The sequence below is a fragment of the Roseococcus sp. GW821-FHT12F05 genome (assembly GCF_058806835.1).
In genome coordinates this window covers 218,437-330,763 of sequence record NZ_JBXAQB010000004.1, presented here as the reverse complement: position 1 = coordinate 330,763, position 112,327 = coordinate 218,437, and the positions used below count along the sequence as shown (strand labels likewise).

Genomic DNA, 112,327 nt, shown 5'->3' with positions numbered 1-112,327 from the left:
TCGAAATCCGCGATGTCCGGCAAGGGCGTGGACGTCATCCGCAACTTCAAGCGCAGCTTCACCGCGGCGGCCCAGAACGCGCGCGTCGGCGACTTCAACCAGATCGACCCGCAGCGCTCGCCGGAGGGCCTTGCGGTGGTGGAGCGGCCCTATGCCTTCGCGGCCAACAGCGTGGGCGTGCGCGCCGAAGCCTTTCCCGCGCCCGGCGTGGACCCCAAGGATGCCGACGCCGCAGCAAAGCTGCGCATGCGCGTGAACGAGACCGCCTCAGCCTCCTTCTCCGGCCGCGCCTACAGCAGCAGCTTCTATGCGGGACGCACGGTCGGCATCGGCACGGACAAGAGCAACTCGGGCGCAGAGACCCAGTCCATGGTGCTGAAGCTGGTCACGATCGACGCTTTCGACGTCGTGGACGACCGTAACTTCCTGGCCAAGATCGGCGACCTGCTCAAGAGCTCCATCTTCGGCGGCAGCGACCCCGAGGATGCGATGGGCCAGGCCGCCGAGCAAATGCGCGACGAGCTCAAGAAGGACATCTCCAAGGGCGTGGACATCGCCAACTGGCTGATGGCCAAGCCCGACGCCTCCGACCCCTCGGGCCTCCCCGGCTTCATCGCCAACGCGATCGGCCGCGCGGGCGGCGGGGTCTTCGCGGCGGCAACGGCTGCGATCTCGGCGATCAGCGAGATCGCCAAGATCATCGACAAGCTGCTGGAGGGCGGCGCCGGCTTCGCCTGCGCCTTCGACGCGGTGCCCACCACGGCCCCGCTGAACCCCGACCACTGGCCCACGCCTTCCTCGCCGCGGCCGCTGGCAGCGGGTCCGCATTTCGCACTGGTGCTGGGGCCGAAAGGCACCTCCACCGCCGAGGGCGACATCCACACGGACGCGCTGGGCCGGGTCCGCATCCGCTTCCCCTGGGACCAGGGGCCGCCCGGCGCCACGCCGGACACGCCGGCCGAGGGCCCCTTCGCCAACGACAAGGTCACCGCCTGGGTGCGCGTCGCCGAAGGCTGGGCGGGCACGCGCTTCGGCACGCAGTTCGTGCCGCGCATCGGCCAGGAGGTGATCGTCAGCTTCCTCGACGGCGATCCCGAGCGGCCGCTGGTGACGGGCCGCGTCTACAATGCGGGATCGGGCAAGACGCATATGCCCTTCGTGCCGACCTCCCCCGCCGCCCGCGCCATCCAGGAGGAGGCGGACGTCAAGGCGACCCAGAACAGCAACACGACGCGCAGTGGCATCCGCACGCGCAGCACGCCGCAGCCCGACGCCGAGGCCGGCTTCCACCTGCTCCGCTTCGACGACCAGAAGGGCAAGGAGCAGTTGCTCGTCCGCGCCGAGCACCGGATGGACACGACCAGCACCGGCAGCCGCTTCGACACCACGCGCGGCAGCCGGCACACGCTCGTCGGCGGCGGCAAGAAGCCCGCGGACCAGGATTCCACGGGCGGCGACTTCACCACCATCGGCGGCGAGAAGGACCTGCATGTCGGCGACAACCGCTACACCAAGATCGACGAGGACGACCACCTGACGATCCTGGGCGACCAGCTCACGGAGGTCTCGGGCGGCAGCATGCTCTCGGCCAAGGACGTGATCGTGCTGACCGCCGGCACCATCGCGCTGCACGCCAAGAAGAAGATCCAGCTCGTGGTGGGCGGGTCGATGGTGGTGATCACGCCGGCCGGCGTCTTCACCGAGGGGCCGATCCTCGACCACAAGGGCGCCTCGGCCGACGATATCGGCTCGCCCACGATCAAGGAGCCGCTGGACGCCGCCGAGGCCGATCCGGGCGACCCCGCCGACTTCCTGGTGCAGCAGCAGAAGAAGGGCGGCGGGGGCGGCGGACGAAGGTCGCACGCGATGACGGTCCAGACCGGCATCATGGTGCGCAACGGCCCCGACGGCACGCTGGTCGCAGGCGGCGAGAACGGCGGCCAGGGCATCTTCATCGATGCCGGGCAGCCGCCCGACCCGGCCTTCGCGAACCAGACCGTCTCCACCCTCCAGGATCTGCGCGACGACCCCGCGAGCGCCCCGGCGCTCGCGGCGGCCGAGAAGCGCGAGAACCCGGTCGTGATCACCCAGCCCGACCCGAGCACCGTCCAGTCGCCGCCCTTCGCGCAGCCCACCAAGCCCGCCGATGCCACGCCGGAGGGCCAGCTCACCGGCGGCACCACGCCGGATGGCGAGCCGGAGACGGGCACCGGCAAGGGCTCTCCCACCGCCGTCGTGCTGGGCCAGCCGGATGACGGATCGGACGAGGCGGCCGCCGCGCACCACCAGGCCGTCGCGCAGGTGCTGAATGATTCCGCGGCCGACGACCGCGGCGCCAACCCAAATGCGAGCGAGCCCGTGACCCCGCCGCCCCCTCCTTTCAACCCGGACAACGTGGCGCCCAGTCCCAACCCGCTGCCGCCACCCCCGCCACCGCCGCTCAAGCCCGGATGAGCGATGCGACCCCGGCCCCCTACGGCCAGCTCCGTCTCAACTGCCGGCCTGGCCGTGCCGACGGGCACCTCGTCTTCCCCTATGAGGTCACCAATGCCGGGCCGGTGCCGCTGCTGGTGATGGACGCCTGGCCGCGGCAGGAGGAGGGGCGCTGGTCGGCCGATCCGCAGGTGGCGCAGGTGATCCTGCGCGCCGACGGGGTGGCGGTGGTCGGCAAGTACATCCCCTCGGTGCCGCCGGGCATGCGGATCCCGGTGCCGGTGCTGCCGCTCTGCGCCGTGCTGAAGCCGACCGAGACGCTGGCGCGCGAGCTGCGCATCCCGCTGCCGCTGGCCGAGCAGAGCCCCTACCTCCCGGAGCTGCGGCTCAGCGGCTACGGCGTGCAGGAGCTGCGCGGGCTGATCTTCGCGATCGGCTGGTGGCCCCAGACCCAGGCGGGGATCGCGGCGGCGGCGGCGGCCTATGCGCCCGGGCTGAACGTCGTCGCGGCCATGACGACCCTGCCGCCGGCGGGCACGGCCATGCAGCGCTTCCCGACCACCAAGCTCGAGATCCTGCGGCGGCGGGACGGCTTTCCCCGCGCCGCGCCGGCCCATCCGGGGCTGGTGTGAGCCCTCAGGTCTTCCGCACGTTCCAGAAGGTCGGAAATCCCTTCTGCACGCCGATGACATTGGTGCGGTAGGCCGTCGGCTGCACATATTGCCCGAGCGGGATGCTCGGCACGTCCTGCATGCACTGGATCTGCATGAGGCGGCAGGCCTCCTGCTGGGCGGCGAGGTTGGGCGCCTCGAACCACTGGGTGCGCAGCTCCTCCAGCCGCGGGCTGATGCACCAGCCGGGCCAGCCGGAGGGCTGGTCGCCATTGCCGCGGATCGCGTAGTGGTTGGCGGGGTCCATGTGGTCCACGCCCTCCCAGCCCGTGTTGAAGCAGCTCCAGCCGCCCTGCTCCACCGGCCCGCGGTTGTTGCGGCGGGAGAGCATGGTGCCCCAGTCGGTCGCGACATAGTCCACGTTCATGCCGATGCGGCCCATGACGTCAGCCATCACCTCGCCGATCGCCTTGAACTGCGCGTAGTCGGTGGCGGCGAGGATGGCGACCTTCTCGTTCGCGTAGCCGGCCCGCTTCAGCATCTCCTTCACGGCGTCGAGGTTGCGCGGGCCCATCAGGGGCTCCAGCCCGGCCTCGCTCGCCATGGGCGTGTCCGGGCAGAAGACGCCGTGCGGCACGCGGTACATGGTGGGGTCGTCGCCCACGATGGCCTGCATGAAGTCGGCCTGGCTGAAGGCATGCAGCATGGCGCGGCGGATGGCCGGGTTGTTGAAGGGTGGCTGCAGGTGGTTGGGTCGCATCATGTCGACCGAGCCGGTCGGGTTGACCACCTCGATCTTGATCTGGCGGTTGCGGCGGAGCAGCGGCAGCAGGTCGTGCGTGGGGTTCTCCCACCAGTCCTGCTCGCCCTGCTGCAGGGCCGCCACCTTGGTCGCGGCGTCGGGGATGGTGGTCCAGACCACGCGGTCGAAGTTCACGCGCTTGGGGCCGGCATTCCATTCCGTCGGCCCGTCGCCGCGGGGGACGTAGCGGTCGAACTTCGCATAGACGTTGCGCGAGCCGGCGATGCGCTCGCTGGCCACGAAGCGGAAGGGGCCGCTGCCGACCATCTCCGTCATCTGCGTGAAGGGATCGGTGTTGGCGAGACGCTCGGGCATCATCGCCGGCATGGGAGAGGTCACCTTGCCCAACGCGTCCGGCAGGAGCGGAAACGGCTTCTTCAGGCGGAAGCGGATGGTGCGGTCGTCGGGCGCGGAGAGCTCGTCAGTCGCATCCATGAGCGCGCCGCCCAGCGCGTCGCGGCGCGCCCAGCGCCGGATGCTGGCGACGCAGTCACGCGCCAGGACGGGCGTGCCGTCGTGCCAGAACAGGCTGGGACGCAGCGTGAGGTTCCACAGCTTGCCGTCGTTCTCGATGGTGTGGCCCGAGACCATCTGCGGCGACGGCTTGAAGGAGGCGTCGCAACCGTAGAGCGTGTCGAACACCAAGTGGCCATGGCCGCGCGTGACATAGGCGGTGGTGAAGTGCGGGTCGAGGAAGGCAAGGTCGATCTGCGGGATGAACCGCATGACGTTGGCGCCCTGGGCCGTGGCGAGCCGCGGCGCGGCGATGCTGGCGGCGGCGAGTGCGAGCGTGGAACGGCGACTGACGGACATGCGGCCTCCTTGGCGATCGACCAGCTTTTCTCCCTGTGGCGGCGAGGCTAGCAGCGCCCTTGCCGGCGTCCACGAAAAACTGCGGGCAAAAAACTGCTGATGGGGCCGGGTTCCTTCCCGGCGCGGTCGCGCTACCTTCCGCCGCATGGAGAACGTCCCGGAGGAAATGTCGCAGGGCCTGCGGGCCATGGGCCTGCTCGCGCCCGGGGCGGTGGTGCAGGGCGAGCCGCTGTCGGGCGGCGTGTCGTCCGACATCTGGCGCGTGGTGCTGCCGGACGGGCGCGAGGCCTGCATCAAGCGCGCGCTGGCGAAGCTGAAGGTCGCCGCCGACTGGCGCGTGCCCGTGGGCCGCAATCGCTACGAGGCGCGCTGGCTGGCGCGCGCGGCCGAGGCCGTGCCGGGCTCGGCGCCCGCGCTGCTCGGCCAGGACGAGGCGACGGGCACGCTCGCGATGGAATGGCTGTCGCCGGAGGACCATCCGGTGTGGAAGGCGCGGCTGCGCGACGGCGAGGCGGATGCGGGCTTCGCGGCCGAGATGGGCCGGCGCATCGCCGGGATCCACGCCTTCGCGGCGTGCCGGCCGGGGCTCGCGGCCGAGTTCCCGACCGACGAGCTGTTCTACGCGATCCGGCTGGAGCCCTACCTGATCGCCACGGCGCGCGCGCATCCTGATATCGCGACGGTGCTGGAGGGGCTGTCCGCGCGCACGGCGTCGACGAAGCTGACGCTGGTGCATGGCGATGTCAGCCCGAAGAACATCCTGGTGGGCCCGCAGGGGCCGGTGATCCTGGATGCGGAATGCGCCTGGTGGGGCGATCCCGCCTTCGACCTCGCCTTCTGCCTGAACCACCTGCTGCTGAAATGCCTCTGGACGCCGCTGGTGGCGCCGGGATTCCTGCGGTGCTTCGAGGCGATGACGGAGGCCTATCTCGCCGGCGTGGACTGGGAAGCGCCGGCCGCGATCGAGGCGCGCGTGGCGAGCCTCCTGCCCGGGCTCTTCCTGGCCCGCGTGGACGGGAAAAGCCCGGCGGAGTACCTCACCGACGAGAACGACAAGAACCGCGTGCGCCGCGTGGCGCGCGCGCTGCTGACGGCGCCGCCCGGACGTCTGACGGATGTGCGGCGCGCCTGGGGGGAAGAGATCGGCGCATGAGCTTGACCAGCATCACCCACATCCGCGGCCGCCGCGTCTGGGACAGCCGCGGCCGTCCGACCGTGGAGGCCGAGGTGACGCTCGCCTCCGGGGCACGCGGGCTGGCCATCGCGCCGGCGGGCGCCAGCACCGGCAGCGGCGAGGCGCTGGACCGCCGCGACGGCGGCAGCGCCTTCGGCGGCTATGACGTGAAGGGCGCCGTGGCCTCGGTGAACGAGGAGATCGCGCCCGCCGTGACCGGCATGGACGCCGCGGACCAGGCGGCGCTCGACGCAAGGCTGATCGCGCTGGACAACACCGCGAACAAGTCGCGGCTCGGCGCCAATGCGACGCTGGCCGTCTCCATGGCCGCAGCCCATGCGGCCGCGGCGGCGGCGGGGCTGCCGCTGTACCGTTACCTCGGCGGCGACGAGGCCACGCTCATGCCGCTGCCGCAGATCCAGATCCTCGGCGGCGGCGCGCATGCCGGGCGCCGCGTGGACATCCAGGATTTTCTCGTGATCTGCCCGGAGGCGACGTCCTTCGCGGAAGCGCTGGACTGGACGGCCGAGGTCTATCGCGCCGCGGGCCTGCTCATGAAGGAGCGCGGCCTGCTGCAGGGCGTCGCCGACGAGGGCGGATGGTGGCCTGCCTTCACCGCCAACGAACAAGCGCTCGAGACGCTGGTGACATCCATCGAGCGCGCCGGCTTCGCGCCGGGGAAGCAGGTGGCGATCGCGCTCGACATCGCGGCCACGGATTTCGGCAAGGGCGGCAAGTACCGGCTTGGGCTGGAAGGGCGTGAGCTGGATACGGAGGGCATGATCCGCATGCTGCTCGGCTGGATCGACGCCTATCCCATCGCCTCCATCGAGGACCCCCTGGCCGAGGATGATGCCGAAGGCTTCGCCGCCTTCACGAAGGAAATCGGCACGAAGATCCAGGTCGTGGGCGACGACTTCCTCGTGACCGATGCGGCGCGCGTGCGCGCAGCGGCCAAGGCCGGCGCGGCGAACACCGTGCTCATCAAGCCCAACCAGCGCGGCACGCTTACCGAGACCAAGGCGGCCTGGGAGGCGGCCAAGGAGGTCGGCTATGCCGGCATCGTCTCCGCGCGCTCCGGCGAGACGGAGGACGTGACCATCGTGCATCTCGCGGTCGGCTGGGGCGCGGGGCAGCTCAAGGTCGGCTCCTTCGCGCGGTCGGAGCGCATGGCGAAGTGGAACGAGGCGCTGCGCATCGAGGAGGCGCTGGGCTCCCGTGCGCTCTTCGCCGGCGGCGCGGTACTGGGGCGCTCCCGCCCGTGAAGGTCGTCCTGCACTACCGCGCGGGGCCGGGCCTCGCGGAGCGCCTGGCCGCCCTGCCCGGCCTGGACCTCGCCATCGTCTCCGACACGGACGACGCGGCCTTCGCCGCCGCCCTGCCGGAGGCCGAGGCGATCTGGCACGTGCTGCGCCCGCTGAGCGCCGACGACATCGCCGCCGCGCTGCGACTGCGGCTGATCCAGAAGATCGGCGTCGGCGTGAACACCATCGACCTGGACGCTGCCCGCGCCCGCGGCATCGCCGTCTGCAACCTGCCCGGCACCAACAGCCGCGCCGTCGCCGAGCTGACGCTGGCGCTCATGCTCGCCGCGCTGCGGAAGCTTGCGTATTTCGACGCCGAGACCCGCATCGGCCGCGGCTGGCAACAGCCGCCGGAGCTGCAGGACGGGCTTTTCGAGCTCGGCGGGCGCACGGTCGGGCTGGTCGGCTACGGCGCCATCCCCGCCCTGCTCGCGCCGGTGCTGGCGGCGCTCGGCTGCCGCATCCTCTACACCGCCCGCGCGCCGAAGCCGGGCGCGATCGGCGAGTTCCGCAAGCTCGACGCGCTGCTGGCGGAGAGCGACGTCGTCTCGCTGCACATCCCGGAGACGCCGGAGACCCGCGGCCTGATCGGCACCGAAGCCTTGGCCCGCATGAAGCGCGGCGCCGTGCTGGTGAACACCGCGCGCGGCGGCCTGGTGGACCAGGCGGCGCTGGTGAAGGCGCTGCGCTCCGGCCTGCTCGCCGCGGCGGGCCTCGACGTCTTCGCCGCCGAGCCGGCCGATCCCAGCGACATGCTCTTCGCGCTGCCCAACGTGGTGGTCGCGCCGCATGTCGGCTGGCTCACCACCGGCACCTTCGACCGCTCCTTCGCCGTCGCCGCCGAGAATGTGCGGCGGCTGTCCGCCGGCGAGGAGCTGCTGCACCGCGTGGCGTGATAGGGCGCGGTGATCGGATGCATCGGAACCCCCGATGCCGCATCGGTCCCGAGGCCGGATAGCCTTCCTGCATCGAGAAGGAAGCCGAACCGATGCCCCTGGACACCACGAGATACCCCATCACCCCCGAGGACCAGCTGGCGCTGCTCATCGAGGCCTATGGCGACGGCGCGCCCCTCGGGGTCGACGAGGCGCTCAAGGCGGTGTGCCGCGCCCGCGGCCTGATCCCGACACGCCCGCAGCCCACGGCGATGCGTCCCGCTTCCATCGATGTCGTGGAGCACGCCGTCCCCCGCCGCCCGCTCCGCACGCCGGGCGAGGTACTGGCCCATCTCTTCATGGCGCCGGCGGGCGTGTCGGGAAAGCGGCTCGCCGCCGAGCTCGGCGTGCCCCGCAGCCGCGTGACCGACATCCTGCACGGCGCGCGCGGCATCACGGCGCAGACCGCGATCCTGCTGGGGCGGCGCTTCGGCAACTCGCCGGAATTCTGGCTGCGGCTGCAGATGTACCACGACCTCGCGATCGCGCGGCGCGCGCTGGCCGCGCCGGCGCAGTCCTGCACCGCGCCGCGGTCCTGCTTCAGACCCCCAGCGCCGCCAGCGGGATGACCTCGACGGCCTCGCCCTTCGGCAGCCTCGGCGCGAAGGGCGCGCGCAGGATCAGCGCGTCGGCGCCGGCCAGCACCGCCAGCATCGAGCTGTCCTGACGGGACGCCGGGGTCGCGATCCACTCGCCGCCCTCGCCCGGCGCCAGCTTCGCGCGCAGATGGTCGGCGCGCTTGTCGTTCTCCGGCAGGTCCACGCCGGCGCGGGCGCGGATAGAGGGCGTGGCGGTGTCGGCGAGGCCCTGCAGCCGCGCCAGGGCCGGCAGCAGGAAGACCACCGCGCAGACCAGCGCCGAGACCGGGTTGCCCGGCAGCCCCAGCACCGGCGTGGCGCCCAGCCTTCCCCAGATCAGCGGCTTTCCGGGGCGCATGGCGATCTGCCAGAAGTCCAGCACGAAGCCGTCCCGTCCGAGCGCCTTCTGCACGAGGTCGTGCTCGCCCACGCTGGCGCCGCCGGTGGTCACCAGCAGGTCGAAGCCGCCGCTGCCGGCCAGCGCCGCGATCTCCGCCGCGTCGTCGGGCGCGATGGGCAGGATGCTTGCCTCGCCGCCGGCCGAGGCGACCAGGGCGGCCAGCGCATGCGCGTTGGAGCTGACGATGCCCCCGGCCGGCAGCCTTTCGCCCGGCAGCGCGATCTCATCGCCGGTCGCGAGGATGCCGATGCGCGGGCGGCGGTGCACCGTCAGCCAGGGGTGGTTGCCGGCGGCGGCGAGGCCGATGTCGCGTGCCGTCAGCCGTCGCCCGGCGGGCAGCAGCTCGGCGCCCTCGGCGAAGTCCAGGCCCCGGCGGCGGATGTGGCGACCGGCGGTGACCGTCTCGTTGACCCGGATGCTGCCCTCGGCCGCCGCGGCGTCCTCCTGGATCAGGATGCCGTCCGCCCCTTCCGGCACGAAGCCGCCGGTGAAGATGCGCACCGCCTCGCCCGCGCCGACCGCGCCGGCGAAGGGCTTCCCGGCCGGCGCGGCGCCGGCGAGGCGCAGCGTGGCGCCCTCGGTCGCGTCGGCGGCCCGCACGGCATAGCCGTCCATCGCGGAGACGTCGGCCGGCGGCTGCGTCAGCCGCGCCGCGACGGGCCGCGCCAGCACGCGGCTCCAGCCGGCGGCCAGCGCCACCGTCTCGGGGCCTGTCGCGCCCAGCCCGGCCAGGATGCGGGTGCGGGCTTCCTCGACTGAGATCACGCCCCCTCCTCGGAATGGCCGGCCTCGAAGCGGCCGGACTTGCCGCCTTCCTTGAGGACCAGCCGCACCTCCTCGATGCGCATGCCGCGGTCCACCGCCTTCACCATGTCGTAGACCGTCAGCGCGGCCACGGTAACGGCGGTCAGCGCCTCCATCTCGACGCCGGTGCGACCGGTGACACGGACCTGCGCCTCGATCTCCACGGCATCCGGCTCCGCGACGGTCAGGTCCACCGCGACCTTGGTCAGCATCAGCGGATGGCAGAGCGGGATGAGGTCCGAGGTACGCTTGGCCGCCATGATGCCGGCGATCCGCGCGACACCGAGGACATCGCCCTTGCCGGCCTTCCCCTCGGCGATCAGCGCCAGCGTCGCCGGCTGCATCACCACACGGCCACGGGCGATCGCGAGGCGCTCCGTCTCGGCCTTGCCCGCCACGTCCACCATGGCGGCGCGGCCGGCCTCATCGAAATGAGTGAGATTTTTCATGCCCTCAAGCGCCGTGCGGCGGCTCCGCCGCCCTGGCTTCGCCGCGCCACTGTCGTGCCGGGCGGGAAGGTTGAGCGGGCGGCGCCGGCCGCCTTGCGGCCGGATACTTCGTTGCCGCGCAGCGACATCACGTCCCCAGGAGCGCGCGCGTCGCCGCGGCGACGTCGGGCTGCCGCATCAGGTACTCGCCGACCAGGATGCAATGCGCGCCCACCTTGGCCATCCGCTCCAGATCCGCCGGCGTGCGCAACCCGCTCTCCGCCACGGGGATGCGGTCGGCGGGCACCAGCGGCACCAGCGCCTCGCTGATGGAGAGGTCGGTCTCGAGGGTCTTGAGGTTGCGGTTGTTCACGCCGATCAGCCGCGTCTGCAGGCCGAGCGCGCGGCCCATCTCGCGCGCGTCGTGCACCTCTGCCAGCACCGCCATGTCAAGGCTGCGGGCGACCTCCTCCAGCTCCTGCGCCTTGGCGTCCGACAGCGCCGACATGATGAGCAGGATGGCATCCGCGCCCATCGCGCGCGCCTCGAAGATCTGCCACGGATGGATCATGAAATCCTTCCGCAGCACCGGCAGCGAGCAGGCGGCGCGGGCGGCCTTCAGATGGTCCGGGCTGCCCTGGAACCACTTGGCGTCGGTCAGCACCGAAAGGCAGGAGGCGCCGGCGCTCTCATAGGCCTCGGCCAGCGCGGCCGGCTCGAAGGGATCGCGGATCAGCCCGCCGGAGGGCGAGGCGCGCTTGATCTCGGCGATCAGCCCCGTGCGGCCCTCGGCCAGCGCGCGGCATAGCGCGTCCATGAAGGGGCGCGGCTTGTCCTGGTCGAGCGCGCGCTTCTCCATCTCGGCGATGGAGACGGCGGAGGCGCCCGCCGCCACCTCGGCCTGCTTGTCGCGAAGAATCTTCGCGAGCGTGTCGGACATCTCGGGCAGGACGTCGATGTTCATGATGGGGTCAGGCCTCGGAGGTCGCACGGCGCAACCGGTTTAGAACATCCAGAGCCCGGCCGCTGTCAATGCTCTCCCCCGCCAATATGGTGCCCTCGCGCAGCGTTGCCACGCGCCCGGCGACGAGCAGGGATGCGGCGGCGTTGAGCAGCACCATGTCGCGGTAGGCGCCCGTCGCACCCTCCAGCAGCTCGACCAGCGCGGCCGCGTTTTCTTCCGGCGTCCCGCCGCGGATGGCCTCGATCGGGTGCAGGGGCAGGCCGGCCTCCTCGGGCGTGACCATGAAGCGGCGCGTGCGGCCCTCGGCCAGCTCCACCACCTCGGTCGGGCCCGAGATCGCCAGCTCGTCCATGCCCTGGCCGTGGACCACCCATGCGCGCTCCGTGCCCAGCCGGCCGAGCGCCTCGGCCATGGGCTGGAGCCATTCGGCCGAGAAGGCGCCGGTCATCTGGCGCTTCACCCGGCCTGGGTTCGCCAGCGGTCCCAGCAGGTTGAAGATGGTCCGCGTGCCGAGCTCCACCCGCGCGCCGCCGGCATGGCGCAGCGCCGCGTGGTGGCGGGGCGCCAGCAGGAAGACCATGCCCGCCTCGCGCAGCACGGCCGGCAGCCGCTCCAGCGGCACGTCGAGGTTGATGCCGAGCGCCGCCAGAGCATCCGCCGCGCCCGATTTCGAGGAAAGCGCGCGGTTGCCGTGCTTGGCTACCGGCACGCCCGCGCCCGCCACCACCATCGCCGTCGTGGTCGAGATGTTCAGGCTGCCCGAGGAATCACCGCCGGTGCCGACGATGTCGATCGCGTCCTTCGGCACCTCGACCGCGATCATCCGCGCGCGCATGGCGCGGACCGCGCCGGTCATCTCGGCCACGGTCTCGCCGCGCACGCGCATGGCCATGAGCATGCCGGCGATCTGCGCCGGCGTGGCCTCGCCCGCCATGATGATGCCGAAGGCCGTCTCGGCCTCGCTTTCCGCCAGGCGTTCCCCCGCGGCGAGGCGGGCCAGGATGGGCTTGAGGCCGTTCATCCCCCCGTTCGTAAGGCCTTGTCGCGCCGCCCGCCAGTATGGCCCCGCGGGCACACCCTCGCCCCTGCCCCGCTTCCGGGGCAGGACGGTCATGCGCCATGCGAGGATTTCCGGCTATTCCCTTCCGATCGCGAATGATTTCCCTTGCGCCTGCGATCCCCCGGTCGTGCCAATCCCTGACGGACCCCCCATGGCCGAGCCTGCGCTCCCTCCTGCCGCCCCTCCCGGGCCTTGTGCGATTCCAGCCGGAGGCGAAGTGCTGTAGAGTCAGGCGCGTGCGCAATCGCCTTCCCATATTCCTCGGACTAGGGCTGATCCTCGCCGCCGCCGCGGGGGGAGGCGTCGCCTGGTATCGCGGCGGCAGCTCCGTGCCGCCCGAGGCGGCCGCCGGCGCGACCGCGCCCGAGCCCGCGCCCGACATCCTGCCCCTGCCCCCGGAGATGCCGCGCATCGCCGACGGGCCGGATTACGACCGCTGCCTCACGCTCCTCCGCAACGATCCCGAGGAGGCGATGCGCTTCGCCCAGGCCTGGGACGCCACCGGCGGGGGCGACGGCGCGCGGCACTGCATCGCGCTGGCCATGATCGGGCTGGGCGAGGCCGAGCGCGCCGCGGAGCGGCTGGAACGCCTCGGCAGCGGCTCGCGCGCGGGCAGCACCGCCCGGGCACAGGTCTTCGGCCAGGCCGCGCAGGCCTGGATGATCGCCGGCGACGCCAACCGCGCCTATGGTGCCGCCACCATCGCCCTCACCCTCGCCCCGCAGGACCCTGAATTGCTGGTGGATCGCTCGGTCATCCTCGCCGCGCTGCGCCGCTTCAACGAGGCCATCGAGGACCTCGACGCGGCGCTGGCCATCGAGCCCGAGCGCGCCGAGGCCTGGGTGCTCCGCGCGGCCGCGCTCCGGCGGCTGGACCGCGTGGACCAGGCCTTCCAGGCCGTGGAGCGCGGGCTCACGCTCGCGCCCGACAATGCCGAGGGCCTGCTGGAGCGCGGCATCCTGCGCCAGCTCCGCGGCGACGTGGGCGGCGCCCAGACGGACTGGCGCCGCGCGATCGAGCTGGCGCCGGACACCATGGCGGCCGACCTCGCGCAGCAGAATCTGGAGCTGAGCGAGATGGGGCCGACCCGGCGATAGGCATGCCCCCGAACTGGTCCGCCGCCGAGGCCACGGCCGCCGAAGCCACCGCCGCCTGGGACGCGCATTCGCCGGGCGGCGTGATCCTGGCCTTCGACCGGCAGGAGATCCGCGTCGCCGCGGCCGCCGGCCTTGCCAGCCTGCCGCATGCGCTGGCGGTCGCGCCCGCCACGCGGATGCGCTTCGCCTCGCTCACCAAGCACGTCTTCTGCGCCTTCGCCCTGCGCCACGGGCTGGATCCGGACGAGCCGCTCGGCGCGATGCTGCCGGACCTGCCCGCTCCTCTCGCGGCGGTGACGGCCGGCCGAGCCCTCGGCATGGCCGGCGGCATCCCGGACTTGATGCCGAGCTACGTGCTCTGCGGCGTGCCCGCCACCGCCCCGCTGGACGACGCCGCGCTGGACGCCTTCACCCGCGACTTGCCCGGCCTCGACAACCCGCCGGGCACCGAGACCTCCTACAGCAACACGGGCTACCGGCTCGTGGAGCAGGGGCTGGCGCGCCGGGGCGCCATCTTCCGGGACTGGGTGGAGGGTCCGCTGAACGCCGGCCTCGGCACCGGCTTCCGCTATCCGCGGAACTGGGACGTGCCGCTGCCGGGCCTCGCCGACGGCTATTGGCGCGCCGCGCCCGGGCAGGGCTGGCAGGTCGGCCGCTACGGCATGGCCCTCTCGGCCTCCGGCGCATTGACCGGCAGCGCCCTGGACCTCGCGGCCTGGCTCCAGGCGCTGCTGCGCGGCGACGGACCGGCGGGCGACGCGCTGCCCCGCCTCGCCACGCCTGGCGTGCTGGAGGACGGGCAGGTGGCCGGCTACGGGCTGGGCCTCGCGCTGATGGAGATCGGCGGCCGGCAGTGGATCAGCCATGGCGGGCACCTGCCGGGATTCAAGAACCACGTCCTTCTCGACGCCGAGGCCGGGGTGGGCGTCCTGCTGCTCTCCAACCGCGAGGACACGGACCCGCTGCTGCCGGCGCTCCGGGTCATGGCCGCGCTGCTGGGCGCGGCCCTTCCGCCGCCGGCCCCGGCGCTGCTGCCCGAGGGCCTCTTCCTTGAGGCCGAGGGCCCGGCCTGGATCGAGCACCGCGCCGGGCAGCTCACCTTCCTCGGCGCGCGCGAGGCCCTGTTCGCCGGCCCGGGCGGCGCGGCGATATCGCTCTCTCCCTACCTGCCCATCCATCTGCGCGCGGAGGCCGGGGGCATCGCCGGCACGATCGGCCATGTGGCCCGGCGCTTTCTTTCCGTCCCCGGCGCCGCGTCAGCCGCGGCCTTCGCGGGGCGGTGGCGCTCCGGCCGGCCCTGGCTGGACCTGCTGATCGAGCCGGGTCCCGAAGGCCAGGCCATGGCGACGATGGGCGCCGGCCCGCTGCGGCGGCAGGCGGCGCTCACCGCCCTCGACGAGCGGCGCGCGCTCATGCCGGTCGGCGCCCCGCCCTGGCCCGGCCGCGCCTGCCTCTGGCTGGAGGCGCCGGACCAGCTGCGCCTCTGCACCAACCGCAGCCGCGTCATCACCCTCAGCCGCGCCGGCTGAAGGACGGGCGGTTCGCGGACGGCGATGCCGTCGGCCCTGCCCCGCAAGGCCGGTCGCCCAGCACCGAACCCGCTGCACGGGTTCGGAAGGTCAGGTGGCCCGCATGGCGGCGGAGAGGCATGTCCATCGGGGCCAGATCTGTGATCCACTCCCCGCCAAGTCGGAGCGCCCGTAGGCGCGGATCACGACCAAGGGAGGAAACAAGCATGACGCAGCCCGGGAACACCGGCACGACGGCCCGCCGACTGGCAGGCGGTGCGCTGATGATAGCCATGACCCTGTTCTGGCAGGGGGCGGCCACGGCGCAGGACTGGCCGACACGTCCGATCCAGCTGGTGAATCCCTACCCCGCCGGCAGCGTCACCGACCTGCTGGCCCGCGCCCTGGCTCCAGGACTGTCGAGCCGCCTCGGCCAGCCCGTCGTGGTCGTGAACCGGGACGGGGCCGGAGGCAGCGTCGGCGTCGCCTCGGTCGCCCGCGCCGCGCCGGACGGCTACACGCTGACCTTCACTGCGACGACGCCCCTGATCGTCACGCCGATGATGCGCGCGGACACCGGCTACAACGCGGAATCCCTGGAGGGGATCTGCCAGACCTACGATCACGCCTTCGCCATCGTGGTGCGGCCCGAATCGCCGCTGCGCACCCTGGCGGATCTCGTGGCGGCGAGCCGCGCCCGGGGCAGCCTGCAATACGGCCATCTCGGCATCGGCTCCATCCAGCACCTGGCCGGCACGTCGCTGGCGCAGGCGGCGGGGGTGGAGCTGGAGCCGATCGCCTATCGCGGCGACGGACCCGTGGTGCTCGACGTGCAGGCGGGGCGGCTCGATTTCGGCATCACCGTCGCGGCCTTCGCCGTCGGCCAGCCCGTCCGGGTGATCTCGATCCTCGCCGATCAGCGCTCGCCCGGCTTCCCGGAGATCCCGACGGTCAGAGAATCCGGCTACGACGTCTCGGTCGGCAGCTATGGGGGCGTCCTGGCCCCGGCCGGATTGCCGGCGGCGATGCGGTCGCGGCTGGAAGCGGCCTGCGCCGGGGCCGCCACCGACGAGACCTACGCCGCCATGGCGCGCAGGACCTTGCAGCCGGCCAGCTACTATCTCGGCACCGCCGCCTTCGCCGCGCGCATGGCGAACGACGTGAAGGGCAAGGAGACGCTGCTGCGCAGCATCGGCCTGCTTCGATGAGGGCGATGGTTGGCCGCCGCTTGCGGCCGACCCCGCCAGCCACTCGCGACGAACGCCGTCACGCGGCCACGCGCGGACACGGCCCGGCCGCCGTGCGGCGGCCCCTGGCTCCGGCCTGCGCCTCGGTGAGGTTCCGCCGGCGCCAGGCCGTGGGGGTCTCGCCCACGAAGCGCCGGAAGAGCTTCGACAGATGCGCCTGGTCGGCCAGCCCGCAGGCGAGCGCGACCTGGCTGAGCGGCTCGCTGGTGGCCAGGATCAGCCGTTGCGCCAGCTCCACCCGCAGCCGCGTGATGTGCATGTGCGGCGTCGTGCCATAGGTTTTCTTGAAGGCGCGGCAGAAGTAGCTGACGCTCAGCGGGATCTGCTCCGCCAGTTCCGCGATGGGCAGCGGCCGCTCCAGGCGCTGGCGCAGGTAGCGGTCGATCTTGCGCTGCTGCCACGACGCCAGACCGCCCTGCACCCCGGCCTGGGGCGGCAGGGCGAGGAGCGTGACCAGCCGCAGGGCGGCTGCCCAGGCATGGTCCGGGTTGCGCCCGATCGCGCGGCGGACGTCGTCGAGGATGTCAGCGGCCTCGGCGCCGACACCCTCTCCGATACCCTGGGGCGGTCGCCCGCGGCCGGAAACCGGGAAGGCCTCGATGGCCTGCAAGGCTTGTCCCATCGTCCTGTCCTCTTGGCGGCAGGCGTCTGCGCGGCGGTCGCAGATCCTGCCTGTTGTGGATGGCCGGGGTTTCGGACGGGGCGAACGAGCCGGACCATCTGGTGCGCTTCCCGGCAGCGGCGGCCGATGCCGTCGCTGCCTCCAGCATCCCAGCAGAGGCCGCGGGAAAACACCCGATAGGGCTTGCTTGACTTTGCGAGGGATTGTGAGCCCCGCGCGCCACGGCGCGGCATCGCGCCGCCATTCCGGATCGCGTCGGGAATGCGTCATGCCTCCCCCGGTTCGCCCGGCCTGCCTATCTCAGGCAGGCGTCTGTCACGATGACGGCCGTCATGCCGTCGTCCGGGCGGGCGATCATCGGCGTGCCCGGCCGCACGACGCGGTAGGTCAGGCGGAAGGTTCCGTTGCCGGCGGGAGTGAGGACGCCCTCGCAGGTGGTCATGCCGGCCTAGCGGGCCTGCTCCATCAGCACTTCGGCGACGCGGTCCGGCCTGAAATGACCGCCGCCCTCGCCTTCGGCGCGCGCGGCCGGCGACAGGGCAAGGCCCGACAACAGAAAGCCCGTGGCGCCCAGGACGGCCCGGGAGGGACGAAGGAATTTCATGGGAGTTCTCCTGCTCAACGCATTCTCGACTGGAAGACATCGCCCGGCGCCATCACGGCGAAGCGGTCCGGGCCTGCCCGCGATGAATGTGTCGGCCGGGCGGTGCAGGGTCTTGACGATTAGGCCGGCGATTGTGACCGGCTTGCCCAGCCGCCGGGCACGTCAGCCGGCGCTGTCCAGGAGCAGCTTCGCCCGCAGCAGGTCCACGGTCTCGAAGCCTTCGGTGAAGCGGTGATAGACCGGCGCGAGAACCTCCCGCGCCTCCGCCGTCCGCTTCCGGCCCTGCAGCAGGCGGGCCAGGCTGGTGGCGGTCCGGAGCTCCCAGGAGAGCGCCTTCTGCCGGCCGGCCCAGTCGAGCGAGGCGCGGAACCGCGCCTCGGCCTCGGCCGCCGCGTCCGGCGCGCCCGCGCGCAGCAGGAGCTCCCCCTCCAGGCGCAGCAGCTCCGGCAGGCACCAGAGATCCTCGTCGCCCTCGGCCCGGGCCAGGGCCTCGCGGACCATGGCGAGGCCCTGCGCGCCGGCGGCGGATTCCGCAAGGGCGCCCGCCATCACCGTCAGGTATCCGGTGACGTTCATGGTGGCGTTGTAGTCCCGCAGCTGCTGCACGGCCGGGCCGAAGACCTGCAGCCCGCCTTCCGCATCGCCCCGCAGGACGCGCAGGATGCCCTCGTAGCAGCGGCCCTCCGCCAGGAAGAAGCCGAGGCCGTGCAGGGTCGCCGTCTCGATCAGCGTCTCGACGAAGTCCTCCGCCGCTGTCAGGTCGCCGGTCCACAGCGCCACCAGGCAGCCCGCCTGCACGAGCGCCAGGGAGAAGGCGAGCGTATGGCCGGCCTCGCGGGCATCCTGGACGACGCCCTCGGCGGCGCGCAGGCCCTGGTCCGGATATCCCTGCAGCCAGAGGATGCGCGGCAGGTAGGACAGCGCCGCCAGCCGCGGATCGTACTGCACCCGGATCATCGACCGCGCGGCGGTGTCGACCCGCTGCGCCAGCACGATCTCCAGCTGCTGCCGCGCCGGCACCTGCTCCCCGAGATAGTGCAGCGAAACGCCGACCATGCGCGCGCCCACCGCCTTGTCCGAGGCGTCGATGGCTAGGTCGCAGAACTGCTGCGCGGACAGCAGCGCGTTCCGGAACAGGCCGTGGTTCAGCTGATAGTTCCAGAGCCCCCACCGGGCCCAGAGCCGATGCTCGTTGTCGTCGATGAGATCGGCGATCGAGAGGACCTTCCGCCAGGCATCGGCGACCTCGGGCACCGCCCCCTTCTCCGTGTAGAACAGGGCCACCGCGAGCCCGGCGCTGAGCCGCATCGTGACGCCGGCATCGGCCTCCGCCGGCGCGGCGGCCAGGGCCTGCTCGACGCGGGCGCGGCATTCGTTCATCAGCGACAGCTTGAGCCAGATGGGCAGGGCGCCGACGGTGAGCGCCTGGCCGATCCCCGCCTCGCCGTCGGCGGAGAAGGCCCAGTCGAGCGCCGCGCGCAGATTGTCGAGATGGCGCCCGTAGACGGCGACCCAGTCCGCCTCCGCCCGCGTCCGGCTTTCCGCCTCGGCCTGGACGGAGAGGTCCCGGAAGTACTCGGCATGGCGCCGCGCGATCCGGCTCTGCTGGCCGCCGAGGCGCAGCTTCTCCAGCGCGTAGAGGCGCACCGTCTCCAGCAGGCGGTAGTACGATGTGCCTTCGCGGAGATCGGTGAGCAGCAGGGATTTCGCGGCGAGGTTCGTGATGCTGTCGACGACCAGGTACCGAGGGAGGTCCTGCGCCACGGCGATCGCCGCGTCGAGCGAGAAATCCCCGGCGAAGACCGCCAGGCCGCGCAGCGTCGCCGCCTCGTCCTCCGGCAGCAGGTCATAGCTCCAGTCGAGGGCGGCGCGGAGCGTGCGGTGCCGCGGCAGCGCCGTGCGCCGGCCCACGGTGAGCAGCCCGAAGCGGTCCGACAGGCCCTCGGCGACCTGGCCCACCCCGATCGCCGCCGCGCGGGCCGCCGCGAACTCGATGGCCAGCGGAATGCCGTCCAGCCGCCGGCAGATCTCGGCGATCGCGACGATGTCGTCGCCCTTGGGCAGGAAGGCGGCATTCTGCGCCCGCGCCTGGGCGACGAAGAGCTCCCCCGCGCTGCAGGCGAGGAGCTGGCCGGGCTCCGCCGTCCCCGGGAGCGCGACCTCCAGCGCGGGAACGCCGTAGACCTGCTCGCCGTCGACCCGCAGCGCCTCCCGGCTCGTCGCCAGCACGGTCGCGCGCGGGCAGAGGCGCACGATCGCATCCGTCAGGACGGCCGCGGCGTCCACGACGTGCTCGCAATTGTCGAGCACCAGGAGCGTCGTCTCCCCGCCGATGGCCCGGGCGACGGCCTCGGCGGAGGATTCGTCGCCGCCCAGCCGCAGGCCCAGGAGGCGCGCCACCGCCGAGGGCACCAAGCCGGGATCCGCCAGCGAGGCCAGGTCGACGAACCAGACGTCGCCCGGGAAGCCGTCGGCCAGCCGATGGGCGACCTCCAGCGCCAGCCGCGTCTTGCCGATCCCGCCGACGCCGGTCAGCGTGACGATGCGGCGGCCCGAGAGCAGCTGGCGGAGATGCTCGACCGCCGCGGCCCGGCCGATCAGCGATGTCCCCGGGATGGGCAGGTTGTTCCGGCGCGGCCGCACCACGGCCAGCGCCAAGCCGGCCGGGACGGAGCGCGCTTCCCCCGGCACGGCCGCCCAGGCCCCGAGCAGCCGGTAGCCGCGCGCATAGGCCGTCTTCAGCAGCCCGCGCTCCGGGCCGAGCGCCCGGCGCAGCGCCGACACATGGACGTCCAGCGTGTTCCCTTCGACGATGGCGCCCGACCAGACGCGCTGCATCAGCTCGTCCTTGGTGACGAGCTGGCCGGCGGCCTCGATCAGCGCCACGAGGATCTCGAAGGCGCGATCCCCGATGGCGGTGCCCACGCCGAGCACGCGGAGCTCCCGGCGGCCGAGGTCGACTTCCAGACAGCTGCACACATAGGTCAGCTGTAGCTCTGGCACGCCCCTAGCCTCGCTTCATGTTTCTTCAGGTTTGCACAGCATTGCGTCCGGGAGCAATCGCACCCGGACAAGCCGGACACGGTCCGTCGCCCGTAGCCCGCACGGCGCGGCGGGCGGCGGCGAAACGGGCGCGACGGGCCTTGCCACGGGGCGTCCGGAGGGGCCGTCGCCAGCTCGCCGGCGGCCAGCCCTGCGCGGGAGGACCCGTCGGGTCCTCAAGTAAGAATCAGGTTCTTGCAGATCACCGCCAAGGATGTCCCGCGGTCGGGACCTTATGAGGACATCCGAATGGGTATGGAGATTCCGATGCAGGCCTCGTCCCAGATGTCGCGCCAGGCGCTGCCTCCGGTGCCGAAGCCCTCACCTCCGCCGCGCCAGCGAGGCCGCCTCCGCAAGCCGGGCCTTGCAGGCACGATCGCCATCGATGACGGGGCCCATCCCGGCCGGAAGGGACGGGATGCCGAATCCCGCGCGAGCCCGGGCCGCATCCGGACGCGGCACGCCGAGGCCGGACGCGGCGCGGCGGGCTTCGCCGCGCAGGCCCCCCCCTCCGAGGCGGCCGCCCTGGAGCGGAGCGAGGCCCTGCTGGAGGAGGTCGAGCGCCTCGGCGGAACCGGCAGCCTGTCCTGGTGCCCGGCCACGGGCGAGGCCGCATGGTCGGACGGGCTCCGCCGCATCCTCGCGATCGATCCGCGAGCACCGGCCTCGCTGGAGCTCCTGAGATCCCGGCTGCATCCGGAGGATCTCGCGCCGTTCGATGACATGGCCGGCCAGGCCCGCGCCGGCGCGGGCCGCGTCGCAGGCGAGTTCCGGCTGCGGCTGCCCGACGGTTCGGTGGGGCACCTGCAGATGGCTGCACGCCGAGCACGGAACCCGGCCGGCGCCTTCGAGTACATCGGCGCGGCGCAGGACGTGACGGAACGCCGGCGCGCCGAGGAGGAGCTCTCCAGGGCGCGGGCGGAGTTGGCGCATCTGGCACGGGTCACGAGCCTCGGCGCCCTGACCGCGTCCATCGTGCACGAGGTCAGCCAGCCGCTCTCGGGCCTCATCACCAATGCCGGCACCTGCCTGCGGATGCTGGCGGCCGATCCGCCCGACCTGGCGGGCGCCCGGGAGGCCACGCGCCGCTCGCTCCGCGACGGCAACCGCGCGGCGGAGGTTGTCATGCGGCTGCGCGCGATGTTCGGCCGGAGCGGCGGCGGGACCGAGGCCGTGAACCTGAACGAGGCCGCGCGGGAGGTCATCGCGCTGTCCTGGAGCGAGCTCCGGCGCAACCGGGTGGTTCTGCGGCCGGAGCTGGCCGAGGACCTCCCGCCCGTCACGGGAGACCGTGTCCAGTTGCAGCAGGTCATCCTGAACCTGCTGCTGAACGCTACGGAGGCCATGAGCGGCGTCGAGGACCGTCCGAGGGTGCTGGTCGTCGCGACCGGGCGCGACGAGGGCGGCTGCGTGCGGCTCACCGTGCAGGATTCCGGGACCGGCTTCGGGCCCGAGGCGGCGGAGCGGCTGTTCCAGCCCTTCTTCACCAGCAAGCAGGGCGGGATGGGCATGGGCCTGTCGGTGAGCCGCTCGATCATCGAGCGCCACCGGGGCCGCCTCTGGGCGATGCCCAACGAGGGGCCGGGCGCCCGGTTCTGCTTCTCCCTGCCCTGCCCGCCCGACGGCGATTCCGGGCGCGCCGCGAGATGCGGCTGAACGGTCCGGAGCCTGCGTCCCCGCCGCAGGCCGCGCCCCTGGTCTTCGTGGTCGACGACGACGTCTCCATCCGCGAGGCCCTGGAGCTGGCGATCGACCAGGCGGGATGGCAGCCGCTGACCTTCGTGTCGGCGGAGGCCTTCCTCGCCCATCCGCGGGCACGGGTGCCGAGCTGCCTGGTGCTCGACGTGACGCTCCCCGATCTCAACGGCCTCGACCTGCAGAAGCGCATCGCGGCGGACCGCGCGGAGATGCCGATCATCTTCATCACCGGCCACGGCGACGTGCCGACGACGGTGCGGGCCATGAAGGCCGGGGCCGTCGAGTTCCTGACGAAGCCGTTCAGCGACGAGGTGCTGCTCCAGGCCATCCGCCAGGCCCTCGAGCGCAGCCGCGTCGCGCTTGGCCGCGAGGCCGGGCTGCAGGCGCTGCGCGACCGCCACGCCTCGCTCAGCCCGCGCGAGCAGGAGGTCATGGCCCTGGTGGTCTCCGGCCTCCTGAACAAGCAGGTGGCCGGCCGGCTCGGGATCACCGAGATGACGGTGAAGGTGCATCGCGGCAGCGCGATGCGGAAGATGCGCGCGCGATCGCTGGCCGAGCTGGTGACGATGGGCGCCTCGCTGCGCCGGGTGGCGGCAGAGGCCTGATTCGCCCGGTCAGCTCAGATGATCGGCGAGGAACGACCAGGTGCGGCCGTTGGCGAGCGCCGCGGCATCGGGGGCGTAATGCGTGCCGGTGTGGCGGGCGAAGGCGTGGTAGCACCCGGGATAGCTGTAGACCTCGTCCTCCGCCCGGCCGGCCAGCGCCCCCTTGATCGCGGCCTGGGCGGCCGGCGCGATGAACTCGTCGAGCTCGCCGAGATGCAGGACCATCGGCGCCGTGATGGCGTCCACCTCGCCGAGATACTTCTCGGTCTCGGCGCCGTGATAGGCCACCACCGCGTCGACGCGCCCGCGCGCCGCCGTGAGGAAGGCCATCAGGGCCCCCAGGCAGAAGCCCATGACCCCGACCTTGCCGGAGGCGCCGGTCAGTCCACGCGCGGCGCGGACGACCTCGGCGATGTCCCGCACGCCGAGATCCCGGTCATAGGTCGCGTAGAGGTCGAGGCCCTTCTTCCACTCGGCCTCGGACCAGTGGTTGAGATTCACGCCGCGCTCCCTGCGCCAGAACAGCTCGGGGCAGAGCGCAATGAAGCCGTTCGAGGCCAGTTCGTCGCAGGTCCGGCGCATGTCGTCGTTGACGCCGAAGATCTCGTGCAGCACGACCACGACCGGGGCTGAGCAGGCGCCCGGCCGGGCGATATAGGCGCCGCATTGTCCGCCGGCCAGGTTCAGACTCATTGTCATGCCGGTCATGGGTCGTCCTCCGGGAACGGGAAGGCCTGGGCGGTCGCAGGCGATGCCGCGGCCGTTCATTCGGCGGGCGCGGGCTCGGCCGGGAGCGACAGGACCGTCCGGATCGCGGCGAGGAGATCCTGGTGGCGCCCGGACCTCGTCAGGAAATCCAGGGCGCCCAGCCGCACCGCCCGCACGGACGGCGCGTCGGCATGGCCGCCAATGAGGATGACGGGAAGGCTGCGGCCCGCCTTCGCCGCCCCGGCCTGGGGATCGAGGCCGCCACGCCCGGACATCCAGGCGTCCGGCGCCGGGCAAAGCGCCCGTGCGGCGGAGCCGGCCTCCCCGCATGGGAGGTCCTCGCGCCACAGCCCGACGGACCTGAGGAGCGCTTCCAGGGCCTCTCCCAGGTCCGGACCGTCGTCGATCACGGCCATGACCGGCTGCGGAACGGCGCGGCGCGGCGGCGCTGGGGCCTCCCGCCACTCCTCGTCGGGAATCGTCCCGCGCGGCGCGGCGGCAACGGGACCTGCGGCTTCCGCCTGCAGGCCGGCCCGCCTCCCGCCGCGCTCCTCGGCGAAGAGGTAGCCGCGGCCGCTGACCGTCTTGATGACGTCGCCGTCCGGGCCGAGCGCGCGCCGCAGGCAGGCCATCTGAAACCGGAGGCTGCTTTCGCCCACGATGGTGGTCGGCCAGACATGGCCGATGATCGTGTTCTTCTCGACCAGGGTCCCGCGCGACCGCAGCAGGACGAACAGCAGGTCGAAGGCGCGGCCGCCGAGCTCCACGGGCCGGCCATGGCGCAGCAGCAGGCGCTCGCCGGGCAGCAGCTCGTAGCCGCGGAAGCGGAGCGCGGCCTCGCCGGCGGCGGGGGCGAATGCAGGTTCGATGGTGCTCACGCGGATCCCTCCTTCGGGTTGGCTCACGATCCCCGGACTTGCAGGACGAGGCCGGTCGCGGCTTCGGGCGGTCGCGGCGCGATGGCAAAAACAACCTCGTCCATGCCGCAACATGGGCAGGCGGGAACGCGCGTGGCAATGCAACTTTGGTAGCAGCGGGACGGCGGAAGCTGCCGGACGCCGCCTCGCGCATCCGTCGGGGCATCATCCGCTCCGGTCGATGTCACCCATGGCGACGCGGCCCTATCCGGCAGCGCGAAGGCGTCGGACCGCGCCTCGGCGGCTCACGCGATCTCACGCGATCTCACGCCATCTTCCTGGCCGTCGCGCCTCCCCCGGGCCCAGCTTCCGAAGCAGCAACGGAGCGCCGACCCACGCAGGCTCCGTCGTCGAAACCGCGAGAGGACCGGCCCTGTTCCGCCCGGTCGAAGGGATGGCCATGACCGATACCGCCGCTCGCGACGACCGCCTGCGCCGCGCGCCGACGACGACGGCCGCCGGCACCGCGCCGCGCCGCCTGCCCGCCTTCCTCCGGAGCTGAGGCCGCCATGCCCGTCCCCCTCAAGGATGTGATCCTCATGGCTGCCAGCAGCCTGATCGCCACCGGCGCCCTCGCCCAGAGCGCCCGGGACATCCGTGGCCCTTCGGCCCTGGTCGCCATCGAGAACGAGGCGCCGGCCCGGCTGATCGTCGACCCACCGCTTCCGGAGCAGCTCGCGCGCGGCCTGGTCTTCATCCAGTACCGCACGGAGAACCTGCGGGTCGTGCCGGTCTTCGGCACCGGCGCGCTCGACGTGTCGCCGCGCATCGGCCATCTCCACATCACCGTCGACGACCTGCCCTGGCACTTCGTCGATGCAAGCGGCGAGACGATCATCGTCGTCGGCCTGATGCCCGGGCCGCATCGCGTGCTGGTCGAGCTCGCCGATCCCACGCACCGCGTGATCGACCGCCAGACGGTCAGCTTCGACCTTCCGGCGCGCGCGCCATGAACGGGCGGGCCGCCATGCCGGACGGGATCCTTCACCGCACGATCGGAGACGCCATGACCTTTTCCCACCGGACATCGCCGTCGCGCCGCGGCTTCTGCCTCTGCTGCCTGAGCGCCCCCCTCGCCGCCACCGGCGTGTGGCTGACGCCGCGCCAGGCCTTCGCCCAGGCCCAGGGCATCGTCGAGATGATCAAGGCCGAGGCCGCGCGGGCCCCGATCACCATCCATCGCCTGCGCGGCAACGTCGCCGTGCTCGAAGGCTCCGGCGGCAATGTCGCGGTGCTGACGGGACCGGACGGCAAGCTGCTGGTGGATGCGGGCATCGGCGTGTCGCGCCGGCAGATGACCGGCGCGCTCGCCGAGCTCGGCGCCGAGCCGGTCACGCAGCTCATCAACACCCACTGGCACTTCGACCATTCCGACGGCAACGACTGGCTGCACTCGGTCGGCGCCCGGATCCTGGCGCACGAGAACACGCGGAAGCACCTCTCGACGATGCAGCGGGTGGAGGACTGGTCCTACGACTTCCCCGCCCTGCCCGCCGGCGGCCTGCCGGCCGAGGTCTTCGCGCAGGAGCATGCGCTGCGGGCCAACGGCACCACGCTGGAGCTCCGCTACTACGGCCCGGCGCACACCGACAGCGACATCTCGGTGCGGCTGGTCGAGCCGGATATCCTGCACGCGGGCGACACCTTCTGGAACGGCGTCTACCCCTTCATCGACTATTCCACCGGCGGCAGCATCGACGGCTCGATCCGCGCGGCCGAGGCCAATCTGGCGGCCACGACGGACGGCACGATCGTCATCCCCGGGCATGGCCGGCCCGTCAGCAACCGACGCGAGCTGCAGGCCTTCCGCGACATGCTGGTCGGCATCCGCGGGAACGTGGCGGAGCTGAAGCAGCAGGGCCTCTCGCTGGAGCAGATCGTCGCCGCCAGGCCGACCGTGGACTACGACGCGGTGTGGGGCAACTTCGTCATCGACCCCGCCTTCTTCACCCGCCTCGTGCATGCGGGGGTCTGACATGCCCGCCGAAGCGCGATCCCGCCGCGCGCCTCAGGGCGGCGCCGCCGATATCGAGGAAATCCCCATGGACAAGACGCTCAAGACGACCGTGCCGCAGGATCGGCGCGGAGCCCTCCTGCTCGGCGGTGCCGGCATGGCCACGGCTCTGGCCGCGCCGCGCGCCGCGCTGGCCCAGGCCGCGCCGGCGGCGCGGCCCGCCCGGCCGGGCTTCCCGGTGACGCACCACCGCAGCGCGACCATCGACGGCATCGGCATCTTCTACCGCGAGGCGGGCCCGGCCGACGCGCCGGTCGTGCTGCTGCTGCACGGCTTCCCGACCTCGTCGCACATGTTCCGCAACCTCATCACCGCGCTGGCCGACCGCTACCGCGTGATCGCGCCCGACTATCCCGGCTTCGGGCAGAGCGACATGCCCGACCACACCGCCTTCCCCTATACCTTCGACCGCTACGGCGAGCTGGTGGACGGGCTGCTCGGCCGGCTCGGGGTCGCGCGCTACGCGATGTACGTGATGGACTACGGCGCGCCGGTGGGCTGGCGCCTCGCGCTCAAGCATCCCGACCGCATCACCGGCCTGATCGTGCAGAATGGCAACGCCTATGACGAGGGGCTGGGCGCCTTCTGGGATCCGATCAAGACCTACTGGGCCAGCGGTTCGACGGAACATCGCCAGGCGCTGAACTTCCTGGTGGCGCCGGCCACGACCAAGTTCCAGTACACGGACGGCGTCCGCGACGTCACGCGCATCGCGCCGGACAACTGGGTGCAGGACCAGGCTCTGCTCGACCGTCCGGGCAATGCCGAGATCCAGCTCGACCTGTTCTACGACTACCGCACCAACGTCCCGCTCTATCCCGCGGTGCAGGCCTGGCTCCGCCAGCGCCGCCCGCCGACGCTCATCGTCTGGGGCGCCAACGACAAGATCTTCCCGGCCTCGGGCGCGCACCCGTTCCGGCGGGACCTTCCCGATGCTGACTTCCACCTGCTCGACACCGGGCATTTCGCGCTGGAGGACAAGCTCGACGTGATGGCCCCGCTCATCCGCGATTTCCTGGAGCGGAAGGTGGCGCCGCGGCCGCGCGGCGCGAGCCCGGCCAGGCCGCGGTGAGCGATCCGGCCGCCGCGGCGCCTCAGGCGGCCAGCCCCTCCGACCGGTAGACCAGCAGGTCGATCTCGACGAGCGCCCCCTTGGCCAGCCCGGTGACGCCGATGCAGGTGCGCGCCGGCAGCCGGTCCGGCGGGAAGCAGGCGGCGTAGGTCGCGTTCATCGCCTCGTAGTCCCGCTGGAACTCGGTCAGGTAGACCCGCGCCTGCACGACGTCGGCGAGCCCGCAGCCGACGCCGGCGAGGACGGTCCTCAGGTTCTCCATCACCTGCCGGGTCTGCGCCTCGACGCCCTCCGGCAGGGGAATCGTGTTGTCGCGGGGGTCGGTGGGCATCTGTCCCGTCACGAAGACCCAGGGCCCGACCGAGACGGCATGGCTGAAGGGCGCCACCCGGTCCGGCCCGTCCTGCAGCGTGTGGAACAGCATCGGCGGCATCAGGGACATGGTGCTCAACCGTTCCAGGACCGGGCCTGGGCGGCGATCGCGTCGCGGTCGAATGCGTTGATCCGCTCGATGAACTCGCCGGTGAAGGCGGTGCCTGGATCGTAGCCGGCGGGCAGCTCGCCGGCCGCCTGCATCTGCTGGGCCAGCCGCGTCCACTGCGCGGGCAGGCTCTCGCCGTAGCGCGTCACGCCATTCAGCGCGTAGCTGCTGAAGCGCGAGAGGAAGACGCGCTTCGCCTCCTCCATCACCTTGGCCGGGTCGCCGCCCTGCGGCCGGGTCTGCGGATAGACCTGCCAGTGGATGCGGATGGCGGCCTCCGGGTTGGTCAGGCCGAAATGCACGGCCTTGGCGATGGCGCGGCACATCTTCACGGGCAGGTCGGGGTTGGTGCGGATCACCTCCTCGCGGGTGATGACCACGTTGCCGAAGAGCTCGCTGAAGTAGCTCGGGCGGAACTCGGTGAACTCCATGCCGCGGTTCTCGAGGCCCGCCACCGCCGTGTCCCAGGAGATCCAGCCGGCGATGTCGCCGCGGCGCAGCGCGAGCAGCGCCGGCGCGCCGGTGCCCGTGGCGACAAGGCGGATGTCGTCCTGCAGGCTGATCCCGGCCTCGCGGAAGGCCGCGACGCCGTAGGGCGTGGGGCCGAGCACCGGCATGCCCACCGTCTTGCCCTTGAGCTCGGCCAGGCTGGTGACGCCGCTCGCCTTGGGCACGACGATGCGCGAGATGGGCTGGCGGGCGTGCATGTAGACGCCCTTGGCCGCCATGCCGCGCAGGCGGGCGGTCAGCAGCTCCTCGCCCACGATGCTGATGAAATCGATGTTGCTGTTGGCGATGAGCTGCAGCCCCGCCGTGTTGCCGGCGATGCCGAAGACGTCGACGTCCAGCCCCTCCTCGCGCCAGTAGCCCAGCGCGCGGGGCAGCGAGGAATGCGCGGCATGGCCGGTCGAGATATCGGTGGTGGTGGGCCCGAAGCTCGTCTTGGCGAGGGTCTGTCCGAGGGCCGGCGCGGCGAGCCCGCCCGCGGTGAGAGCCGCGCCGGCGGCCAACAGGGATCGGCGTGAGGTCATTTGCGGCTCAACTCCTCTTGTGGCGCCCAGAAGAGCAGACGCCGTCGCAGCGTCTGCACGGTGCCGTAGGCGAGGACGCCGATACCGCCGAGCACCAGAAGGATTGCGAAGACCTGCGGGATGTTCATCCGCGCATTGGCCTGGATGATGAGGTAGCCGAGCCCCGCCGAGGCGCCGACGAACTCGCCGACGATGGCGCCCGTCATGGCGAAGACCACGGCGATGGAGAGGCCCGAGAAGATGTGCGGCAGCGCGCCCGGCAGCTTGGCCGATATGAAGCAGCGCCAGCGCCCGGCGCCGAGCGCCCGCAGCACGTCGAGCCGTCCCTGGTCGGTGCCGCGCAGCCCCGCGATAACAGTCACCAGCATCGGGAAGAAGGAGATGATCGCGGCGACCGCGATCTTGGAGCTCGGCCCAAAGCCGAACCACACCACGAAGAGCGGCGCGAGCGCGATCTTCGGCATGGTCTGCAGCGCGACGAGGAAGGGATAGACCGCGCGCTCGAGGAAGCGGAATTCCGCGATCAGCGTGCCGATGACGAGGCCGGCGGCGACGGCGAGGCCGAAGCCCGTGGCGGCCTCGCTCACCGTCACCAGCGCGTGCTGCAGGAAGAGGCCGCTGGCGAGCCCCTGCCCCAGCGCCTGCGCGATGCTCGAGGGCGCGGGCAGGACGAATCGGCTGACCAGCTCCAGCCAGGCCACGCCCTGCCAGAGCGTGACGATGAGGAGGAAGACCAGCGGCGTCAGCGCCAGCTCCGGCCGCTCGCGCAGCCAGGCCGGGACGAGGCGCGGGGCCGCCTGTGGCAGCGCAGACGCCTGCAAGGTCTCCTGCCCGCTCAATGCGCGATGCTCGGCATGGCGACGGCCCCCTCCCCGTCCAGCAGGCGGCGGATGCGCACCACCGTGCTGGAGAAGACGGGCGAGGCGATGATGTCGAGGTCGCGCGGGCGCGGCAGGTCGATCGGGATGTTCTCCACGATCCGGCCGGGTCGGCTGGACATGACCAGCACGCGGTCGCTGAGAAAGACGGCCTCGGCGATGGAATGGGTGATGAGGAAGACCGTCTTGCCGGACTGCGCGGCGATGCGGCCGAGCTCGAGGTTCATGGTGTCGCGCGTCATCGCGTCCAGCGCGCCGAAGGGCTCGTCCAGCAGCAGCAGCGCGGGGTCGTGGATCAGCGCGCGGGCGATGGCGACGCGCTGGCGCATGCCGCCGGAGAGCTCGCCGGGCAGCTTCTTCTCGAAGCCGTCGAGGCCGACCATGGAGAGCAGCGCCTGAGCGCGCGGCGCCATGACCTTGCGGTCGAGGCCGAGCACCTCGACCGGCAGCATCACGTTTGCCTGGGCCGTACGCCACGGCATCAGGTTGGCGTCCTGGAAGACCACGCCGACGTCGCGGCTCGGCCCGTGCAGCGGGCGGTCGCGCAGCGCCACGCTGCCGCTGTAGTCGCGGATCAGCCCGGCGAGGATGCGCAGCACCGTCGTCTTGCCGCAGCCGGAGGGACCGACGAGCGAGACGAACTCGCCGGGCATCACGTCGAGGTCGACATGCGACAGCGCCTGCACCCGCTCGCCCTTGGCGGTCGGGTAGATCTTGCTGAGGTCGCGGACGGCGATCAGCGGCGCGGTGCTGCCGGCCTGACTCACGTTGTCTGCCTCATGGGGCAGCGTTGCCGATGACGCGATCGAGGATCCACAGGTCGTGGTCGTGCACGAGCTTGTCCTGCGGGGTGAAGCAGCCGGGACGGTTGAAGGCGGATTCCGCGCCGCGCTGCTGGCGCTCGGCGGCGATCACGTCCTCGTCGCGCACCGTGTCGGAGTAGCTGAGGTAGAGGTTCAGCGTCTCCTCGAAATCCGGCAGCTCGGCGGTGGATTTCGGCACCATGGTCGAGGTGAAGAGGCGGCAGTTGCCCGGCCCCTCCGGGATGATCTCCGTGCAGCTCACCATGTCGACGGCGAAGCCGATCATCGCGTTGGAGTGCACGTAGGGGAAGAAGGTGCCGATCTTCAGCTCGGGCGGCAGGTCCAATTCAGGAAACTTCTTCTGGCCCTCGGGCGTGCCGCGGCTGCCGCTGAAGTAGGTGTAGTGCATGAGATAATTGCCGAGGTAGACGCTGGGATCGTGGAAGTCGCGCTTGGAGACGCGCTTCTTGTTCAGCGTGGTCTGGTGGACGAAGGGCACGTGATACCCGTCGCTCCAGTTCTCCGCGTAGAATTTCCAGTTCGCCTTCACCGGGAATTCGCGGCGGGCGACGCAGACCATCTCGTCGGTCTTCCAGGGCGCCACGCGATCTGGCAGGTCGCCGAGATAGGTGGCGAGGTCCGGCGCGTTCATGTCGAAGTTGATCCACATGAGCCCGCACCAGAGCTCCAGCCGGACCGGCGTCAGGCCGTGGTCTGACTTCTGGAAGTTCTCGTGCTCCTCGAAGAGCGGCGTGCCGACGAGGTCGCCCTCCAGCGAGAAGGCCCAGGCATGGTAGGGGCACTTCATCACGTTGCAGGTGCCCTCGCCCTCCATGACGACGGAGCCGCGATGCGTGCAGGAGTTGATGAAGGCGCGGATCACCATGTCCTTGCCGCGGACGATGACCAGCGGCACGTCGCAATAGGTCAGCGTGATGTAGCTGCCGGCCTCCGGCACGCGGCTCTGGTGGCCGAGGCAGTTCCAGTAGCGGTTGAAGATGGTCTCCTTCTCGCGCTCGTAGAAGCGCGGCGAGGTGTAGCACCAGGCCGGCAGGGTCTCGGCGGAATCGAAGGGCCGGCGGACGCCGGCATAGTGCCGCGGGTCGAAGATGTCGGTCGGTTCCCGCATGTCGCGCATGATGGTCATGGATTAGGTGTTCCCTCTGCTTCTGGGGTCAGGCGGTGGGCGGGCCGGCAAGGTTTGTCCCTTGGGGCTCCGCCCAGAAAAGAAGGCGCTGGCGTAACGCGGCCACGCCGAAATGCAGCAGCATTCCCAGCGCCGCGAGCATCGCGAGGATCGAGAAGGTCCGCGCGGTCTCGAGGTTCTCGTTGGCGTAGAGGATCAGCGTGCCGAGGCCTGCCTTGGCGCCGACGAACTCGCCCACGATGCTGCCGAGCAGCACGAAGACGACGGCCACGTTGATGCCCGAGAAGATGAAGGGCAAAGCGCTCGGCAGCCGCGCCATCCGGAAGATCTGGCCGCGGCTGGCGCCCAGCGCCGCCAGAACGTCGATGCGGCCAGGCTCGCAGGCGCGCAGGCCCACGATGGTGCTGATCAGCACGGGGAAGAAGGCGATCAGGCCCGCCAGCACGACCTTGGAGCCGATGCCGTAGCCGAACCACACGATCACCAGCGGGGCGAGCGCGATCTTCGGCATGGCCTCGAAGGCGATGAGGAAGGGGTTCAGCGTCCGCTCGACCAGCGGCGACTGCGAGATCAGCGCGCCGATGCCGACGCCCGCCACGATGGCGACCACGAAGCCCAGCATCGCCTGCAGCAGCGTCACGCCGAGATGCTCGGGGTAGATGCCGCTGGCGAAGCCCTCCTTCAATTGCCAGAGGATGTCGCCGGGCGGCGGCAGGATCAGCTCATCGATCCCGAACCACCGCACCGAGCCCTCCCAGGCCGCCAGCAGCAGCACCAGGAAGACCACGGGTGGCCAAGCCTGCCAGACCTTGCGCAGCACGCGCTCAGGCGACATCGCGCGCGACTTCCTGGGGCTGCGTCGGACGACGGGCGTTGGCTCCGGCGAACTTCCGCCAGGCGATGACGCCGGTGTCGCTCTTGGAGAGCCGCTCCGGCCCGGGCACGAGGCCCTCGATCAGCACCTTGTCCTGGTCGGAGAAGATCCGGTCGTGCGCCCAGCCGCGCCACACCGCGTAGTGCACGCGGTCGTAGATCTCGCGCATCCGGCCCATGCGCCGAAAATTGTTGATGTTGAAGCAGCGGGTGGTCTCGCCGTCGATCGGCACGGCCCATTGGATCAGGCAGTACTCGCCGCTCAGCCGGCCCACGATGATGAGGCCGGGCAGCCAGAGCTCCGACTGGTTCTCGATGCCGTAGACCTTGCGCGCCCTGGAATTCTCGAAGCCGCCCACGGCGCCGCGGCCGGTGGGCTTCATCACGCGCCACCACTCGTTGTTCGGGAAGCGGCCGAGGCCGGGATACTCCGCGCTGGTCACGCCGCCCGAGCGCTTGAAGGACATGCCCTTGTTGTTGGCGAGCGGCTTCGGCGTGATGTCGATCGCGAAGGGTAGCACCGGCTGGAAGATCAGCTCCGGCGAGCTGCGATGCACGTACTGGGCGTGCTGGTCGTTGCCCCAATTGTCCACCAGCGCGCGCCAGTTGCACTTGTAGTCCGTGTACATGGAGATGTTGAAGAAGGTGTCCTGCCGGCCGATGAACTGCGGCAGGTCGCCAGGCAGGTCGACCGGTTCCATCTCGCCCGGCCAGAGCCAGATCAGCCCCGCGAATTCCTGCACCGGATACTTGCGGATCTGCACCTTGCGGGTGATCGGCGCGTCCGGCCCGTCCATGATGGCCGCGACCAGCTTCCCGGTCTCCCCGTCGAAGGTCCAGCCGTGATAGGGGCAGGCGATGGTGCCGCTGCCGGCATAGTCGCAGCTGCCGAGCGAGAGCTTCAGCCCGCGATGCGGGCAGCGGTCCTCCAGCGCGAAGAGCTTTCCGGCGTCACGGAAGAGCACGATGTCCTGGCCCAGCAGCCGGACTGCCTTCGGCTTCCGCTTGACCTCCCCGGTCAGGAGGATCGGGTACCAGTAGTTCGCGAAGCCCAGCTTCGGGATGTTGTGCGGGCGGTATGGAATCTCGCCCGGGTCGATGTCGCGCTCGGTCTCAGCCATGCCGGTGTCCCTTCGTCAGGGGAGCGGGAAGTGGGGGAAGGATAGGCCGGACGGCCGCGCGGCGCGGACATCATAATGTTCAGTATACGTGCAATTTCCCGAAACCCGCGCGAGGATTGGACAGGCGGGCGGCAGAATGCTGAAATTGGCGCCGGGAAATCCCGACCATGCACACGGTTATGCATACAGTGAGGCTGTATGACCCGCCCCTCCTGGCTCGCGCAGCTCCCGCAGATGGCGGGCCCGCGCTACCTCGCGATCACCGACTGCCTGGCCGCGGCGCTGCAGGCCGGCGCCCTGCGGCCGGGCGACCGGCTGCCGCGGCATCGCGACCTCGCGGGCGAGCTGGGCCTCAACGTCAGCACCGTCACACGGGCCTATCTGGAGATGCAGCGGCGCGGGCTGGTGCAGGGCGAGCCCGGACGCGGCACCTTCGTCGCCGAGCCGAAATGGCAGGACGGGCCCTGGAGCCTGTCGCATGGCGTTCCCGGGGACGATTTTCTCGATTTGTCGCACAACTTCCCGCCCACCGCGCCGGTGCAGGGCCTCGCCGCCATCGCCCAGGCGGCCACCTTCTCCGAACCGGATCTCGGCCGGCTGCTTTCGGGGCAGGCCGATGTGGGCCGGCCGTCGCACCGGGCCGCCGGCGCGCTCTGGATGTCCCGCTTCGGCATCGCCGCCGAGGCCGAAGATGTCATCCTGACCAGCGGCGGGCAGCACGGGCTGCTGCTGGCGCTGGCCGCGCACACGAAGCCGGGCGAGCCGGTGCTGACCGAGGAGCTCAGCTTCTACGGGCTGAAATCGGCGGCCACGCTGCTCGGTCGGACCCTTGTGCCGGTCCGCATGGACGCGAACGGGCTGATGCCCGACTACCTCGAGGCCGCCTGCCGCCGGACCGGCGCGAAGACGCTCTTCTGCTCGCCCACCCTGCACAACCCGACCACGGCGACCATGCCGCTCGGGCGCCGGCACGAGGTGCTTGATGTCTGCGAACGGTACGGGCTTCATGTCGTGGAGGACGACGTCTACGGCTTCCTGATCGACCCTCCCCTGCCCTCCCTGGCCGCCCTGGCGCCGGAGCGGGTGACGCATGTGACCAGCCTCTCGAAGATCGTCGGCCCAGGCTGGCGCGTCGGCTATCTGCGGGCGCCGCGGGCGATGCACGAGGCGCTGGGCGTGGCGCTGCGGGCCACCACGCTTATGGCCTCCAGCCTCGCCGCCGAGGCGGTCAGCCGGCTGATCGTCACAGGGACTCTGGACGCGATCGGCCGCCGCGTGCGCGAGGAGATCGAGTGGCGGCAGCGCGTGGCCGCCGCCATCTTCGGCGCATCGGGCGCCGTGCGGCATCCGGCGGCCTTCCACCTCTGGCTGCGCCTGCGCGCGGGCTGGACCGCCGAGGCCTTCGTGCGCGAGGCGGAGGCACGCGGCGTGGGCGTGGCGCCTGGCTCGCTCTTCGAGGTGGGGCGAATCGTCGAGGACGCGGCGGTGCGAATTTGCCTCAACGCCGCCGCCTCCGCCGAGCGGCTGGCCGAGGGGCTGCGCATCCTCCGCGACCTCGCCGCGGCGGAGCCGCCGGTCCACCTGGCCGGCGGGCCCAGGGGCCTGGTCCTCAGCCCGTCAGCTGCCACTCCCGGAACTTCCGGGTGACGGTGGCCAAGTTCGCCGCCCACCAGGCGTCGCTCTTGATGAAGACCTTGTCCTGCAGGGCCGGGCTGGTCGGCAGCTCGTCGAGCACCGCCTGCGGCACGAGCTTGAGCGCCTCCGTGTTGGGCAGGGCGTAGCGCGTCAGCTGCATGTACTCCGCCCCGGCCTGAGGGTTGGTCAGCATGAAGCCCAGCAGCTGCATCGCCTCGCGCTTCTTCGTGGAAGCACGGCTGACGGTGTAGGGGCTGCCGCTGACACCGCTGTACGCCGGGCTGTAGTTGAGCTGCGCCCCGGCGCGGTTGGCCAGGATCACCCGCCCGTTGAAGGCGGTCGCCAGCGAGACAGCACCGGAGGTGAGCTGCTGGATCGGCTCCTGGTTGGTGGTGTGCCAGATGATGTTCTGCTTGCCGAGCCGGTTCAGGCTCCGCAGCGCGCGGTCCACGTCGAGCGGGTAGAGGCTGGTCAGCGGGACGCCGTCGGCGAGCAGCGCCATCTCGAGCACGCTGCCGTCCACCACGTTGGAGTAGAGCGAGCGCTTGCCCCGGTAGCGTTCGGTGTCCCAGAACTCCGCCAGGGTCTTCGGCGCGCGATCGTCCGGAATCTGCCTCCGATCCCAGCACATCGAGAACAGGTAGAGCGACAGCTTCACGCCATGCGACTGGCGGAAGGCCGGCGGGATGCGGTTGTGCGGGTCGACGATGGCGTAGTCGTAGGGCTCGATCAGGTTCTGCTCGATGGCCGCGGAATATTCCGAGCCCGACAGCACGATGATGTCCCATTGCGCCGCGGCGCCCGTGCTGGCCTGCAGCCGGGCCAGCGCCAGCGAGGCGTTGGCGCCGAAATTCACCTTGATGCCGGTCTGCCTCTCGAAGGGCTCGCCGAAGGTTTTGGCGAGGTACTCGTTAATGACCCCGCCATAGGCCGCGACGTTCACCGTCACAGACTGCGCGCGCGCCGTGCCGGCCGCCGCCAGGCCGCCGGCCGCTGCCGCCGCCCCAAGCAGGCGCCGCCGGCCAAGGCCGCTCGCGGGGGTCGTCTCCGTATCCGCCATGTCTTGTCTCCGAAACATCCTTATACGCAGGACCTAGCAAGAACCGTTCCGGCATCCGGCCTTCGGATGGCACATCGATTGCTTCCCCCAGCAGGATGAAAACGCCTGTCACTTCGCGGGGGAGGAAGCACCACCTGCCCGCCGTCTGGCTGCTGCTGCCTGCCGGGCTGCTCTATGGCGGCCTCGCGCTGCTGCCCATCGCGAACCTCCTGCGGCTGAGCCTCTCCGACGGAGGGTCGCACTACGCCTCGCTCTGGGAGGGCCGGCTGCTCTGGCGCGCGGTGACCAACACCGTGTCGATCAGCCTGACGACCACGGCGATCGCACTGCTGCTCGGCTATCTGCTTGCCGCGGCGCTGTGGCGGTCCGGCCCGGCCATGCGCAGCCTGCTGCTGGGCTTCATCATGCTGCCCTTCTGGACGGCCGTGCTCATCAAGAACTTCGCCTGGGCGGCGCTGCTGCAGGACAACGGCGTGGTCAACACGCTGCTCCAAGCCTCGGGCCTGACCGACGCGCCGGTGACGCTGCTGCACAACCGCTTCGCCGTCATCGTGGGCATGGTGCACTACGTGCTGCCCTATGCGGTCTTCCCCATCTACACCGCGATGCGCGGGATCGACCTGCGGCTGGAGCGCGCGGCGCGCAGCCTGGGCGCGCGGAGCCTCCCGCTGTTCCTCACCGTCGTCCTGCCGCTGACCCTGCCGGGGCTGACGCGGGCGGGGCTGCTGGTCTTCATCATCTCGGCCGGCTTCTTCGTCACGCCGGTCGTGCTGGGCGCGCCGTCGGACATGATGGTCTCCAACCTCGTGGGCTACTACGTGCACGAGCTGGTGGATTTCGACGGCGCCTCCGCGCTGGCCATCCTGATCCTGCTGGCGATCACGCCGGTGATCATCCTCCAGCAGGTGCTGGACCGCGGAGGCTCCTATGGGCGCGCCTGAAGGGGCCAGGCCTGAACGCCGCGCGGCACGCGGCCGGTTGCTGCTGCTTCTGGCGGCGGCGCCGGTGCTGTTCTTCCTGCTGCTGCCCTCGCTCGTGATCGTGCCGATGGCGCTGACGCGCGGGCAGCTCCTGCAATTCCCGCCGGAATGGATCTCCCTCCGCCCCTTCCGCGATTACCTGCAGGACCCGGGCTGGATGGCCTCCACCTGGCTCTCTGCTGGCATCGCGCTGCTGGCGACGGCGGTCGCGGCGCTCTGCGGCACGACGGCGGCCATCGCCCTGCACGGCCGCCGCTTCCAGGGGCGCAGCCTGGTGACCGGGCTGATCATGGCGCCGATCGTCGTGCCGCTGGTGGTGCTGGCGCTCGGCCATTACCTCGTCTTCGCGCGGCTGCACCTGCTGGGCAGCCCGCTCGCGATCGGGCTGGCGCATGGGCTGCTGGCCACGCCCTATGTGTTCATCTCCGTGCAGACGAGTCTCGCCGCGCATCTCGATCCGGCGCTGATCCGCTCCGCCCGCAGCCTCGGCGCACGCTTTCTCTCGGTGCTGCGGCACGTCTACTGGCCGGCGGTGCGGCCGGGCGTGGCCGCGGGATCGCTGCTGGGCTTCGCCGTCTCCTTCGACGAGGTGGTGATCGCGCTCTTCCTCCAGGGCCCGCAGACGGTGACGCTGCCGGTGCGCATGTTCACCGCGATCCAGTTCGAGCTCACGCCGAAGATCGCCGCGGCCGCCTCGGTCTTCATCGCGCTCGCGCTGCTCGGCCTGCTGCTCCAGGCGCTGGGCCGGCGGCGGGAGGCGCGGACATGACCGTCTCCGGGCGCAGCGTCGAGGTTCGCAGCCTCTGGAAGAGCTACGGCGCCTACCCCGCCGTGCGCGACGTGAGCTTTCACCTCCAGCCGGGAGAATTCCTGACCCTGCTCGGCCCCAGCGGCTCGGGCAAGACGACCACACTGATGATGGTTGCCGGCTTCGAAGCGCCGGACCGCGGGGAGATCCGCGTCGCCGGCCAGGACGTCGCGCCCCTGCCGCCGGAGCAGCGCAACTTCGGCGTCGTCTTCCAGGGCTATGCGCTATTCCCGCACATGACCGTGCTGGAGAACGTCGCCTTCCCGCTGCGCATGCGCGGCCTGCCCACGCGCGAGCGGCGTCGGCGCGCGGGTGAGATGCTCGAGAAGGTCGGGCTTTCTCCCTTCGCCGACCGCCTACCGCGGCAGCTCTCGGGCGGGCAGCAGCAGCGCGTCGCGCTGGCCCGCGCGCTGGTCTTCGAGCCCGATGCGCTGCTGCTCGACGAACCGCTGGGCGCGCTGGACCGCAAGCTCAGGGAAAACCTGCAGGCGGAGATCAAGGCCATCCAGCGCCGCGTCGGCATCTCCATCCTCTTCGTCACGCACGACCAGGACGAGGCGATGTCCATGTCCGACCGGATCGCCGTGATGGCCGAGGGCGAGATCGTGCAGCTCGGCTCGCCCACGGAGGTGTACCTGCACCCCCGCACCTCCTTCGTCGCGGGTTTTCTCGGCGAGACGAACCTGCTGCCGGGCATCTTCTGCGGCACGGAGGAAGGCTTCGCCGTGGTGCGCTTCGCCGACGGAACGACGGGCCGCGCACGATTGCCGGAGGGGGCGGCCTTTCCACCGCAGGGCGGGCGGGCCCTGGTCTCGCTGCGGCCGGAGCGCCTGCGCCTGTCGGGCGAGGGGCCGTTGGAGGGAATGGTCGAGTCCTGCACCTTCCTGGGGCGTCACGCGCGCTACGTGGTGCAGGCGATGGGACAGGCCGTTACGGTCAGCACCGCGGAGTGGTCGCCCGCCACGGCGCTGCCGCCGGGGGCGGCGGTGCGGCTGGGCTGGGCGGCGGAGGACGCACAGCTTCTCGGAGGCTGATGCCGGGGAAGGCTAGATGGAAGCGGCCATCGCCATCGCGTCAGCGACCGGGCTCACGGGCGGCCACTGCGAGAGAGCCGCCTCGCCGGCCGGCGTGAGCCGATAGATGCCCCGGCGCTCCCGTTCGAACCAGCCATAGACATTGCGCAGCAGGATGGCGGATGCATCCTCCGCCAACGGCCTCAGGGCCCGCACGGGCTGGGGCCCTTCCCGCAGCTGCGCCGCGCAGGCCAGGGCCCGCTGGCGATAGGCCGTCATGATGGGCCGGCGCGTGGAGCCCCCGGAGGCGGGATCGCCCTGGCGGCGGCGGTGCTCGTCGAGCAGGCGGCTGCGGCGCCGCCCGTCCGCCCTCGGCCGATACGGCCCTGGCTCGGTGAGCACCTCGACCTGCCCCGAGCCGGGCGACACCCGCAGCAGGCCGAAGCCCAGGAGCCGGCACAGCTTCCGGACGCGGCCGTCCCGGTCGCGCCCGCGGGTGCTCCCGCGCACCGCCAGCCAGACCTCGTCCGCCATCGGCAGGCGGTCGACGGCCTGCAGGACGAGCTCCAGGGTGAAGCTCAGCTTCATCTCGACGATCACGAGGAAGGGCTCCTCGGCGACTCGGATGGCCACGATGTCGCAGCCGCAGATCTCGCCCTTGGCCGCGAAGCCGAGCAGCTCCAGGTGGCGCTTCACGGCGGTATAGAGCGATGTCTCGAGGCCGCGGGCGGGACGGCGATTCGGCGTGCTGGGCATGGGTGGACGGTATTCCCCTCGAATCGCGTCGCGCCAGCGGGTCTTGCCGCCTCCGCGATTTGAGGGTTCTGGGGCAGGATCCAGGACCGAGGAGGAATCGACATATGGACGTGGATGGACCTGTCTACCTGCGCTGGCGCGCCGGGCGCCCCGCTCCGGAGGAGGAGCGCTTCGCGAACGCCGACGAGGCCCTGGATGCGATCGAGGCGCGGTGGCCCTCCCTGCAGCATCAGGTGCCGCAGCTGCTCGATGCGCGGCGCATCCTCATGCTGAGCACGGCGGAGCTGGCGGCCATTGTCGCCGAGGGCCTTGCCGCCAGGGCCGCCGAGGGCGGGAGCTAGCGGCCCGCGCCAGAACGCAGGCGCCCCCCGGTCCTACTCCGCCGCAGCCTCCCGCCCCACGGCATAGCGGCTGACCGGCGGCGCGAGCCCCAGATGGTCGCGCAGCGTCGTGCCCTCGTACTCCCGACGCAGCAGCCCCCGCTCCTGCAGGATCGGCACCACGAGGTCCACGAAGTCGTTCAGCCCCTCCGGCAGGTGCGAGGGCTGGATGAGGAACCCGTCGGAGCCGTGGTTCAGGAACCACTCCTCCATCTCGTCCGCGATCTGCTCCGCGCTGCCCACCAAGGTCCGCTGCCCGCGCGCGCCGGCGAAGCGCTGATAGAGCTGGCGGATCGTCAGCCCCTCCTCCTTCGCCCAGCGCAGCACGTTGCGCAGCGCCGTGGTGCTGCCGTTGGTGGTCATCCCGAAGGCCTCGGGCGGCAGCGGGCCGTCGATGTCGTGCGGCTTGAGATCGAAGCCGCCCAGCGCATTGGAGAGCAGCTCCAGCCCGACATCGCGGTGGATCAGCGCCTGCAGGGCGGCGTGCTTCTCCTTCGCCTCCGCCTCGGTGCGCCCGGCGATCGCGTTCAGCCCGGGCAGGACGAGAAGCTGGTCCGGCGTCCGGCCGTACTTCGCCATCCGCCCCTTGAGGTCGTTGTAGAAGGCCTGGGCGCCGGCCAGCGTGTACTGGCCCGTGAAGACGCCCTCGGCCACGCGGGCCGCGACCTCCTTGCCCACCTCCGACGACCCCGCCTGGAAGATGACCGGCTGGCCCTGCGGCGAGCGCGCCACGTTCAGCGGCCCGCGGACGGAGAAGTGCTCGCCCTTGTGGTGCAGGTAGTGGAGCCTGGCCGGGTCGAAATAGACCGCGCTCTCGCGGTCGCGCAGGAAGGCATCATCGTCCCAGCTGTCCCACAACCCCTGGACGACCTCGGTGAACTCCACCGCGCGGTCGTAGCGCTCGCCATGCTCGAAATGCGCCTCGCGGCCGAAGTTCCAGGCCTCGGTGAGGTTCGCCGAAGTCACGACGTTCCAGCCGATGCGCCCCTTGCTGATCTGGTCCAGCGAGGCGAAGCGCCGGGCGATATTATAAGGTTCGTTGTAGCTGGTGGTGGCGGTGCAGACGAGGCCGATCCGGCTCGTGGCCACGGCCAACGCCGCCAGCAGTGTCGTCGGCTCGAAATAGGCCATGTACTGCGGCCAGCGCTTCAGCGCGTCGAGGTTGCCGTCGCGGGTGGCGACGGCGTCGGCGAGGAAGATCATGTCGAACCGGCCGCGCTCGGCCGTGCGCGTGATCTCGATGTAGTGGTCGATGTTGCTGCCCGCATCGGCTTGCGCGCCGGGATGCAGCCAGGACGCCACGTGATTGCCGGTCGGATGGAAGAACGCGCCGAGATGCATCTGGCCGCGACGTGACGGTGCCATGCTGGGCTCCTGCTCGGGGTGAGGCTGCTCGCAGAAGGCTGGCGCACATCCGACCGCGCCACAACAGGCCGCTTGCCGCCGGGATCGCATGACCGGATATCCGGCCTGGCGGCATCGGTTCCCAGGAATCCCTCCGGTGAACACCGCAAGGACCTGAGATCGGCAGCCCATTGCCTCCGGAAGAACCGCCCATCCGGGCCTCGATCCGACCGTGCCCGTTCCGGTGTTTCGCCGGATCGGCCGCCGGCCATCGCCCGCTGGCCTCGGATATCTGACCGATACCGCCGGGCCTCGCCTTGGCCGAGCGTGCGCAGGGTTGCATCGAGGGCAGGCCGACATCGGCCGCTTCGCCGGAGGCCGAAGGAGTCGGCACGCGGCTGGGGATCCGATCGGATGCCGGCCGATGATCCGAGAAGGAGATATCATGCCGAACGGACGCGCCGCGGCCGCCGCTTCGAGATCGGGCCGCTGACGTGCAGGCGCACGCGGCCCTGCAACGCGCATCGCCTGGCCCGGGAACGCCCTGCAGGCGAAGCGGCCCAGCCGATGCTTCCGTCGATGCCGGCCTCAGCCAGGAAGTCGCGCGCCGCCGCCGCCGCCTCGCGGTCGGCCGAGCGGAGGAGATCGAGGAAGGCCGTCTCCGCCTCGCTCGCGCGACGATGGCGCGGCCGGATGATTCCCCAGTGGATCGCCAGCCAGGGCGCCCGCCAGGGAAGCGCGGCGAGCGATCCGTGACGGATGGCCTCGGCCGCGAGCGCAACGGGCACGGCCCCGATCCCATCGGAATGACGCACGGCGGTGAGCCCCACCGTCGGGCTCTCATGGATCAGGGCTGGAAAGGCGGGGTGGAGCTGCCCGGTCGCGGCGGCCTCCGCCCGGGCCTCGGCCAGCTGCGCCTGGATGCGGCCCGGCACCGGCCTCACCGGCCGGGAGGACCATCCGGTCGTGCACGTCGCCTACGAGGATGCGGAGGCCTATGCGCGCTGGGTGGGCAAGGAGCTGCCCACCGAGGCGGAGTGGGAGTTCGCCGCGCGCGGCGGGCTGGACGGCGCCGAATTCGCCTGGGGCGACGAGATGGCTCCGGAGGGCGTGCATCTCGCCAACACCTGGCAGGGGCCCTTCCCCCGGCGGAACTTCGAGGCCGACGGCTTCGCCCGCACCTTGCCCGTCACCGCCTTCCCCCCCCAACGCCTACGGCCTCCACGACATGGCCGGCAACGTCTGGCAGTGGACGAGCGACTGGTTCGCCGCCCGCCACGAGGCCGGCCCCGCGAAGCCCTGCTGCGCACCAAGGAACCCGCGCGGCCCGGCCATGGAGGCCAGCTACGATCCCCGCCAGGCCGCCATCCGCATTCCGCGCAAGGTGGTCAAGGGCGGGTCCTTCCTGTGCGCGCCGTCCTATTGCCGGCGATACCGCCCGGCCGCTCGCCACGCCCAGATGGTGGACACCGGCATGAGCCATATCGGCTTCCGCTGCATCCGCCGAGACGTCCCAAGTCCAACAGGAGGAACACCGTAATGGCCGACAACCCATCCCGCCGAGGCATGCTGCTGGGAGGCGCCGCCGGTCTCGCCGCGGCGGCCGAGGGCCTTCAGCTCGCCCAGGCCCAGGCACCTCCCGCGGCGGCCCCCGCTCCGGCGCCGCCCACCGCCGCCGGCGGGCGCAGGCCGAACATCATCGTCATCTGGGGTGACGACGTCGGCTTCTGGAACATCAGCGCCAACAGCCGCGGCATGATGGGCTTCCGCACGCCCAACATCGACCGCGTGTTCAACGAGGGCATGACCTTCACCGACCACTACGCGGAGCAGTCCTGCACGGCAGGGCGCTCAGCCTTCATCACCGGCCAGGCGACGGTGCGCACCGGCCTCTCCAAGGTCGGCCTGCCCGGCGCCGCGGCCGGCATGAAGCCCGAGGACCCGACCATCGCGCGCATCCTCAAGGGCATGGGCTACGCGACGGGGCAGTTCGGCAAGAACCACCTCGGCGATCGCGACGAGCACCTGCCGACGGCGCACGGTTTCGACGAGTTCTTCGGCAACCTCTACCACCTGAACGCCGAGGAGGAGCCGGAGAACGAGGACTATCCGCGCAACCCGGACTTCCGCCGGCGCTTCGGCCCGCGCGGCGTGATCCGCAGCTATGCGGACGGGCGCATCGAGAACACCGGGCCGCTGACGCGCGAGCGCATGCAGACGGTGGACGACGAGTTCCTCGCCGCGGCGATGGACTTCATGGATCGCAAGCACGCGGCGAACGAGCCGATGTTCGTGTGGTGCAACGCGACGCGCATGCATTTCCGCACGCATGTGCCGCCGGGCTTCCGCGGCCGGTCCGGGCTCAACCAGTATGCCGACGGCATGCTCCAGCACGACGAATGGGTCGGGAAGATCCTCAGGAAGATCGACGACCTCGGCATCGCCAACGACACGATCGTCGTCTACGGCACCGACAACGGGCCGCACTTCAACAGCTGGCCTGATGCCGGCATCACGCCCTTCCGCAGCGAGAAGAACAGCAACTGGGAAGGCGCTTTCCGCGTGCCCTTCGCGGTCCGCTGGCCGGGCCGCATCGCGCCCGGCAGCGTCACCACCGAGATCTTCTCCAACCTCGACTGGTTCCCCACCCTGGTCGCCGCCGCCGGCGACCCTGATATCAAGGACAAGCTGAGGGCGGGCTTCACCACGCAGGGACACACCTACAAGGTGCATCTGGACGGCTACAACCAGCTGCCGCTGCTGACGGGCCAGACACAGGAAGGCCCGCGCAAGGAATTCTACTACTTCAACGACGACGGCCAGATGGTCGCGATGCGCTACGAGCGTTGGAAGGTCGTCTTCCTCGAGCAGCGGGGCGTGGGCTTCGGCGTGTGGCGCGAGCCCTTCGTGCAGTTGCGCGTGCCCAAGCTGTTCGATCTGCGCATGGACCCATTCGAGCGCGCCGACGACTCCAGCAACACCTACAACGACTGGTTCATGGACCGGGTCTATCTGCTGGTCCCCGCGCAGGCCATGGCGCGGCAGTTCTACGAGACCTTCCGCGAGTTCCCGCCCCGGCAGCGTCCCGATAGCTTCAACCTGGACGGCATCCTGCGCCAGATGGAGGAAGCGGCGTCCGGCGGCGGGTGACGGTCCGGCCCTGCACCGGGGCCCTGAAAAGGAGTGCAGACGATGACGGATCGAAGCGGCGCCCCGTCGCGGCGCCAGTCCCTGGCCCTGGCCGGCGCGCTCCTGGCCGCGCCGCGCCTGGCGGGCGCGCAATCCGCCGACCCGTTGCCGTCCTGGCGCGACGGGCCGCGCCGGCGGGCGCTGCTCGACTTCGTCGCCGCCGTGACCACGCCGGGCGCTCCGGACTTCGTGCCGCCGGCCGCGCGCATCGCGGTCTTCGACAATGACGGGACGCTCTGGGTCGAGCAGCCGATGTACACCCAGCTCATCTTCGTGCTGGAGCGCATCCGCGCCCTCGCGCCCGGCCATCCCGACTGGCAGCAGGATCCGGTGTTCCGCGCCGCGATCGCCGGCGACGTCGCGGGCATGACCGCGGGCGGAAGCGCGGGGCTGCTGCGGCTCGTCGGCGCGGCCCAGGCGGGCAACAGCCCCGAGGAGTTCCAGCGCATCGTCGCGGACTGGCTCGCCGCGGCGCGCGACGCGCGATGGGGCCGGCCTTACACCAGCCTGCTCTACGAACCGATGCTCGAGCTGCTGGCCCACCTGCGGGCGAACGGCTTCACGACCTTCATCGTCTCCGGCGGCGGCGTCGAGTTCGTCCGCGCCTTCTCCCGGAGCGCCTACGGCGTCCCGCCGCACCAGGTGGTCGGGTCCAGCTTCGCGCTCACGCCCGGCGAGCGCGACGGCCGCATCGTGCTGACGCGCGAGCCGCAGGTCGACTTCGTCGACGACGGCCCCGGCAAGCCGGTCGGCATCGCGCGCCAGATCGGGGAGCGCCCCATCGCCGCCTTCGGCAATTCCGACGGCGACTACCAGATGCTGCGCTACACGACGGAGGGGCCGGGCCGGCGCCTCGGCATGATCGTGCGTCACGACGATTCCGCGCGGGAATACGCCTACGACCGGGAGAGCCATGTCGGGCGCCTCGCCCGCGCGCTGGACGAGGCGCCAGCCCGCGGCTGGCAGGTGGTCTCCATGCGGGACGACTGGGCGCGGGTCTTCGCGTGAGGCGGGATCCGCGGATGGCCGACCGGCACCATCAGCGCGCCGCCGGCGCTGGCGGGATGGTCACGCCGCCCTGGAAGCCCTGCAGGGTCCAGTCGTAGATCGCGGCGCTGGTGCGGAAGCTTCCGACCCGGGCCGCGGAGAGGTCGAGGATGTCCGTGATCAGCATGGTCCACATGGCCGTGAGCAGCGCGGCGAGCATCCGCAGCGGCACGCCCCGCAACCCGAACTGGTAGCCGAGCCCCGCCATCGCGATCAGCACCAGCCCGATCAGCAGCCAGAACAGCTGCGGCGGCAAGGTGAAGGCGAAGGCGAAGCGCTCGGCGGTGCTCATGTCGAAGGTCTCGTTGAGCGAGGCCATGAACGAGGCGACGATGGGGTCCGGCCGCTCGCGCGCGATCGCCGCGGCATGGCCCCAGATCGTGTTCTGCAGCACGGTGGTGCGCTGCTGGAGCCCGGCGGTGACGGCCGGGTCGAGGCCGGCGCGCACGAAGTCGCCCCGCACCTGCGTGTAGTCCTCGAGAAGCCGCGCGATCTCCGTCGCGCGGGGATGGCCAATCGCCTCCGCCCGCAGCCAGGCCGTGCCGATGGCATTCGCCTCCGCCAGGGTGCCGGCCCGTCGTTCGCTGAAGCGCGTGTTGGCGAAGGAGAGGGTGAGCGCCAGCACGAAGGCCAGCAGGCCCAGCATGGCGCCGACGACGACGCCGACCTGCTGGGCATGGCTCTCGGCCCGGCCGCTGTCGCGGCGGCCGAACCAGTAGCCGAGCTCCTTCGCCGAGATCTGGGCGGCGAAGAGCGCGAGCCAGAAGGCGGGCCAGCTCCAGGCCGCAAATTCGGCGATCGTCATCATCACGGCCTGGTTCCCCCTTGTCGGCCCCGCGCCGGCTCAGGGCGTCACTCCGCCACCCGCCGCCAGCCTGCGCCCGGATCGAAAGCCGCGATGGCGGCGGCCTCGCGCGGCGTGCCGGGGCCGAGATCCCGCTCCCAGACCACGTCGTCATGGCTGATCATGAAGGTCTGGACTCCGCTGGACCCGTATTGCGCAGGCACGGCCAGGACGGCGAAGCCGCCGATCATCCTGCCGTTCACCACATAGTCCATCGCACCGCCCGGCGCCGAGGGCCCCTGTGCTTCCAGAATGCGGAAGACGTAGCCGTGATAGGGCTGCGGCCCCTGCCCCTGGCCGCGGCTGTAGCCTCCCGCGCTCGCCGCCGCCGCGATCGGGCCGAGGGGACTCTGGGCCTCGCCCTCCGCCGTCGGCCAGTAGAGGCCGTCGCGCTGCCCGGGCGTGGAGAAGAACCGCCGCGCATAGGCGCCGGCCGCACCCTGCCGGCCGGCGATGCGGGCGTATTCGTCCTGCGCGTCGGCGATGGCGCGCAGCGTGTCGATGGTGTCGAGCTCGTTGTGCCCGATCCGCCGGTTCACGATCTCCTGCGTGCCCGCCGCCGCGTCGAAGCGCCAGACGCCGCCCCGCTGCCGCATCGGGATGGGCAGCGGCCAGCCGTCCGCGCCGATCTGCAGCACGGCGCGGTCCGGCGCGGGACGGAGGATCTCGGCCTTCTCCGTATAGGCCGCGATGAAGCGCTCGCGCGCCGCCCGGTCGGCAACGCCGTCTCCGGAGCGGATCAGGCGTTGGCCAGCGCTGCCGAGGACGCGCAGCAACACGCGCTCATGGGCCCCGGCCACGGCTGCGGCCAGGGCCGCGAAGCCCTCCTCCGGCGTCCGGAAGGCCTGGGGCTGGACGGGAGCCGGGCGTGGGGCGGCCTCCGCGGGCGGCTGCTCCTGCGCTCCGGCGCGCGGGGCGAAGGCCGGTGACAGGGCGAGCGCGAGGGCCAGCCCGCAGGCCAGCCGATGGGGAATCCTGCGTTCCATCCTCAATGCCTCCTGCCGCCGCCGTGGCCGCCCCCGCCTCCACGCGCGCCGGCAAAGCCGCCGCCACCGCCGCCGCCGCGCGCGGCCATGCCCCCGCCGCCGGGATGCCGCTGCGGCGCCTGGGCGCGCGCCGCGCCCATGCCTTCGCGGCTGGCCTGGCCGCGCGCCGAGGCGGCGCGCTCCCTCTGGCCCTGCCCCTGGCCCGCGCCCTGCAGCCCCCTCGGCCCCTCGCCGCCCCCTCGGGCGGGCTGCACCTGCGGACGGCCGTTGCCCGCGTGCCCGAGGCCCGGCTGCCCTGCACCGCCAGGCCGGCGGTCCCCGCCACCCGGCCTGTCACCACCACCGGGCCGCCGGTCCCCGGCCCCCGGCCTGTCGCCGCCCCCGGGCCGCCGGTCCCCGCCACCCGGGCCGCCGCCGGGACCGCGGTCGGCAAAGCCCGGCCGATCCCCGCCAGGGGCGCGATTCCCCAGGCCCTGGCGATCGCCGCCGGCGCCCGGGCGGTTGTTGCCCAGCCCGCCGCCGCGCTCGGCCTGCTCCACGCGCCCGCGGAACTGCTCGCGGCTCTGCGCCCGGTCCGCGCCGCCGCGGAAGCGGTTGTTGACCTCCTGGTTTCGATAGGCCGTCCCGTGCCGGTGGCTGACGTCGTGCTGCCAGCTGTTGCCGCTGATCTGGTTCCGGTTGACGTTGATGTTGTTGTAGCGGTTCACATCGAGATTGACGCTGCCCGCGCCCCAGCCCGGCCGCGCCCAGCCCCAGAGCGAGCCCACCACCGCCACGCCGGTCGCGAAGGCCATGCCCGTCAGGAGCGCGCTGCCGACGGGATAGCTGGGCGGCGGCGGGTAGTAGACCGGCGGATTGGCTGGATAGGGCCACGACCCGTAGACCACCGAGGGGTTGTAGACCGGCACCGCGACCTGCTCGGGCTGCGTCGGCTCGATCGTGATCACCTGCGGCGGAGGCGGAACGCTGCGGCGCGCCCCAGGGGCCGGAGCCGGCGCCGGGGCCGTGTTCTGGACCACCGTCACCGTCTGCTGCGGCCCGCTCTGCAGCTGGCCGGCCGCCTGGGCGCGCCCGCGCAGCGCCTGCACCGCGTTCATCACGTCGTCCTGCTGCGCCAGCACGGCGTCGCCGAGCTGCTGTGTCCAGTCGAGCTGGTCGCTCATCATCCCCAGCACGTCCGCGAAGGGCACCAGCGACTTCACCGAGGGATCCCAGGGCTGCGCCACCAGCGCCTGGGCCAGCGCATCGCCCCGCAGCGCTCCGTTCTGGCCCTGGCCGAGCCAGCGCCTGGCCTGCACCACCTCCAGCGGATAGGTCGACGCCATCAGCATCTGCATCAGCAGGGAATCCGGGTAGAGCGCGATGGGCGCCAGCAGTTGCTCGAGCTGCGGCTGCGTCAGCGTGTCCGAGCCGGGCGCGGCGGCGACGGGCGCCGGCGCGGCCGCGGGCTGCTGCGCGAAGGCGGGGGCATAGGGCCGCATCTCCAGGCCGACCCAGGCGAGGCCGCCCATGAGGCAGAGCACCGCCGCCCGCCGCGCGCTCGGCAGGGCCCGGCTGGGCTTTGGGGTTCCGGGTGGGCGCATTCCGTCCTCTCTTCCTCGCGGACATGGGCGCGCCGGCCGCGGTCGGTCACGGGTCGGCACGCAGCGGAACGATCCGGGGGCGCGGGCTGTCCGGCATTCGCGCTTCCGACCTGCGGGTCATGTGCCACGACTCTCCCCCGGAAGGACTGGCCGGGTCTGTCGGGTTTTCGCCTGAGGCCGGCGCCGCAAACCCTGCACGGAAGCCGGTAGGGAGACCGAGGCCGCGCGGCGGATCCTACGGCGCCCGTCGATCCTGTCCGCCGTCGGGCGGGGCAGTCGGCAAGCGGGACGAGGCGACCTCAGGCCAGGCCGAAGCCCGGCTCGATCGGGTTTCCCCGGTCGGCCGTCATCCGCGGGGCCTCGCGATGGGGCACCTGCAGCTCCGAGCGCGCGCCGCCCGACGGGTAGCGCGGCACCGGATTGCCGGTGACCTGGCCGCAGCCGCTGCCGATGAGGAGGAGGGCCGCGCCAAGGGCGAGGCGGAAATTGCAGTTCATGTCGTGTTTCCGTGGAAGGAGGAATGTCGAAGCCGCGATGCGCCGCCCGGCGCCTCGCCGCGATGCTGTTTCGGGTTCGGAAGAGGCCGGCTACGCGACGGGCTCGCGGCGCGGACCCGGCTGCGCCATCGCGCGAACGTCCGCCGCGTCCAGGCACCGGCCGCCGATCCCCCACTCGCCGCCCCGCACCTCCTGGATCGTCACCCAGGTGATGGGCCGCATCGCCTCGCCTTCCACCTCGACCATCGCGTCCGTGAGCTTCTCCACGATCCGCCGCTTCTGCTCGGTCGTGAAAACATTCTCGATCACGCTCACCTGGATCAGGGCCATGCCGTTCCTTTCATCCTATCCGCCGTCATCCGCTCGCAGCCGCGGCACAGGTCCCCTGATGGGCTGCCCTGTGCCGCGCCGCTTCCGGAAGCGATGCGACGATGATCCGGCGGAGCTACGTGGTGGTTTCCGTCCCTGGCCGTTCGGCTACGGCTGCAATCGCCGTGGGACTACGCCTGTTCCGGCGTGTCGTCCGGCCGCTGGGCCGCCCAGGCCAGGAGGGCGTCGAGGGCCGGGCACAGCGTCCGGCCCCAGCCCGTCATCCCGTACTCGACCTTGGGCGGCACCTGGGGATGCACGATCCGCCGCACGATCCCATCGCGCTCCAGCTGCCGGAGCTGCTGGCTCAGCATCTTCTGCGAGACCGTCGGGATCGCGCGCTCCAGCTCGGAGAAGCGCCGCAGACGGCCGTCGAAGAGGTGGAACAGGATGAGCAGCTTCCAGCGCCCCTCCAGATACGACAGGGCCTGCTCGATGCTGATGGCCGCGGAGACGGGCGTGTGGCCCCGGTCCGGGCGATCGGGGACATAGACGATCTTCCGGCGCGTTCTTGCCATTTCGACAGCACTCTCCGGCCTGCGCGGGCGGCGCCCGCGCGCATGGGGCAGCCGATCGGGCATGGAGCATCCCGCGCGGCTTCCGCCCGTCCTTATCAACCCGGCGCGGAAACTTCAGCGCCCCCTTAGGCATGGCGCCATTCGCGGAGCGACAGGAACCGACGCCCCGATCCAGCCGAACGGCCCCGCGTCCCCCATCCGGACCCCGGCGCGCTTCCTACGGCCGTAGCGCGGCGCGGCGCGGCCGAAACCCTCGCGTAGCGCGGCGGCGGGAGGCTGCCCCCATCAACGGAAACGCGAGGTCGAAATGAGCAAACTTGGTGGAACAGCCGTCGTCATCGGCGCGGGGATCGCCGGCCTGTCGGCGGCCCAGGCGCTGGCCGATTCCTTCGACGCGGTGGTCGTGCTGGAGCGCGACGATCCCCCCTCCACGGACCGGCCCCGCCCCGGCGCGCCGCAGGGCAGCCAGGCGCATCTGCTGCTGGCCGGCGGCTTCCAGGCCCTGTCCGACCTCATGCCCGGCTTCGGCCAGGATCTGCAGGCCGCGGGCGCCGTCCCCTACACGGTCGGCCTGGACATCCGCTCGGAGATCCCGGGCCTGGGCGCCTTGCCGAAGCGGGATATCGCCCTGTCCAGCTTCGCCACGACGCGCCCCCGGCTGGAAGAGCTGCTGTTCCGGCGGGTCGCCGCGCTCGGCAATGTCGACGTCCGGCCCGGATCCCGGGTGGTCGGCATCCGGACCACGCCTGACGGCTCCCCCCATGGGTGGCGGGTCACGGGCGTGCGGTACGAAGGGGCGGATGGCGGGCTCCGGGAGCTCGGCGCGGACCTCGTGGTGGACGCCTCCGGCCGTGCGGTCCTGACGACGGCCTGTCTCGAGGCCGCCGGGCGCGAGCCGCCGCGGCAGACCGTGATCGGCGTGGACATGGGCTATTCGACGGGCGTGTTCTTCATCCCCGATTCCGCCGGCCTGGATTTCGTCGCCGTGGCGACGCTGCCCCAGGCGCCGGACGACAGCCGCGCCGGCTACATGGTGCGGATCGGCGAGGGGATGTGGCACGTGTCGCTCGCCGGCCGCGGCGACGAGCGTCCGCCGGGCGACGTCGAGGCGTTCCTCGCCTTCGCGAGCACCCTGTCGACGCAGACGATCGCGAACGCCCTCGAATATGCCGGCCTTCCCGACGAGATCGCGCGCTTCGGGCTCCGCGCCAGCGTCCGGCGGCATTTCGACGGGACGTCGCTTCCCCACGGCCTGCTGGCGATCGGGGACTCCCTCTGCCGGTTCAATCCGATCTACGGCCAGGGCATGAGCGTCGCCGCGCAGGAGGCCCGGCTGCTGCGCGACATCCTGGCGAGGCGGGCCGGGACGCTCGCCCCCCTGGCGGGGCTGGCCCGGGAATTCCTCGCCGGCGCCGACGCGCTGATCGCCGCCGCTTGGGAGTTCTCGGCGATCCCGGACTACGCCTATCCGCAGACCGAGGGCGAGCGGCCGGCGGATCTGGAGGAGAAGCTGCGGCTCCAGGGCGAGATGTTCGGCCGCGCGATGGACGACCCCGAGGCGCATCGCTCGCTCATGGAGCGGATGCACCTGCTGGCGCCGCCGGTTCCGGCCGAGGCCCGGCGGGTGAAGGCGGCCTGAGTCCGCCGGCTTCCCAGGCCCGCGCTTCAGGCCCTTTCGCAGCGGGCGCCGCCGGCGTGACGATCACCCGGCTGCGCCGGCCTGGTAGCAGGCCGCCAGCCCCGACGGCGAGATGCCGTGGACGCGCCGCACCCAGCGGGACAGGTGGCTCTGGTCGGCGAAGCCGGTGCAGGCCGCGATGTCCGCCAGGCTCAGCCGCCCTTCCCGGAGCAGCTCGATCGCCCGCTGCAGCCGCAGCTGCACCACGTAGCGATGCGGGGTGACGCCGACCGACCGCGCGAAGACGCGGGAGAAGTGGAAGGGGCTCAGCCCGGCCAGCCGCGCAAGCGCGGCCACCTCGATGGGCCCGTCCAGATGGGAGACGACGTGGTCCCGCAGCCTCGCGAGCACATCCTTGCCCAGCCCGCCGCGGGCCTCCTCCACGGGCCGCGACATGTGGCGCGAGAGGAGGCCGTCGAGGAAGCTGCTCGCGAGCTCCTGCCAGCCCAGCGACCCGTTCGGATAGCCGGCGGCGCTTTCCAGCTCCAGGCGCCGCGCCGCGCCGAAGAGCGCCTCGTCGAAGCCTTCGAGACGCTCGACGAGCTGCTTCTCGAAGGCGGCATCGGCGGCCGCCGTCACGGCGAGGTCGCCGGGCCGGATGGTGACGAGGAGGGCTTCCATGCTCCCCTCCGCGCGGGCGCCGGCGTCGGCGCCCGCCGGAGCGATCGCCAACGAGCCCGCCGGAGCCTCGTGCCGCAGGATCCGGCCGGAGAGGCGGCATTCCAGCCGCACGCTCGACGACATCTGGAACCAGACGAGATGCTCGCGGACCATCGTGTCGACTTGCGCGCCGTCCCGGAAGCTGAGGCGGACGACGGAGACGCCGCTTTCACCCGGCGCCCGCCCGGCCACGGATCGGGCCGGCGGGGCGCCATCCTTCTGCGCCAGGAGGTATCGGTCGGTCGCTGTCATGCAGGGTCCATGCCATCGGTCTGTGTGCAGCATATGTCCGCCGGCGGCAGCGGCGGGTTACGGCCCGCGGGATATGGCCGACCGGCCTGGGCCCGCAAGAACGCACGGGAAGGGAAGCAACCCACCTCCAGGTAACCTCGTGGCCATCCGCGAGGCCGCCCGGAGGTGCCCTTGCGCCGCGCCTCAGGCGCCCTGGCGCGGCGACGGCCCCGGGGTCTCCTGGCCCGCATCCGGTCGAACGCCCGCTCGGGAGGCCGGCCCCGGAATCCGCCCGCGATCAGGACTTTTGCCGTTGCCGGGCTATCCGTGCCGGCCTCGGCGGATGGGCCGGCGTCGACGAGGCCATGGCCAGCGGGCGAGGCCTGGCTGCGACGGTTGCGCCATCGCTGCAGCCCTCGGGAAATCGCGTTGCAATTGTCATATTGGCGCCTGTCCGCCCCGCGGCCTTCCGCGCCGTGTGGAAAGCCGCACCGCCCAGAGGCCGAGCGCCGCGCCCAGCCCCCAGCCCATGACGACGTCGCTCGCCCAATGGGCGCCGATGGACAGCCGCCCCAGCCCGATCAGCAGGGCCAGGGCCGCGGCCGGGATCCACAGGCGCGGGAGGAGGGGGGCCAGGGCCACCGCCATGCCCGCCGCCATCGCCGACTGGGCGGAGGGAAAGGACGCGAAGGCGTCCAGGAAGGCGAAGGGCTCGACATGCAGAGGGCCCTGCCCGCCGGAGCAGCAGGGTCGCCCGCGGCCGACGGCGTGCTTGAGCGGCAGCGCGGCCAGGACCGGGCCGCTGATCGACAGCAGGAGGACCGTTGCGCCGGCGGCCGCGCCGCTCCGCAGCCGGCGCCGCACCGCCAGGGCGAGGAGCCGCGCCGCGCAGCCGGCCGCGACCAGCGGCGGCAGCGCCTCCACGGCCGAAAGCCACGGCCGGGGGAGCCACGGCAGCACGCCGTTCTCCACGCGCAGGCCGGCCAGCCAGGCCTCGAGCGGACGGTCGAGGAAGCCGACGGAAACCAGGCCGAGGCCCAGGAAGCCTAGCAGCACGAGGCCCGGCCTGGCGCAGGCCTTCCTCATGACGGACACCTCGTTGGAGCCTGGGCCGGCACCCGCCTGCGACGACGGCGCTTCAGGCGCCAACGGCTCCCGCCTCGGCGAGGACGGCCTCCTCGAAGGCCGGCATGACCTCCGACCGGAGGGCGGCGATCGTGTCGAGCGAGGCGGCGAGCGGCAGATCTCCGAAGGCAAGGTGGCACATCAGGTAGGTTACGCCCGCCTCGCGCGCCTGCCGCCGCAGCGCGTCGCGCACCGTCGCCGCCGATCCGACCAGGCAATGGCCCTCCTCCACCGCCTCCGCGAAGGAGGCTGGCAGCATCGGACGCACGGCGACGCCGCGGCTGCGCGGGAGGTGGTGCAGCGTCTCGAACCAGCGCGCATAGGCCGGGGCGGCGACGGCGCGCGCCTCCGGATCCGTGTCGGCGATCACGACGTGGCGGACCATGCCGAGCAGCGGCATCTCCGCCCGGGCGTCCGGCCCCCCGGCCCAGCGGGCGCGATAGGCGTCGGTCACCTCCCGGATCGCCGGGGCCGGCCCGATGCTGGCGATGTGGATGCCGGCCCCGGCCGCCCAGCTCGCGGTCTGCGGCTTCGTGGTGCCGTACCAGAGCGGCGGGTGCGGCCGCTGCGCCGGCGAGAGCGTGATCGGGACTCCCTCCAGCCGGAAGTGGCGGCCCTCATGGCTGAGCGAGTCCGTCGCCATCGCCTTGAGGATGATCTCGAAGGTCTCCTGGTAGAGGTCCTGCGCCTGATCCGGCGCCACGCCGAAGAAGCCGGGCTCGATGAATCCGGCGCCGCGGCCGATGCCGAGATCGACCCGGCCGCCGCTGATCTGGTCGAGCATGCAGATCTCCTCGAAGGCGCGCAGCGGGTGGTACAGGTTCAGCAGCATCACCATGGGACCGAGGCGCAGCCGGCTCGTGCGCTGCGCGACCGCCGCCAGGAAGAGATTCGGCGACGGCGCGTGGCCGTGGGGCGTGCCGTGGTGCTCGGAGACGTGGTAGGCGCGGAAGCCCGCCCGGTCGCAGGCGGCGGCGAGTGCGAGCCGGTCGGCATAGTGCCGCTCCAGGCCGAGGCCGGAATCGTCCATGTGATCGAAGACACCGAACTTCAGCGCCAGATGCTGCCCACTGCTCATGACCCACTCCACCGTCGCGTTGCGGCACGGGGCGTTTGAGGCCCGGCGCTGTCGGACCGGGATATGCCGGGCGCGGATTTCAGCTTGATGTCGCGCCGCGCTGCGGATCGGCCGTTCGGGCTACAGCCGTAGCGGGCCGAGGACCGCGCGATGGGCCGGCACCCGGGCGCGGCCCCTGCGCGCCCAGCTGGAGGCGGGGGATGATCGCCGCGGCGTCACCACTGGCTTCCGCCGGGCGCCGGGTCCTCCGGTGCTTCTGCCGCGGGGTCGCCGGAATCATCCTGGAGGGTCTGGACGGCCCGCTGCCGATGCCGGGCGTCGTCCATGGAGCCGGATGGCGCCGCCCCGGTCGGAGGCTGGAGCCGGCTCGGCCGGTCCAGCCCCGGCTTCATTGGGCGGGGACCGGCCGGGCGGGGCGGGGCGGGGCGGCGTCCCCCATCCAGCGGCGGGGTCTGCGACGCGCCCGGCTGCGCCGGGGGCTCGGGCGCGGCGGGCGCAGCCTCCGGCCCGGCGTCGCCGAGCCGGAGATTCAGCTCCCTGCTGGCCTCCATCTCCCCGAGCAGATTCTGGAGGAAGCCCATGTCCTGGTGGGCCCTGAACCAATGGTCGAAGGCCCCGTGAAACTCCTCCACGGCGTCGTTCCCGGCGATCAGCCCGCTGTCGGCCATGTCCATCAGGGTGGACAGGTCCGCCATCATCCGGCTGGCGGCCTCGCGGATCTGCTGCGTGATCCGCTCGTTCTCCTCGATGAGCCTCCTGTCGGCGGTCTCGTGGATCCGCTGCGCATTCCGCCTGGTCTCCACGACGAGCTCGATCGCGTCCCGCGCGGAGTGCCTGAGATCCTCCGCCGCGACGGCCACCATGGCGGATGCATATCTCCGTCTCAGCGACTCCTCGAGGAACGGCACCTCGATCCCGCGCGAGAACGTCCTCGCCTCCGCGCCGATCTCGTCGCAGGCGGCCCTGACGGAAGCGCCCGATGTGACGCGCTGCCTCGTCGAGGCCGCCCTGTCGATGACCTCGGACAGGCTTCCCCGGAGGCGTTCCAGCCCCGCGACCTGGGCATTCGCCGACGCGAAGAGATTCGTCAGCGAAGCGATCTGCCTTCCCGGCGCGCGGTCCGCCTGCGTTCCCTCCATGCGAAGGTCCCGCCATCGCACATCGCCCCTCGCCGCATTCAGCTCGTCGAGCGCCTGGCCGAGGCCGGTCCCCGCGGCACGCGTGAGGGCGTCCCTGTGGTCGATCCAATACGAGCGCTGCAGGCTGCGGAACGTGTCCCCGTCCACCTCCATCTGCAGCGGGTTCCATCGCTCGGCGTCCTGGCCTTCCTCCTCGTTCGGCGCCTCTCCGTCACCGGTGTTCCTGATCCTGGCGAGGCGTCTCAGGAAAGGGAGCAGCGATCGGGTCTTTTCCGGGTCCATTGTTGTCCTCCAGGAGCGGTTGCCAGGGGTCGGGCGAGCCGGCGCCGCAGCACGGCCCGGCTCACGCCGCCCCTAGCTTGGCCAGGCCCGGGCTACGGAACCGTGTCGCCCGGCGGCGCCGTGCTACGGCGGTAGCTGCCGCTCCTCGCTGGCCGAATCGGCCTGACTGGAGGAAACGGTCCGGCGAATTGGCGTTCCGGCGCGAGAGTGAAGCAACGGTGCCCTTGCAGACCTATCGGTCCGGACAAAATGTCTCACGATGGGATCACGGCCCTGTCGAAGAATCCAACGATGCCGACCTGTACTTGCCCCAACCGCATCTGCAGCCGATCCGATGCGCCGGGTCCACTTGTCGACAGCAAGAATGTTCACGACCCCGTGATTTACATGCGTTCAAATCTATCCATGCCATCTGGAGGTGGGATGCCGCTGCGGGAACGATAGCGATGGAGGGACACCGGATCGCGAGGGTCCGGAGGGCCGGGCCGCGCTTTCACCGGTCCTCGCACCGCAACCGACGGGCAGGTCGCAGCGAAGTGATCACGGCTCATCGACGTGGATGTTACCGGCGTCACCGAAAAGCGCTGTTCCACCGGGAACAGACAGCGGCGATGCAGAGGCCCGATCATCACCGTCGTCCGCAAGGGCCACCAAGGGGCCTGCAAGTATTCGGATAACGCCGGCGACGCCCGAAGACGGCGCCCCGGCGAGAGTTTCACGGGTGGGGAACGAACAAGGAGTCCAGAGCAAGCAGGCGCGCCCCGCGCCGCCACATTCAGAGAAAGATAGGGCGAGACATATGTTTGTATTTGCGAATGCCACTCAACGGCAGGAGGGTACGACAACCTTGATCGCGCCAGCGCGGGTCCTGGTGGTGGAGGACGATCCGGCCCTGCGCCGGCTCATCATCGACTATCTCTCGGAGAACGGGCTGCGGGTCGCCTCGGCCGCCAGCCGGCAGGAGATGGAACGTGAATTCACGGCCGACGAGCCCCACCTCGTGGTCCTGGATCTCCGGCTCGGCGGCGAGGACGGGCTGGACCTGCTGCGCGCCGTCCGCGCGCGATCGGACGTGCCCGTGATCATCATCACCGGCCATCGCCGCGACGAGGTCGACCGCGTCGTCGGGCTGGAGCTCGGCGCCGACGACTACCTCACCAAGCCCTTCGGCCCGCGCGAGCTGCTCGCCCGGATCCGGGCGGTGCTGCGCCGCGACGCGGGGCGCGCGCCCACGCGGCGCGGCGGCCGCGACGTGCAGGTCTTCGGCGGCTGGCGGCTCGACCGGCGGGCGCGGCGCCTGAGCGACCCGCAGGGCGCCGATGTCCGGCTCACCAAGGGCGAGTACGCGCTGCTGACCGCCTTCCTCGATGCCCCCGGCCGGCCGCTGACGCGGGAGCATCTGCTGCAGGCGACGCGCGTGCACGAGGACATCTTCGACCGCAGCATCGACGTGCAGATCCTGCGGCTGCGGCGGAAGCTGGAGGTCCAACCGAACGAGCCCAGCATCATCCGCACGGAACGCGGCGTGGGCTACGTCTTCACCCTGCCCGTCGAGCGGGGCTGAGGCGCCTTGGCGCTGCACGGGCCCCGCAGGGGCGGCGTCCGGCGCATCGGTGCCTGGATGGGGCTCGGCCTCCTCGCCGTGCTCCTCCTGGGCGGCGCCCTCGCGCAGGGTCCCGCGCGGCCGCCGCGCGGGGCGGATGGGCAGGACCCCTTCTCGCCCCTGCCCGCCGCCGCGCCGGCCGATCCGGCGCGGCTGGCGCTCGGCGAACGGCTGTTCCACGACACCCGCCTCTCCGGCAACGGGACGCGCGCCTGCTCGTCCTGCCACGACATGCGCAGCAACGGCGCCAGCGGCGGGCGGCGCGACCTGTCGCCGGACGGACAGGAGCTGTTCCTCAACACCCTCACGGTCTTCAACGCCGCCCTCAACTTCCGGCTGAACTGGGAGGGCGGCCACCGAAGCCTGGAGGCGCAGGCCGAGGCGATCCTGCTGAACCCTCTGGTCATGGATGCCGACCTGCCGACCGTGCTGCGCCGCCTCGCCGCCGATGCCGAGATGGAGGCGGCGTTCCGCGCGGCCTATGGCCGGGCGCCGGACCGCGCCGCGTTGCTCGACGCGATCGCGACCTTCGAGCGCTCGCTCCTCACCCCCGGCAGCCGCTTCGACCGGTGGCTCGCCGGCGAGACGACGGTGCTGACCGCCGAGGAGCAGGCCGGCTACCAGCTCTTCCGCATGGTCGGCTGCGCCTCCTGCCACCAGGGCACGAATGTCGGCGGCAACCTGTTCCAGCGCCACGGCATCTTCCATCCCCTCGCCTCGCCGGAGCCGCAGCTCCTGCGGGTGCCGAGCCTGCGGAATGTCGGCGTCACCGCGCCCTATTTCCATGACGGCAGCGCGGCGACGCTGGAAGAGGCGGTCCGCGGCATGGGGCTCGCGCAGCTCAACCGCGTCTTCACCGGGCAGGAGGTGGACGCCATCACGGCCTTCCTCCGCTCGCTGACCGGTACCTGGCGCGGCGCCACCCTCACCGCGCCGCCCCCCGCGGCGCGACCGTGACGCGGCTTCCTCTCCTGGCCGCGGCGACGGGGCTTTCGCTCCTGGTCCTCACCTGGCTGCTGCTGCGCGGCTTCGACGACAATTCCCGGGCCTTCCGGGAGGCCTTCGCCGTGCTCGACCACGTGGAGCTCGCCGAGAGCAGCCTGCTCCGGGACGTGCTCAGCGCCCGGGCCGGAATCCTCCGCAACTACGATCCCCTGGTGAGCACGGCGCAGCAGCTCGAGGATGCGGTGGAGCAGCTGGGCCGTTCCGGCCTCGTGACGCCATCCCTGGTGGAGCGGCTCGCAAGCTGGCGCGAGAGCCAGGCCTCGATGCTGGAGGAGTTCAAGTCCACCAACGCCCTGCTGCAGAACTCGCTCGCCCAGTTCGGCCAGATCGCGCGGCGCCTCGCCCTGCCGGAGGACGGCGCGACGGCCGTGCCCGGCGCCGGCCCGCTGGCCTCGGCCATGCTGGACTTCGCGCTCCGCACCTCGCCCGACGGGGCGCAGGAGGTGCGGCGCGGGCTGGAGATGCTCGCCGCGACGCCCGCCCGGCCCGATGCCAGCGTGGAGGTCTCGGCGCTGCTGGCGCATGGCTACCTCCTGATCGACCTCATGCCCGTGGCCGACCGGAACCTGCGCGGCCTGCTCGCCGCGGCCAGCGAGCCGCAGCGGCTGGCGATCCGCGAGGAGCTGCTGCTGCGGCAGGAGGCGGTCCGGCGGGTGTCCCTGACCTATCGCCTGTCGCTCTACGGCGTGTCGGTGCTCCTGCTCGCCGGCCTGACCGGGCTCGGCTTCCACATCCGGGCGCACAGCCGGGCCCAGTCCCGCCGCGCGGCCTTCGAGCACATGCTCGCGGACATCTCGACCGGCTTCATCGCCACCGGCCCGGCCGAGGTGCGGGCGCAGGTCGAGCGCGGCCTCGGCCGCATCGCCGCGGAGCTGGGCGCGGCGCGCGCCTATCTCCTGCTCACCGGGCCGCATGCGCAGAACTATGTCTGGCAGGCGCCCGGGACGGCGCGGAGCGCGGGCTGGCCGGCCCGGGCCTGGTCGCTGGCCGCGCGGCTCGGCCAGGCCGGGGAGAGCATCCTGCGCGTGGCACCCGGCGACCGCCTGCCGGACGGCCTGCGGGCCGAGCTGTCCGGCGCCGGGCTGCACGGCTGGGTCGCCGCCCTCAGGACCGATCCGGACGGCAACCCGACCGCCCTGCTCGGATGCGACATCGCGCGGCCGGGCCTGAAGCTGCCCGCCACGCCCGACCTCGCGCCCCTGCGGCTGGCCCTCGACGCGGTGGCCAACCTCGTCGAGCGCGCGCGGCTGGAGCACGAGCGGCAGCGGCTGGAGGCGCATCTCCAGCAGTCGCGCCGGATGGAGCTGCTGGGCAGCTTCGCTAGCGGGATCGCGCACAACTTCAACAACATCCTCGGCGCGATCCTCGGCTACGCCGACATCGCGGAAGGGGCCTCCACCCCCTCGGATCCGCGCCGGAGCGAGAGCCTGCTGGAAATCCGGCGGGCCGGCGAGAAGGCGCGGGACCTGGTGACGCAGATCCTGGATTTCGGGCACGGCCGGGCGACGACCCGGCGCCCCGTCGGCGTGCAGGGCCTCGTCGAGGAGGCCGCCTCCCTGCTGCGCGCCTCGCTGCCGGAGGGCGTGGAGCTGAGGGTCGGCAGCATCCCCGCCTCGGCCGTGCTGTCCGGCGACGCGGCGCAGCTCCAGCAGGTGATCCTGAACCTGTGCGGGAACGCGGCCCAGGCGATGGGCGGCGCCGGCACCATCGCGATCAGCGTGGAGGAGCGCGAGATCACGCATCGGCGCCGGCTGGACCAGGGCCAGCTGATGCCCGGCCGGTACATCCTCCTCTCCGTCGCGGATACCGGCCGGGGGATCGATCAGGCGCTGCGCCGGCGGATCTTCGAGCCCTTCTTCACCACCCGGGCCGCCGGGCACGGGCTCGGCCTCGCCACCGTCCGCGAGATCGTGCTCGGCCATGACGGCGCGATCGGCCTGCGCAGCACGCCGGGACGGGGCAGCCGCTTCGACATCTGGCTGCCCGCCAGCCCGGCCGGGTCGGCCGTGGACGGCGCCGCGCCGCCGGAACCCGGATTCGGGGAGGGCGAGACGGTGCTGTTGCTGAATCCGCTCGCCGACCGGCTGGCCATCGAGGAGGAGATGCTCGCGATGCTGGGCTACGAGCCGGTCGGATTCTCCGGGACGGAGGAGCTGCTGCAGGCGATCCGCGCCACGCCGGACCGCTTCGACCTCGCCCTCCTCTGCGACCCCGGGCCGGCGGCATCGGCGCTGAGGCTGGCGGATGAGCTGCGACGCGCGAAGCCGGGCCTGGCGGTGATCCTCGCCGTGCCGGCCACCGGGCGGATCGACGCGGAGGAGGCCGCCCGCGGCGTCACGGACATCCTGCGATACCCGCCGGACAGCCACGAGCTGGCGCGGGCCTTGCGGGCCGGCCTCCAGGGCAGCCGGGCCGGATGAGGCGATGGCGTCATATCAAAAGTGCATGACCTTCAATATGTTATGGTAAAATTCGCGGCCTATGCTCGGTCTCCGGAAGATCCCCCGCGGCATGGAGACAAGCATGAAAGCCGGAGACCATTTTCGACTGGATTCCAGCTGGTGGAAGAAGAACCGGGCCGCGACCCTGTTGCCCACCGGCCTCACCAAGGCGCTGACCCGATACGAGGCGGCCAGGGGCGAGGTGTCGACCCTCGGCACGACAAGCCATCCCCTGGATGCCTGCATCGCCTTCGACAAGGCCGTCGAGGCGCTCGCGGCCGCCGACACCGCACGGAGGGCCGCTATCGCGCGGTGCACCCAGCCGCCGCACAAGGAGACCAAGGACGCGCTGAAGCGGGATGGGGCGATCCGCGACGCCCGGGCCGAGCTGACGGAGCGCTGCCTCGTGCCGATCCGGGAACGCCTGCGGCTGCTGGACGAGCAGCTGGAGACGCTCACATCCTGCAAGGGCAGCCTCAGCGCCGGGCTGGAGAAGGTCGACGGAAGAGAGCCGGCTGAGCAGGAGGTCACGGCGATCAGGGGCCTCTTCAACCGCCTGCAGCATCTGACGGACACGATGGGCACCAACCTGGACAGCCTGCCCAACGCCGCCCGGCTGTCGCGGATCGACGCCGAGATCGGCCGCCGGCGAACCGAGCTGGAACGGAACTACAAGCTGCAGCAGAGCTCGACCATCAGGTCTGCCGCTGGCCCCTACCTGTCCGGCCGCGACGATTCGTGAGCGGCCAGGCGGCGCCGCGCCTGCCAGCGTGGCTCGATGCGCTTTGCGGCTGCGTGGTGCCGGACCGGTGGCGGAGCAGGCCGAACCGGCCGGACCTCTCGAACGTCACTCATCTCGGCGACAAGGCGGAGGCCAGGAGGCGCATCGACGAAGCGCTGGCAACCTTCAACCGACGCCCTTACGACCTGGACGCCACCGCTGCGGCCCACAACCTCGCGCACCGTGTCGGCAACGGCGCCTGTGTCGGCCTCTCCACCGATTGGCTCAGGCGGCATCTGCAGGCTCCGCGAGCCGGATCGGACCGGCGGAGCGAAGACATGCAGCTGCTGGACAGGCTCACGGCGGCCTTGGATCTCCAGGAATCCTACGAGATGATGCGCCAGGACGCCCGAACCGGCCCGAATCCGCTGGACGCGGGCGAGGCCAACGCGACGGCCATCAGGCAGGCCCTCGCGGTGGAAGGCCTGGAGGCCACGCCGGAGAGGGATACGGTCCCCTTCGACAGCGCGAGGATGCCGGAGTACCTGAGTGAGCCTGGCTACAGGCTGCTGGCGCTCGGCGGGTACGGGGAAGGTCACGCCATCGCCGTCTATCGGCCGCCGGCCTGGAGCAGGACCCGGCGGCTCCGGGTCTTCGATCCCAACCTGGGAGAACTCGCGGTCGAGCCCCAGGATGTCGAGGACCTCTTCGACGCCATCAGGAAGTACTACGCCATTCGCGGGACCACCTACACCAGCGTGACCCCCTATCGGATCCTCCCGGGTCAGGCGCCGGCCGCTCAGGCCTGATCCTTCTCCGTCTCCGCCGCCTCGCCGGTCCGGCGGAACTGCGCCTGCACGGCGGCGCGCTTGACCGCCAGCATGGCCGGGCGCGCCAGCTGTGGCGGCAGGGGCAGCATCGGCGAGGTGCCCAGGATCGGTCCGTTGGCGAGCAGCCGGATGCCGCTGCCGCTGATCGTGATGCCGTCGGCGCCGATCAGGATGCTCTGGTCGCCGCCCGCGCCCACCACCCGCAGCGCGATCCCCTCGGGCGTGACCTCGATCCGGCTGCCCATGGGCGCACCGGGCCGGACGCCGCTCTCGAGGATGCTGGCGCCGGCCGAGCTGATCGCGGCGCCCTCCGCGGCCTCCAGGGCGAAGAGCCGCTTCACCTCCACCGTGTGGTTGCGCTGCGCGCGCAGATGCACGTTCTCGGCCCCCGCGCGGTCCTCGAAGCGGAGCTCGTTGTAGGCGGCCAGCGCGCCGCGGCCGTCCGTCCGGGTGCGGAAGGTGGAGCGCGTCGCCTGGTCGGGCAGGCTCTCCGGCGGCATGTTGGCGCCATTGTAGACCACGCCGACGACGATCGGCCGGTCCGGATCGCCCTGGAGGAAGTCGACCACCACCTCCTGGCCGACGCGCGGGATCACCAGCCCGCCGAAGCCCTTGCCCGCCCAGCATTGCGCGACGCGGATCCAGCAGGAGCTGTTCTCGTCGCGGCGGCCCTCGCGGTCCCAGTGGAACTGGACCTTGATGCGGCCGAGGCGGTCCGTGGTGATCGTCTCGCCCGGCCGGCCCACGACAACAGCGGTCTGCGGGCCGCTGCTGGGCTTCGGCGTGCGCAGCGGCGGCCGGAACTGGGTCGTGGCCGGCATCGCCTCGACGGTGCTGCGGTAGAAGAGCGAGGGATCGTCGCCCGCGGCGACCGCGCCGACGTCGCCCAGCACCTCGAACTCGACGCCGACCGCCAGGAAGCGCTCGTCCGGCGGCGGGGCCATGGCCTTGTCGGCAATGTCGAAGGGATTCGCGGCCCGGAAGATCGAGCCCGCCGAGACCTGGCGGGCGCTGCCCTCGATGCGGACGCGATAGGCACGGCAGGCGATCTCCTCGGCGCGGATTCCCGCCCGGAACTCGCCGTCGCGCCGCTCGGCGTAGCGGCCGGGGAAGGCGAAGGCCTCGGCCAGCGGCGCGCCGCCGCCGGGCACGGTCATGCCCTTCGTCGTGCCGATGCGCGGGCCGCTGCCGAGGCGGGGCGCCGGCGCGGCGGTGCCGCTCATCATGGGCACGCCGCCGGTGCGGACCGGCATGACCTCCGCCAGCGCCGCGAGTTCGGCCGTGGGCTTCTCCGGATCGTAGTCGTCGAGCACGACCTTGGCGCTGGTGAGCTCCACGCTCTCCCGCCAGTGCCAGAAGATGTCGTCGAGGTGGCGGAACTGCTTCAGGTTCTGGTGGGTCTCGACGACATCCGGATCGCAGGCCGGATGGCGCGCGGCGTCGTCGAGCAGCACGAGCTCGTGCCGCTGCTCGGTGTGCGTGAAGTGGTAGTAGATGCCGTCCTCCTCCAGGAGGCGGCTGACGAAGTCCAGGTCGGTCTCGCCATGCTGGACGCAATACTCCCGGCGCGGCACGCGGCCGCCCGCGCGGTTGACGAAGCGGCCCCGGTGCTCGCCGAAGATGGCGGCGGCGATCTCGAGGCTCGTCCGGTTCTGGAAGATGCGGTGGTTCCGGCGCCAGGCGAGCAGGCTCAGCCAGGGGCGGATCTCGGCCGCGTAGTGCGGGCGCCGCGTGTCGTCGAGGCCGAGATACTCGAAGCGCGTCACGATGCCGTTGAAGAAGCGCGCGTCGGCGCCGCGGAGCTTCATGCCGATCGTCATCGACTGGCCGGGAATGCGGGAAAAGCCCTGGATGGGATCGCGGCTCGCGATCTTCGCCTCGTAGCGGAAGGGCTCGCCGAGGCGTTCCGTCCCCTTGAAGGAGCGGAGGCGAACATCCTCCAGCGCGAAGGCCGCGGAGGTGACGGCCGCGAATCGGTTGTCGCGCAGGAGCTCGGAGACGGAAGGCGCGGTCGCGCTCACGCGCCGATCTCGGCGAGGGCCGGCGCGTCGGCATCGAAGCGGAACAGGAACTCGCCGTCCGCGACGTCGAGCCGGACGTCGCCGAGGCGCTCGCCGTCCCGCTGCGCGCCCAGGATGTAGCGGCTGATCCGCGGCAGGAGGCTGTGGGTCAGGATCGCGTCGATCATCCGCCCGCCGCTGTCCGCGTGCCGCGCGCGGGCGGCGATCAGCGCGACGACGCCCTCCGCATAGGTGAAGGCGATCCGGTGCGCGCGCTCCAGCCGCTCGGCGACGCGGTCGAGCTGCAGCCGCACGATCCGGTCCAGCATGGACGCGCTGAGCGGGTAGTAGGGCAGCGTGACCATGCGGCCGAGCAGCGCCGGCGGGAAGACGGCGAGCAGCGGGTCGTGCAGCGCCGCCTCCAGCGTCGCGGCATCGGGGCGCGTCGCCGCGCAGAGCTGCGCGATCTCCTCCGATCCGATGTTGCAGGTGAGCAGGATCAGCGTGTTGCGGAAGTCGACGCGCAGCCCCTCGCCGTCCTCCATCACGCCCTTGTCGAAGACCTGAAAGAAGAGCTTGTGCACGTCGGGATGCGCCTTCTCCACCTCGTCGAGGAGGATCACCGCATGCGGCCGGCGACGCACGGCTTCGGTCAGCACGCCGCCCTGGCCGTGCCCGACATAGCCGGGCGGCGCGCCCTTCAGCGAGGAGACGGTGTGCGCCTCCTGAAACTCGCTCATGTTGATGGTGATGAGGTCGCTCTCGCCGCCCAGCAGCACGTCGGCCAGCGCAAGCGCCGTCTCGGTCTTGCCCACGCCCGAGGGACCGCAGAGCAGGAAGACGCCGATGGGCTTGGCCGGATCCTCGAGGCCGGCGCGGCTGGTCTGGATGCGCCGAGCGATGGCCTCCAGCGCGTGGTCCTGGCCGACCACCCGCGCGGCCAGCGCATCGGCGAGCGAGAGCAGGGTGGCCGCCTCGTCCTTCAGGAGGCGGCCGGTGGGAATGCCCGTCCAATCCTGCACGATGGCCGCGACGGCGTTGCGGTCCACTTGGTCGAGCACGAGCGGCGCCTCGCCCGCCAGTTGATGGTGCTCTGCCTGCACGGCGGCCAGCGCCTCGCGCGTGCCCTCGCCGCGCCAGGCCGCGCGCGCCGCCTGCAACCGGGCCACGAGGTCGAGCTCCTCCTGCCAGCGGGCCTTCAGACGGGCCACCTCCGCCTGCTCCGCGAGCATGTCGTCCTCGATGCGGGCCAGGCGGACCTCCGTCTCCTCGCCCTTCCAGGCCTCGCGCCGCGCGATCTCGCCCTCCACGGCCAGCGCCTCCAGCCGCGCCTGCCGGTGGGACAGCGCGTCGGGGCGGGCATGGCGGCTCACGCCCACGCGGGCGCAGGCGGTGTCGAGCAGGCTGAGCGCCTTGTCCGGCAGGCGGCGGCCCGCGATGTAGCGCCGCGACAGCGTGACCGCGGCCTCCACCGCCTCGTCCAGGATCTCCACGCCGTGGTGCTTCTCCAGGACCGCGACCATGCGCCGCATCATCGCGATGGCCTGCGGGTCCTCCGGCTCCTCCACGGGGATGGCCTGGAAGCGGCGGCTGAGCGCGGGGTCCTTCTCGATGTAGCGCTTGTACTCGGCCCAGGTCGTGGCGCCGATGGTGCGCAGCGCGCCGCGCGCAAGCGCCGGCTTCAGGATGTTCGCCGCGTCGCCCGTGCCCTCCTGCCCGCCGGCGCCGATCAGCGTGTGCGCCTCGTCGACGAAGAGGATAACGGGGCGCGGCGCGGATTGCACGGCCTCGATCACCGCCTGGAGGCGCTGCTCGAACTCGCCCTTCACGCCGGCGCCGGCCTGCAGCAGGTTGAGGTCGAGCGCCAGCAGGACAACGCCCTGCAGGGCCGGCGGCACCTCGCCCGCGGCGATCTTCAGCGCCAGGCCCTCGACGATGGCGGTCTTGCCCACGCCGGCCTCGCCCGTGAGCAGGGGGTTGTTCTGCCGCCGCCGCATCAACACGTCGATCACGCGCCGCAGCTCCGCGTCGCGGCCGATCACGGGATCGAGCTTTCCGGCGCGCGCGTCGGCCGTGAGGTCCACGGTGTAGCGCGCCAGCACGCCCTGCTCGGCGGTCGCGGATTCCACGCGCGGCGCCTCGGCCGCCTCGGGCGAGCCCTGGGTGGTCGCATCGAATTCCGCGCGCAGCGTGTCCGGCCGCAGCTTGCGCAGTTCGCCCGAGATGCCGAGGAAAAGCGGCGCGAGGGAACGGTCCGTGAGGCCCGCATGCAGCAGGTGCCCGGAACGGATGCGGTCGCTGCCGAAGACCAGGCTGGCGCTCAGCCAGGCCTGCTGCGTGGCGTCCTCGACATGAACGGAAAGGTCCGACACGGCGCCGGCGCCGCGCGGCAGCGCGTCCAGCGCACGGGTGATGTCGCCGCTCAGCCGGGCTTCATCGACGGAGAAGTGCCGGAGGATCCGGCGCAGGTCGGAATCCGGCAGCAGCTCGATCTGATGCAGCCAGTGAACCAGCTCCACATAGGCATGGCCGCGCAGCCGGCAGAACCCCGTCGCCGTCTCCAGAGCGCGGTAGCAGGTCGTGTTGAGCTTGCCGAACAAGGTCTGGCGCGTGATGCCCGTCATGGCGAACTCCAGGGTGAAGGATGAGGTGGCGCCGTCGTCAGGTCGTCGGCATGGGCCGTGGAGCGCCGGCGGCCGAGCCAGGTGGTCCAGCCGAGCTTTCCCGTGCGCCCCAGCCGGGCGGCGGGCACGGCGTCGCGGTGCAGCACCAGGGTGACGCGCCAGTCGAGCTCGTCGCCGAGGTAGTTGCGGATCACGTCGGCCAGGGTGGTCAGGCCGGCGCTGCCGGGCAGCAGGTTCTCGTAACCGGCGAGGTCGAGCGGCCCGGCGATCACGCGGAAGCGGAGGTGATGGACCCGCAGCCGCGCGCCCAGCATGATGGTGCCGCCCAGCTCGCCATTCGAGCGATCGCGACCGAGATGCCAGCGCGAGGCCGGCGGCAGGTCGATCCAGTGCGCGGTGAATTCCCTGATACGGACGGGTGCGGCGACGAAGTCTGCAAGGATCGCCTCCAGCCCCTCCGCATTGCGGGTGTGCAGCGCGAAGCGGCCGGTGAAATGCAGCTTCGCGAGATCGGGCACGCTGTCGCGATGGCGCAGCGATGCCATGCCGAAGCCCGCAAGCGCACCGAGCTGCATCGCGAAGCGGTCCTCGCCGGGCCGGTCGTGGCTGACCGTCGGCTCGCTCTCCGCCCAGGCCCGGAAGAACAGGCTCGCCATGCGGTGGTGGAAGATGTCGGCGAAACCGGCGAAGCCCGCATCGCCGGCCTGGTGCAGCCGGGCGTGCGCGTATTCCGTCAGATGCGCCGGCAGCGGGCCGCCGGGACCGAAGAGGCCGAAGCCGAAGAGCCGCAGCCGCGCCGGCGCCCCGCCCTCCCCCGGCTCCAGCCCGGCAATGTCGCGCGGCGCGAAACCCATGCTCGGATGCTGGCCGATGCGGAGCGCATCCGCCGAGGGGTGGGCGGATTCCCCAAGCCTCGGCTGCGCCGGATGCAGCGCGTCGATCCGGCGCAGCAGCTGGAAGAGGTCGAAGGCCTCCGGCGCCTGCGACACCTCCTCCAGCAGCCGGCGAGCGTGCTCCGTCCTCACAGGATCTCCCGCCGCCCCGCCAGCATGGGCCAGCGCATGACCTCGCCCCGCTGGAGCGTCGTCAGCACCGTCTCGGTGAAGGCGTTGATCGACACGTACTTGGCGAAGAAGCGCGCGAGCACGGCCCCCAGCGGAAAGACGCCGACGCCCTCGAAGGCCGCCTCGTCCATGGTCACCTCGATCTCGAGCCCGCGCGCGATGGCGCCCTGGCCGCGGCCCGGCAGACGGCGGATCACCGGACGCGAGCGGATGTCGCGGATGCCGTCGATCTGGCGCGCCGCCGCAGAGTCCTCGCCGTCGAGGTAGAGGCGGAGCAGCTCTCGCAGCGCCTCGGCGCCGCCGCCCTCCTGGCCCGTGATCGACAGGTAGTTCAGCGAGAGGTGGCTGATCAGCTTCCAGGAGACGTCGCCCTGCGCCGGCGAGGCGCGCGGCCGGCTCGGCAGCCCGACGAACTGCACGGCGGCGACCGGCGCGCCGATCTCCAGCGTGAAGTCGGTCTCGCCGTGGCCGGGCTGCAGCAGCAGCGGCAGGTCGCGGTTCGAGCAGAGGGCGCGGATGGCGAGCTGCCGCAGCGATCCGGAAAAGGCCGAGGCCGACTGGTCGACCAGCGCGACATAGACCTCACTGCCGACATAGCCCGTGCGGGTGCCGTGGCGCCGCTGCTGCTCGGAGAGCAGCCCCGCCTCGCGCCGCAGCGTGTAGTAGCTGTCATGGCCGCCGCGGCGGCCGTGGTCGCGGAGGTTGTAGAAGGGCCGGAACTCGATGGCCTCCGTCGAATCCTCGCCGATCCCGAGGATGCGCAGGATCGAATGCAGCTCGAGGTCCTGGCCGCGCAGCCGGTCGACGACGACGCGGTGCTCGTGCCGGCGGTCGCTGATGTCGACATGGTCGGCATGGCGCTCGAAGAGGTTCACGGCGGGCGTCGTGAAGAGCAGCAGGCTCTGCGTGCCGAGCTGGCGCTGGAGCCGCGGCTCGGCGCGGCGGAGCACGACGAGCAGGTCCATCTGGTCCTCCGCGTTGCGCAGCACCGCGTCCGCGAGGCCTGATATCTCCAGGCCGAGCGCGCGTTCCGGCAGGGCGAAGACCTCCTGCAGCAGGCGGTATCCGTCGAAGGAGCGCGGCATCGGGGGAAGCAGCGCCTCCTCCGCTTCCAGCCCGGCATGACGCAGGGACGAGGCCGGCATCACCTCCTGCCAGGCGAAGGGTCGCGCCGTCGGCCGCGTGACGACGGCGACGGCATCCGCCAGCAGGTGCATCGCGAGCAGCGCGCCGGTGCCCCCGCGCCCCAGGCAGTGCAGGGCCAGCGTCTTCAGTGCGAGGCGATCGAAGGGCAGCCCGTTGGTCGTGCGCAGGCGGATGCGCAGCACGCCGCGCGCCTCCGGCTGCCGCGGCAGGTCCAGCGCGGCGAGCTGGCCGGGCTCGCCGTAATAGTCGACGTCGGTGACGGCGATCGGCCAGAGCCAGACGTCCTGCGCCGTGCGGAACTCGCAGGGCGTCGAGCCGCCCGGCGGCAGCTGGCTGAACAGCCGCGTGCCGCGTGGCACCAGGTAGCCGCGCTCGAGCCGCCCGGCCTCGGCATCCGGCTCGAAGCGCACGATGCCCATCGAGGGGACGGGCGCCAGGAAATGCGGATAGACCTGCTCCAGCAGGTGCTGGGTGAAGGCGGGGAAGCGCGCGCGGAGCTTGTGCTGGACACGTGCGGCCAGGAAGGCGAAGCCTTCCAGCAGGCGCTCGACATAGGGATCGGCGACCTCGTCGCCCTGGAGGCCGAGGCGGCCCGCGATCTTCGGGAAGGCCTGCGCGTATTCCGCGCCCATGCCGCGCAGGAAGGCGAGCTCCTCGTTGTAGAGATGCAGGAAGGCCGGATCCATCAGAGGCCCCCGTGCGGCATCTCGACGACGCGGATGGAATCCACATCCGCATCCACCTCGGTGCGCATGATCATCCGCAGCGGCATGGGCTCGGCCCAGAGGTCGGCCTCGATGCGGAAGTGCAGGCCGCCGCTGCCGTCCAGCACCGCCACCTTGAGCGTCGCGGGCAGCAGCCGCGGCTCGAAGCGGCGCAGGCTCGTCACGATGCGCTGGCGCAGCGTGTCCGTGTCCAGCCCCTCGCGGCTCAGCCCATGCGGCGTGGCGACGCCGTAGTTCAGCGTGCTGGAGGCGATCTCGGGATAGGGCCCAAGATCGGTGGTCGCGGCCAGGCTGCCCGCGTTGAGCAGCCAGGTCACGTCGCGCAGGATCGCCTGGCGCAGCCGGCGGACCGAGAAGACGCGCTCCTCCCGGCCGTCCGCCTGCCGCTGCGGATGCTCGTCGGTGAGCCGGTCGAGCAGCGACGGCTGGACCAGGTCCTGCCTTGGGCTTCGGGTCACGCGATGAGCTTGTTGAAGTCCGTGCTGTTGGCGACCTGGTTCCAGACCGACTCGCCGCCCGCCGTGAGCTTTCCTTTGTCGTCCTGCTTGCTGTAGGTGATCTTGCAGGCTCCGAAGCGGAAGGTGACGGTCTCCTCCGGCATGGCCTCGCCATAGGCCCATTCGACCTTCTCGACCGCCATCATGTTGAAGGTCCAGTGCAGGAACAGGTTGGACTGGTTCGTGTTCTCGCCGGCGCCGGTGGCGCGGAAGAGCTTGAGCTCGACGCCGTTGAAGTGACAGCCGCGGCCGCAGGCGACGAAGAGGCTGGGCGAGGCCGTGTCCACCGACTTCTTGGCGGTGAAGACCTCGAACTCCGCCTTGCCGAGGCCGGCGCCGCCGGTGTGCGGGCCGATGTTCAGCTTGTTCTCCAGCGAGAAGCCCCAGCCGTCGGCGAGCGTGATTCCATCGTCGCAGAGGACGGATTCGCCCTTGGGCCGGAAGCCCTCCTTGCAGTCGCGGGGGAAGTACAGAACGGCGTCGAAGGCCATGGCTGTTCCTTTCTAGGATGGCGGGGGATGCGTCAGATTTTCTGCGCGGAGGGAAGGCGCGAGACCAGGCGAAGGGAGATCGACAGCCCCTCCAGCTGGTAGTGCGGGCGCAGGAAGAACTTGGCGGCGTAGTAGCCGGGGTTGTCGGGGATCTCCTCGACCGTCACCTGTCCCGCGACCAGCGGCTTCTCGGCCTTGCTCTCCTCGCTGCCGAGCTCGGGCGAGGGGTGGATGTAGTTCTGGATCCACAGGTTCAGCCAGGACTCGACGTCGCTCCGTTCCTTGAAGCTGCCGATCTTGTCGCGCACCATGCACTTCAGGTAATGCGCGAAACGGCAGATCGCGAAGATGTAGGGCAGCCGCGCGCTCAGCTCGGCATTCTTCGTCGCCTCGTCGTCGTTGTACTTCGTCGGCTTGTTGACCGTCTGCGCGCCGATGAAGACGCCGACATCCGTGTTCTTCCGGTGCAGCAGCGGCAGCAGGCCGTTCTTCGAGAGCTCCGCCTCGCGCCGGTCGCTGATGCCGATCTCGGTCGGGCACTTCATGTCCACGCCGCCGTCGTCGGTCGGGAAGGTGTGGACCGGCAGCCCCTCCACGAGCCCGCCGGATTCCACGCCGCGGATCCGCGACATCCAGCCGTAGAGCTTGAAGGAGCGCGTGACGTTCACGCCCATCGCATAGGCCGCGTTGGTCCAGAGGTAGCGGCCGCTGTCGGTGCCGTCGGCCTCCTCCTCGAAGGCGAAGGCGTCGACGGGATTGGTGCGCGCGCCATAGGGCAGACGGCCCAGCGTGCGCGGCATGGTGAGCGCCACGTAGCGCGAGTTCTCGCTCTCGCGGAAGGAACGCCAGGCCGCATGCTCGGGCGTGGTCAGGATCTTCGTGATGTCGCGGGGATTGGCGAGCTCCTGCCAGCTGTCCATCTGCAGCAGCTGCGGCGCGGCGGCGGCGATGAAGGGCGCGTGGCTGGCGGCGGCGATCTGGGCGATCCCCGCCAGCAATTCCACATCGGGCGGCGAGTGGTCGAAATGGTAGTCGCCGATGAGGCAGCCATAGGGCTCGCCGCCGATCTGGCCGTACTCCTCCTCGTAGATCTTCTTGAAGAGCGGGCTCTGGTCCCAGGCCACGCCCTTGTACTTCCGCAGCTCGCGCGAGAGCTCTTTCTTCGAGACCGGCATGACGCGGATCTTCAGCATCTCGTCGGTCTCGGTGTTCGTCACGAGATGATGCAGGCCGCGCCAGGCGGATTCGACAGCTTGGAAATCCTCGTGATGCAGGATCTCGTTCACCTGAGCCGTCATCTTCCGGTCGATCGCCGCGACGATGGACTGGATGGTCGCGATGACGTCGTCGCCGATCACCACAGCGCTCGCGACGGCCTGCTCGGCCAGCGTGCGGACCGCGCGCTCGACGGAATCGCGTGCCTGGTCGGAGCGCGGGCGGAACTCGCGCTGCAGCAGGCTGGAGAAGTCGTCGATGGTCTCCGCCGTCGCGAGCGCGCCGGAGGAGGTGACGGCCTGGCTCATGGCGTCGGCTCCTCCGCGGCGGTCTCGGGCGGCTTCGGCGCACTGCCGAGGGCCGCGAGCAGCGCCGGATCCCGCAGGAGCTTCGCCATCAGCTCCTCCGCCCCGGTCTTGCCGTCCATGTAGGTGAGGAGGTTGGTCAGCTGCGTCCGCGCCTCCAGCATCTCCTTCAACCCGTCGACCTTGCGCGCGACGGCGGCGGGCGAGAAATCCTCCATGCTCTCGAAGGTCAGGTCGACGGCGAGCTGGCCCTCGCCGGTGAGCCGGTTCGGCACGCGCAGCGCGACGCGGGGCTTCATGGAGCGCAGCCGCGCGTCGAAATTGTCCACGTCGATCTCCAGCATCTTGCGCTCGGCGACGGGCGGCGGCGGCTCCGCCGGCATGCCCGTGAGATCGGCCAGCACGCCCACGACGAAGGGTAGCTGCACCTTCTTCTCGGAGCCGTAGAGCTCGACGTCGTATTCGATCTGCACGCGCGGCGCGCGGTTGCGCGCGATGAATTTCTGGCTGCTGCCGGAACCTGACATGGGATCATCCTTCTCGGTCGTACATGGCTTACTCGCCGTCGCCGGCGGCGCCCGCGATGGCGCGGAACTGGGCGGCGCCGTCGGGCGCCAGGTCCATCAGCAGGGCGAGGAAATCCTTGGCGACGAGCCGCCGCGCGCGCACCAGCAGCGCCGGCACGGGGCTGCCCGGCTCGTTCGCGCGGTACCACTGGCAGATGCGGTCGAGACCGGCGATCACGTCGTTCCTGTCGCGGATCTGAGAGCTCGCGGGCGCCAGGGCAGGCGCGACCGCGAGCGGCGCTCCAACTGGCTCCGGCGCAGCGGCTGGGCGATACGGCTCGAGGATCTGCCGCACCTGTTGCAGCAGGCCAGCCAGGGGCTCGAAGCGGACCGCCTCGGTGGCGTCGACGCGCCGGCGCAGCGCCGCATCCAGCCCGGCCACGGCGGCGAGGCAGCCGTCCAACCCGTCCAGCGCCGTGCCCAGGGCCTCGCCGTCGCTGTCCTCAAAGGCGCGGGCGATCGTCCCGGCGTCGGGGCCAGCGGACTCGGCGCGCTGCGCCTCCACCCAGTCGCGGAAGGCGAATGTTCCGAAGATGCGCGAGCGGGCCAGCGGCAGCCGTCGGATCTCGGCCAGCAGCCCATCGGGGTCGCAGAGATTGGTCAGCGCGCTGATGCGCACGGTCTGGTCCGCGGCATCCTCCGTGTCGGGCCGGGGATGCACGCCCTCCCAATGCTGCTCGACATACTGCGCCAGGAGCGCAAGGCCATTCCGCAGGCTGGGAAAGCCGTCCAGCGCCAGGCCGGCCCGGGCCAGCAGCACGCCGATCCGCAGGTCCTTGCTGCGCCCGGCCAGCGCCAGGCCGAGCGTGCCCACCTCGTTCCAGTCAGGGCCGCCGGCGCCATCGGCGCCGCCGCCCTGCGCCGCGGCCTCGAGCGCGAGGAATTCCAGGTCGTAGTCGAGCGCCTCGCCGCAGGGATCGTCCCCTGCGATCGGCATCAGCAGCTGCGTCGTATCCAACTCGGTCATACCGCCTGTCTGGCTCTCGTCCCGGGTGTCTCGGTCACGGCCAGATTGACGGAAGTCGCTGCGTGCGGCGCATGCACGGTTGATATGCCGGCATCCGCCGCCGTGGCTTTGCGCGTAAGAGTCCGGTGCGCACGCCGCGCCCGTCAGGTCAGACGGGCCGAGCAGCACGGACGGAATCACGCTTCCGGACGGGCCCTCAGGCGCTCCGGGCACCTGAAGGCGCGGACGCGATCCTGCTCGCGGCCACCTCGGCGATCATCACCGTCCCGGCATGCGTGTTCGCCCTGGGAATCGTCGGCATGATGGATGCATCGGCGACCCGCAGCCCCGTCAATCCATGAACCTTCAGATCGGCATCGACCACGTGCTCCCTGGGCGCAGCTCGTCGCGCCGGATTCTCCGGCCTGGTCGGAAACAGCCGCGTCCCAGTTCAGGGCGGCGTCAGCAGGCCCACTACGGCGCCGGTCATGCAGCAGGCGATCAGCGCGGCCACCAGGGAGCGCGGGCCGAGCCGCACGATGTCCGCGCGCCGTTCCGGGCACATCGCGCTCATGCCCGCCACCATGATCCCGAGCGACCCGAAATTGGTGAAGCCGCAGAGCGCGTAGCTCAGGATCAGCCGCGTCCGTATGGCGAGATCGCCGCCATGCGCAGCGAGATCGAGGTAGGACACGAACTCGTTGACGACGAGCTTCACGCCGAGCGACCGCGCGACCGCCCCGGCCTCCTCCAGTCCCACGCCCATCGCCAGGGCGAGCGGCCGGAACACCCAACCCGCGATAGCCTGCAGCGAAAGCCCGGTCAGTGGCTCCAGCGCCTGGTTCACCAGCGCGACGAGCGCCACGAAGACGATCAGCGAGGCCATGATGCCGAGCAGCAGCCGCAGGCCGTCGGTGGTGCCGGCGACGATGGCCTCCATGGAGGAGGCATGCAGGCGCGGGGCCGCGCCCTCCTCCTCCGTCGGGGCCTCGCCGGCGCCGGGCGGCAGCATCAGCTGCCCGCACAGCACGGCCGCCGGCGCCGCGATGACGGAGGCGGTCAGCAGCTGCCCCGCCGCATCCGGCACGACCGGCGCGATCATCACGGCATAGACCACCAGCATGTTGCCGCTGATGGTGGCGAGCCCGGCGACCATGACGACGAGGAGTTCCGATTGCGAGAGCCGCCCGAGCCAGGGCCGGATCAGCAGTGGCGCCTCCACCGAACCTACGAAGACATTGGCGGCGACCGAGAAGGCGGCGGCGCCGCCGAGGCCGGTGCCGCGCCGCAGCCCGCCGGCGAGGAGGCGCACCAGGAAGGGCAGGATCCGCCAGTGATAGAGCAGCGCGGAGAGCGCGCCGACCACCAGCACCAGCGGCAGCGCCTGGAAGAACAGGACGAAGCTCGCGCCCGGCGCGGTCTCGGCGAAGGGCAGCGGGCCGCCGCCGAGATAGCCGAAGACCAGCGTGGTGCCGGCGGTCGTCGCGCGCTGTAGCGCCGACACCGCATCACCCGCCAGCGCGAAGCCGGCGCGCAGCAGCGGCACGTGCAGCAGCGCGGCGCCGGCCGCCACCTGCGCGCCCAGGCCCATGAGCACAAGGCGCCTGGAGACGCCGCGCCGGGCGCCTCCCAGGAGCCAGGCGAGCAGCGCGAGGACCAGCAGCCCGACGCCCGACTGGAGCTGCAGAAGGCTCACCGAAGGTGCTCCCGGCTGCGCTCCCCGTGATCGAGGTCGGGCCTCTCTTCGCATCCATACGCAGGTCCTCGCCGCCGAAGTCCGGACGACCTCACGGCGTCCCAGGGCGGCTTCGCACGGCCCTGCGGCACGGAGGCCATGCAGGGTTGATATGAAGGCATCCAGCCGAACCGGCATGGCGCGATAACAAAGCCGCATGAGCCCCGCCGGCGTGGATGCGACAAGACTGCGCGCCGCCCGATCTGAGGGCGCTTGCGGAGTGGCGTGGCATGTCGTGGGACAACAGGGTCGTCTGGTCGGAAGGGCTCTTCCTGCGCCCGCAGCACTTCCAGCAGAGCGACCGCTACGTCGAGAGGCTGTTGCAGCGCCGGGCCGCCGCGCTGCGCGGCTATGGCTGGGGCTTCACCGAGCTGCGGGTGAACCGCGAGCTGCTCGCGCTCGGCAAGGTCGCGATCGAGCGCGCGACCGGCGTGCTCGAGGACGGCACGCCCTTCAGCATTCCCGACGACGCCGATCCGCCCACGCCGCTCTCGGTGCCGGAGCAGCTGCGCAACGGCCTGATCCACCTGGCGCTGCCGCTGTACCAGCCGGGCACGACCGACATCGCTCCTCGCCGTTCGAACGAGGTGCCGGCGCGCCATGCCGTCGCGGAGCAGCTCCTGATCGACACGCATTCCGACGACCGCGAGGGCATCGCCATCGAGGTCGCGCGACTCAACTTCTCCCTCGTCACGGAAGGCGCGGACCGCTCCGGCTTCACCTGCCTGCCGGTCGCGCGCGTCGTGGAGATGCGCACGGACCGGCAGGTCGTGCTGGAGGAGACGCATATCCCGCCGATGCTGGACTGCGCCGCCTGCCGCGTGCTGACCAGCCACATCACCGAGATCACCGGCCTGCTGCGGCATCGCGCGGAGGCGCTGGCGGCGCGGGTGACGCAATCCGGCACGCGCGGCGTGGCCGAGATCGCCGACTTCCTCCTGCTGCAGTCCATCAACCGCTATGAGCCGCAATTCGCGCATCTCGGCAGCACGGCGCTGGTGCATCCGGAGACGCTCTTCGCGCTGGCCGCGCAGCTCGCGGGCGAGCTGGCCACCTTCACCCGCGCCGACAAGCGCGCGACGCCCTTCAGCCCCTATCGGCACGAGGCCATCGCCGAGAGCTTCCAGCCGGTGATCCAGGCAATCCGCGCCTCGCTCAGCATGGTGCTGGAGCAGACGGCCGTCGCCGTGCCGCTGCGGCAGCACCGTTACGGCGTGCATGTCGCCGAGGTGCAGGACCGCACGCTCTTCGCCAGCGCCGATTTCGTCCTGGCCGTGCGGGCCGATGTGAAGGCGGAGCGCCTGCGCCGCGAATTCCCCGCGCAGATCAAGATCGGCCCGGCGGAGAAGCTGCGGGAGCTGGTGAACGTCGCGCTGCCCGGCATCAGCCTCACGGCGCTGCCGGTCGCGCCGCGGCAGATCCCCTTCCACGCCGGCGTGACCTATTTCGGCATCGACCGGCAGGGCCCGCTCTGGGAGGAGCTCCGCCATTCCGGCGGGCTCGCGATGCATGTCGCCGGCGACTTCCCCAATCTGGAGATGGCGCTCTGGGCCATCCGCGGCCAGACGCCGTGACGCTGGTCCTGCGCGTCGAGGGGGATGCGCTTCCTCCCACCGAGGATTTCGAGACGGCCGGCGATGCGCGCCTCGGCCGCGGGCCGGACAATGACCTCGTCCTGCCGGATGCGGGCAGGGCCATCTCGAAGCGGCATTGCGAGATCCTGCGGGGCGACGGCGGCTACGTCCTCGTCGATCGCAGCCGCAACGGCACCTTCCTGAACAACAGCGGCGAGCGCTCGCCGCCGGATGCGCCCGTTCGCATCGGGGAGGGCGATGTCCTCCGCATCGGCCCGCTCCGCATCACGGTGGTCGCGGCGTGGGTCGCCGATGAGAGCACGCTGTCCGCCGCGGCGCCCCCGGACGGCGAAGATTCGGTTCCCGGCTGGGACGCGCCGCCCCGGCCGGCGCCGGCTCCTTCGCACCGGGAGGAGGCGCTTCCCGGCTGGGACGCGCCACCGCAGCCGAGGCCGGCCTCCGTCGAGGAGCTGTCCGCCTGGAACGATCGCGCCGACCACCCCCTCGCGCCGGAGGGCAATCCCTTCGCGGATTGGGACGACGTCGCGCCCCCTCGTCCCGGTCGGTCCGTGCTGGAGGATTTCGAGGAACCGCCACCCGTCCTCGGCCCGCGCCCGGCGGCCTTCCCGGACCACGTGCCCGCGACCTCGGTGGTCTTCGTCCAGCCTCGCCTGACGGGCGAAGCGATCCCGGACGACTGGGACCTCGCGGCCGAGCTTCAGTCACCGCCCGTGGCGCCCCCCGCGATGGCGCCTCGCCCGATCGAGGCTCCGGAGCCGGTCGGGGCGCCTCTCCCGGTCCAGGAACGGCACGGCCCGGTCGCTGCCTTCCTCGAGGCCTCCGGCCTGCCGGTGGAGCTCGCGGCATCGCCGGAGCTGGAGGGAATGATGGCGCTCGCCGGCGCCATGCTGGCCCGCGCCGTGACGGAGCTGCACAGCCTGCTTTCCGTGCGGCAGCTGGCGAAGCAGGAGTTCGGCGTCGAGCGCACCATGGTGGGGCGCACGGACAACAACCCGCTGAAATTCGTCGGTGACCCGCGCGTCGCGCTGCAGCTGCTGCTCGCGCCCGGGACGCCGGGCCTGCTGGCCGGCGACGCCGCCATCGGCCAGGCCTTCGGCGACGTGAAGGCGCATCAGCTCTCGATGCTGGCCGGCCTGCAGGCGGCGCTCGCCAGCGTCTGCGAGCAGCTCGCGCCGCCGGCCGTCGCGGCCCTGGCGGAGCCCTCGCCCTGGCAGCGCTTCTGGCCCCATGCCGAGGCGACCGCCCGATGGGCCGCCTACCAGCGCCTCTTCGAGGACGTCGTGGCCCGGCTGGACACCGACATGGTCGAGCTGCTCGGCGCGGATTTCGTCCGCGCCTATCGCGGCGGCGCGCAGGGAGCCTCCGATGTCGGGTGACGACACCATAGCGACCCCCTGGGCCACCCCTGGCGCAGCGGGCTGGCTCAATCCCGGCGGGAGGCTGCCGGCCCCCTCCGCGCCGGCCGCCGCGGACGAGGCCGCCGCGGTCTTCTGGGATGCGCACACGACGAACCGGCTCGGCCCCCTCGTGCTCGCGGCGGGGCCGCTGCTGATGCTCGGCGCGCGGCTGAAGCGCAGCCTCGCGCATGACGACGTGGCGGGGCTGCGCGAGCGCGTGCTGCGCGAGATCGAGGCCTTCGAGAAGCGCATCGTGCCGCTCGGGCTGGCGCCGCGCTCGGTGCGCGCCGCGCGTTACGCGCTCTGCGCGACCATCGACGACATCGTCCTGAACACGCCCTGGGGCAGCCGCAGCCTGTGGGCCCGCAGCAGCATGGTCGGCTCGCTCTTCAGCGAGACCTGGAGCGGCGACCGCTTCTTCGACCTGCTGGCCCAGCTCAAGCGCGATCCCGCCGTTCATGTCGACCTGCTGGAGCTGCTGTACTACTGCCTCAGCCTCGGCTTCGAGGGCCGGCTGCGGCTGGACCCGCGCGGCCCGGCCGCGCTCTCGGCGCTGCGCGAGGACCTGCACCGGCTGATCCGCGCCGCGCGCGGCGGCTTCGAGCGGGACCTGTCGCCGCACTGGCGCGGGGCCGCCGTCGAGCGCCGCCTGCACGGCGCCGTCCCTGCCTGGCTCGTCGGCCTAGGCGCGCTCGCCGTCCTGGCGCTCGTCTACAGCGTCTTCCTCTTCACGCTGAACGCCCGCTCCGACGCCGTCTTCGCCGCGCTGAGCCAGCTGCCGCCGCGCAATGCGATCAGCCTGGCGCGCGTCGCCCCGCCGCCCCCGCCGCCGGTCATCGCCGCGCCGGCGAGCGAGGAGATCCAGCGCTTCCTGGAGCCCGAGATCCGCGCCGGCCTCGTGACCGTCACCGAGACCATGCAAGCGATCTCCGTCACCATCCGCGGCGCCGGGATCTACGCCTCGGGCAGCGCACAGGTGGAGGGTGCCTTCGAGCCGCTCTTCCAGCGCATCGGCCAGGCGCTGAACGGCCAGCCCGGCGGCGTGCTCATCCTCGGCCACACGGATTCCGTGCCGATCCGCAGCGTCGCCTTCCCGTCCAACTTCCACCTCTCGCAGGCCCGCGCGGAATCGGCGGCGCGGATCATCGCCGCGCGCATGCGCGAGCCCGATCGCCTGCGCACCCAGGGCCTCGGCGACACCGCGCCCGTCGCGCCCAACGACACGGAAGAGGGACGGCGGCGGAACCGGCGGATCGAGATCGTCATCAGCAGGCCGACCTGACCTTGAGAGCCCTCATGCATCTCCTCCGGCAAACCCTCGTTCCGCGCCTTGCCTATGTCCTGCTGGGCATGGCCCTGCTGACGGTGCTGATCTTCACCTGGGGGCCCGCGATCACGATCGGCGAGCTGGCGCCCCTCTCAGGCCTCGGCGCCCAGATCGGCGCATCGCTGCTCCTGCCGATGGGGATGGCCGCCTGGTATCTGGCGCAGCAGCGGATCCGCAGCGCCGTGCAGGACCGGCTGAGCGAGGCGCTCGGCAGCGAGGGCCGCGCCGAGGCGGCCAGGCCGCAACGCACCGGGGAGGACCCCGCGGCCGCGCAGGAGATCCGCACCGTCGCCGCGCGCTTCCAGGAGGCGCTGGGCACGCTGAAGAAGCGCCGCTTCGCCGGCGCGGACGGCCGCCGCTGGCTCTACCAGCTCCCCTGGTACGTGGTGATCGGGCCGCCGGGCTCGGGCAAGACCACGGCGATCACGAATTCCGGCCTGACCTTCCCGCTCGCGGAGAAGTTCGGGAAGGCAGCGCTCGCGGGCATCGGCGGCACGCGCAACTGCGACTGGTGGTTCACGGACAGCGCCGTGCTGATCGACACCGCCGGCCGCTACGTGACGCAGGACAGCGCCGCCGAGCGCGACGGCGCGGCCTGGCTCGGCTTCCTGCGGCTGCTGCGCCGCTACCGCCGCCGCCAGCCGCTGAACGGCGTGATCGTCGCGATCGGCATCGGCGAGCTCACCGCGGCGAGCGAGGCCCTGCGGCAGGAGCATGCGGCCCGCATCCGCCAGCGCGTGCAGGAGCTCTATCGCGAGCTGCAGCTCCGGCTGCCGGTCTATGTCCTGTTCACCAAATCCGACCTGATCGCCGGCTTCGTCGAGTTCTTCGACGACCTCGGGCAGGAGGGGCGCCATGCGGTCTGGGGCATCACCTTCCCGCACCGGCAGCTGGAGCCGGAGGGCAGCCCCCTTCCCGCCTATGAGGCAGAGTTCGACGCGCTGGTGGGCCGGCTGGACGAGCGGCTGATCGAGCGCGTCCAGCGCGAGGGCGACATCGAGCGCCGCGCACTGATGTTCGGCTTCCCCCAGCAGGTCGCGAGCCTCAAGGGCCTCACCCAGGAGTTCCTCCAGGACGCCTTCAGCCCGAACAGCTTCGAGGAGCCGGTGCTGCTGCGCGGCGTCTATTTCGTCAGCGGCACGCAGGTCGGCACGCCGCTCGACCGGCTGACCGAGGCCCTCGCGCGGAGCTTCGCCATGCCGAAGCCGGCCATGGCGGCCTTCAGCGGCCGGCAGCGCAGCTACTTCCTGCGGCAGCTGCTGCACGAGGTGATCTTCCCCGAGGCGGGGCTGGTGGAGCAGCAGCCGGCCTCGACCCGGCGCCGGGCGCGTCTGCGGCTCGCGCTCTATCTCGGCACGGGGCTGGCGGTCGGCGGCGCCTGCGGGCTCTGGACCCTCGGCTTCGCGCGCAACGCCCGGCTCATCGACGCCGTGCGCGCGGAGGCCGCGACCTTCACGGCCCAGGCGGAGTCCCTGGCGCTGGACCGGGTGGAGAGCGCGGAGCTGCCGCCCGTGCTGCCCCTGCTCGACCGCCTGCGCGACCTCAGCGCAAGGCTGCGGCAGGAGGGCGGGCTGACCTCCGGCCTCGACCAGAACCGAAAACTCGCGGGACAGGCGGAGGCGGCCTATCGCCGTGCCCTGAACGGCATCCTGCTGCCGCGGCTGATCCTGCGGCTGGAGACCCTGCTCGCCGCGCGGCAGGACGACCCATCCTTCCTGTACGAGGCCTTCAAGGTCTACCTCATGCTGGGCCAGCAGGGGCCGCTCCAGCGCCAGGCGGTGCGGTCCTGGATGCTGCTCGACTGGAGCGCGGCCTTTCCGTCGGAGGAGCAGGCCGCACTGCGTGCCGCGCTCGCCGCCCATCTGGACGCGCTGCTGGATGCGCCGCTGGCGGGCATCGGCCTCAACGGCCCACTGATCGAGCAGGTGCGCGGGGCGCTGCAGCGGGTCTCGCTGCCGCGGCTCGTGCTCAACACGATCCTGGCGAGCCCGGAGGCGGGGCGGCTGCCGGCCTGGCGCGTGTCGGACGTCGCAGGACCCGCGGCGCAGGACGTGCTGCGCCGCCGCTCCGGCCAGCCGCTGGCCGCCGGCATCCCCGGCATCTTCACCAGCGCCGGCTTCCACGGGACCTTCCTGCGGCAGCTCCCCGCTGTGGCCGAGGCGCAGGCCGAAGACCGCTGGGTGCTGGCCGCGCCGGAGCCGGCGGACACCGCACGCAACGCGGCGCCGCGCCTGCAGCGCGAGGCGACCGAGCTCTACCTCCAGGAATTCACCCTGCAATGGGACCGGCTGATCGGCGACCTCGCCGTCGCGCCGATCCGCAACGTGGCCGATGCCCTGCGCGTGTTGAACGTGCTGGCCGGGCCCTCCTCGCCCATCCGGCTGATCCTGGTCGCAGCGGTCCGCGAGACGGCGCTGGACCAGCCGCCCGCCCCTCCGGCCGAGGGCGCCGCCGCCCCGGCCCGGCTGGAGGCGCTGTTCCGCGCGCAGCGCGCGGCGGACACCCCGGCTTCCGTCGCCGGCCGCTACGCCGCCGAGCATTTCCGGCCGCTGCGGCAGCTCGTGGAGGTGCCGCCGAACAGCCAGGCCGGCGCGCAGGCGCCGATCGACGACGTCATCCGCGACCTCGACCAGCTCTACCGCTCGCTGAGCGAGCTGCAGGGCGCGCCGGCGGATCCCGCGCGGCAGGGCGGCCAGGCCGCCGCGGCGATGGCGCAGATCGAGCGCCGGGCGGCCAGCCTGCCGGTGCCGATCAACCAGTGGATCCTGGGCGTCAGCCGCACCAGCTCGGACCTGTCGATCACCGGCGCCCGACAGCGGCTGGACGAACTCTGGCGCAGCGGGCCGGGCCAGCTCTGCCAGCGCGCGACGGAAGGCCGCTTCCCCTTCGCCGCCTCGGCGAGCGAGGTGCCGCTGGCCGAGTTCGGCCGGCTCTTCACCCGGAGCGGGGCCATCGACGGCTTCTTCGCCGCGAACCTCGCCGCCCTGGTCGACACCTCGCGCAGCCCGTGGCGCAACCGCGGCGGCGCGACCGAGTTCCGGCTCTCGCCGCAGGCCCTGGCGCAGTTCGAGCGAGCGGCCAGCATTCGCGACGCGCTCTTCCAGGATGGCGGCGGCCGGCCCTCCCTGGGCTTCTCGATGACCCTGGTGGAGTTGGGCCCCGCCGCGACCTCCGTGGCCTTCGAGCTCGACGGAAGGCGGCTGGCCTGGCCGCGGGGCGACGGCGAGGCGAAGCGCCTGCGCTGGCCCGGACCCGAAGGCACCGGCGCGGCCTCCATCACCTTCACCGGGGCGGACGGCGCCACCACGACGGTGCTCGCCCAGCGCGGCAGCTGGGCGCTGTTCCGCCTGCTGGCGGCGGCGGAGCTGCGCCCCCGCGGCGTTGAGGGCGCGGAGCTGCGCATCGCCGCCGGCCCGCATCTCGCCCGCTTCGCGCTGACGACCGAGAGCCTCGTGAACCCCTTCGCCGGCGGCCTCCTGGCCGAGTTCCGATGCCCGCCGACGCTCTGAGCGCCGGCATGGTGCCCGGCTATCACGGCAAGCTGCCGGCCCGCGCGGACTTCGTCGGCGAGGGCCTGCCGCAGCCCGTCGTCGCGGCCTGGGATTCCTGGCTGCAGGAGGCGCTGGCCGCCAGCCAGGCCGCGCTCGGCGACGATTGGCCGGCCAGCTACCGGACCGCGCCGCTGTGGCGTTTCGTGCTGCCGGGCCGGATCTGCGGGCCCTCGGCGCTGATCGGCGTGCTGATGCCGAGCGTGGATGCCGTTGGACGCTGCTTCCCGCTGACCATCGCCCAGCTCCTTGGGGGCAGCGCCGATCCCTTCGGATGGCTGACGGGCAGCACCCGCTGGTTCGCCGCGGCCGAGGCGCGGATCCTCGGCGCGCTCGACTCCGCCGCCGATCCCCTGGACCTTGGCACGCCCCTGCCCGCGCCGGGCCTCGCCGCCCGCGGCCGCCTCGGCCTGCCGCCGTTCGAGGGCGGCCAGGCGGGCATCTGGCTGCCGCTGCCCTCCGTCGCGGCGGCGGGGCCGGTGCTCGACGCGGCGCTCGCGGGACATGCGGCCGGCGGGGCCTGCGCGCTCTGGTGCACGACCGGCGCGCCCGGCCGGCCGCCGGGCATCGCCCTCACCCGCGGCCTCGTCCCGCCCGAGGGCTTCGCCGCGATGCTGGACGGCGACTGGCGCCGCCACGGCTGGTCCGCCGCCCTGGAGCCCGCCGCCGCGACCGACTGGGACCGCGAGGCCTGATGCGCCCGCAGCCCCCGAACGCCATGAGGAGAGCCGCATGAGACTGAAGCACGACAGGAGCGCCGCCATGAAGGCGCTGCAGCTGATCACCGGGACGGAGGCGAAGAAGGCCCCCGTGGCCTTCGCCTGCGCCAAGCTCCAATCGGACCCGCGCATCAGGCTGGTTGTCGTGAAGCCCGGCAGCTCGTTCGGCGCGCTGCCCGGCCTGCTGAAGGGCAATGAGTGGCTCGGCAAGCCCAAGGCCGCCGGCACCGACATGACGAAGATCACCCCGATCGGCAGCGGGACGCTGATGCTGGAGGACGGGATGCTGCGGATCGAGGCGAAGGCCGACGCGGCCGCCGTCTTCCGCGCGCTGCACGGCTACTTCCAGACCGGCTTCGGCCTGGCCCCGCCCTGGAAGCGTCCCGATGGCCTGGACAAGGAAGACACGGCGGAGGGCGAGGCCTTGCCGGAGGATTCGGATCCGGTGCCGCCCTACGAGCCCGAGGCACCGGCCGAGGGCGCCACGGCGCCGGAGGATCCGCCCCCGGACTATGAAGCCGCGGCGACGCCGGAAGCGGCGGAGCCGGTGCCGCCCGGCGGGCCGGAGGTGCTGCCGTCCTACGAGGCTGCCACGGCGACGGAGGTCCCACCGCCGACCGACCAGACCGCCGAGGCCGCAAGCGAGGCTGCGCCCGAGACCATTGCGACGCGGGAGGCTGCGGAGCCGGCGCCGCCCGGCGCGCCGGAGGACGGAGAGACGATCCTGCCCGCCGGCACCATCGCGAAGATCGGCGAGCAGGCGTCGCGCATCTCCGGGCATATCCTGCGGCTCGCGCAGCAGGTCGGGCAGACGGCGGCCAGCGCCGTCGGAGATCTGTCGGCCGAGCTGTCCGACTGGCTCCAGAAAGCCCTGGAGGCGACGCCGCCGGAGGAGCGCGAGACCCGGCTGTACAACATGTCGACGCGCCTGCTGCTCATGCTCTCCTACACCGGTGCGATCACGCAGGTGGTGGGCGGCGGCGCAACCAAGGACGCGGACCAGGGCGCCAAACGGAAGCGGCCCCCGCGCAGCGGCCGGAAGCAGGTCGCCCTCGACGAGGTCGGCGGCGCGCCGGTCCAGGCCGAGGAGATCGCCGACATCGTCCACCAGGACGCGCTGGCGGCGGCCGAGAGCCGGATCTTCCCCTTCGACCTCGCCGAGCGCCGCAAGGAGGCGATCCTGTCCTTCATCCGCACGCGATGGAACGCCGACCTGCAGGGCGAGGATATTCTCCAGCAGGCCGAAGCGCTGCGCCGGACCCTCGAGGGCACCCTCTCCAGCGACAAGGGCCTCGCCGCGGCGCTCGGGCTGCGCACGCCGCTCCCGCCGCGCCAGGCGCAGGACGCCTTCGTCTCGCGCGCGGCGGAGCGCTGGGCCGCCATGCATGCCGATGCCGCCGCCGAGCTCGAGGCCGTGAAGGAGGCGGCGGAGAAGGCCTTGCAGGCCCTGGACCCGAGCTGGAGCGTGGCGTCGCTCGGCGGATCCTGGGCGGATGCCGAGCAGGCCGTCGCCCAGACCTCCGCGGAGGCCTTCCGCGCCGGCGTCGCCAGGATCCAGGCCGCCGCCGAGGAGGCCAGGACGCAGGCGATCGGCACCGCCCGGGAGCTCGTGGCCTCGGGCCTCCGCGAGGTCGAGGCCAACCCGATCCTCGGGCTCCTGGACCAGACGCCCTTCGAGGGCATCTCCGGCCTGCGCCAGGCCCTGGCCGGCACGCTGGACGACATCGACGGCATGCTGGAGACCCTGGCGCAGGCGCCCAAGGCATGAGGCTCGCGCCCCTCACTCTGCTGGTGGGCGCCGTGCTGGCCGGCGCCTGGCTGGGCACCGCCGCGGCGGCCGAGCCCGCACGCCTGGCGCTGGTCCTGGGCAACGGGGCCTATGCCGGCAACCCCGCGCTGCCGGCCTGCCCCGCCGCGGCGCGCCGCCTCGGCCGGGAATTGGCCCGGCTGGGCTACGAGGTGACGGTGGGGCTCGACCTCAGCCACGGCCAGATGGCGGCGGCGAGCTTCGCCTTCTCCCGCGCCGTCGCCGCCGCGGCGCCGGGCGCGCAATCGGTCGTCTATTTCTGCGGCCACATGGCCGGCTATGCCCGGCGCGTCTTTCTGCTGCCGGTCTCGGCGCAGCTCCAGCTCCCGTCGGAGATGCTGACCCAGGGCCTCCTGGCCCGGTCCCTCGCCGAGGCGGCATTCCGGCCCGGCGGCCAGAGCCTCGTGCTGATCGACGCCCTGTCGCCCGTCCCCGGCACGTCCTGGATCGACGACCTCCGCGGTTCGACCGGGATGGGCGCGGCCATCGCGGCGCCGAGCCGTGCGGGCGAGAATGCGCCGGCCGCCCTGGCCGAGGCCCTGGCCGCCGCTTCGGCCCCGATCGACGGCTCGCCGTCGGGGCTTCTGGCCGCGCTGCGCGAGCGGCTCGGCGGGCGGGACGACCTGACCGTGGCCTGGCAGGCTATGGCCGAGCCCGCTGCGCCGCCGCCGGAGTCGGCGCCCGCGCCCTCCCCCGTGGCAGCTCCACCCCCGCCGGAGCCCGAGGCTGCGCCACCGACCCCACCTCCGACCCCACCGCCCTACGAGGAGCGCCTGCGCCCCGATCAGCGGCGCTTCGTGCAGACGGTGCTGAGCCGGCTCGGCTACTACGAAGGGCCGATCAACGGCGCCTTCAGCCCCGGCGTCCGCCGCGCCATCCGGCAGTACCAGCGGCAATCCGGGGAGGCTGAGACCGGCCAGCTCACGGAAGCGCAGGCCCGTCGCCTCCTCTTCACGATGCGCTAGACGCCATGGGACTCCGGACGAAATTCAACCTGGCCATGGGCCTCACCTTCCTGCTCGGCCTCCTGGCCGCCGGCATGCTGACGCACCAGTTCACCCGGCGGAACGCGATGGAGCAGCTGCTGGAGGAGGCCGCCATCATGGCCGGCCAAGCCCGCGCCGTCAGCGAGTACACCGCGCGCGAGATCGCGCCGCTGCTCGCGGAGCAGTCGCGCGTGCAGTTCCTGCCGCAATCCGTGCCCTTCTTCGCCGCGCACACGACCTTCGCGGCCCTGCAGAGGTCCTTTCCCGACTACAGCGTCCGCGTGCCGGCCCTGAACCCGACCAATCCGGCGAACCGGGCCAGCGACTGGCAGGCGGACATCATCGCGCTCTTCCGCGACGACCCGGCCCTGCAGGAGCATGTGGGACAGCGGCCCTCGCCGAACGGGCCGATCCTGTCGGTGTCGCGCCCGGTCCGCGTCGACGACCAGGCCTGCCTGCAATGCCATTCGACTCCGGATGCCGCGCCCGCCGCGATGGTGGCGCTCTATGGCGAGGGCAACGGCTTCGGCTGGCGCCTGGGCGAGACCGTCGGCGCGCAGATCGTCTCGGTGCCGATGCGCGTCGCCCTGGAGCGGGCGCAGCGGAGCTTCCGGCTGGTCATGGCCGGACTGGCCGCGGTGTTCCTGCTCATGACCGCGGTGCTCAACCTGCTGCTCCACGTGCTGATCCTGCGGCCTGCCCGCCGGATCGCGGCCGCGGCCAGGGCGGTCAGCCTCGGCGAGACGGACCTGCCGGAGCTGACGGTCGCGGGGCGGGACGAGATCTCCCTGCTCGCCGAATCCTTCAATCGGATGCGCCGAAGCTACCTGGGGGCGCTGCGGCTGCTGGAGTCGTGACTCCGCCCGCCAGTGGATTACGCTTACAGCGATAACGCAATTCTCCCGGACCGACATCGGCCGACAACATTCGGACGCCAGCTTGCCCGCCATCGCACAGGCGGCGCAGACGCGCCGCGTGCCCCACTGGCAGTGAGTTAGCAGATGTCGAGCACCATGTTCCGGACCGACGGCGGACCCGCTTCGCCCGACCGTCCCTCCCTCGTTGCGGCCGGCCACAGCGAGATCAACCTGGCGGGGGTCGACCTCAATCTCCTCGTGGCGCTCGACGCACTGCTCCGATACCGCAACGTGACCCATGCCGGCCACCAGATCGGCCTCAGCCAGCCGGCGATGAGCCGTGCCCTGGCGCGGCTGCGAGCCCTGTTCCACGACGACTTGCTGGTGCGCACCTCGAAAGGCCTGGTGCCGACCCGCCGCGCGGACCGGCTGGCCGAGGCCCTGCCGCCGCTCCTCCACCAGCTGCGCGACATGATCAGCGCCCGCCCCCTGCCGCCGCACGAGTGGCAGACCAAGGTCACGATCGCCATGCCGGACCACCAGGCGCTGGTGCTGCTGCCGCGCCTGATGCCGCGGCTGCGCGAAAGGGCGCCGCATCTCGAGCTCGTCGCCGACCCGTTCCTGGCCGGCGCGGTGAAGCGGCTGGAGCAGGGCGAGATCGACTTCGCCGTCGGACAGATCGGCGAGGCGCCGTCCGGCACCTATCTGCGGCGGCTCTATTCGGACCGCTTCGTCGGGCTGCTGCGCCGCGACCATCCGGCCCTGTCGGCCCCGGCGACGGCCGAATGCCTCGCCACCCTGCGTTGCGCCGTCGTCTTCCCCGGCGAGGATCACGGCCTGCGCCAGATCTACGACAGCCTGACGAAGCTCGAGCTGCCGGACCGCACGCCGGTCATGGTCCCGAACATGATGACGGCCTGCATGATGGTCGCCGAGGTCGACCTGATGCTGACCGTGCCCTATCGCGTGGCGCAGCGGGCGGCCGCCATGCTGCCGCTGGCGGTGGTGGAGCTGCCCTTCGAGCTGCCGGCCTATGAGGTATCGCTGATCTGGCACGAGCGCCGGCACCGCGATCCCGAGCACCGCTGGATGCGCGCGGAGATGACTACCGCCTCGCTCGCGGCCGTCTGACGGCGCGGGGCGTAGGCCCCGCCGCCCCCCGGAAGGCGGCACATCGCCGCCCCGGATGCCGCGGATCCGGCGACACGGCCTTTCCTTCCGGCATGGGTACATGACACGGCGGCATTCGCCCGCATCCAACACCGGCAAGTAAATTTCATGTGGGAGTTGTCAAGCTAGCGGCAGGGAAGGAAGAACCGGTGGATTTTCTAGCTTTCAAAACCGGGCACCGACGAATTGGCAGGCGAGCTTCAGACCCTGGCTCCCGACTCTCCATCTCGCTCATTCTTGTGGCGCCGCGTGACATTCTGAAGAATAAGCCGGCTGCATTACAGCAGTAACGCTTCTCCTGGCCCGATGTCATCGTCCGGCCGTCCTGCCCGGCCAGGATATTCCCGAAGGCTCCGCACAAGGCGCCTCATCAGGGAAAAGCCACATGCGAATCGAACACCGACGGTCGTTCCAGGCCATCGACGGCCTGTTGTCCTATCCCATCGTCCTGGGGCCGCCTCCGGCCTTAGGCCTGCGCGCGCACTGCGCCCGCCTGCTCGCGACCGTGGCGGCCCGCTGGCGGGACCGGCATGCCGCCGAGGAACTCGCGGCCCTCAGTGACCGCATGCTGGCCGATATCGGGCTCACGCGCGCGGACCTGCCGCTTCCCCCGCGCCGGCGTTGGTTCGACGACCTCCGCTAGGCTCCGGCCTCATCCGACCCGTCCGCTGAAGGATGGCGACGGGCGAATGGACAGAAGAGCCTGTCGCGTCCGATGCTGTTGAGCGGGCCCGCGCGCGGGCCCGCTGCCTCAGCTGTCACCCCACCACCGCGATGTTCGGGCGCACATCCTTCTTCAGGCGTCGGCCCAGCGTCCAGTTCGACGCCATGCGAATCTCCGGATTTGGAACGGTCCAGCAGGCGCCATCCGCGTCGAGAAATACCACCCACATGAGATGCGCTTCTGGACCGTAGTCGAGAACGAAATGTGCCAGGCCCGGTCCCCTCGGAGTGGTCATGGGAAGCGGAGGATTCAGCTGTTGCAGCATATGATGATGATCTCCGGGGAGGCGCCGTGCCGTGTCGCAGGTATCTCGTTCGGACCAACTGATGGCAGGAGGTAGCAGTTTCCAAGTTAATGAAATAATGGAACTATCTTATGTTAATCATCTTGAGGGTGACCTCGATAGAAGCGTCGGTGTCGGGCGCGGCAGTTGCAGGACATCGCACCACCCCGTTGTGAACTTTCCGTGATCTTGCAGCGCCGCGAGGAAGCGCCGCGTTAGCAAATCACATGAAAAGCACCCGCGCGATTACGCCAGACCGCCGCTCTCTATTGTTGACGGCGGAGCGCAATCGGAAGATGGCGACCTCGGCGCACGCCTATGTGCGCGGGAGCACGGCGCGGTTCTACGAGTGGCTGGAGACGTCGGACAAGGCCAGCCTCCCGCAAGGCCCCGAGGTCTGGATCTGCGGCGACTGCCACATCGGGAACCTCGGTCCGGTCGCCAGCGCGAGCGGCGCCCTCGCCATCCAAATTCGCGATCTGGACCAGACGGTCATCGGCAATCCCGCGCACGACCTCATTCGCCTGGGACTGTCGCTCGCGATGGCCGCACGAGGGTCGGATCTTCCGGGAGTGACCACCGCGCGCATGCTGGAGCGCATGATGGACGGCTATGAATCCGCCTTCGAGCCCCGTCTGCTCGAGGTCGCAGGACATGGCGAGCGCGGCACGCCCGAAGTGGTTCGCCTGGTCCTGCACGAGGCATCGAAGCGGTCCTGGAAGCACCTTGCGGATGACAGGATCAATGGCGTGAAGCCGGAGCTCCCCCTGGGGAGGAAGTTCTGGCCGCTCGTGATCGAAGAGCGGGCCGCAGTCCTCGAGCTGTTCGGGACCTCCCGCGTCCATGGGCTGGCAACCGCGCTGCGGTCGCGCGACGACAACGCGCCGGTCCGGGTGCTCGATGCGGCCTATTGGATGAAAGGATGCAGCTCGCTCGGCCGGCTCCGCCTGGCCGTGCTCGTCGCTGTCGGCAAGGGCAAGGCGATCCGTCACTGTCTCATGGACGTGAAGGAAGCCACCGCCGCGTCCGCGCCCAGAAGCCCGGACGCCGATATGCCGCGCGACAATGCGGAGCGCGTCGTCGCCGGCGCGCGCAGCCTGTCGCCCTTCCTGGGCGAGCGAATGCTGGCGGCCCGCCTTCTCGGGAAATCCGTGTTCATCCGGGAACTGCTTCCACAGGATCTGAAGCTCGAAATCGAACGGCTCAACGTCGACGAGGCGATGAGCGTGGCAGAGTATCTGGCGCTGGTGGTCGGCGAGGGGCATTCCCGCCAGCTCGACGCGTCCGAGAGGAAGCATTGGCTGGCGGAACTGCGGCGGAACCGATCGAAGTCGCTGGCCGCGCCGGCGTGGCTCTGGAACAGCGTCGTGGATCTCGTGGCCACACATGAGGCTGCCTATCTGCAGCACTGCCGACGTTACGCCGTGGACGCCGCGGCAGCCTGAGCGGCGATGCCCTGGTTGCGAGCCATCTGGCGGACCTGCCGTAGCGGCGCCCCAGAGCGACGGAGTTTCGTCTCCCGTGACGTTGCAGTGAGAGCGGGCAGGCCCCGATAGACGGTGCTTTGTCGGGAGGCGGTTGAAGCCGGCGCAGCGGAACGGAAGCTGCTCCAGCCAGGCGCGGTGCCCGGGCCTCGGGGCACCGCGCCTTCCGTGTCAGCCCGCGGCCAGCCCGGCCGCGGCATTGTCCTCCGCCGAGCCCAGCCAGTAGCCGTGGCCGCGCGCCAGCCCGACGAAGCGCTCCAGCTCCGCCGGGGTCGGAGGCTGCTGCCCGGCGGCCAGGGGGCGGCCGGCCTCGCGCAGGAAGCGGCCCATGCGCACCGTGGTCGCGATCATCAGCAGGGCCGTCCCCGGCGAGGACTTCCGCCAGGCGTGCCGGCGGCCGCCGGGGATATCCAGCACCTCCCCCTCGTCGAGCTCCCTCCAGCTGCCCTCGACCCAGGCCTCGATCGTGCCCGCCAGCACCATGAAGCACTCGCGGTCCTCGTGGCTGTGCACCGGGACGAAGCCGCCCTGCGCGACCTCGCCCTCCAGGAGGCAGAAGTCGTCGTCCCGGCCGGACAGGTGCGTGAGGCACCGCAGCTGCGGGCCGAAGACATCCCAGGCTTCGGCGGGAACGGGATACGAAGTTTCGGACATGCGATTTCTCCTGCGCGCGAAGGACCGCGGCGCCAGGGGGCGCCGGTCCTCGACCAGGCCGAGCCTGTCCGCCGCGCGTGACGCCATCGTGTCGCGCGGCGCCGGCATCGCAACATCGGTAACCACGCCGTCCCGGCGGAGGGCGCCGCACCGGACATGGTTACGGCTGAAACCAAGTCGGCCCGTGCGGACATCCTTCGATCATCGCCGGCCTCCAGCTTCGGGACCGGGCGGGAGGCGGTCGCGGCTGCCATCCCTTCCGATCCGCAACCGATGGCGACAGGACCACCATGGCGATCGAGCTCGTCTCCCATGACCAGGACCTTCGGGATGTGCAGGATCTCTGCCGGTCCTTCCGCCGGTTCCTCTACGACCGCTACCCGGAGCACCTCGCGATCGTGGAGCTCTACTACGACCCTCGGGGCTTCGAGGACCTGCTGTCGCGGCTCCCCGAGATCCACCGGCGGCCCCGGGGCGCCATCCTGCTCGCGAGGCAGGGCGGGGTTCCCGCGGGATGCGTCATGCACCACCAGATCGCTCCGGGCGTGGCCGAGATGAAGCGGCTCTACGTCTCGCCGGCGGCGCGGGGGAACGGGCTCGGCGCCGCCCTGTGCCGGGCGTCGATGGCGCGGGCGAAGGCGGACGGCCACCGCCGGATGCGGCTGGACACCGGGGTCGGCCAGGTCGAGGCGATGGGCCTCTATCGAGGGCTGGGCTTCGCGGAGGCCGGACCGCTGGGCGGCGTCGACGCCGAGCTGGCGCGCTTCCTCGTCTTCTTCGAGCGGGAGCTCTGACGGGGCCCCGAGGAGCCTTCAGAGCGCAGCCTGAATCGCGGCGAGATCGGAGCGCAGCGGCGCCACGGCCACCAGGTCCGGCAGCAGCTCGTTGCCGTCCAGCTCGCGCAGGATCGGATCCGATTCCAGCAGGCCGTTCCAGGCGGCGATGCCGGCCATCGCGGCCTGGCGCAGCCTCTCGCGCCGGCCCTCCTCGGCCTCGTTCAGGAGCTGGTCGAGATCGGCATCGAGCGCCGCGTCGAGCCGCGCCGCGAGCCCGCCGAGCCGCGCCAGCGCCGCCTGCAGGGCCGCGGCCTGATCCGCGTCCTCGCCGAACTCCGCCTGCAAGGCCGCCTGCAGCCGCCGGAGCTCGGCGGCGGCATGGTCCCTGCTGCCCTGCCAGGCGAGCCGCGCCCTCGCCAGCTCCGCCATCGAGCCGGCCTGGGGCTCGGGCGCCGGAAGCGGAATGGAAAGGCCGACTGCCCTCCCGAACCAGTCCCGCAGCGCCGGATCGGCGGATCCCAGCCCAGGCAAGGTCAGCCTTCCTGCCCGGCTTCGGCGATCCCGCCATCCGGGCCCATCCCGGAATCCGCCAGGAACCGGGCCAGATGCCGCGTGACCGCCTCGGGCGCCTCCAGGGCGGAGATGTGGCCTGCCCCCGGCACCAGGATGTGCGGGCAGCCCATGGCCTCGGCCATCAGCTTCGCCTCCGCCGGGGGGCGCGGGATGTCCTCGGCGCCGCAGATCACGATGCGCGGCATGCGGAGCCGGCCCAGCTCCGGCAGCCGGTCGCGCCGGCCGAAGATGATGCGGCCGAGCGGGACGACGGAATCCACGACGCGGCCGCGGTCCCAGCCGGCCAGCCGCTCGCGGAACCGCGCCAGCAGATCCGGCCGGGAGACGGCGCTGCCGGGGGCGAAGAACATCGGCACGACCGCGTCCAGGACTGGCGGCGGGATGGCCCCGGCCGCCTCGACCGCGGCGAGCATGCCGAAATAGCGCTGGCGGGAGGCCTCCGGCTCCGGCCCGAGGAAGGTGTCGAGCAGCGCCAGGGCCCGGACGCGCTCCGGCGCCGCCAGAGCGAGGCTCGCGCCCCACATGCCGCCGACCGAGAGCCCCGCGATGGCGAAGCGGCCGACGCCCAGCTGGTCGAGCATGGCGAGGTGCTGCCGCGCGAGATCGTCGAGATCCCGTGTCTCCGCCGGCATGGGGCCGGATCCGCCATGGCCCCAGAGCTCCGGCACGAGCACGCGGTGGTGGCGCGCGAGCGCCTCGACCTGCGGCTGCCACATCGCGGCGTCCCACAGAAAGCTGCCGCCGAGGACCACGGCCTCGCCCTCGCCGACGTCGAGGACCTGCATCACCGAGCCCTCGAGCTCGACCTGGTGCAGGGTCGCCTGCTGCATCGCCATCGTCATCGGGATTCCCTTGCGGCCTGAAAGCTGCGGCCGAAGCTAGTGAGGTCCATGGGCGCGGTCGCCTCGCGACGGGATCATGCCGGCATATTCCCCGCGCATGATCCGCGCCGCGGCGTCAGCCGCGGCGCCTTTCGGCCTCCGCGGGCCCCAGGTCGTCCGGCAGCTCCTCCAGATCCGCCCGCGCGTGGACGCTGTGCTCGAGGAGGTACTCCTGGGTCCGGCTCCAGGCGGCATCGACGGCCCCGTCCAGTGCCGCGCGCGACGGGCCCGCCAGCTTCCGCGCGAAGGCGCTGATATCGCCGACGAAGGAGGTCGCATCGTCCCGCCCGGCCTGTGCCGCCTCGATCTGGTTGGCGACCCAGAGCACCTCATGGATGGAATGCCCGCCGTCGAAGACCAGGAACATCATGGAGGCCAGCAGGAACTCGTTTGCATCCACGCCGGGGTTGCTGTTCGCGACGTGCCGGCAGAGATGGAGCAGGACATTCGTGCTGCCCGAGACGCCGGAGGCGACGGGCAGGTGATGGTCGTGCGCCTGCTGCTGCGCCTCGCTGAGCCGGCCGTCGGTCCGTTGCGCGACGCTGGACCTGCCGCGCTTGCCGTGAACGTAGGAGGTGCTGGGCCGGACGCTGGGCTGAAGGAAGAGGTCGTCCGAAACCGGCGGCTGATGCATCAGGGTGATGCCGGGACCGTCGGTTTCGATCTTCTCGACGCCGGTGCGGTTCACCTGGCCGACGAAGGTCGCATAGTTCCGGTCGGCCTCGGCCAGCCAGGGCTGAACGCGATCGAATTCCCGGCCCAGGATCGCCGATTTGACGAGGATGTAGGGCAGCGCCATGAGCTCGGCGCCGTTCTGCGGATTGTGCCGGAGCAGGGCGTCGAGCGCCGTGACCACCTTCTTGGGATTGGGAGGCTGGCCGGGCGGAACCGGGGCGCCGGGTTCGTCGGGCAGCGTCCGCCGGAATTCCTCGAGCAGCGGCACCAGGCCGGACCATGATCGCGGATCCTGCTGGATCATCTCGTTCAGCTTCGCCGCCAGCGGCTCCTGGACATATCTGACGTTCTCGCCGGCGAAATCATTGGCGAAGGCGGTGGCGACACGGCGCATGGCCGCCACCGCCGGGGCCGGCGGATTCCTGAACAATTCGTCGACCAGCGCGCTGTCGAACACGCGCGCATAGGGATTGTCCTGCTGCTGGGTGTGGGGAACCGGGACGCCGTCCGGGGGAAGCTGGTGCAGCAGGGGCGCGGCGGACGAGGAGGCCGCCAGCGTGGCGGGGTTGCCGGGATCGGCGCAATCCATGAAGCGAACGATCAGCTCCCTGACACCCGCGCCGTCGAACCGGTGATGCAGAAACATGGCACGGCCGTCGGCGGCGATCGCCGCCAGCTCCTGATGGTCGGGCCGCCGCGCCTGCTCCTGCGACACCAGCGCCATGAGATGGACCAGCACGTCATTGGGCGTGCGGGACGCCGTGGGCTGCGACAGCCCCTGCGTCTCCATGAGGCGGCGCTTGGCCGGCTCCGCGATGTTGTTGACCGCCGCCTCCGTCGCCTCGCTGATCCCGATGGCGTCGCGATCCTCCCTCGAGGCCAGACCCATGGCCTGGAGGACTCGCCGGACCTGGCCGGACAGGCCCTTGTCGCGATCGGGATCCTGCGGGCGATAGAGCAGGTGGGCGGCACGGAGCGAGGCATGAAGCTCCTCCGCGCGCGACGCGTCGGATGCCAGCGACTGCAGGTGGCCCGTCATGTCCCTGACCAGGTCGCCGGTGGCGCGCAGATCGCCGGCGGGCTCCGCTTCGGGAGGGACACCCGGGACGACCGGGGCGGCCGCCGCCGGCCCGGCGCCTGCGAAGCGGCGCAGGAAGGCCTCGGCGAATCTGGCGCGGGCGGCCTCGGCCGCGGCCTCGGTCTTCCGGCGCTCCCTCAGGCCCAGCTCGTCCGAGGCGAGCGCGATCTCGAGCTCGGCGAGCTCGATCTGGGCCACGAGCATGCGCCCGTGGGACGGCGGGGGACGCTGTTGCAGCAGCGCGACCGCGCCGTCCCGCTCCGCCTCGAACCGCCTCCGCAGCGCGTCCTGCGCTTCCCGGCGCCCCGGGGTGGCACGCCTCAGACCCAGTCTTTCCAGTAGCGCCATGAATGCCTCATGCCCCTGCCCCGCATCGTTCCGGATGCGCCGGGATGGCTATGCCCGCTGCGCTGCCGGCCTCGGCATGCAGAGAAGATATGATCGCATCCGCAGGCTCCGGGACGCCGGCGCCGGCCAGGCCGGATGCTATCGGCCAGCATGCGCTCCGCCGTCGACATGCAGGACCTCCCCGGTCACGAAGGTCGCGGTGTCCAGGTAGAGGACCGCCTCCACGATGTCCGAGACCGCGCCCATCCGTCGCATCGGCTGCAGTTCCGCGAGCACGCCGTGCGCTTCGGCGGCATGCATGGGGGTGTCGACGATCCCCGGCGCCACGGCATTCACCCGTATGCCCCTGTCGGCATATTCGATCGCCAGCGCCCGGGTCACGGCGTTGAGGCCGCCCTTGGTGATCGCGGCCAGCGCGGATGGAACCAGCGTCAGGGGCTGGTCCGCGATGCTCGCCGTCACATTCACGATGTGGCCATGTCCCTGTTCCAACATGGCTCGCGCAGCGTGCTGCGAAAGATGAAAGAATCCGGCGAGATTGACGTTCACGATCCTCAGGAAATCGTCGGCCGAATAGTCGGTGAAGCGCTTCGAGAGAAAGGCGCCCGCATTGTTGACCACGGTATCCACGCGGCCGAAGGTCCGCAGGGCAGTATGGGCCATGCGCTCGGCCGTCGCGGGGTCGGCGATGTCTCCCGCGACGGCGATCGCGCCTGGACAGGAATCCAATCCGCGGGAATTGGCGACGACCTCGAAGCCGCGATCGAGGAAGCCCCGGACGAGGCCGGCGCCGATCCCCTGCGATGCGCCCGTGATCAGGGCAACGCGACGCTCAATGGCCATGCCTTGCTTCTTCCCGTCCATGTTCGATTTCGAAGGGGCGCCCGCGGCGGCGCAGGCCTCCCGCGCTCCGGAGCGCGATGCCCGATGGCCCGGTCCGCGATGGCCGCCACCGGAGGGCCTGGGCGTGCGGCATCCTCATGTCCCGCGCCCCAGGAGTTGCGGCCGCGCCGGCGCCGATCGGAGCGCGGCGTGCAGGAAGCGCGCGACCGACGCGCGGACGCGAATGGCCTCGGGGAGGTCCGGCTGCCAGTTGAAGCCGTGCCACAGGCCCTCGGCCACCAGCAGCTTCGTGGGGACGTCCGCCTGCTCGAGCCTGTCGTGCAGCCGCACGGCGCTGCTGAGGTTGAGATCGCGCGTCGCCGTCGAAATGACGGTCGCGGGAAAGTCGGCGTCATACTCCGCATAGACCGGCGACACGTCCGGATCGCGCAGGTCCCGGCCCGGCGCGTAGTGGTTCCCGACGATGTTGGCCGAGAAATTCCGGATCAGCCCGTCCCGGCCGTTGTTCGACACGATGCTGTCGCCCGCGCCGCTGATGTCGGTGGCCGGCGTGAACAGGCCGAGGCCCGCGATCATGGGCAGCCCCTCCCGCTTCGCCCGGTTGATCATGGCCAGGATGTGGTTCCCGCCGGAGGAGCTGCCGATGCCGACGATTCGGCGGGGATCCATCCGCCGGACCAGATCCCGGTAGACGCGGAGGCATTGCTCGTTCGCCACGGGGTGGAGCGCCTCGGGGGCCAGCGAGTACTCGATCGAATAGACCGTCATGCCCAGCTCCTGCGCCATCAGCAGGGCCATGCGGTCGCGGGCACTGCCGATCACGAAGGCGCCGCCATGGATGTTGAGGGCGATCGCGTCCTCCAGACCGGGCGTGATATCCGGAGGCGTGATGATCGTGACGGGGACGCCGGCGATCTCGGTCCTCTCCAGCTGGAGCCGGTGGCGCCGGATGATCGCGTCCTCGAAGGGGCGCTCGGCTTCCGCGAAGCGGCGCCGCCCGTCGATGATGGCCTGGCGGGTCGCCATCAGCGGCACCACGAGGTCGGGCACGATCGTCAGCCGCTGGGCCTCGATGAAGGCCGCGGCCTCGGGGCTGATCGTCGCCCGCTGGTCGTCGGACAACGCCATCGGACGCGAGGCCGACCGCCAGCCGCCATATCCGGCCAGGCCGAGAGCCAGGGTGGCGACCAGCAGGACCCGCCACCAGCGGGAGCGCGGCCTGCGGACGGCAGCCTCGACGGCGGTGCCGCTCATCGGCCCGCCGCGCTCGTCAGCGCCGACGTTCCTCGCTCCGGCAGGGGAATGCTGGACCAGAAGCGGTTCTCCGGATCGAAGCGGCGCTTCGCCGCCGACAGCCGCTCCGCATTCGGGCCGAAGCTCGCGCGGCACCGCTCGCCGGCGTCGGGGGCCAGCAGGTTCGCATAGCCGCCGGGCAGCGCGAGCGGCGCCAGCCGCCGGGAGGTTTCGCGCACCCAGCTGCGCTCCCGCGCGCCGCCGTCCGGATCGTCCGCCGGGGCGGTCCCGAGGATCTCCAGCATCACGTGCGGATCACGAAGACCGAACGCCGTCCCCGCCACGGGGACGCGCGCGGCCGCGCCGTGCAGCCCATGCGTGACCAGCGAACAGCCCGGCGACGGCCGCTCGCGCATGCATTCGAGCAGGGTGTCGATCACCGCGCCATCCAGCGTCCGGAACCACAGGCTGTCCATGACATGGCGGTCCCCGTTCGTGATGAAGGGGTCGAAGAGGGTTCGCGATTCGCCATAGGTCTGGGCCCGGACATCGGCCATGAGCGGATCGGCGAGGGCCGTCAGCGCCTCGATATGCGGGGCCGCCGCATCGGGATCGCCGCTCCAGGTGGGGACGACGCAGGCCATCGGCCCGCCGTCGGGGCCCGAGAGCAGGACGAACTGGAGGTAGAGCTCGTCGGGCGCGCGCGCGGCCATCGCCGCCACGCCCTCCAGCACCGCCCGCACGGATTCGAACGGGTAGAGGATCATTCCCGAATGGACAGTCGCCAGGGCGTGCAGCCGGATGTCCATGGCGGTCACCACGCCGAAATTGCCGCCGCCGCCCCGGAGCGCCCAGAGCAGCTCGGGCTCGCTCCGCTCCGTCACGATGAGGCCGGAGCCGTCCGCAAGCACGAGCTCGACGCCCAGCAGGTTGTCGCAGGCCAGGCCGAAGCGGCCGATGAGCGGGCCATAGCCGCCACCCAGCGTGAGCCCCGCCAGGCCGACGCTCCCGACCGATCCGGTCACCGGCGCCAGGCCGAGCGGATCGGCGACGGTCAGGACATCGCTCGCACGGACCCCGCCGCCGACGCGCGCCCGGCTGTGGTCGCTCCCCAGCTCGACCGTCCGCAACGGCGAGAGATCGATCACGAGGCCGTCGCAGAGCGCGCGCCCGGCCCAGTCGTGCCCGCCGCCGCGGACGGAGAATGGCACATCGGCGTCCCGGGCGAGGCGGACGGCATGCTGGACGTCGCCCTGCGTCGCGCAATGGGCGATCAGCGCGGGCCGGCGCTCGGCCAGGCTCCAGATGTCGGTCGCGGCGGCATAGCCGGCCATGCCCGGGCGCGAGACGCGGCCCGGCAGGCGGGATTCCAGCCGGATGGCGAGTCGATCGATGGGATTCACGATGAGGCTCCGGTTGCTGGCCGATGACGAACGGGCAGCAGCCGGTCTCGCGCGGATGAGCTACGGAAGGCCTTCGGGCCGGAGCCTACGGGTTACGATTGTCGCGCAGAGGGCAGGACGAGGTCGTTCCGGGCCGCGCCGACGAACAGGCGGATGCCATTCATCGACACGCCCGGGACAGCCGTCATCGCTTCACGATGCAGGTCGACAGGGCCTGCGCGCCCCGGGGGATCCGCCTATAGCGGCCTCGCGCCGGAGGGCGGCTCGGATGGCTGCACCCGATACGTCACCTCGACGATGGTTCTCGCATCGTTCGGCCGGCGCAGCGCCTCGACCAGCGCCTGCGCGAAGGCATGGCCGGGGGCGAGCGTCATGGTGGGCATGTCGTGACCCGACGGCAGCGCCACGAGCGGTGCCTCGTCGGTCGGGCCGGCGATGACGAGAATCCGCTCCTGCTCCGCGACGGGACCGCGCGGGCCGCGCAGCCGCAGCCGCAGGTCGATCCCGGCCGGCGGCAGCATCAGCTCCTGGCTGGCCGAAAGGATCGAGCGCTGGCGCAGATTGGGGTACAGCACGTCGATCATTCCACCCTGGCCGAGCGCCAGCACCGTGATCTGACAGGCCTGTTCGGCGCGCAGCCGCAGCGTCATCCGCTCCCCCGCCAGATAGGCCCGGCGGTCCAGCATGACGGCGAGGCCCGCGCCCGCGGGGGCCGCCGGGCGCACCCAGTCGAGCGCCGGACCCGACGGCGCCGCGGACGCTCCCGCCGAAGCGGCCTCGGTCACATAGGGCAGGCCGAGGTGCTTCATGCGCAGCGCCGGGTTCTCCTGCGCGATGGCGGCGAGTTCCCGCGTCAGCGTCTGGTTGGCGGTCGCCGTATCGGGCGCGGCCTCCATGCGCGCCAGGAGCCTGTCCCGCATCGCGCGCGTGAAGGGCTCGGTTGTCGCGATGATGAAGGCGAGCGCCGCTCCCCGCGGCTCGCGAAGCCGCAGCACGAAGCGGTCGATGCCGGGGCGCGGGAAGATCAGCGGCGCGTCGGCCGGCAGGGCCGCCGGATCCTGCGGCACGCCCGGGACGTTCGAAGGCAGCGAGTCCGGTGGGAAGAGCCATACGGGCTTGCCCTCCGCGCCCACCCCCAGGATCTGCACATGCGCCGCAACGCTGCTTTCGACGCCGATCTGCGCCGTATCGCCGACGACGTAGCGCTGATCGGGGCGATCCAGCCAGGCGGCCAGCCGTCCGGGAAAGGGCTCCGTGCCGGGGTCGCGCGCGGGGACCATCTCCAGCAGCTCCGGCCGCATGCTGCGGGTCAGCTGCAGGGAAATCGGCGCGGTGCCCCGGTCCAGCTCGCCCACCACGCCGCCGAGCGATCCGCCCGGACTGCCGGCCGGCTGCGCCCGCGCGGGCAGGGCCAGCGCCAGAAGGGGAAGTGCCAGCGTGCGGCGGGAGATTCTCGGCGTCATGGTTCTACGATCCTGTCTCAGCGGCCTTGTTGGGGGGTGCGGCACCGGTCGTCGCCCATGACCGGGGCACGGGCGGAATCCTCGATCAGCGCGGCCAATGCGTTGGCGCGATGCGGGAACTCGGCATCGTCGGCGAAGCGGCGCGCGGCATCGCGCAGGCCGGGTATCTGGGCCGTCGCGGCAGCCGGATCGGGCGCGCCGCCGATCCCGCAGAAGAGGGCCGTCGCGTACCAGAAGATCGCATCGGGCGGCGGCAGCGCGGCCCTGGCGAGGATGCCCAGCTGCTCGCGCCCCGCCGCCGGGGAGCTCCCGGTGAGCAGGTCCTGCGCAAGACGGAGCCTCGACATCGGCTCGCCGAGCCCGGCGGCTGCCTCGCGCTCGCGGCTGGCGCCGGCGGCGTCGCCGGCCGCCTCCAGGGCGCGCGACAGGTGCCATCGGGCCTTGCCGGCGGAAGGCGCGAGCGCCACCGCCTGCTCGCATGCGCGCCGGGCTTCGCCGAAACGCCGCGGATCCCGCAGGAAGGCCTCGCCGATGCCGGTGGTCTGGCCCGCGTCGCGCCGCTCCGGATCCAGCCTGTGGCCGGCAAGGGCATCGCATTCCTTCAGCGCGGCGCAGGCGGCCTGCGGCCGGCCGGCAGGGCCGGATGCGGGCCGGCCCGCCGGCACGGCGAGCTCCGCATCCCGGCACAGCGCCTGCGGGTCCCCGGAAACGGGTATCGCCCGCTCCCTCTCCGGCCTGCCCACGTTCGGCACGGCGCCGACCAGCCCGATGAAGCCGATGGCCAGGGCCGCGACGGCCAGGGCAGGCAGGGCCTTCCGCGTCCAGTCCTTCCGCACCTCCGGCCCGGCTTCGCCGCCGACGCCTGCGAAGGCGCGCGCGAAATCGGGATGGATCCACGCATCGGCCGGCACCCAGGCCTGGAGCGCCTGCTGGAGGGTGCGAACCCGCCGCGGCCGGTGGCCGAGCGCCTCCAGCCGCCGCATCAGCGCCGGGATCTCGTGCAGGCGTTCGCCGTCCAGCGCGTGATCCTCCTCCGGCAGGAGGATCAGGCGGCCCGGCGTCTCGTGACCATTGGCGAGGATCGCCTCCAGCTTGGCCGGAATCCCGGCCACCGCGCGCACCGTGAGCTGGGCCCCGGCCGGCGCGCCGGATGGCGTCGCCTGCACCGCGCCGGTGGCGATGAGGGGCGGCAGTTCGGCCCAGCGGGCGGGCGGGATGCAGCGCGCGGCAATGAAGCCGAGCATCGCGCACAGCGTGCTGCTGGCACCGACGACGCCGCGCTGCGGCGCGCCCTCCACCGCGATGACGGCGACACCGACGCATTGCTCGGTGCCGGCACGCGACAGGAGCGGCCCCGCGACACCGCGCACGGCGGCCGCCGCGTCCAGGAACGGCGCTTCCTGCTGCGGATCCTGGAAGTAGGGGCAGATCCCGCTGCCCTGCTCCAGCCAGAAGCTGTACTCGCGCAGGCTGCCCGGGCCATCGCCCAGGGGCGGCACGACGGGGATGCGGATGCGCAGCAGCGACGTCATGGCCCGGCGGGCAATTCGAGCAGGAGCCGCTCCTCGCCGGAGAGCCGGTCGGCCGGCGTGGCCGGCATGCCACGCCAGGGCGCGTGGATGCTTCCCGCCGCATCGGTGGTGGCGTCGAGCCAGACCATGCCGGAGCTTTCCTCGCGCAGCAGCACGCGCCGGCCCGCCACGCCGCCGGGAAGGGCGGCATCCAATGTCAGCGCGAGGAGGTAGGGCAGCGCCGGCGCCGGGCCGGGCCGCACCTCCAGGACCGCCCGGCCTTCGATCTCGAGGCGCAGTGGGCGCGCCGCGCCATCGCTGGCCGCGAGCCCGATCACCCGGAAGGCCGTATTGTCGTTGGCCGCCACGGCGCTGCGCCGTGCCAGCGCAAAGTCCCGCCGGAGCGAGGGGGCGAGCATGAGGCTCATGATCTCCTGCTCCGTCATCAGCGCCGGGTCGGCCGCTAGACGCGCCAGGCGCGCCGGGTCGATGGGGATGGCCTGAGGCGCATCCTCGTCCTGGAGGCCGAGAAGGCGCGCCAGGATCGTGTCGTCGTCGGGCTCAGTGTTGGTCATTCTGGTCTCCAAAGGGGTGGCTTCCGGCCTCGCGCTCGGCGCGGGCCCACATCTCGAGCCAGGCCTTCGCGAGCCGCGAGGCCTCGGCCCTGAACACATCGATCTCCATGGCCAGCAGGGCGCGCAGGAGAAGCCGGTCCACCAGCGCCTTGCGCCAGTCCGGCCCAAGCAATTCGCTCATGGCCTTCAGCGTTTCCGGCCGGACGAAGGGCCCGGCATCGCTGCGGACATGCACGGTGATGGTGACATCGCGCACCGGCATGGCATTCAGCTCGTCCCGCAGCGCGGCATGGGCCATCCCGACGCGCTCCGGGTCCGGCGTGGCGCCGGCCCGCTTCGCTCCGATGATCGCCTGCTCGAAGATGTAGGTGAGCTTGCGCCGCATCTCGCCCAGGAAGCCCTCGAGGGCAGCGCCTTCGAGCCGGAGCAGGCGGCCGAGGTCGTTTTCCTCCCGCCCCCGCGTGACCGCCCGATAGCCGGCCCCGAAGGCCTCCTGAAGGGCCGCATCGGTCGGCGCGAACAGCAGCCCCTCCCCTCCGCCGAGGATGAAGAGCATCCCCAGCACCTCGCTCGGAGGGGGGCCGGCATTCAGCGCCTGGGCCACGCGCGAGCGGACCCGCTGCAGCAGCATCTCCGCCTGCGGATTGTCCTTCAGCGCCTCCAGGAGCGTTTGCAGATCAGCCCATCTCGTCCGCGCGTCGTACCCGTCCGGCATCTCGTGCTCCCTCGTCTCGCCTGACGCGCCGGGACCATGAGGCCGCCCGAAGGCTGTCCCATGGCCCGTCGCGAAGTCATCCGCCCGCCGCGCGGCCATTGCGCCAGGCGGTGAAGTCGAACGGCTCGGCGCTGGCCGAACCGCGTGCCGGCTCGGCGCTGCGCTGCGCCTGCACCAGCTCCAGCGTGCTGCGCACCTGGCCCACCGCCTGCGTCGCCGCCCGCTCCACTCCGGCGATGTCGCCGATCAGCCGGTCGGCGGACTGGAGGGCATGGCCGGCGCGGGCCAGGGCGAGCTCGGCCTCGACCGTCGCCAGCGCGGTGGCGATGCGGTTCTCCATCAGCACCGCCTCCTGACGCACGCGCGCCAGGGCGGCGCGGCGCGGCGGGAGAAGGACGCTGAGGCTCTGCTCGAACTGCGCCTGCTCGGCCGACAGGGAGCTCGCCTGGAGTTCCACATCCGCCACGCTGAGGCTGCGGCTGAGATAGCTCACCCGCTCCAGGCCCCGCGCCATCGCCTCGTTGGTGCGGCTGCGCAGCAGGGCCTGCTGGCCGAGATTGGCGTCCAGCAGGTTGCGCTGGCGCCGGTCCTCGTTCTCGATCGCCCGGAGGCCCTGCTCGGCGAGCGCCCGGGATTCGGCCACCTCCGCCTGGCGGTTCTGGAGCGCGGGGATGCGGTCCGCGAGGCAGTGGACCGGCGCCATCTGACAGGTCGCCGGCGTCCAGGCCAACCGGCCCCGGAGGTCGTTCAGCAGGCCGGTCGTGGGACCGGGGGCCACGATATAGGCCGCGCCCAGGCCGATCCCGCCCAGCATCGCCACGTTCAGGCCGCCCCGAAGGAGGCGGAAGCCAACTGTGCTGCTCATCCCGATAATCCTTTGCTGAAGAACAACATCGTCATAGCGGGGTGCATGGGAGGGGGGGGGTGGCGGCGGCTGATATTTCTTTTTCGGGCATATCTTCGACCCATCCAAAGAAATTAATGCTTCGCTCCTGCCCAACCGGATGAAACTGTGCCTACCATGTGCGACGGTTCAAGTCTCGATCTCCGCAATTTCGGGAAAATCGACATGTCCATTCTTTCGCATTCAAAATCCCGTCGGCAAACATCCCTTCATCCAGGAATTTTGTTGGTGGCCGCCATGCCGCTGCTCGCGGCCTGTCAGACCACGTCGCAGGGTCCGGCCGTCAGCGATGCGCGGGAGGACACCTGCGCTGTCCATCGCGTTGCCTTCCGCACGACCGAGCCCACCTTCAGCGTCGGCCAGCGCGCGGCCCTGGCGGTCGGCGCGGGAGCGGTGGCCGGCGTGGTGACGGGACTTGTCACGGGAAATGCGAGCGCCGGCTTCGCGGTCGGTGCCTCCGTCGCGGCGATCGGCATCACGGCGGTGCTGGTGGATGCGAGCTTCCAGCAGATGCGCGAGGATCAGCGCCGCCAGGCCCTGCTCAACCAGACCGTCGCCGTGGACCGCTTCGGCGAGCGGGTGACGGGAGCGCAGCTCGCGCTGGAGCGCCTCACGACGTGCCGGCGCCAGCAGGTGGCGACGGTGCGCAGCCAGGTCGCCCGCGGCGGCATGCCGCGCGCCGACGGCCAGGCCGAGCTGCAGAAGATCCGCGGCTGGTTCGAGGATGACGTGACGCTGGTCCGTGCCTTCGACCAGCGCCTCGGCAACGAGTCACGCCAGCTCGCCGATTCCAGCCGGCACATCAACAGCGCCGGCCTGAACACCGACGCGGCGTTCCGCGGCTTCACCGGCATCGCGGCCCGCGAAAGCCAGGTGAAGACGAGCGCGTCCACTGGCGCGACGGATGCCGGTGCGATGCGCCCGGGCCAGACGATCCGCGTCACGGCGCGCGAGGGCGCGTGGTACCGGGTCGCCCTGCCGAACGGCCGCACCGGCTACGTGCAGGCCAGCGCCGTGGCCCGCGAGGCGCCGGCGCGCGAATACCAGGGCAGCACCGAGTCCAGCCTGCGCGAGGCCGCGCTGGACGACGCGTCGGAGCGCGGGCGCGTCGCCAGCGGCAACCCCTACCGGGTGATCGGCAACCTCCCGGGCTGGCTCGTGGTCGACCAGGGCTCCAGCCGACGCAGCTTCGTCCGCGCCGCTGCGCTGCGGCCGGCCTCGGTCGATGTCACCGGCCGCGAGGTCCTGCAATCCACGGCCACCGCCGTCGCCGCCCGCGATGCCTTCTCCGCCGGCGCCGAGGGACTGGCGGGCGAGGCGCGAAGCATCCGCTTCGACCTGTGAGGTTGACCGGCATGCGTCGCCGGCTGGGAGCGGCCGCCCTGGCCGCGTGGCTCGCGCTCGCGGCCGGCGCCTTCGCGCAGCCGGCCGCAGGTCCGCCCTCGGCCGCCCTGTTGCGCATCGAGATCGGGATGCACACGGCCCCGGTCACGGCCGCGCTTCCCCTGCCCGACGGGCAGCGCGTGCTCACCGTCTCCGCCGACAAGACCCTCCGGCTCTGGGCCGCGGATGGCAGCCTGCTGCGCAATTTCCGTCCCCCCATCGGTGCAGGGGATGAAGGGAAGCTGTCCGCCGCCAGCCTCTCGCCCGACGGCGCAACGGCCTGGGTCGCCGGCGTCACCGGCGCCGGCTGGGGCCGCGAGGCGCTGGTCTACGCCTTCGACCTGTCGACGGGCCGCATGCGGCAGCTGCCCACCGGCGTTCCCGCCAGCATCACGGCGCTGGCCCATTCGCCCGACGGCCGGCGCCTCGTCATCGGCTTTGCGGGAGACGTCGGCATCATCGAGGTGGATTTCGACCGACGCAGGATCCAGCCCGGGCACAATCTGGGCATCCGCGGCGGCGTGCGGAGCCTGGCCTTCGGCCCCGCCGGGGAGTTCCACGTCGCGTCCGGCGACGGTTTCGTCCGGCTCTTCACGCCGCAGATGCAGCCCAGCCGCGCGCATCGGCTGGCGGACGGCGACGAGCCGGGCCAGATCGCCCTGTCGCCCGACGGGCGACTGCTCGCCGTGGGCATCGCCAACGGACCGCTGGTGCGCCTCCTGGATGCGGCGACGCTGCAGCCGCGGGGCATTCCGCCCCTCGGCAACGCCCTCGGCCGCGAACGGCAGAATCTGCGCGGCGTCGCCTGGGTCGGCCGCGGCAGGGAGCAGGCGCTGGTCGCGGCGGGATACGTGCTCAATCCGCAGGGCCAGTCGGTCCTGCTCCGCTGGGGCGCGCTGAACCAGCCCCCCATGCTCGCCGCGCTCGGCGGCTCCGATACCATCAACCACCTCGCCGGCACGGCGGACGGCACGATGCTGGCCTTCGCCGCGGCCGATCCGGCCTGGGGCCTCGTCCGCTCGGATCTGCGCGGCGGCATCCGCGTGGCGGCGCCGCGGGCCGATTTCCGCGGCATCGGCGCCGGCCTGCTGCAAACGCTGTACGACCGCACCGAATTCGGCATGACCCAGCAGCAGGCCCTCCCCGGCAGCTTCCGCGTCTCTCCCGACGGCCAGGTGGTGGAATTCGGCATGGCCGTCGGCGGACGGGACGTGCTGCGCTTCTCCGTGCCTGACCGGAGCCTGACGCGGCTGGCCGGGCCCAGCACCCTGCCCGGCCCGGTGACGGGCAGCCTGCCGCTGCGGGAATGGCTGAACGGCGCCACGCCCCGTCTGGGCGACGTCGCCCTGCCCCTCGATCCGGAAGAACGGGCGCGCAGCGTGGCGCTCCTGCCCCATGGGGCCGGCTTCGTCATGGGGACGGATCACGGGCTGCGCTGGTTCCGCGCCGACGGCCGGCAGGTCGCCCGGGCTGTTACCTCCTCCACCGTCTGGGGCGTCCAGCCCACGGCGGATGGCCGGCAGCTGGTCGCCGCCCTCGGCGACGGAACGCTGCGCTGGTACGATCTCAGCCCGGCGAGGCCCCTCCAGCCGCGCGCCGCGCTCTTCGTCCATGGCGACCGGCGCCGATGGCTCCTCTGGACGCCGGAAGGCTTCTTCGACCACGCCGACGATGGCGGGCAGGACCTCGCCGGCTTCCACCTGAACCGCTCCGCCGGCGAGGCGGCGGAGTGGGTGGGCTTCGCGCAGCTGCACCGCACCTTCTACAGCCAGGACCTGGTGCGGGCCCGGCTCTCCTTCGGCGATGAGACCCAGCTCTCCACGCGGCTGGCGGCGATCGGCGACGTCCGGCGGCTTCTCGACGAGGTGACGCCGCCGGCCGTCACGCTCGCGGAGGTCTGCTTCACGGCCCCCAATGCGGGGGAGAGCTGCTCGCCGCTCGGCGCGTCCGCCCGGACGCGCGGCCTCGGACGCCTGCGCGAGGCGTCGACGGCGCCCGGACCGGCCCAGGCGCTGACCGTGAGCGGCGTCGCCGCCCCGCCGCCGCCGCCTTCCATTGCCGGCTTCGACCTGCCTCCGGGCCTCATGGAGGTCACCCTGCGCTTCTCCGTGCAGGACCGGGGGGGCGGAATCGGGCAGGTCGACGTCATCGTCAACGGACGCAACATGGGCCGGCAGGAGACGCGCGGCCTCGGGCGCCGGCCCCCGGCCGGCGGGCCGGCCGGGGGCGTCCCAGCCGCGGCACCCCTGGTCGAGCGCCGGGTGCGCCTGCAGCCCGGCCCGAACGCGATCAGCATCCGCGGCTTCGATGCGACGAACGCGACCTTCGGGCAGAGCGCCGTGCTGGAGGTCCGCACCCAGGAGCTTCGCGCGCCGCCGCGCCCCGTGCTGCACCTGCTGGCCATCGGCGTCGACGACTACAGCGCCACCGCGCGCGACGGCATCCTGAGCCTGGCCAATGCGGCGAACGACGCCACCACGCTCGACCGTCAGCTGCGCGGCCGCTTCGCCGAGGACTACGCACGCGTCAACCCGATCCTGCTGACGGACGCGACGGCGACACGGGCGGGAATCGAAGCTGCGTTCGAGCGGCTGCGCGGGGAGGTCGCGGAACAGGACACGGTCGTGGTCTTCATCGCCGGGCACGGGATGAACGACGCGGACCGATATCTCTTCCTGCCCTTCATGCCCGCCGAGATGACGCTCGACAACGCGCGCGGCGCAGCACTCGACGACCGCCAGCTGGTCGCCCTGTGGTCCGCCCTTCCGGCGCGCAACAGCATCCTGATCCTGGACACCTGCCACGCCGGCGCCTTCTCGCTCGATTTCGCTTCCACCCTGCAGAACGAGACCGGACGCTTCGTGCTCGCCGCCGCGAGCGCCCAGCAGTCGGCGGCGGATGCCGCGGCAGGCCAGCGCCACAGTCCCTTCGCCGTGGCACTCCTGGAAGCCCTGCGGGGCGAGACCGCGGCCGCGCGGTCGGCGCGCGCCGTGGATCAGCTGGCGCTCGGCTTCCACGTCCGGCAGCGCACGCCGGAGCTGGCCGCGGCCGTGGGGGTGAACCAGCGCGTCGCCTTCCGGATGAGCGCCGGCGAGATCCCCCTCCCCTTCGCCCTCACTAGAATGGGACCATGACCGATCCCGACACCTCGCGGCTGACGCGCCGCGCCCTCCTGCCGACCGCGCTGGCCCTGTTGGCGGCCGGCGGGGCCCGCGCCCAGCAATCCGCCGAGCAGCCCTCGGCGGCCGGCATCGACGGGCCCGTAACCGCGCTCACGGGGCTCGGCGACCGCCTGCTGACCGAGCTGGCCCTGCAGCGCGGGGCGGCTGCGCATGTCCTCTCGCCCGCCAACCTCCACGGCACGCTGGGCCTGGCGGCCCTTGGCGCGCGGCAGGGCGGCATGGCGCGGGAGCTCGGCCTGCCGGCGGCGCGGCGCGAAGCCCGTGCCGACGTGCTGGCCGCGCTGCACGCCGCGATCCGCGCCGCCAATCGGCCCGACGCCTCGGTCAGCCTCGGCTATTCGGCCTGGTGCGACCTCCGCGCGCGCTTCGATCCGGAATGGCGGGCGCTGGTGCGGCGGGCGGGCGGCGCCAGGTTGGGGCGGCTCGATTTCGGCCGGCCGGGTGCCGTCGACCTCGTGAATGCCTGGGGGGCCCGCGCCACGCGCGGCGAGATCCCGCGCATGCTCGAGCGCCTGCCGGCCGGGGCCGAACTGGTCCTGGCCGGCGCGATGCACTTCGCCGGCCAATGGCAGACCCCCTTCCCCGCGGGGAATACCGCCCCGGCACCGTTCCGGCGCCTGGATGGCGGCACCTCCACCGTCCCGATGATGCGGCAGCGGCTGAACGCCGCCTATGGCGAGGCCGACGGCGCGCATGTGGTCCGCCTCCCCTATGCCGGCGAAGGCCTGGCCTTCTGGATCGCCACGGCGCAACGCCCCGAGGACAGCGCCGCCTTCGTCGCGCGGCTGGCCCAGGCCGGCGCGGGAAGCTGGCTGCGCGGCGTGGCCCTGCGCCCGGCGGAGGTGAATGTCGCGCTTCCCCGCCTCGCCTTCGCGGCCGGAGGGGACGTGCTGCCCACCCTGCGCCGGACCGAGATCGGGCGTGGCCTCGCCACCGATCTTCGCGGCGTCCTCAACCGCCCGGTCAGGCCGGCGGAGGTGCAGCACCACGTCAGGATCCGCGTCTTCGAGGAAGGCACCGTCGCGGCGGCGGCCACGGCGGTCGTCGGCTCGCGCGCCATGCGGCAGGTCGAGGACTTCACCGCCGACCGTCCCTTCGTCTTCGTCATCGGCGCGATGGCGGGCTGGCTTCCGCTCTTCATGGGATATGTTGGCGATGCGGCGCAGGCACAGGCTTAGGCGCTTCTTCCTCTTCCCGCTGCTCGCGGCGCTCCTGGCGACGGGGCCGCTCGGCGCCGCGCGCGCCGACGTGGAGGATGATCCCGGGGTCCAGCGCATGCGCGTCATGGGCGGCAGCGACGCCCGCCCGGGCGAGTTCCCGAGCATGGTCAGCATCCAGATCCG

At 72.0% G+C, this 112,327-nt stretch carries 100 protein-coding genes and 1 pseudogene (2 of these 101 running past the window's edge); 45 read left to right on the top strand and 56 right to left on the bottom strand.

All coding sequences use genetic code 11. The annotated features are described in order from the left end of the window. On the top strand, positions 1–2,454 hold the 3' portion of the coding sequence (locus tag AC1ROY_RS13490) for a type VI secretion system Vgr family protein (RefSeq protein ID WP_493149342.1). Its footprint begins 699 nt before the window's first position; 2,454 of the gene's 3,153 nt are visible here — the last part of the coding sequence; its start codon lies off the left edge, out of view; it ends in the stop codon at positions 2,452–2,454. Continuing rightward, entirely contained in the window at positions 2,451–3,065 is a 615-nt protein-coding gene (locus AC1ROY_RS13485) for a hypothetical protein (protein WP_493149341.1), read from the top strand. The genes AC1ROY_RS13490 and AC1ROY_RS13485 overlap by 4 nt, the downstream gene beginning before the upstream one ends. A 4-nt stretch (positions 3,066–3,069) precedes the next feature. Here AC1ROY_RS13485 and AC1ROY_RS13480 read toward each other — a convergent pair whose 3' ends face one another. After that, the gene (locus tag AC1ROY_RS13480) at positions 3,070–4,659 is read right to left on the bottom strand and encodes an ABC transporter substrate-binding protein (protein ID WP_493149340.1); all 1,590 of its coding nucleotides are present in this window, start codon (positions 4,657–4,659) and stop codon (positions 3,070–3,072) included. A 166-nt stretch (positions 4,660–4,825) separates the two neighbouring features. On the opposite strand from AC1ROY_RS13480, the gene AC1ROY_RS13475 reads away from it, so the two are divergent. The 4 genes from AC1ROY_RS13475 to AC1ROY_RS13460 all read left to right on the top strand — a co-directional run bounded on the left by AC1ROY_RS13475 (position 4,826) and on the right by AC1ROY_RS13460 (position 8,641). Continuing rightward, on the top strand, positions 4,826–5,812 hold the full coding sequence (locus tag AC1ROY_RS13475) for a phosphotransferase family protein (RefSeq protein ID WP_493149339.1): 987 nt from the start codon (positions 4,826–4,828) through the stop codon (positions 5,810–5,812). Next, entirely contained in the window at positions 5,809–7,098 is a 1,290-nt protein-coding gene (eno, locus tag AC1ROY_RS13470) for a phosphopyruvate hydratase (RefSeq protein WP_493149338.1), read from the top strand. Before AC1ROY_RS13475 ends, eno begins: the two co-directional genes overlap by 4 nt. Then, a complete protein-coding gene (locus AC1ROY_RS13465) occupies positions 7,095–8,033 on the top strand; it encodes an NAD(P)-dependent oxidoreductase (RefSeq protein WP_493149337.1) in 939 nt (312 codons plus the stop codon). The genes eno and AC1ROY_RS13465 overlap by 4 nt, the downstream gene beginning before the upstream one ends. Before the next feature lie 92 nt (positions 8,034–8,125). Beyond that, complete coding sequence (locus tag AC1ROY_RS13460) at positions 8,126–8,641, top strand: HigA family addiction module antitoxin (RefSeq protein WP_493149336.1); 516 nt, start codon at positions 8,126–8,128, stop codon at positions 8,639–8,641. Here the strand turns inward: AC1ROY_RS13460 and AC1ROY_RS13455 are convergent. The 4 genes from AC1ROY_RS13455 to trpD all read right to left on the bottom strand — a co-directional run bounded on the left by AC1ROY_RS13455 (position 8,613) and on the right by trpD (position 12,267). After that, positions 8,613–9,815 (bottom strand): molybdopterin molybdotransferase MoeA, encoded by a 1,203-nt coding sequence (locus AC1ROY_RS13455; protein WP_493149335.1) that lies wholly within the window; start codon positions 9,813–9,815, stop codon positions 8,613–8,615. The genes AC1ROY_RS13460 and AC1ROY_RS13455 overlap by 29 nt on opposite strands. Further along, complete coding sequence (moaC, locus tag AC1ROY_RS13450; protein WP_493149334.1) at positions 9,812–10,303, bottom strand: cyclic pyranopterin monophosphate synthase MoaC; 492 nt, start codon at positions 10,301–10,303, stop codon at positions 9,812–9,814. Before moaC ends, AC1ROY_RS13455 begins: the two co-directional genes overlap by 4 nt. Positions 10,304–10,430: 127 nt before the next feature. Next, complete coding sequence (trpC, locus tag AC1ROY_RS13445) at positions 10,431–11,246, bottom strand: indole-3-glycerol phosphate synthase TrpC (protein ID WP_493149333.1); 816 nt, start codon at positions 11,244–11,246, stop codon at positions 10,431–10,433. A 7-nt stretch (positions 11,247–11,253) separates the two neighbouring features. Further along, positions 11,254–12,267 (bottom strand): anthranilate phosphoribosyltransferase, encoded by a 1,014-nt coding sequence (gene trpD / locus AC1ROY_RS13440; RefSeq protein ID WP_493149332.1) that lies wholly within the window; start codon positions 12,265–12,267, stop codon positions 11,254–11,256. A 275-nt stretch (positions 12,268–12,542) separates the two neighbouring features. Between trpD and AC1ROY_RS13435 the strand changes: the two genes are divergently transcribed. From AC1ROY_RS13435 to AC1ROY_RS13425, 3 genes are all read left to right on the top strand, one after another. Further along, on the top strand, positions 12,543–13,403 hold the full coding sequence (locus AC1ROY_RS13435; protein ID WP_493149331.1) for a tetratricopeptide repeat protein: 861 nt from the start codon (positions 12,543–12,545) through the stop codon (positions 13,401–13,403). Positions 13,404–13,405: 2 nt separating this feature from the next. Continuing rightward, entirely contained in the window at positions 13,406–14,932 is a 1,527-nt protein-coding gene (locus AC1ROY_RS13430) for a serine hydrolase domain-containing protein (protein WP_493149330.1), read from the top strand. Between the two features lie 206 nt (positions 14,933–15,138). Further along, complete coding sequence (locus AC1ROY_RS13425) at positions 15,139–16,119, top strand: Bug family tripartite tricarboxylate transporter substrate binding protein (protein WP_493149329.1); 981 nt, start codon at positions 15,139–15,141, stop codon at positions 16,117–16,119. A gap of 58 nt (positions 16,120–16,177) precedes the next feature. Here AC1ROY_RS13425 and AC1ROY_RS13420 read toward each other — a convergent pair whose 3' ends face one another. The 4 genes from AC1ROY_RS13420 to AC1ROY_RS13405 all read right to left on the bottom strand — a co-directional run bounded on the left by AC1ROY_RS13420 (position 16,178) and on the right by AC1ROY_RS13405 (position 20,387). Continuing rightward, positions 16,178–16,780 carry a helix-turn-helix domain-containing protein gene (locus tag AC1ROY_RS13420; protein ID WP_493149328.1) on the bottom strand — a complete coding sequence of 201 codons (603 nt, stop codon included), beginning with the start codon at positions 16,778–16,780 and terminating at the stop codon, positions 16,178–16,180. A gap of 295 nt (positions 16,781–17,075) precedes the next feature. Next, on the bottom strand, positions 17,076–17,222 hold the full coding sequence (locus tag AC1ROY_RS13415; protein WP_493149327.1) for a hypothetical protein: 147 nt from the start codon (positions 17,220–17,222) through the stop codon (positions 17,076–17,078). 6 nt (positions 17,223–17,228) lie between these two features. Then, positions 17,229–17,384 carry a hypothetical protein gene (locus AC1ROY_RS13410; protein ID WP_493149326.1) on the bottom strand — a complete coding sequence of 52 codons (156 nt, stop codon included), beginning with the start codon at positions 17,382–17,384 and terminating at the stop codon, positions 17,229–17,231. A gap of 162 nt (positions 17,385–17,546) precedes the next feature. Beyond that, the gene (locus AC1ROY_RS13405; protein WP_493149325.1) at positions 17,547–20,387 is read right to left on the bottom strand and encodes an ATP-binding protein; all 2,841 of its coding nucleotides are present in this window, start codon (positions 20,385–20,387) and stop codon (positions 17,547–17,549) included. Positions 20,388–20,693: 306 nt separating this feature from the next. Between AC1ROY_RS13405 and AC1ROY_RS13400 the strand changes: the two genes are divergently transcribed. Continuing rightward, the gene (locus AC1ROY_RS13400; protein WP_493149324.1) at positions 20,694–22,082 is read left to right on the top strand and encodes a sensor histidine kinase; all 1,389 of its coding nucleotides are present in this window, start codon (positions 20,694–20,696) and stop codon (positions 22,080–22,082) included. Next, the gene (locus AC1ROY_RS13395) at positions 22,073–22,729 is read left to right on the top strand and encodes a response regulator transcription factor (protein WP_493149323.1); all 657 of its coding nucleotides are present in this window, start codon (positions 22,073–22,075) and stop codon (positions 22,727–22,729) included. The genes AC1ROY_RS13400 and AC1ROY_RS13395 overlap by 10 nt, the downstream gene beginning before the upstream one ends. 9 nt (positions 22,730–22,738) lie before the next feature. On the opposite strand, the gene AC1ROY_RS13390 is transcribed toward AC1ROY_RS13395, so the two are convergent. Next, on the bottom strand, positions 22,739–23,437 hold the full coding sequence (locus tag AC1ROY_RS13390) for a dienelactone hydrolase family protein (RefSeq protein ID WP_493149322.1): 699 nt from the start codon (positions 23,435–23,437) through the stop codon (positions 22,739–22,741). Positions 23,438–23,493: 56 nt separating this feature from the next. Then, positions 23,494–24,315: a winged helix-turn-helix domain-containing protein gene (locus tag AC1ROY_RS13385; protein ID WP_493149321.1), complete on the bottom strand. Its 822-nt coding sequence runs from the start codon at positions 24,313–24,315 to the stop codon at positions 23,494–23,496. Between the two features lie 548 nt (positions 24,316–24,863). Here AC1ROY_RS13385 and AC1ROY_RS13380 point away from each other — a divergent pair. The 3 genes from AC1ROY_RS13380 to AC1ROY_RS13370 all read left to right on the top strand — a co-directional run bounded on the left by AC1ROY_RS13380 (position 24,864) and on the right by AC1ROY_RS13370 (position 27,440). Beyond that, positions 24,864–25,307 (top strand): DUF6130 family protein, encoded by a 444-nt coding sequence (locus tag AC1ROY_RS13380; RefSeq protein WP_493149320.1) that lies wholly within the window; start codon positions 24,864–24,866, stop codon positions 25,305–25,307. Between the two features lie 53 nt (positions 25,308–25,360). Continuing rightward, entirely contained in the window at positions 25,361–26,329 is a 969-nt protein-coding gene (locus AC1ROY_RS13375; RefSeq protein WP_493149319.1) for an MBL fold metallo-hydrolase, read from the top strand. Positions 26,330–26,396: 67 nt separating this feature from the next. Then, positions 26,397–27,440, top strand: a complete 1,044-nt coding sequence (locus AC1ROY_RS13370; protein ID WP_493149318.1) for an alpha/beta fold hydrolase — start codon at positions 26,397–26,399, stop codon at positions 27,438–27,440. Positions 27,441–27,462: 22 nt separating this feature from the next. Here AC1ROY_RS13370 and AC1ROY_RS13365 read toward each other — a convergent pair whose 3' ends face one another. Genes AC1ROY_RS13365 through AC1ROY_RS13335 form a run of 7 tightly spaced genes read right to left on the bottom strand, consistent with a single transcriptional unit; the run spans position 27,463 to position 33,774 of the window. Then, a complete protein-coding gene (locus AC1ROY_RS13365; protein WP_493149317.1) occupies positions 27,463–27,882 on the bottom strand; it encodes a RidA family protein in 420 nt (139 codons plus the stop codon). Between the two features lie 5 nt (positions 27,883–27,887). Further along, positions 27,888–28,952: an ABC transporter substrate-binding protein gene (locus tag AC1ROY_RS13360; protein WP_493149316.1), complete on the bottom strand. Its 1,065-nt coding sequence runs from the start codon at positions 28,950–28,952 to the stop codon at positions 27,888–27,890. Beyond that, on the bottom strand, positions 28,949–29,773 hold the full coding sequence (locus AC1ROY_RS13355; RefSeq protein WP_493149315.1) for an ABC transporter permease: 825 nt from the start codon (positions 29,771–29,773) through the stop codon (positions 28,949–28,951). Before AC1ROY_RS13355 ends, AC1ROY_RS13360 begins: the two co-directional genes overlap by 4 nt. Before the next feature lie 14 nt (positions 29,774–29,787). Continuing rightward, positions 29,788–30,597, bottom strand: coding sequence for an ABC transporter ATP-binding protein (locus tag AC1ROY_RS13350; protein WP_493149314.1), 810 nt, complete (start codon positions 30,595–30,597; stop codon positions 29,788–29,790). Between the two features lie 10 nt (positions 30,598–30,607). Then, positions 30,608–31,780, bottom strand: a complete 1,173-nt coding sequence (locus AC1ROY_RS13345; RefSeq protein ID WP_493149313.1) for an aromatic ring-hydroxylating oxygenase subunit alpha — start codon at positions 31,778–31,780, stop codon at positions 30,608–30,610. Between the two features lie 28 nt (positions 31,781–31,808). Then, entirely contained in the window at positions 31,809–32,615 is an 807-nt protein-coding gene (locus AC1ROY_RS13340; RefSeq protein WP_493149312.1) for an ABC transporter permease, read from the bottom strand. Next, positions 32,605–33,774 carry a Rieske 2Fe-2S domain-containing protein gene (locus tag AC1ROY_RS13335; protein WP_493149311.1) on the bottom strand — a complete coding sequence of 390 codons (1,170 nt, stop codon included), beginning with the start codon at positions 33,772–33,774 and terminating at the stop codon, positions 32,605–32,607. Before AC1ROY_RS13335 ends, AC1ROY_RS13340 begins: the two co-directional genes overlap by 11 nt. 198 nt (positions 33,775–33,972) lie before the next feature. Between AC1ROY_RS13335 and AC1ROY_RS13330 the strand changes: the two genes are divergently transcribed. Further along, positions 33,973–35,421 (top strand): aminotransferase-like domain-containing protein, encoded by a 1,449-nt coding sequence (locus AC1ROY_RS13330; protein ID WP_493149310.1) that lies wholly within the window; start codon positions 33,973–33,975, stop codon positions 35,419–35,421. Here the strand turns inward: AC1ROY_RS13330 and AC1ROY_RS13325 are convergent. Further along, a complete protein-coding gene (locus AC1ROY_RS13325; protein ID WP_493149309.1) occupies positions 35,384–36,469 on the bottom strand; it encodes an extracellular solute-binding protein in 1,086 nt (361 codons plus the stop codon). The genes AC1ROY_RS13330 and AC1ROY_RS13325 overlap by 38 nt on opposite strands. A gap of 95 nt (positions 36,470–36,564) precedes the next feature. On the opposite strand from AC1ROY_RS13325, the gene AC1ROY_RS13320 reads away from it, so the two are divergent. From AC1ROY_RS13320 to AC1ROY_RS13310, 3 genes are read left to right on the top strand one after another with little or no spacing between them, the layout of a single operon-like run. Continuing rightward, positions 36,565–37,410, top strand: coding sequence for an ABC transporter permease (locus tag AC1ROY_RS13320; RefSeq protein WP_493149308.1), 846 nt, complete (start codon positions 36,565–36,567; stop codon positions 37,408–37,410). Positions 37,411–37,447: 37 nt separating this feature from the next. Then, positions 37,448–38,218, top strand: a complete 771-nt coding sequence (locus AC1ROY_RS13315) for an ABC transporter permease (RefSeq protein ID WP_493149307.1) — start codon at positions 37,448–37,450, stop codon at positions 38,216–38,218. Further along, positions 38,215–39,291, top strand: coding sequence for an ABC transporter ATP-binding protein (locus AC1ROY_RS13310; protein ID WP_493149306.1), 1,077 nt, complete (start codon positions 38,215–38,217; stop codon positions 39,289–39,291). Before AC1ROY_RS13315 ends, AC1ROY_RS13310 begins: the two co-directional genes overlap by 4 nt. A gap of 12 nt (positions 39,292–39,303) precedes the next feature. Here the strand turns inward: AC1ROY_RS13310 and AC1ROY_RS13305 are convergent, their stop codons facing one another. Then, positions 39,304–40,026, bottom strand: a complete 723-nt coding sequence (locus tag AC1ROY_RS13305; protein ID WP_493149305.1) for a DUF2161 domain-containing phosphodiesterase — start codon at positions 40,024–40,026, stop codon at positions 39,304–39,306. Positions 40,027–40,130: 104 nt separating this feature from the next. Here AC1ROY_RS13305 and AC1ROY_RS13300 point away from each other — a divergent pair, with 104 nt between their 5' ends. Beyond that, entirely contained in the window at positions 40,131–40,367 is a 237-nt protein-coding gene (locus AC1ROY_RS13300; RefSeq protein ID WP_493149304.1) for a hypothetical protein, read from the top strand. A gap of 33 nt (positions 40,368–40,400) precedes the next feature. Here the strand turns inward: AC1ROY_RS13300 and AC1ROY_RS13295 are convergent, their stop codons facing one another. After that, positions 40,401–41,771, bottom strand: a complete 1,371-nt coding sequence (locus AC1ROY_RS13295) for an LLM class flavin-dependent oxidoreductase (RefSeq protein ID WP_493149303.1) — start codon at positions 41,769–41,771, stop codon at positions 40,401–40,403. A gap of 422 nt (positions 41,772–42,193) precedes the next feature. Beyond that, positions 42,194–42,685 carry a LysR substrate-binding domain-containing protein gene (locus AC1ROY_RS13290; RefSeq protein WP_493149302.1) on the bottom strand — a complete coding sequence of 164 codons (492 nt, stop codon included), beginning with the start codon at positions 42,683–42,685 and terminating at the stop codon, positions 42,194–42,196. Between AC1ROY_RS13290 and AC1ROY_RS13285 the strand changes: the two are divergent. From AC1ROY_RS13285 to AC1ROY_RS13270, 4 genes and pseudogenes are all read left to right on the top strand, one after another. After that, positions 42,672–42,899: pseudogene (locus AC1ROY_RS13285) on the top strand (SUMF1/EgtB/PvdO family nonheme iron enzyme); the annotation flags it as partial. The gene AC1ROY_RS13290 and the pseudogene AC1ROY_RS13285 overlap by 14 nt on opposite strands. Next, positions 42,865–43,290: a formylglycine-generating enzyme family protein gene (locus tag AC1ROY_RS13280; protein ID WP_493149467.1), complete on the top strand. Its 426-nt coding sequence runs from the start codon at positions 42,865–42,867 to the stop codon at positions 43,288–43,290. The pseudogene AC1ROY_RS13285 and the gene AC1ROY_RS13280, both read left to right, overlap by 35 nt. Further along, positions 43,290–44,900: an arylsulfatase gene (locus AC1ROY_RS13275; RefSeq protein WP_493149466.1), complete on the top strand. Its 1,611-nt coding sequence runs from the start codon at positions 43,290–43,292 to the stop codon at positions 44,898–44,900. The genes AC1ROY_RS13280 and AC1ROY_RS13275 overlap by 1 nt, the downstream gene beginning before the upstream one ends. Before the next feature lie 42 nt (positions 44,901–44,942). Beyond that, a complete protein-coding gene (locus AC1ROY_RS13270; protein WP_493149301.1) occupies positions 44,943–45,947 on the top strand; it encodes an HAD family hydrolase in 1,005 nt (334 codons plus the stop codon). A 31-nt stretch (positions 45,948–45,978) separates the two neighbouring features. On the opposite strand, the gene AC1ROY_RS13265 is transcribed toward AC1ROY_RS13270, so the two are convergent. The 6 genes from AC1ROY_RS13265 to AC1ROY_RS13240 all read right to left on the bottom strand — a co-directional run bounded on the left by AC1ROY_RS13265 (position 45,979) and on the right by AC1ROY_RS13240 (position 50,783). Further along, on the bottom strand, positions 45,979–46,794 hold the full coding sequence (locus AC1ROY_RS13265; RefSeq protein ID WP_493149300.1) for a hypothetical protein: 816 nt from the start codon (positions 46,792–46,794) through the stop codon (positions 45,979–45,981). A gap of 44 nt (positions 46,795–46,838) precedes the next feature. Beyond that, positions 46,839–47,816, bottom strand: coding sequence for a DUF2950 domain-containing protein (locus AC1ROY_RS13260; RefSeq protein WP_493149299.1), 978 nt, complete (start codon positions 47,814–47,816; stop codon positions 46,839–46,841). A 2-nt stretch (positions 47,817–47,818) separates the two neighbouring features. Continuing rightward, on the bottom strand, positions 47,819–49,399 hold the full coding sequence (locus AC1ROY_RS13255) for a DUF3300 domain-containing protein (protein WP_493149298.1): 1,581 nt from the start codon (positions 49,397–49,399) through the stop codon (positions 47,819–47,821). A gap of 299 nt (positions 49,400–49,698) precedes the next feature. Then, positions 49,699–49,896: a hypothetical protein gene (locus AC1ROY_RS13250; RefSeq protein ID WP_493149297.1), complete on the bottom strand. Its 198-nt coding sequence runs from the start codon at positions 49,894–49,896 to the stop codon at positions 49,699–49,701. A gap of 90 nt (positions 49,897–49,986) precedes the next feature. Continuing rightward, complete coding sequence (locus tag AC1ROY_RS13245; RefSeq protein WP_493149296.1) at positions 49,987–50,226, bottom strand: tautomerase family protein; 240 nt, start codon at positions 50,224–50,226, stop codon at positions 49,987–49,989. 170 nt (positions 50,227–50,396) lie between these two features. Next, positions 50,397–50,783: a winged helix-turn-helix transcriptional regulator gene (locus tag AC1ROY_RS13240; RefSeq protein WP_493149295.1), complete on the bottom strand. Its 387-nt coding sequence runs from the start codon at positions 50,781–50,783 to the stop codon at positions 50,397–50,399. Positions 50,784–51,090: 307 nt separating this feature from the next. Here AC1ROY_RS13240 and AC1ROY_RS13235 point away from each other — a divergent pair, with 307 nt between their 5' ends. Next, positions 51,091–52,422 carry an FAD-dependent oxidoreductase gene (locus AC1ROY_RS13235; protein ID WP_493149294.1) on the top strand — a complete coding sequence of 444 codons (1,332 nt, stop codon included), beginning with the start codon at positions 51,091–51,093 and terminating at the stop codon, positions 52,420–52,422. A 63-nt stretch (positions 52,423–52,485) separates the two neighbouring features. Here AC1ROY_RS13235 and AC1ROY_RS13230 read toward each other — a convergent pair whose 3' ends face one another. From AC1ROY_RS13230 to AC1ROY_RS13215, 4 genes are all read right to left on the bottom strand, one after another. Then, the gene (locus AC1ROY_RS13230; protein ID WP_493149293.1) at positions 52,486–53,373 is read right to left on the bottom strand and encodes a helix-turn-helix domain-containing protein; all 888 of its coding nucleotides are present in this window, start codon (positions 53,371–53,373) and stop codon (positions 52,486–52,488) included. 417 nt (positions 53,374–53,790) lie between these two features. Next, entirely contained in the window at positions 53,791–54,438 is a 648-nt protein-coding gene (locus AC1ROY_RS13225) for a phosphatase PAP2 family protein (protein WP_493149292.1), read from the bottom strand. Between the two features lie 52 nt (positions 54,439–54,490). Beyond that, entirely contained in the window at positions 54,491–55,555 is a 1,065-nt protein-coding gene (locus tag AC1ROY_RS13220) for an LLM class flavin-dependent oxidoreductase (RefSeq protein ID WP_493149291.1), read from the bottom strand. A 215-nt stretch (positions 55,556–55,770) separates the two neighbouring features. Beyond that, positions 55,771–56,976: a hypothetical protein gene (locus tag AC1ROY_RS13215; RefSeq protein WP_493149290.1), complete on the bottom strand. Its 1,206-nt coding sequence runs from the start codon at positions 56,974–56,976 to the stop codon at positions 55,771–55,773. Positions 56,977–57,823: 847 nt separating this feature from the next. Between AC1ROY_RS13215 and AC1ROY_RS13210 the strand changes: the two genes are divergently transcribed. The 5 genes from AC1ROY_RS13210 to AC1ROY_RS13190 all read left to right on the top strand — a co-directional run bounded on the left by AC1ROY_RS13210 (position 57,824) and on the right by AC1ROY_RS13190 (position 63,555). Then, positions 57,824–58,540, top strand: coding sequence for a response regulator (locus tag AC1ROY_RS13210; RefSeq protein ID WP_493149289.1), 717 nt, complete (start codon positions 57,824–57,826; stop codon positions 58,538–58,540). A gap of 57 nt (positions 58,541–58,597) precedes the next feature. Further along, a complete protein-coding gene (locus tag AC1ROY_RS13205; protein WP_493149288.1) occupies positions 58,598–59,536 on the top strand; it encodes a cytochrome-c peroxidase in 939 nt (312 codons plus the stop codon). Further along, complete coding sequence (locus tag AC1ROY_RS13200) at positions 59,533–62,004, top strand: two-component system VirA-like sensor kinase (RefSeq protein WP_493149287.1); 2,472 nt, start codon at positions 59,533–59,535, stop codon at positions 62,002–62,004. The genes AC1ROY_RS13205 and AC1ROY_RS13200 overlap by 4 nt, the downstream gene beginning before the upstream one ends. A 103-nt stretch (positions 62,005–62,107) precedes the next feature. Then, entirely contained in the window at positions 62,108–62,767 is a 660-nt protein-coding gene (locus tag AC1ROY_RS13195; protein ID WP_493149286.1) for a hypothetical protein, read from the top strand. Then, positions 62,764–63,555, top strand: coding sequence for a YopT-type cysteine protease domain-containing protein (locus AC1ROY_RS13190; RefSeq protein WP_493149285.1), 792 nt, complete (start codon positions 62,764–62,766; stop codon positions 63,553–63,555). Before AC1ROY_RS13195 ends, AC1ROY_RS13190 begins: the two co-directional genes overlap by 4 nt. Here the strand turns inward: AC1ROY_RS13190 and AC1ROY_RS13185 are convergent. The 11 genes from AC1ROY_RS13185 to AC1ROY_RS13135 form a co-directional block, all read right to left on the bottom strand. Then, positions 63,546–65,597, bottom strand: a complete 2,052-nt coding sequence (locus tag AC1ROY_RS13185) for a type VI secretion system Vgr family protein (protein ID WP_493149284.1) — start codon at positions 65,595–65,597, stop codon at positions 63,546–63,548. The genes AC1ROY_RS13190 and AC1ROY_RS13185 overlap by 10 nt on opposite strands. After that, a complete protein-coding gene (tssH, locus tag AC1ROY_RS13180) occupies positions 65,594–68,200 on the bottom strand; it encodes a type VI secretion system ATPase TssH (protein ID WP_493149283.1) in 2,607 nt (868 codons plus the stop codon). Before tssH ends, AC1ROY_RS13185 begins: the two co-directional genes overlap by 4 nt. After that, a complete protein-coding gene (gene tssG, locus AC1ROY_RS13175) occupies positions 68,197–69,225 on the bottom strand; it encodes a type VI secretion system baseplate subunit TssG (RefSeq protein ID WP_493149282.1) in 1,029 nt (342 codons plus the stop codon). The genes tssH and tssG overlap by 4 nt, the downstream gene beginning before the upstream one ends. Continuing rightward, a complete protein-coding gene (gene tssF, locus AC1ROY_RS13170) occupies positions 69,222–71,096 on the bottom strand; it encodes a type VI secretion system baseplate subunit TssF (protein ID WP_493149281.1) in 1,875 nt (624 codons plus the stop codon). Before tssF ends, tssG begins: the two co-directional genes overlap by 4 nt. After that, the gene (tssE, locus tag AC1ROY_RS13165) at positions 71,096–71,593 is read right to left on the bottom strand and encodes a type VI secretion system baseplate subunit TssE (protein ID WP_493149280.1); all 498 of its coding nucleotides are present in this window, start codon (positions 71,591–71,593) and stop codon (positions 71,096–71,098) included. The genes tssF and tssE overlap by 1 nt, the downstream gene beginning before the upstream one ends. Beyond that, positions 71,590–72,123: a type VI secretion system tube protein Hcp gene (locus AC1ROY_RS13160; protein ID WP_493149279.1), complete on the bottom strand. Its 534-nt coding sequence runs from the start codon at positions 72,121–72,123 to the stop codon at positions 71,590–71,592. The genes tssE and AC1ROY_RS13160 overlap by 4 nt, the downstream gene beginning before the upstream one ends. Before the next feature lie 32 nt (positions 72,124–72,155). Next, positions 72,156–73,646: a type VI secretion system contractile sheath large subunit gene (gene tssC, locus AC1ROY_RS13155; RefSeq protein ID WP_493149278.1), complete on the bottom strand. Its 1,491-nt coding sequence runs from the start codon at positions 73,644–73,646 to the stop codon at positions 72,156–72,158. After that, complete coding sequence (gene tssB, locus AC1ROY_RS13150) at positions 73,643–74,170, bottom strand: type VI secretion system contractile sheath small subunit (protein WP_493149277.1); 528 nt, start codon at positions 74,168–74,170, stop codon at positions 73,643–73,645. Before tssB ends, tssC begins: the two co-directional genes overlap by 4 nt. Positions 74,171–74,198: 28 nt before the next feature. Further along, complete coding sequence (tssA, locus tag AC1ROY_RS13145) at positions 74,199–75,176, bottom strand: type VI secretion system protein TssA (RefSeq protein ID WP_493149276.1); 978 nt, start codon at positions 75,174–75,176, stop codon at positions 74,199–74,201. 196 nt (positions 75,177–75,372) lie between these two features. Continuing rightward, positions 75,373–75,594: a GMC oxidoreductase gene (locus AC1ROY_RS13140; protein WP_493149465.1), complete on the bottom strand. Its 222-nt coding sequence runs from the start codon at positions 75,592–75,594 to the stop codon at positions 75,373–75,375. Positions 75,595–75,606: 12 nt separating this feature from the next. After that, on the bottom strand, positions 75,607–76,851 hold the full coding sequence (locus AC1ROY_RS13135) for a NupC/NupG family nucleoside CNT transporter (protein WP_493149275.1): 1,245 nt from the start codon (positions 76,849–76,851) through the stop codon (positions 75,607–75,609). Between the two features lie 269 nt (positions 76,852–77,120). Between AC1ROY_RS13135 and tssK the strand changes: the two genes are divergently transcribed. The 10 genes from tssK to AC1ROY_RS13085 all read left to right on the top strand — a co-directional run bounded on the left by tssK (position 77,121) and on the right by AC1ROY_RS13085 (position 90,939). Beyond that, the gene (tssK, locus tag AC1ROY_RS13130; RefSeq protein WP_493149274.1) at positions 77,121–78,464 is read left to right on the top strand and encodes a type VI secretion system baseplate subunit TssK; all 1,344 of its coding nucleotides are present in this window, start codon (positions 77,121–77,123) and stop codon (positions 78,462–78,464) included. Continuing rightward, positions 78,461–79,861: a type VI secretion system-associated FHA domain protein TagH gene (tagH, locus tag AC1ROY_RS13125; RefSeq protein ID WP_493149273.1), complete on the top strand. Its 1,401-nt coding sequence runs from the start codon at positions 78,461–78,463 to the stop codon at positions 79,859–79,861. The genes tssK and tagH overlap by 4 nt, the downstream gene beginning before the upstream one ends. Next, positions 79,851–81,164 carry a type IVB secretion system protein IcmH/DotU gene (gene icmH / locus AC1ROY_RS13120; RefSeq protein WP_493149272.1) on the top strand — a complete coding sequence of 438 codons (1,314 nt, stop codon included), beginning with the start codon at positions 79,851–79,853 and terminating at the stop codon, positions 81,162–81,164. The genes tagH and icmH overlap by 11 nt, the downstream gene beginning before the upstream one ends. A 14-nt stretch (positions 81,165–81,178) precedes the next feature. Then, positions 81,179–84,718 (top strand): type VI secretion system membrane subunit TssM, encoded by a 3,540-nt coding sequence (tssM, locus tag AC1ROY_RS13115; RefSeq protein WP_493149271.1) that lies wholly within the window; start codon positions 81,179–81,181, stop codon positions 84,716–84,718. After that, on the top strand, positions 84,700–85,452 hold the full coding sequence (gene tagF / locus AC1ROY_RS13110; protein ID WP_493149270.1) for a type VI secretion system-associated protein TagF: 753 nt from the start codon (positions 84,700–84,702) through the stop codon (positions 85,450–85,452). Before tssM ends, tagF begins: the two co-directional genes overlap by 19 nt. A 37-nt stretch (positions 85,453–85,489) precedes the next feature. Further along, entirely contained in the window at positions 85,490–87,244 is a 1,755-nt protein-coding gene (locus tag AC1ROY_RS13105) for a hypothetical protein (RefSeq protein ID WP_493149269.1), read from the top strand. Then, positions 87,241–88,248, top strand: a complete 1,008-nt coding sequence (locus AC1ROY_RS13100; RefSeq protein WP_493149268.1) for a peptidoglycan-binding domain-containing protein — start codon at positions 87,241–87,243, stop codon at positions 88,246–88,248. Before AC1ROY_RS13105 ends, AC1ROY_RS13100 begins: the two co-directional genes overlap by 4 nt. Before the next feature lie 5 nt (positions 88,249–88,253). Beyond that, positions 88,254–89,126 (top strand): c-type heme family protein, encoded by an 873-nt coding sequence (locus tag AC1ROY_RS13095; protein ID WP_493149267.1) that lies wholly within the window; start codon positions 88,254–88,256, stop codon positions 89,124–89,126. A 144-nt stretch (positions 89,127–89,270) separates the two neighbouring features. Continuing rightward, positions 89,271–90,257: a LysR family transcriptional regulator gene (locus AC1ROY_RS13090; RefSeq protein WP_493149266.1), complete on the top strand. Its 987-nt coding sequence runs from the start codon at positions 89,271–89,273 to the stop codon at positions 90,255–90,257. 424 nt (positions 90,258–90,681) lie between these two features. Then, a complete protein-coding gene (locus AC1ROY_RS13085) occupies positions 90,682–90,939 on the top strand; it encodes a DUF1127 domain-containing protein (protein WP_493149265.1) in 258 nt (85 codons plus the stop codon). A gap of 115 nt (positions 90,940–91,054) precedes the next feature. Here the strand turns inward: AC1ROY_RS13085 and AC1ROY_RS13080 are convergent, their stop codons facing one another. Continuing rightward, the gene (locus tag AC1ROY_RS13080; protein ID WP_493149264.1) at positions 91,055–91,285 is read right to left on the bottom strand and encodes a hypothetical protein; all 231 of its coding nucleotides are present in this window, start codon (positions 91,283–91,285) and stop codon (positions 91,055–91,057) included. A 245-nt stretch (positions 91,286–91,530) separates the two neighbouring features. On the opposite strand from AC1ROY_RS13080, the gene AC1ROY_RS13075 reads away from it, so the two are divergent. Further along, entirely contained in the window at positions 91,531–92,748 is a 1,218-nt protein-coding gene (locus AC1ROY_RS13075) for a DUF2252 family protein (RefSeq protein ID WP_493149263.1), read from the top strand. A 210-nt stretch (positions 92,749–92,958) separates the two neighbouring features. Here the strand turns inward: AC1ROY_RS13075 and AC1ROY_RS13070 are convergent, their stop codons facing one another. Beyond that, positions 92,959–93,441: a cupin domain-containing protein gene (locus tag AC1ROY_RS13070; protein ID WP_493149262.1), complete on the bottom strand. Its 483-nt coding sequence runs from the start codon at positions 93,439–93,441 to the stop codon at positions 92,959–92,961. Positions 93,442–93,731: 290 nt separating this feature from the next. Here AC1ROY_RS13070 and AC1ROY_RS13065 point away from each other — a divergent pair, with 290 nt between their 5' ends. Then, the gene (locus AC1ROY_RS13065; RefSeq protein ID WP_493149261.1) at positions 93,732–94,235 is read left to right on the top strand and encodes a GNAT family N-acetyltransferase; all 504 of its coding nucleotides are present in this window, start codon (positions 93,732–93,734) and stop codon (positions 94,233–94,235) included. An 18-nt stretch (positions 94,236–94,253) separates the two neighbouring features. Here AC1ROY_RS13065 and AC1ROY_RS13060 read toward each other — a convergent pair whose 3' ends face one another. The 11 genes from AC1ROY_RS13060 to AC1ROY_RS13010 all read right to left on the bottom strand — a co-directional run bounded on the left by AC1ROY_RS13060 (position 94,254) and on the right by AC1ROY_RS13010 (position 106,380). Beyond that, entirely contained in the window at positions 94,254–94,748 is a 495-nt protein-coding gene (locus tag AC1ROY_RS13060) for a hypothetical protein (RefSeq protein ID WP_493149260.1), read from the bottom strand. A gap of 2 nt (positions 94,749–94,750) precedes the next feature. Then, the gene (locus AC1ROY_RS13055; RefSeq protein ID WP_493149259.1) at positions 94,751–95,632 is read right to left on the bottom strand and encodes an alpha/beta fold hydrolase; all 882 of its coding nucleotides are present in this window, start codon (positions 95,630–95,632) and stop codon (positions 94,751–94,753) included. A gap of 115 nt (positions 95,633–95,747) precedes the next feature. Then, on the bottom strand, positions 95,748–97,772 hold the full coding sequence (locus AC1ROY_RS13050) for a hypothetical protein (RefSeq protein WP_493149258.1): 2,025 nt from the start codon (positions 97,770–97,772) through the stop codon (positions 95,748–95,750). 138 nt (positions 97,773–97,910) lie between these two features. After that, the gene (locus AC1ROY_RS13045; protein WP_493149257.1) at positions 97,911–98,636 is read right to left on the bottom strand and encodes an SDR family NAD(P)-dependent oxidoreductase; all 726 of its coding nucleotides are present in this window, start codon (positions 98,634–98,636) and stop codon (positions 97,911–97,913) included. A 114-nt stretch (positions 98,637–98,750) separates the two neighbouring features. Then, entirely contained in the window at positions 98,751–99,869 is a 1,119-nt protein-coding gene (locus AC1ROY_RS13040) for an alpha/beta hydrolase (protein ID WP_493149256.1), read from the bottom strand. Continuing rightward, positions 99,866–101,251: an FAD-binding oxidoreductase gene (locus AC1ROY_RS13035; RefSeq protein WP_493149255.1), complete on the bottom strand. Its 1,386-nt coding sequence runs from the start codon at positions 101,249–101,251 to the stop codon at positions 99,866–99,868. Before AC1ROY_RS13035 ends, AC1ROY_RS13040 begins: the two co-directional genes overlap by 4 nt. Before the next feature lie 236 nt (positions 101,252–101,487). Beyond that, on the bottom strand, positions 101,488–102,714 hold the full coding sequence (locus AC1ROY_RS13030) for a DUF4384 domain-containing protein (protein WP_493149254.1): 1,227 nt from the start codon (positions 102,712–102,714) through the stop codon (positions 101,488–101,490). A 17-nt stretch (positions 102,715–102,731) separates the two neighbouring features. Further along, on the bottom strand, positions 102,732–104,246 hold the full coding sequence (locus tag AC1ROY_RS13025; protein ID WP_493149253.1) for a tetratricopeptide repeat protein: 1,515 nt from the start codon (positions 104,244–104,246) through the stop codon (positions 102,732–102,734). Beyond that, positions 104,243–104,800 carry a hypothetical protein gene (locus tag AC1ROY_RS13020; protein WP_493149252.1) on the bottom strand — a complete coding sequence of 186 codons (558 nt, stop codon included), beginning with the start codon at positions 104,798–104,800 and terminating at the stop codon, positions 104,243–104,245. Before AC1ROY_RS13020 ends, AC1ROY_RS13025 begins: the two co-directional genes overlap by 4 nt. Further along, on the bottom strand, positions 104,787–105,515 hold the full coding sequence (locus AC1ROY_RS13015) for a hypothetical protein (protein ID WP_493149251.1): 729 nt from the start codon (positions 105,513–105,515) through the stop codon (positions 104,787–104,789). The genes AC1ROY_RS13020 and AC1ROY_RS13015 overlap by 14 nt, the downstream gene beginning before the upstream one ends. Positions 105,516–105,591: 76 nt before the next feature. Next, complete coding sequence (locus AC1ROY_RS13010) at positions 105,592–106,380, bottom strand: hypothetical protein (RefSeq protein WP_493149250.1); 789 nt, start codon at positions 106,378–106,380, stop codon at positions 105,592–105,594. 276 nt (positions 106,381–106,656) lie between these two features. On the opposite strand from AC1ROY_RS13010, the gene AC1ROY_RS13005 reads away from it, so the two are divergent. The 4 genes in view from AC1ROY_RS13005 to AC1ROY_RS12990 are tightly spaced (at most 11 nt apart) and all read left to right on the top strand, a layout consistent with a single transcriptional unit that may run on beyond the window. Beyond that, positions 106,657–107,763 (top strand): SH3 domain-containing protein, encoded by a 1,107-nt coding sequence (locus AC1ROY_RS13005; protein ID WP_493149464.1) that lies wholly within the window; start codon positions 106,657–106,659, stop codon positions 107,761–107,763. An 11-nt stretch (positions 107,764–107,774) separates the two neighbouring features. Further along, entirely contained in the window at positions 107,775–110,936 is a 3,162-nt protein-coding gene (locus AC1ROY_RS13000) for a hypothetical protein (RefSeq protein ID WP_493149249.1), read from the top strand. Next, positions 110,933–112,162 (top strand): serpin family protein, encoded by a 1,230-nt coding sequence (locus AC1ROY_RS12995; RefSeq protein WP_493149248.1) that lies wholly within the window; start codon positions 110,933–110,935, stop codon positions 112,160–112,162. Before AC1ROY_RS13000 ends, AC1ROY_RS12995 begins: the two co-directional genes overlap by 4 nt. Continuing rightward, positions 112,140–112,327: the start of a trypsin-like serine protease gene (locus tag AC1ROY_RS12990; RefSeq protein WP_493149247.1), read on the top strand. It continues 1,372 nt past the right edge of the window; 188 of the gene's 1,560 nt are visible here — the first part of the coding sequence; the start codon lies at positions 112,140–112,142; its stop codon lies off the right edge, out of view. The genes AC1ROY_RS12995 and AC1ROY_RS12990 overlap by 23 nt, the downstream gene beginning before the upstream one ends.

What these genes read in the sequence shown, in the direction of transcription:
- AC1ROY_RS13485 (WP_493149341.1), top strand. Translation starts at nt 2,451, where the DNA reads ATGAGCGATGCGACCCCGGCCCCCTACGGCCAGCTCCGTCTCAACTGC.
- AC1ROY_RS13480 (WP_493149340.1), bottom strand. Translation starts at nt 4,659, where the DNA reads ATGTCCGTCAGTCGCCGTTCCACGCTCGCACTCGCCGCCGCCAGCATC.
- AC1ROY_RS13475 (WP_493149339.1), top strand. Translation starts at nt 4,826, where the DNA reads ATGTCGCAGGGCCTGCGGGCCATGGGCCTGCTCGCGCCCGGGGCGGTG.
- eno (WP_493149338.1), top strand. Translation starts at nt 5,809, where the DNA reads ATGAGCTTGACCAGCATCACCCACATCCGCGGCCGCCGCGTCTGGGAC.
- AC1ROY_RS13460 (WP_493149336.1), top strand. Translation starts at nt 8,126, where the DNA reads ATGCCCCTGGACACCACGAGATACCCCATCACCCCCGAGGACCAGCTG.
- moaC (WP_493149334.1), bottom strand. Translation starts at nt 10,303, where the DNA reads ATGAAAAATCTCACTCATTTCGATGAGGCCGGCCGCGCCGCCATGGTG.
- trpC (WP_493149333.1), bottom strand. Translation starts at nt 11,246, where the DNA reads ATGAACATCGACGTCCTGCCCGAGATGTCCGACACGCTCGCGAAGATT.
- trpD (WP_493149332.1), bottom strand. Translation starts at nt 12,267, where the DNA reads ATGAACGGCCTCAAGCCCATCCTGGCCCGCCTCGCCGCGGGGGAACGC.
- AC1ROY_RS13430 (WP_493149330.1), top strand. Translation starts at nt 13,406, where the DNA reads ATGCCCCCGAACTGGTCCGCCGCCGAGGCCACGGCCGCCGAAGCCACC.
- AC1ROY_RS13425 (WP_493149329.1), top strand. Translation starts at nt 15,139, where the DNA reads ATGACGCAGCCCGGGAACACCGGCACGACGGCCCGCCGACTGGCAGGC.
- AC1ROY_RS13420 (WP_493149328.1), bottom strand. Translation starts at nt 16,780, where the DNA reads ATGGGACAAGCCTTGCAGGCCATCGAGGCCTTCCCGGTTTCCGGCCGC.
- AC1ROY_RS13415 (WP_493149327.1), bottom strand. Translation starts at nt 17,222, where the DNA reads ATGACCACCTGCGAGGGCGTCCTCACTCCCGCCGGCAACGGAACCTTC.
- AC1ROY_RS13410 (WP_493149326.1), bottom strand. Translation starts at nt 17,384, where the DNA reads ATGAAATTCCTTCGTCCCTCCCGGGCCGTCCTGGGCGCCACGGGCTTT.
- AC1ROY_RS13400 (WP_493149324.1), top strand. Translation starts at nt 20,694, where the DNA reads ATGCAGGCCTCGTCCCAGATGTCGCGCCAGGCGCTGCCTCCGGTGCCG.
- AC1ROY_RS13395 (WP_493149323.1), top strand. Translation starts at nt 22,073, where the DNA reads ATGCGGCTGAACGGTCCGGAGCCTGCGTCCCCGCCGCAGGCCGCGCCC.
- AC1ROY_RS13390 (WP_493149322.1), bottom strand. Translation starts at nt 23,437, where the DNA reads ATGACCGGCATGACAATGAGTCTGAACCTGGCCGGCGGACAATGCGGC.
- AC1ROY_RS13380 (WP_493149320.1), top strand. Translation starts at nt 24,864, where the DNA reads ATGCCCGTCCCCCTCAAGGATGTGATCCTCATGGCTGCCAGCAGCCTG.
- AC1ROY_RS13375 (WP_493149319.1), top strand. Translation starts at nt 25,361, where the DNA reads ATGACCTTTTCCCACCGGACATCGCCGTCGCGCCGCGGCTTCTGCCTC.
- AC1ROY_RS13370 (WP_493149318.1), top strand. Translation starts at nt 26,397, where the DNA reads ATGGACAAGACGCTCAAGACGACCGTGCCGCAGGATCGGCGCGGAGCC.
- AC1ROY_RS13365 (WP_493149317.1), bottom strand. Translation starts at nt 27,882, where the DNA reads ATGTCCCTGATGCCGCCGATGCTGTTCCACACGCTGCAGGACGGGCCG.
- AC1ROY_RS13360 (WP_493149316.1), bottom strand. Translation starts at nt 28,952, where the DNA reads ATGACCTCACGCCGATCCCTGTTGGCCGCCGGCGCGGCTCTCACCGCG.
- AC1ROY_RS13345 (WP_493149313.1), bottom strand. Translation starts at nt 31,780, where the DNA reads ATGACCATCATGCGCGACATGCGGGAACCGACCGACATCTTCGACCCG.
- AC1ROY_RS13340 (WP_493149312.1), bottom strand. Translation starts at nt 32,615, where the DNA reads ATGTCGCCTGAGCGCGTGCTGCGCAAGGTCTGGCAGGCTTGGCCACCC.
- AC1ROY_RS13335 (WP_493149311.1), bottom strand. Translation starts at nt 33,774, where the DNA reads ATGGCTGAGACCGAGCGCGACATCGACCCGGGCGAGATTCCATACCGC.
- AC1ROY_RS13330 (WP_493149310.1), top strand. Translation starts at nt 33,973, where the DNA reads ATGACCCGCCCCTCCTGGCTCGCGCAGCTCCCGCAGATGGCGGGCCCG.
- AC1ROY_RS13325 (WP_493149309.1), bottom strand. Translation starts at nt 36,469, where the DNA reads ATGGCGGATACGGAGACGACCCCCGCGAGCGGCCTTGGCCGGCGGCGC.
- AC1ROY_RS13320 (WP_493149308.1), top strand. Translation starts at nt 36,565, where the DNA reads ATGAAAACGCCTGTCACTTCGCGGGGGAGGAAGCACCACCTGCCCGCC.
- AC1ROY_RS13310 (WP_493149306.1), top strand. Translation starts at nt 38,215, where the DNA reads ATGACCGTCTCCGGGCGCAGCGTCGAGGTTCGCAGCCTCTGGAAGAGC.
- AC1ROY_RS13305 (WP_493149305.1), bottom strand. Translation starts at nt 40,026, where the DNA reads ATGCCCAGCACGCCGAATCGCCGTCCCGCCCGCGGCCTCGAGACATCG.
- AC1ROY_RS13300 (WP_493149304.1), top strand. Translation starts at nt 40,131, where the DNA reads ATGGACGTGGATGGACCTGTCTACCTGCGCTGGCGCGCCGGGCGCCCC.
- AC1ROY_RS13295 (WP_493149303.1), bottom strand. Translation starts at nt 41,771, where the DNA reads ATGGCACCGTCACGTCGCGGCCAGATGCATCTCGGCGCGTTCTTCCAT.
- AC1ROY_RS13275 (WP_493149466.1), top strand. Translation starts at nt 43,290, where the DNA reads ATGGCCGACAACCCATCCCGCCGAGGCATGCTGCTGGGAGGCGCCGCC.
- AC1ROY_RS13270 (WP_493149301.1), top strand. Translation starts at nt 44,943, where the DNA reads ATGACGGATCGAAGCGGCGCCCCGTCGCGGCGCCAGTCCCTGGCCCTG.
- AC1ROY_RS13265 (WP_493149300.1), bottom strand. Translation starts at nt 46,794, where the DNA reads ATGATGACGATCGCCGAATTTGCGGCCTGGAGCTGGCCCGCCTTCTGG.
- AC1ROY_RS13260 (WP_493149299.1), bottom strand. Translation starts at nt 47,816, where the DNA reads ATGGAACGCAGGATTCCCCATCGGCTGGCCTGCGGGCTGGCCCTCGCG.
- AC1ROY_RS13255 (WP_493149298.1), bottom strand. Translation starts at nt 49,399, where the DNA reads ATGCGCCCACCCGGAACCCCAAAGCCCAGCCGGGCCCTGCCGAGCGCG.
- AC1ROY_RS13250 (WP_493149297.1), bottom strand. Translation starts at nt 49,896, where the DNA reads ATGAACTGCAATTTCCGCCTCGCCCTTGGCGCGGCCCTCCTCCTCATC.
- AC1ROY_RS13245 (WP_493149296.1), bottom strand. Translation starts at nt 50,226, where the DNA reads ATGGCCCTGATCCAGGTGAGCGTGATCGAGAATGTTTTCACGACCGAG.
- AC1ROY_RS13240 (WP_493149295.1), bottom strand. Translation starts at nt 50,783, where the DNA reads ATGGCAAGAACGCGCCGGAAGATCGTCTATGTCCCCGATCGCCCGGAC.
- AC1ROY_RS13235 (WP_493149294.1), top strand. Translation starts at nt 51,091, where the DNA reads ATGAGCAAACTTGGTGGAACAGCCGTCGTCATCGGCGCGGGGATCGCC.
- AC1ROY_RS13230 (WP_493149293.1), bottom strand. Translation starts at nt 53,373, where the DNA reads ATGACAGCGACCGACCGATACCTCCTGGCGCAGAAGGATGGCGCCCCG.
- AC1ROY_RS13225 (WP_493149292.1), bottom strand. Translation starts at nt 54,438, where the DNA reads ATGAGGAAGGCCTGCGCCAGGCCGGGCCTCGTGCTGCTAGGCTTCCTG.
- AC1ROY_RS13220 (WP_493149291.1), bottom strand. Translation starts at nt 55,555, where the DNA reads ATGAGCAGTGGGCAGCATCTGGCGCTGAAGTTCGGTGTCTTCGATCAC.
- AC1ROY_RS13215 (WP_493149290.1), bottom strand. Translation starts at nt 56,976, where the DNA reads ATGGACCCGGAAAAGACCCGATCGCTGCTCCCTTTCCTGAGACGCCTC.
- AC1ROY_RS13205 (WP_493149288.1), top strand. Translation starts at nt 58,598, where the DNA reads ATGGGGCTCGGCCTCCTCGCCGTGCTCCTCCTGGGCGGCGCCCTCGCG.
- AC1ROY_RS13195 (WP_493149286.1), top strand. Translation starts at nt 62,108, where the DNA reads ATGAAAGCCGGAGACCATTTTCGACTGGATTCCAGCTGGTGGAAGAAG.
- tssH (WP_493149283.1), bottom strand. Translation starts at nt 68,200, where the DNA reads ATGACGGGCATCACGCGCCAGACCTTGTTCGGCAAGCTCAACACGACC.
- tssF (WP_493149281.1), bottom strand. Translation starts at nt 71,096, where the DNA reads ATGGATCCGGCCTTCCTGCATCTCTACAACGAGGAGCTCGCCTTCCTG.
- AC1ROY_RS13160 (WP_493149279.1), bottom strand. Translation starts at nt 72,123, where the DNA reads ATGGCCTTCGACGCCGTTCTGTACTTCCCCCGCGACTGCAAGGAGGGC.
- tssC (WP_493149278.1), bottom strand. Translation starts at nt 73,646, where the DNA reads ATGAGCCAGGCCGTCACCTCCTCCGGCGCGCTCGCGACGGCGGAGACC.
- tssB (WP_493149277.1), bottom strand. Translation starts at nt 74,170, where the DNA reads ATGTCAGGTTCCGGCAGCAGCCAGAAATTCATCGCGCGCAACCGCGCG.
- tssA (WP_493149276.1), bottom strand. Translation starts at nt 75,176, where the DNA reads ATGACCGAGTTGGATACGACGCAGCTGCTGATGCCGATCGCAGGGGAC.
- tssK (WP_493149274.1), top strand. Translation starts at nt 77,121, where the DNA reads ATGTCGTGGGACAACAGGGTCGTCTGGTCGGAAGGGCTCTTCCTGCGC.
- icmH (WP_493149272.1), top strand. Translation starts at nt 79,851, where the DNA reads ATGTCGGGTGACGACACCATAGCGACCCCCTGGGCCACCCCTGGCGCA.
- tssM (WP_493149271.1), top strand. Translation starts at nt 81,179, where the DNA reads ATGCATCTCCTCCGGCAAACCCTCGTTCCGCGCCTTGCCTATGTCCTG.
- tagF (WP_493149270.1), top strand. Translation starts at nt 84,700, where the DNA reads ATGCCCGCCGACGCTCTGAGCGCCGGCATGGTGCCCGGCTATCACGGC.
- AC1ROY_RS13105 (WP_493149269.1), top strand. Translation starts at nt 85,490, where the DNA reads ATGAGACTGAAGCACGACAGGAGCGCCGCCATGAAGGCGCTGCAGCTG.
- AC1ROY_RS13100 (WP_493149268.1), top strand. Translation starts at nt 87,241, where the DNA reads ATGAGGCTCGCGCCCCTCACTCTGCTGGTGGGCGCCGTGCTGGCCGGC.
- AC1ROY_RS13095 (WP_493149267.1), top strand. Translation starts at nt 88,254, where the DNA reads ATGGGACTCCGGACGAAATTCAACCTGGCCATGGGCCTCACCTTCCTG.
- AC1ROY_RS13090 (WP_493149266.1), top strand. Translation starts at nt 89,271, where the DNA reads ATGTCGAGCACCATGTTCCGGACCGACGGCGGACCCGCTTCGCCCGAC.
- AC1ROY_RS13085 (WP_493149265.1), top strand. Translation starts at nt 90,682, where the DNA reads ATGCGAATCGAACACCGACGGTCGTTCCAGGCCATCGACGGCCTGTTG.
- AC1ROY_RS13080 (WP_493149264.1), bottom strand. Translation starts at nt 91,285, where the DNA reads ATGCTGCAACAGCTGAATCCTCCGCTTCCCATGACCACTCCGAGGGGA.
- AC1ROY_RS13075 (WP_493149263.1), top strand. Translation starts at nt 91,531, where the DNA reads ATGAAAAGCACCCGCGCGATTACGCCAGACCGCCGCTCTCTATTGTTG.
- AC1ROY_RS13070 (WP_493149262.1), bottom strand. Translation starts at nt 93,441, where the DNA reads ATGTCCGAAACTTCGTATCCCGTTCCCGCCGAAGCCTGGGATGTCTTC.
- AC1ROY_RS13065 (WP_493149261.1), top strand. Translation starts at nt 93,732, where the DNA reads ATGGCGATCGAGCTCGTCTCCCATGACCAGGACCTTCGGGATGTGCAG.
- AC1ROY_RS13055 (WP_493149259.1), bottom strand. Translation starts at nt 95,632, where the DNA reads ATGACGATGGCGATGCAGCAGGCGACCCTGCACCAGGTCGAGCTCGAG.
- AC1ROY_RS13050 (WP_493149258.1), bottom strand. Translation starts at nt 97,772, where the DNA reads ATGGCGCTACTGGAAAGACTGGGTCTGAGGCGTGCCACCCCGGGGCGC.
- AC1ROY_RS13045 (WP_493149257.1), bottom strand. Translation starts at nt 98,636, where the DNA reads ATGGACGGGAAGAAGCAAGGCATGGCCATTGAGCGTCGCGTTGCCCTG.
- AC1ROY_RS13040 (WP_493149256.1), bottom strand. Translation starts at nt 99,869, where the DNA reads ATGAGCGGCACCGCCGTCGAGGCTGCCGTCCGCAGGCCGCGCTCCCGC.
- AC1ROY_RS13030 (WP_493149254.1), bottom strand. Translation starts at nt 102,714, where the DNA reads ATGACGCCGAGAATCTCCCGCCGCACGCTGGCACTTCCCCTTCTGGCG.
- AC1ROY_RS13025 (WP_493149253.1), bottom strand. Translation starts at nt 104,246, where the DNA reads ATGACGTCGCTGCTGCGCATCCGCATCCCCGTCGTGCCGCCCCTGGGC.
- AC1ROY_RS13020 (WP_493149252.1), bottom strand. Translation starts at nt 104,800, where the DNA reads ATGACCAACACTGAGCCCGACGACGACACGATCCTGGCGCGCCTTCTC.
- AC1ROY_RS13015 (WP_493149251.1), bottom strand. Translation starts at nt 105,515, where the DNA reads ATGCCGGACGGGTACGACGCGCGGACGAGATGGGCTGATCTGCAAACG.
- AC1ROY_RS13010 (WP_493149250.1), bottom strand. Translation starts at nt 106,380, where the DNA reads ATGAGCAGCACAGTTGGCTTCCGCCTCCTTCGGGGCGGCCTGAACGTG.
- AC1ROY_RS13005 (WP_493149464.1), top strand. Translation starts at nt 106,657, where the DNA reads ATGCCGCTGCTCGCGGCCTGTCAGACCACGTCGCAGGGTCCGGCCGTC.
- AC1ROY_RS13000 (WP_493149249.1), top strand. Translation starts at nt 107,775, where the DNA reads ATGCGTCGCCGGCTGGGAGCGGCCGCCCTGGCCGCGTGGCTCGCGCTC.
- AC1ROY_RS12995 (WP_493149248.1), top strand. Translation starts at nt 110,933, where the DNA reads ATGACCGATCCCGACACCTCGCGGCTGACGCGCCGCGCCCTCCTGCCG.